The organism is Flagellimonas amoyensis (genome assembly GCF_003058265.1).
Classification (GTDB): domain Bacteria; phylum Bacteroidota; class Bacteroidia; order Flavobacteriales; family Flavobacteriaceae; genus Flagellimonas; species Flagellimonas amoyensis.
Window position 1 is genome coordinate 1 of the sequence record NZ_QBUK01000004.1, and the last position, 115,343, is coordinate 115,343.

The window sequence follows — 115,343 nt, forward strand, 5'->3', positions numbered from 1 at the left end:
TGAGTCGATCTCGTGCACTTGATTTGCACTGCTCACTTTCATCCGCCGCAGGTGGTATACATTGACCGCCCTATCCACACTGCTCAACAGATTCGATACCACAACGGAAAGCTGGAAAGGGTTCAACTACCTCTCCTTCATCGTGCTGGCACTGAAAAAGTTCAAAATCAAAAAAGTGTAAATGAATTCGATGTATTAAATATTTGGAGCTCTGAATATTTCAATGATTTAATAGAGAAAATTAAATTTGGGAATACCTGATATATAAAATATTTGGAGGAATAATACATTTGAAAAGGCACTTTTAAAACTTGATAAAGAATCAAAAAAAATTAGTTCCAAAAAAAGATTGCACGTGTACACATTTTCAATGAAAAACAGTTGATCCAATCCATATTGAAACCAAACTTCTATTTTAGGTCAAAATCCATCATTTTTAATGTTAAAAAAGTTAAAATTTGTTAAAAGGTGAGCAATTCGGCGCCTCTTGTTATTGATCCTCTGGAAGACCCTGAAAAATGGGCCATTTTGGTAAAAGGTTCGAGTTCCGTCCAACAGAAATTGGATAGCCTCAGCCTCCTCTGTGGGTTCCACATCCTTGCGTTGCAGGTTCTCAATGATCTGGACTTCCAAGATTTCAGTGTCCCCATAGTCCCTTACCATAGCAGGGATAGTGGTCAATCCAGCCAATTTACTGGCATGAAACCGTCTTTCACCCATAACGATGATATAACCATCATCGGATTTTCGTACGGTGATCGGCTGTAATACCCCATGTTCAGCAATGCTCTGTGCCAAATGATTCAGACTTTGCTCATCAAAGGTTTTTCGAGGTTGAGTCGGATCCGGTGAAACAAAATCGATTTCCAACATCTGGATTTGTGGAACAGAATTCTGTTCCTTCTTCAGTGTGGTTCGTTTTGCTTTTGAAGATTGCTTCGCATTCCCTTTTCGTGTCACTCTTTGTTTTGTTTGTGTTTCCATGATTTTTGGATTTTGGTTAAACAATATTTGAGCGCTGACCAAGCGGAAGACAAAATATTGGAGTGGCAAGGGACGGAATAAATAGTGACATCGGCAACGGTTTTATGCCGTCCCTTGTCCGAGAAAATAGTGCGAGCTTAACTTTCGGAAATATTGATTAAAAAAGTAACAACCAATGGTTACTTGAAATAATCGGAATTGAACTGGGATTAATTAAGCGGTGAAATGTAAACAAGAAACAAGCATCTCATATCCCAATATTAATAACCTAGAACCAAACTTAATTTTCACTGACCTTCTTATTGGTACTACCATCCATAGTGTTAATGAGATTTTGCATATCCTCCCCTATCTTGTGTTCCAATACTCTTGCATAGATTTGAGTGGTGGAAAGCTTTGTATGTCCCAACATCTTTGAAACAGTTTCAATTGGAACTCCATTGGACAGGGTTACTGTTGTGGCAAAGGTGTGTCTTGCCGTGTGGAATGTGACCCTTTTACGGATTCCACAGGCTTTACTAATCTCTTTCAGATAAAAATTGACTTTCTGGTTGCTGAAAACGGGTAAAAGAACATTTTTGATTTTCCTTTCGGAAGACCCTTCATATTTCTTGATAATTTCCTTTGCCTGGGGAAGTAATGGTATTTTCAGCCTTTCATCGGTCTTCATCCTTGTGGTGAACAGCCAATCATTTCCATCTATTCCCTTCATAACATGGTCAGGACTTAGCGCTTTCACGTCAATATAGGACAGGCCCGTATAACAACAAAACAGGAATACATCCTTTGTCCGTTCAACGCCTTGCTTGGCAAAACTGGTTTCTTCAATGAGTCCAAGTTCCCTTTTCGTCAAATGTTCCCTTTGGGCTTTGACAAAATGCAGTTTATAGTTCTCAAAGGGATCCTTTGATAACCATTCCATCCTTACCGCCAATCTTGACATTTTCTTAAGCCGCTCCATATGTTTCATCGCCCCATTATTGGTACACTTGGTACGAGTAGATGGCCTGTATTTTCTTAGGTATTGTTCAAAGTCGGATATAAATCGAAAGTTCAGTTTTTTGAGTTTAATATCCTCGATACCATATTCCTCTTTTAAAAATAGGCCTATGCACCTTTCGGTAATAAAGTAGTTCTTTCTGGTTCCCGGGCGTAAAGATGTGTGCATGGTTCCGTTGTGGTAGGCAATCAATTGCTTCAATGTCTTTCCCCCTTCGTCTTCACCAAAGAACCTTGCCTTGATACCTAAAGGAGTGATTACCTTTTCCTCGGCCATCATCAATCTATGGGCCTCATGCAGGCCTGTATAAATTTGGTCAAGGTACTTGTTCAAAGAGACCACATAATTGGAAAATCCCTTGCCCCTTTCACGGTTATTGTCCCCATAAATTAGCTTTAATTTCCCGATTTATGCTAAAATCTGTACGCTCACAGTCGATGGTGATCCTACAATAAATAATAAGGTTATCGGATTGGACGCGGTGTTTCCTCGTGAAGAAATTAATTGTTAAGCGATTGTTTTTCTGCATGTTGTCATGTTTTTAACTGTTAATACTGTGAAAGTCAAAACACAAGCAAACTGCTTCAGAAGTCATCTAAAATTACAACATAAAGTGTAATAATCTGCTCCCGTTAAGAACACGCTTTATATGATTTTAGATGGTTTTAATTGATTTTAGATGATATGCCAAAAACACAAAACACTGAAAATCATAAGATTAACAGTGTTTTGATGTTACTTAAATAAGTTAAGTCGGGGTTGACGGAATCATAACTTCCTATGGCTATATTGACCTTGTTCCTCTCTTTTGTTCTTTCTGATTTATGACTATAATATAATCAGAATCAAACTTAAGTTGGCTATAATTCATTGTGGCAGGATTTCCTTGAACGGAAATCCTTAACTTCAAGCCAAGGTTTGATTTCGTTGTGGAATTTCACGCAGTGAACATTCCGCCCGAAATCATAGCCGAGAACGTTATAAGCAATTAATTTGACTCTAGTTTAGCAAAACCAACTGTCTTACGATAAATATCAGGTGATACTCCTACCTTCTTTTTAAAAAAACGACTGAAATAGAATTCATCGTCATAACCTAAAAAAGTAGCAACTTGTTTCACTGGTTTAGAAGTTAGATAAAGTTCTCGTTTCGCCTCAATAATGATCCTATTTGAAATTAAGGATGAAGTCGTTTGATTGAGATATTTCTTGACGATACCGGCTAAAGTTTTAGGACTTACACATAGTTCATCTGCATATTCTTGGGGAGAATGGAATTTGCAATAATTACTCTCAATTGCATCGACTAAATTTTGTAAAATTTCTGTTTTTGAATCCGAAAATCTGGAAGTTAATTGTTGATCAAATTGTTTCTTATGTCTGACCGCTTCTATTAAAAACACTTTTAAAAATGCCACAAGAACTTCATGCTGAGCGATTGAGTCTTTGTCCATCTCTTTCGAAATTTGATCAATCAAATTAAGAAATAGGCTTTGCTCGTTTACAGTAAAATAGGGTAAACCATGGAAATTATTAAAAAGGAATCCCTCGGTCTCTATTTCGTTTTGATGTCTATATGTACAAAAAAAATCGGGATGAAAATTCAATAAATAACCCTGACACTTTTCTTCAGAACGTATCATGAAAGGTTGATACGGAGCCAAACAAATCATTTGATTTCCTTGCAATTCAAAACTTTGAAAATCAACGCTTAGTTCATAGCTAATTCCACATAACAAAACGATAGAATAATAATTTCTTCTTTGTAAATGATCAAACTGGCTTAGGTCGTTGAACTCTTCTAATCTAAACGCAAGTTCCCCGTTTTGTTTGTCTATAATTATTTGGGCCATACTAAATTTATTTTTTAGCTCATTCAAATTTAAAAAGAAAGGAGTGCCCAAAGCACTCCTTTCTTAAATCAAATATTTATTTTGAAGCTAGAATGTTAATTTTTTGAATTGCTGAAGCATCAAAGCCTTCCAAAATTACAGGCGCATTCTCCATCAACGCTGCTGCTACTTTCCCTGTCAAATGAGCATCTCTGCCAGCGTCATCTGCAAACGTATCGAAAATGGCATAGGTTTCTTCATTGATTTTAAAAGCATACCATGATAAAGTTGCAGGCTCAGAACTTACCAATGACTTGCCCGCTTGTAAGAAATCCTCCACTGCAGATGTCTTTCCTTCTTTGGCTTTCATAATCACCAACAATCCGTTATTCTGATTACCCACTTTATGATTACTTGCTTGAACATCAACGGTCTTAATGTCTCTGCTAGAATCAAAACCTTCTAAAAGATCTCCAGCATTGGCCAATAAGGCTTTTGCCACTTCTCCTTTTAAGTGTGCCTGTCTGCCTTCTTCAGCTTCAAATGTGTCATAAATTCCGAAAGTTTGTTCATCTATTTGAAATGCAAACCAAGATTCAGTTTTTGGTTCTGCATTTACCAATGATAAACCACCTAGAAGAAACTCTTTCACTTCTTGCTCCTTACCTTCTTTCGCTTTCATGATTACTAATAATCCGATTTTTTCATTTTTTGTGTTGTCCATAATATTACTTTTTTTAGAATGAGAAAATGTTTGAATTGTTATCCCTAGAATTAGAACTAGGCTACTTAATTTGATTACACTTTTAAATTTCATTTTGACTTATTTTTGTTACACTGCAAATGTGGAACTAAATAAGGGGCCTTGGAATGGAGATAAGAGACTTAAGCATGGACAATTTTCCAGTGACAATGAAGAATGTAAAAAAGCTCATAACACTGTATATGAAATCATAGCTCCCATTCGGGCGCTACGCTTCATATACTTAACGTTGTGAGTAATTTAAATGAACATCGAAAATTCAATAATATTAGAAATTTTTAAAGGCATTTCTTTTTCAAAAAAAGAAATGAATCTTGTTGAAAGTAAACTTAAAAAACTCAAGTTAAAAAAAGGGTCTACAATATTAAAAGCAGATGATAAAGTGAACAGTCAATATTATGTTTACAATGGATGTTTAAGAACTTACTTTATTGACAAATCTGGTAAAGAACATACTTTGCAATTCGCCATTAATGATTGGTGGATAAGCGATTATACGGCTTTCTTCACTGCATCCAAAGCGATTATGTATATTGAAACTATTCAAGAAGCAACTTTATATGAAATTTCCAAAAAAAGTATGGAAGATTTATTTGTAGAGATTCCACAATTAGAAACTTTTTTCAGAAAAAAAATGGAAAGAGCTTTTGCTAGCTTTCAAAAAAGAATATTAGCAAGTTTAGCCCAATCAGCTAAAGAAAGATACGTTTCTTTTATTAGCACTTACCCAAATATTGAACAGGCTGTAAAAAATTACCATATAGCTTCTTATCTAGGAATTACTACCGAAAGCTTAAGTAGAATTAGAAAAGAAATATCTCACAATTGATTTTATTACCATACATCAATTTTCAGTACTTAATTTGACAGTAATTTTGTCTCTAATCAAAAGAATAACAACAATTATAATCGCTTTAGCTTTATTTTCCTCTTGTGGTAAAAACACAAAAGAAAATAATTCTAATGAAAAAAAATTAAGTACTAACATAAAAAAAGCAAAACAATGAAAAAAGTATTATTTGTATTAACTAATCACGAAGATTTAGGAGATACTGGAATGAAAACTGGTTTTTGGATTGAAGAATTTGCAGCACCTTATTACTTATTAAAAGATAAAGGAATTGAAATTACTTTGGCATCTCCAAAAGGAGGACAACCTCCAATTGACCCAAAAAGTAATGAACCAGATTTCCAAACTCCAGCAACCATAAGATTTAATGATGATAAAGAAACTCAAGAGATCTTATCTAAAACAATAAAATTGGAAACTGTAAATCAAGCAGATTATGACGCAGTATTTTATCCTGGTGGACACGGTGTTGTATGGGATTTAGCTGAAGATGAAAACTCAATTGCCTTAATAGAAGATTTTTATAACAACAATAAACCTGTTGCTGCTGTTTGTCACGCTCCTGCAATTTTTAAAAACACAAAAAATACGGATGGGACATCTTTGGTTAATGGAAAAAAAGTAACTGGATTTACAAACGGTGAAGAAGAAGCTGTTCAACTAACTTCTGTTGTTCCATTTTTAGTAGAAGAAATGTTAAAGAGTAATGGTGGAATTTATTCTAAAAAAGCAGACTGGAGTCCTTATGCGGTCGAAGACGGTTTATTAATAACTGGACAAAATCCTGCATCTTCAGAACCAGTTGCCGAACTATTACTAGAAAAGTTAAAGTAAAAACTACTCACAACAACGTGTATAAGTAATAGCGACTTGGTTTTTTAACCAAGTCGCTATTCTTTTTTATTTTGTAAATTACTTTCCGAAAGTGATCGCAAAAATTTCGCTACTACTCATACACAAATACGATGATGCACAATTATTCATAATATTTTTATTGTTTATTAAAGGTATTCATCGGTCGCTTCGCTCGGTCACCTAAAGGTGAACCCAAATCGCTACATTGTCGCTCCGCTCCAATTCCCGCACTTTGGGATTTGTGCATCATCGCAGGGCTATATATTTTTATTCTTTCGAAACATACTCAGATATATCCTTGGTTAAGATAAACTTGAAATTGGCAAACGTGTAAAACAGCATACCTATTGTAATTCCAACAAGCGTATATTCCATTTTTGGCAAAAAGGTAGATGCTATGGTTATAAAAATACATACCAGTGTATTAATTGTCATCCTTTTACGGAAAGGAGGAATAAAAACAATATAAACGGTTTGTTTTCCGATGTAAAAAAAGCTCATTCCCGTAATCGCCAGAATTCTAAACTCATTCATATTTAGATCATTTAAAATAGCATGTCGAATCACATTAGCCAAGATTACAAAACCCATAGCTAAAAACAAGTGGGAATACAACATAGGAAACCCGTTGGTCATAGATTTAATCCGCTCATTGACATGGAAACTATCATAATATATCCACCAAATAAGGCCAATCATAATAAAACCCGTAACTGCTGCCACAATACTTAAAATGTCCCAATTGACATTTCTTAAAGTACCTGTAAGACTTATAATAGATTCTCCCAGAAGTATTATTGAAAGTAATCCTATTCGTTCTACCATATGTTCGCGATGGACTGGTTTTGGTTTCTCCAAATTCCGTGTACTTACAAGATAAATACCGAGCATTTCAATTAGAATTCCTGAAACCAAAATAATTTCCCTTAAGGGGGTTTCCATGAAAATGGAAATAGCTGAAATTCCCGTGCCTAAAAGAATTACATAACCACTTTTCCTAGAATAACTTACAGAGTGCCGGTCTTGATTAGATGCTCTAAAAAAATAGAAACACCAATATTAACTTTATAACCGCATAAAAACATACAAATACAGGATAATTCTGAAAGAGATCATCTCCAAAAAATGCAGACATGACTATCATCAAGAACATAATTGTAAGACTAAAGATTCTTTCAGTCCTATTATCATGATTGAATCGATTGGAAAATAAGGTATGTACAGTCCAGATCCACCAGATTATAATAAATTGTAAAGGGAATAGCCAAATCTGTTCAGGATTTAAATGGTTATTATGAGTATGCGCCAGATTATGAGTCACTACTCCAATGCTGGATACAAAAACAAGGTCGAAGAATAGTTCGAGCCAGGTAGCATGTCGGTGTTTTAGAAAATATTCCAAATATTAAATTTTCAGGATTTACTTTTAATGAAATTGTAAACGACTTTTCCTTCAGCAACCAATTGACCTTCCTGGAAAGCCTGCATACTTGTTACCATTAGTCTATTGCCCAAATGTACTAGATTATCTACAACTAATCAAAATGCTTTTGCACCTTGTAAATAATCAATTCTAAGATCAATAGTTGCTAATTTATCTTCTTTAGAAATAAAATTGGCAATTCCAACCATTCCACCTACTGAATCCATTATTAGATCAATAACGCCACCGTGCCACCTGCTTCTTCGAATGTCTCCTACCAATTCTTCCCTGTAAGGTAATAAAACCCGTACTGGCTGAATTGAAAAACCAAAGTTGTACAAATGAAAGCGCTAATATATTATGGAAAAATGTTTAGCAGATTCTAAAGAAATGGCAGTAAAATATCCTGATTTGACTAAAGAGTATTGTAAATGTTCAACTGCAAAGATTCAAGCGGAATTCACTCAAGCGGAATATATTGAGATTATTAAAATTGGAATTGAAGAACTAAAGCAAAAGTTATTACCAGTATTTCCAAGCTGCTTGTCGGATTACCAAAATAATGTGAAAAAGCATAATTAAAACATTAATACTAATAAGCCTGCGCACAACAACGGTTCATCGCCAATAAGCGGCTCCGTTAGTAAGAAAATAATTAACTTGACCAACAAACCAATACTAAGCCGACAAATCCGCGTCTCTTACTCCGCCAACTGGCGATAACCGAGACCATTCAGGTCAATTCACCTGCGGTGAACTTTAATCGCTCCGTGCTACGCACTCCCGCCCTCAAAGTAAATCGAGGTAAGGCTATAGAATTATGGAAATCCCAAAACCGAATGAATCAAAAACAGACGTATTAAATTGAAACATCCCTAAAAATATTTGGCAAACCATTGAATGCCATCCAAACCTTTTTGGATATTCTTGACAGTGACCTTACTGGGTTTAAAGGAAGTTACCTTGGGGTCGGTTCCATAAATCTCTTCAATGGTATATGCAATGAAATTCAGTCCAGCTTCCATTTCCAGTTGGTAATCATAAGTCGCCTCCACCACATCACCGGAAAACTGATATGTGGTCGTACATTGCATGTTCAAAGTCGTGGCCTGGTCCAAATAGATGAGTTCGTAGAAAGTACCCTTTTCAGGGTTATTGTAGGCCTCGTCTTCCAACCAGGGGATCAAAGCCTCGGTCGTAACCGGAAACAATACACCGGCATATCGTCCTTTATACCACAGTGAAATGGGTTTGATCCGTGCGGCCATGATTTCCGGATAAGTCGCTTCCTCCTGCCCCAAGCAATTGAAAGCAAGGGCATACTTAAGTTCGTTTGCAATCATTTGTTGTTCCCCGTTTTCAGGTAGGAAACTATCCTTGGATGGAAATCTAAATTCCAGTGTTCCATCGGCCTTTAATTGTCCAATGGTAATGGATCTGTCCAGGCCCAAGGGCCAGATGGCAATGTCCATCCCTTTCATCCCTTCTAAGGGGTTGACAAGTTTTCCCGTTAAGGTCTGGGCACCGCCCAATGTGCAGAGCAGTAAGGTGAGTAGTGTAAATAACTTTTTCATCTATCAGTGTTTTGATTTTTTCGTTTCCATGACCATCTTCTGAATGACAAAAACTTGCTCATGGCTGTTGCTCGACGATTTTTTCAGGATACCTTCAAGGTCAGGGTCGTATGGATCGGTTGCGCATCCCTTTGTGCGGGTTTCATTTCCAAACGAATTTCATAGGTTCCGGGCATCAGCTTCCCTTTGTTGCCATTGGCCGCTTTTTGAAGGAGCGGGATAAAATCAAAGGCTTCCACAGGAACATACATATCCCCCGGCAACCAAGGCCAATCAGAACGTTGGCTGCTTCCAATGGTTTTTCCATTGTGGGCAAGGGTCGTTTTCATCTGGAACAGCACAATGTCCTTGTCCCCTGAGCTGTTCTTGAACCGGAACAATATCTTGTGCTTACCATCCCTGAAGTTTTTGAAAAGGGATACCGGTTCCTGTGATTTCAATTCGGTGACCTTGTTCCAGCCTTCCACGTTCAATTTTCCCGAAAGGGATTGGCCGATAACCGTGGAAACAGCAAGGCAAAACATAAGGCACAATATATAACGAAAAGATTTCATATGAATTTATATTGATATTTTTCAGGTTTTTGTGTCTCCTTCCGACACAACAGGCCATATTGGCCGTAATTGGTCTAAAACATCTGCCGAACCAAAAATAAAGAGTTGATAACTTTATTTTCAATTGGGCAGATGCTTCTGTTCCATTTTACTCCACTGTGGTCACGGTGAAGGTATAGGGCGTTATCCAAGTGTCCGGCAAAGGTTCATCAAGGTTGAGGTCGGCTGTTTTGCCATCGTTCATAAACGTACGTGCCCGCACATAGTAGGTACCCGCATCAAGCGTGGAATTGGTGGTCTTAAAGTACAGTGCCCCATCTTCCTTGTCTCCCGGCATACCTGAAATGGGCGTCAACGTGGTCACAATCTCCCCCCCACTTTCTCTATATACATTGAGGTCGATGAAATCATCGGAAGGGCTTTGCAGCAATTGTACCTGCAATCTGGCCGGTTGAAATAGGACCACTTTGTAATAGTCATCCTGTTCTTCCTGGATACCGTAGCCCTCATTGTTCTTGTTCGCATAGGCCTCAATGACCTCATCCTTTGGGATGAACTTGGCCTCATCAAAATTGTCATTGGGTTCATAGCAGTCCATGATGCCCACATATTCCCATGTTATTTTATACGGTTCTGGATAAACATCCGATGGTGGTGATGCATTGTAAAAAGGTCTTGCCATAACGTCATAGGCAATGCCCGGATGCGCCGAAAAGGCCACTTTTCTGGTAAGGGGGGTATCGGTTCCGGCTGATGTACCGTTGATGACGGGAACCTCTTCGCCAGAAACCGAAATTTCTATCCACGGTTGGGAAGGTATGGGCCCTGTTGATTCCAAGGTAACGATATAATACCCCCCTGCCGGATCCGTCGATGCCGGGAGCAATCCGGGAAACTCATCCTCTTCACCAGCTTCCACCCATAGATCATCCTTTGCCATGGAAAAAGCATCCGGCTCATAAGGTTCACATTCGTGCAGCTCGGCAATGGGAGCAATAAATGTCCTGACCCATTTTTGGACATTGCCCGCACCGGGGCTATTGATACTGATCCTCAAGGTGTCGTCCGAGCCCATTTCCATGAACCCGCTGTAATAATTCTGGTCAGAGCCCAGTTCACCGTGTTCGTAATTGGTTTCCCCGGTGGCCTCAATGTCTTTCCATTTGATGTTGTTTACCTGTAGGCTGGTGTTTGCCGGGTCGGTCAGCACACCCTGGTCGTTGGTGACCGTGACTTCCATACCGTTGGCATCGGGGTTATTGCCCCCTACCCTGTACCATTTTCCCTGCAGCGCATCGAGGTTATATTGCGGTTGCGGGTCATCATTCTCCCCGTCGGAGGAACAACTGCCCACTATCAAGGCCAAGGTGAACAAATACATGATTTTTGTTGAGGTTTTCATAGATATACTAATTAGTGATGTTTCCGTTGTGATAAAAATTGGCATCCACATGGTGGTAATACTGGGATGCTTTAAATGTTAAATGGATCAGTCCAAAAGGCCCAATAGTTCCTTGACCTCGTCATAGCCCATTTGCTGCCATGCCTTTGCATCCAAGACGTCCTTTTCCCCAGCTTTGGCGGCATTTATCTGAATACCGGCCGGAATGAGCACATAGCGCAACTTATAGTTGCCTGTCAGGTCTCTTATATCTTCTGGTAGTGCCGTAGTGCCGGACGGCCTTCGGACACTAAGATAGAAGTAGTTAAAACCCGGATTATCGCGTAAATACCAACGGGCATGCCAGTTAGAGGTAATGTCTGTGTAAGGTAACTGGTTTGTCCAAGCACCATTGATGGACAAGTAGACCAATAATACGCCACCGGAGGCCGTCATGCTTGTCAAGTCACTATAGCCTACGGCATTCAATATGGGTGCGGGAATGGAGTATGCCGCTTCACGAAGATAAGACACAGCTGTATTGGTCCAGGGCTTCAAGTTTGTCCAAGTACTTGCCACCACATTGGCCGTGCCCTTGAGGTTGATGGGGGTGCCCCACCCAGAAGCCGACTTGGGACCAAAAAGATCTCCGGATTCTTGGTTGAGGAAGTAATCCCCTTCGGCCCCTTCCCCAGTTGAGGGATCGACCGTACCACTGAGAAACTGGCTCCCCGGCGCCCCGGCATCGCCCTGATCGCCTTTTTCCCCTTTCAATTGGAGCGGTGTGCCCCAACCGGAATCGGTTTTGGGCCCGTAGAGTTCACTGCCCGTCCCATCCAGGTACATATCGCCGTCATTACCCAAGGTTTCCGCGGGAGCACCATTGCCAAATAGGATAAGTGCCCCATCCTTTCCGGGAATGCCCTGGGGGCCCATGGGACCTGTTTCCCCGGTTTCACCTTGGGGACCCGTGACGGTTTCCTCGCTGCATGACGCAAGGAGCAATACCGCCATATATAAAAATAGAGTGTAAAATCGTGTGGTTTTCATGTTGAGGTTTTTTGAAATGTCTAATGAAAACAAACTTAGCCGTTAACACTTCCCCCAAAAACCCTGATTTAGAATTTGGCCTGTCCAACTTAGAATTCGGGAATGGTGTCATTAGGTACCAAATTCTAGTTCACAAGGGCCAAACCCTAATTTGTGGTGCAGGGGATGGAATCATTTTATATATTGGGGGAATCATTGGAGGCCTTGGCAATCGGGTCTTTCGTGCCGATGCGATTTCAAACATGGAAAAATGAAAAAAATAGCCCTCTTCATTATTTTTCTCCTAGCGGGGCTGTGTTCCCTTTCCGCACAGATCAGGGCCGATTCCCTTCCTTCCCGAGTGGACCTTGTGGGCCATCCGGAAGTACAGGCTTTGCGGAGCAGCCGGGAGGAATCCCTTGAGAAAATCTTGAAAACCGACGGTTGGAAAGCGTATGATTCCTCTTTTGCCACCACCCCGGAAACGGCGATCTGGATCAAGTTCCCGCTTGAAAACACCACACTGGACACGCTTACCACCTACCTCTTTCAAAGCGGTTTCCACATGGATTTGTACCTACAAAATAATGGGGGATTCGAGCATTTTAAAAATGGTTACCTAGTGCCCTTGGGTGAACGTTCCGAGCCCAAATGGTATTTTTTTACAGCATTGGAACTATTGCCCTTGCAGCGGTCCCTATGCTATATCCGTATCGCCAATGACTACAAAACAGGCCGTACCAACATGCCGATCTTGTATTCCAGGACTGACTATTTGGATTTTATGGACGAGGCCAGGACAAAGGAAGCCCCTTCCATTGCCTTTATCTATACCTATATCATTTCGCTCTGCTGTATCCTTTTATTTGCCCTGGTCTTTTGGTTTCACTTGCGCAGTCGGGTCTATTTCTATTATCTCGGCTACCTTTTCTTTCAACTATTATATGCCTTTGCAGCATTACAGCCCACACTGGCAACGGTAGGAAACATTGCACGGCACGCTCCGGTTTCTTCGCAAATCTTATTTGAACCGGCGCAATTTACTTTCATCGGGTTTTACATCTTCTTTATTTTGCATCTGTTGGAAGTCAAAAACTTTAGTAAGCCGCTATCAAAGGCTTTGATAGGCTTGGGCATTTTTTGCTTTGCATACGCCTTTTTTCGTCTCATTTATAATTATCATACCTGGGATACGGATAATGCCGAAGAGTTGATTTTCTACATAGTACGGGCTATTGTAATACCGTTCAATCTTGTATTGTTCGTATGGATCATGGTAAAGGTAAAGCATCCACTCATGAAATACTTTGTGTTGGGACAAAGCCTGTTTTTTATAGGGGCATTTGTTTCGGCATTTATATCGTTTACCGAATTACATTTCGTTCCTGGCAGTATTTTCAATTTTCCTTATGCACAAAATATCATTTTCCAAGCAGGGCTTTTGGGCGAAGTGTTCTGCTTCTCCATAGCGCTTGGGGAAAAGGTGTTCCTCATCCAAAAGGAAAAGGACAGGGCCAGCCAAAAATTGATCGAGCAATTGCAACAGAACCAGATCATGGAGGAAAAGATGCGCAAGGAACTGGACGAGCAGGTACAGCAAAAAACCGAAGAGTTGATCAAGCTCTATTCGGAAATGGAAAAGCAAAAGGAAAAACAGATCAAGAGATCCTTTGCCGAACGCCTCCGTGACATGAAAATGTTGGCCCTCCGCTCCCAGATGAACCCCCATTTCATTTTCAACAGTCTAAATGCCCTTAAAAACCTCGTGATGTTGTCACGGGAGGAGGATGCCATCCAATACCTGGACAATTTTTCGGTGCTACTCCGTACCATATTGCAGAACAGCAGCAAAAATACCATTACCGTGGAAGAGGAACTGGAGATGCTGGAACTCTACCTCTCTTTGGAGAAAAGTCGTTTGGGCGAGGATTTCTCCTATACCATCCAATGTGACTCGCGCGAGGCACTCTCGCAATATACCATACCACCATTATTGTTGCAGCCATTCGTGGAAAATGCTATATGGCACGGGCTGCACCCCAGTAGCAAACCCGAAAAAAAACTTTCGGTCACTTTCGACACCTCACAGCAACTTCAGATCACCATCGAGGACAATGGCGTTGGGCGAAAGGAAAGTGGCAAAGCCAAGAAGACACATCCATCCGCTGGGACACGCATCACCCAGGAACGATTGTCGCTCTACAACCATATCAGCGAGGCCAAAATGCGCCTGGACATTTTGGATCTTGAAAACGACGAGGGCATGCCGGAGGGCACCCGCATAACCATAACCTATAACGGATAACCATGGCCAATATCATTATCATCGATGACGAAATGCACTGCGTGAACGTATTGAAAAACCTCATCACCAAGGTGCATCCCGACTACAAGATCGCGGGGACGTTCTGCAACTCCATCCAAGGTTTGGAGTATCTTCAAGCCCATACCCCCGATCTTTTGTTCCTGGACATTGAGATGCCCAACCTGAACGGTTTTGCGCTGCTGGACAAAATCCTGCCCATCGATTTTGATATTATTTTCACGACGGCCTATGACCAATATGCCATTCGGGCGTTTCAGTACAGCGCCATAAATTATCTGTTAAAGCCCATTACCGAAAAAAGTATAGTGCAGGCATTGTCAAATTGGGAAAAACGCCGTAAAAAGACCAATCCTGAACAGTGGGACCTTTTGCGGCTCAATCTGAAGGGCACTGTGAAGGACCTATCCAAGATTGCCCTGCCCACCGGTGCCGGATACCATATTGTTGAGATCAGGGACATTGTGCGTTGTGAATCGGACAACAACTACACGAACTTTTTCTTCGATGATGGGAACAAACTGCTCATTTGCCGAACACTGAAAGAAATTGAGGAAATGTTACAGGACTATGGCTTCCTGCGTGTGCACCAATCCCATTTGATCAACCCCCAATTTGTCAAGGGCATTTTGAAAAGGGATGGGGGCACCGTGTTGATGAAAGACGATAGGGAAATCCCCGTCTCACGGCAAAAAAGGAATGAAATAAACGGCATTTTGGAGTCCATGTTGCGGTTTAAATAAGTTAGAAAATATAAGGTGAACTTGAAACAAAAAAGTGGACAATCAGTTAAGAGTCATGCCGCTGATTTTAGGACTATCTCATAAAGTGTGTAAATAGAAAATTAGCGGGGGCATGCCCCCGCTAATTTTTTGTCTAATTTTAAATATTTGCACAATACAGGGCATCCCCATTCACTATGGGTATTCTAATCTAAATGGGGGATGACAACTGTAGGAAGTTAACTATTTGGAGATGTGAAATTTATAAAATAAAAATCTATTGCAGATTTTCCTTATAAAAACTGGGGTTTTCCTGCAAAATGAGGTTAAATTTTTGTAAAGTCACCTATTCGGTGAGCATAATTTTACCAAGGACTGAAAACCCCTTATTTATTGGGGTTTTGAACGATAGGTTCTGGTGCCTCCGGCTCCACTGAAACATCATCAAAAAAATCCTGTAAATAATGTTTACAGGATTTTTTCATGTATTCTCAAGATGTCCACCGTATAATCGTCTCCACTTTTTAATTCCCCTCAAAAGCATTTAGCCTTTGTATGGTTCCATCCGGATTATGGGTAAGTTCGGTCATTTTTACACTTCGCAAATGGGTCTTTCCACCCGACATGGAGCTATCATGGAAAAACAGCCACCACTTTCCTTGGTACTCCACAATGGAATGATGGTTGGTCCAACCCAATACAGGATCAAGTATTACACCCTGATACGTAAAGGGGCCGTAGGGATTATCGGCAATGGCATAGGCAATGTTATGGGTATCTCCTGTGGAATAGGACAAATAATAGGTGCCGTTGTAGCGATGCACCCATGCAGCCTCAAAAAATCTACGGTCGTTGTCCCCAGCCTTGATGGGATCGCCATTTTTATCCAAAATCAAGATATCCTTCGGTGCTTCGGCAAAGCTGACCATGTCATCGCTCATCAAGGCAATCTTGGGCGCGATGGCCGGCTCGTCATCGGCAGGATATAAGTCCTCACCAAGGTATTCACCATCCTTCCATTGTTGGAGCTGTCCGCCCCAGATACCCCCAAAATACATGTAATACTTGCCATCCGCATCCTCGAAAACGGCAGGGTCCATACTATAGCTACCACCTATGGGAAGATCCAAAGCCTTAAAAGGGCCCGCAGGCGAGGTGCTTTTGGCTACACCAATCCGGAAGATATCCTTCTTGTCCTTCACGGGAAAATACAAAAAGTATTCCCCTCCCTTTTCGGCAGCATCGGGAGCCCACATTTGCCTTCCCGCCCAAGGGACATCATCAATATGTAAGGCCAAACCATGATCGGTTACCTCTCCCCCTACGCTATCCATGGAAAAAACATGGTAATCCTCCATATTGAAATGGCTGCCCAAATCATCTTCCGGAATGCCCGACTCAAAATCGTGGGAGGGATACACATATAGTTTACCTTCAAAAACATGGGCCGAAGGATCGGCGGTATATAATTCGGAGCTTAGGGTATATACGACATCCGGGGTCTTCCCTGTAGTATCCACCACAATGCTATCTGTGGTATCCACCTCATCTGGGGCTTTCTTTTGTTGCTTGCAGGATGAGGTCAAAACAAATAGGCATGAAAAAATGCTTAGAAGAAAGAATCCAGACGGACCATTTTCTCGGATTAAAATTGTGTTTTTCATAGGATAAAGTATTGATTAAAATGTTAAAAATATACATTCATAAGGTATAGCAATCGTTTGCTTAGTTTCTCACAGGACATATATCCATTTGTTTATCTATGTTTTAAGCTGAATTGATAGAGATTCTTAAATATTTTTTTAACGCAATTTTAAATTTTTTTACGCAACCGATTGCGTCAACAAATATAATGTGTATATTTATCACATTCTAAATATTATGCATTCTTTTTTGTCATAATGGAACGAATTAACTAAACAAAATAAAAACTTAGTAACATGACTAAAAAAACATTAACTGTTCACACAAATGGCAAGGGGGCGACACCTTTGTTTTTGTACTTGACGAGCTTTTTGCTGTTTGTGCTTTCCACCACAACTGTACTGGCACAAAATACCATAAAGGTATCGGGTTCCGTCACGGATACTTCCGGGACGCCTATTCCCGGGGTAAGCATTATCGTGCAAAACACAACCAATGGAACAACAACAGACTTTGACGGCAACTATGTGATCGATGCAGCTTCCAATGCCACCTTGGAGTTTCGTTATCTTGGATTCGTCAACCAAACCGTCGCAATCAATGGACGATCCACAATAAGTGTCCAATTGGCCGAGGACACCCAAGAATTGGATGAAGTGGTCGTAATCGGTTATGGAACACAGAGAAAGGAGTCCGTAACAGGTTCGGTGGTCTCCATTAAAGGCGAAAGTCTGAATGAGGTACAATCGGCCAACTTCCAGCAAGCACTGCAAGGCAGGGCTGCCGGTGTGAACATTTCCACTACCAGTACAAGACCCGGGGCCGCTCCCCAGATACGCATCCGTGGTACACGTTCGCTTTCTGCGGACAACAATCCTCTGATCGTACTGAACGGTATCCCTTTTTCCGGCGGGCTCAGTGACATCAATCCAAATGACATTGCAAGTCTTGATATCTTAAAGGATGCATCGGCAACGGCCATTTATGGATCTAGGGGCGCCAATGGTGTCATCTTGATAACCACGAAGTCAGGTGCCAAAGGCCAAAAGGCAACAATCACCTACAATACCTATTATGCAACCAAGGAAGTGTTCGCGAAATTTCCAATGATGAACGCGGCCCAATTGATACAGTTGCGTGCCGATGTAGCTTCCAACAATGGCGGGACCCCACTCTTTGGTCTGGCCGGCGATGAGTACTTGGGCAATGATACGGACTGGCAAGACCTACTCTATGGTTCCGGTTTGCAAACAGCACACGACATCAGTGTCCAGGGTGGTACCGAAAACGGTTCCTACAATGTTGGCATGGGGTATTTCAAAGAAACTTCACCGGTTCCCGGCGATTCCTTTGACAGGTATTCCTTAAGGGTGCAGATCGATCAGAACGTGGGGTCTTTGTTCCGTTTTGGTCTGAATTCTGTGACCAATTTCAACAAAACGAGCAGTATTGTCGGTATCGGAAGTGCATTGACCGCCTCTCCCCTTTTGAGCCCTTATGATACCGATGGAAATTTCCTAGAGTCGGTCCGTCTTCAAACACAAGCGGATGATCAATGGGTCGCTACCCGGAACGAAATAAATAGGATAGGTAAGGGCCGTGTCAACGAGCAGCTCGATTTCGGCACGTATAACAATATCTATGGTGAGTTGCAAATACCTTGGGTAGAGGGATTGAAATACCGCCTTAACGTTGGTTTGAATTTCCGTTCGGCAAGGGATGGTAATTTCACAGGACAGGGTGTTTTCAATTATAACCCCATTAGCCCATCCTCCGCAAGTTACAATTCTTCCATCCAAAAAGATTATGTGATCGAGAACCAATTGATCTATGATCGGATATTTGGCAAGCACCAAGTCAATTTTGTGGGACTGTTCTCTTCACAGAACACTGAATTTGACAATGTTGGGCTTACCGTTCAAAATGTTCCCGATGAAACCTCTTTATGGTACAATCTTGATGCAGCACTTACGGAGGACATCACGAACTACGGAACCGGATATTCCGCAACAGGTTTATTATCATATATGGCAAGGGTACTCTATCAGTTTGACAACCGTTACCTGCTGACCGCCACATTACGTTCCGATGGCTCCTCCAGATTGGCCCCCGGTCGCAAATGGGTCACCTATCCCGCCGTGTCCATCGGATGGAACATTGGCAACGAATCCTTTATGAAAAATGTAGGATGGGTGAACCTGTTAAAGTTGCGTGCAGGTTATGGGGAGACCTCCAACCAGGCCATTGCACCGTATTCGGTTCAAGGGAGATTGGGACAGGTCAACTACAATTTTGGGGATACTTTTGCCACAGGTTACTTTGTAAACCAATTGCCCAACCCAAACTTGGGATGGGAGTTTTCAGAGACCTATAACTATGGTCTTGACTTCGGGTTGTTCAACAATCGGCTATCCGGGAGTGTGGAATATTACATCACCAAGACCAATGATATCTTATTGGGTCTGGGACTTCCAAGTACTGCCGGTGTGGGCAGCGTAACCAGCAATATTGGCAATACGGAGAACAAAGGTCTTGAAATAGCACTGAACGGAACCATTTTTGACAATCCCGATGGCTTTTCCTGGGATGTCGGGATCAACGTGTACACCAATAGGAACGAAATCACTTCCTTGGCCTCTGGGCAGGACAGGGATGAAGGAAACCTTTGGTTTGTAGGCTCCCCGATCAATGTGATCTTTGACTATGAGCGATTGGGGCTTTGGAACCAATCCGATCCAGGTTTTGAATATCTCGATCAATATGAGCCAGGGGGCAATGAAGGGATGATCAGGGTAAGATATACCGGTGATTTCAATCCGGATGGCTCCCCAACACGTGTCATAGGTGCCGACGATCGAATTGTGCAAGATCCCACCCCTGATTTCATGGGCGGTTTCAATACGCGTTTGGCCTATAAGAATTTTGACCTGAGCATGGTAGGTGCCTTCCAAAGTGGTGGTATCCTGGTAAGTACTTTATATTCATCAAGTGGCTATCTCAACTTACTCACAGGCAGAAGGAACAACGTTGACGTTAATTATTGGACCCCGAACAACACCGGTGCCAAATATCCTGCCCCTGGAGGCATACAAAGTGGTGACAACCCAAAATACGGAAGTACGTTGGGGTATTTCGACGGGTCTTACCTAAAGGTGCGTGCATTGACTTTGGGCTATAATTTTGACACCAACACCATTAAAGATTCCTGGTTCAAGAGTCTCCGCCTCTATGCCACCGTACAAAATCCCTTTGTATTGTTTTCACCATTTCATGACGAGTCCGGCATGGATCCAGAAACCAATTCTGGGGTCAATGCCGATGGTTCACGCCAAAACGTAGCGGTGAATACCAACAATATCTCCCGGGGAATACCAACCGTTGGGGCCAACGTTCCAACAACGAGAAATTTTATGCTAGGACTAAACGTAACATTTTAAAAGAATATCATGGAAAAGATGAAAAGAAAAAATATATCAATAGCCTTCCTATCGATTGCGTTGTTTTTAGGCTCTTGCACGAAGGACATACTGGAAGAAGAACCAAGAGGCGTGTTCACCCCTGAGTTTTTCTCCACCGAACTGGGCGTCCAAGGTGGTTTGACCTATTTGTACCAAAATTTACGGAACGTCTATGGCTTCGCCTATTTTATAAACCATGGGGAAACAGGAACAGATGAATATTGTGCCGCACAAAGTGCCGACAACAATTTTTATGACCTGGACCTCACGGGCGAAGGTAACTTGCGCCCAGAAAGCGGTTTCTCCATCGGCAGGCTATGGGGCAATGCCTTCCCAGCCATCAACACGGCCAGTGGGATCATAGAGAATGCGGCCGCTGTTGGTCTTAACGAATCTCTGATCGCAGAGGCCAAGTTCTTTCGGGCCTTCAACTATTTCATGTTGGTACAGACCTATGGAGGTGTGCCCTTAGACCTGGGTTCCGGTGAATTGGCCTTTAACAGTTCCGCTGTTAGGACTTCAGTACGAAATACCGTTCCTGAGGTCTATACCAAGGCCATTATACCTGATTTGATCGATGCAGCCAACGATTTGCCGGACAACCCTAGACTAACAGGGACGGTGACCAAGAATGTGGCCCGCCTGTTTTTGGCCAAAGCGTATTTGACCTACGGATGGTGGTTGGAAAACCCCAATGGCATCCCTACCTATCCAGATGCGCCCAGAACCGACCCTAATGGCAATGATCCCTCCTATTATTTCCAGCAAGCGTATAATGCAGCTGTGGCTGGAATCAATGACCCAGGTCCCTATCGTTTGTTGGACTATTTCTATGATGTACACCTTGCCACCAATGACCGTCATGCAGAAATGATGCTTTACGCCGATCGTACGGAAGAAAGTCAAATCTACAACGGGGCAGATCTACAGTTTAGCGGCGAAAACAATAGTGATGGTAGCCCAGGCCCCAATACAGCGGTTTGGATGGTAACGTCCAATTACACCACAATCAGTGTGGATGGTGTGGCCGCAGTGCAACGCGAGGCTGCTCAGAGCTATGGAAGACCTTGGACGCGCATGGCACCATCCATCAATGTGTTCACAGATATTTTTGCTGAAAAGAGCTTGGATTCCAGGTACGATGGTACTTTCGTCACCAGTTATCGTGGCAACTGGGACAAAGGTGGTGACACCACTCCCACTTTGACAGCTGCCAATGGCATGGAAATAGCGCCTGGCGATGCGGTTGTATCCTTCTTGGACGATTACAACCCAGCTGTTGACTATAGTGTAAACGGAGGCAACATTGGAGGCGGACAAATCCCCGGAAGATCGGATTATGTCATCAACCTAAATGAAATCAACAGGAGATTCTACCCCGGTTTATGGAAACTTGGCACGTATCGGACCGATAACGCAGGTGGATTGGGATCACCAAACGGTGCAATCACACGCCCCTTCCCTATTGCCAAATACTCGGAATTCTACCTCGTGGCAGCTGAAGCGGCCGTAAAAGGAGCTTCCGGAAGCTATACTGCACGACAGTTGATAAACGTGATTCGTGCACGTGCCGGAATGTGGCGCTTTGACAATGGGGAACAGCAAGAACGTATGGAGGACAACAGTGCTGCCATGATGGCCGCAACACCAGCCGTGATTGACATTGACTTTGTTTTGGCAGAGCGGTCACGTGAGTACTTTGGTGAAGGTGTGAGATGGTATGACTTGGTCCGCACCCAAAAATGGACGGAATATGCCAGCTCTTACCAAATTGCAGGGACCGACGCCACCAACCATACTCCCGAGACAAAAGAAAGGAACATTCAACCGTTCCATTACTTAAGACCAATACCCCAGGACCAAATAGATGATTTGAATATGTCCGAAGCTGACAAGGCAGCATACCAGAACCCAGGGTATTAAAAGAGAGAAGTTATTTAATTTTCATAAATAGTTTGAGTTAGTTTTTAAGTTGCGTTAAGAAAGAGGTTGTCCCCATTAGACAGCCTCTTTCGATATGCACAAACCGTTTGTGGAAACGCTTGCCCAGCACTTTTTGAAAGGTACTTGCAGAAAATACATTTTCATTGAAAAAAATTAACGCAACCGATTGCGTTATATCATATATTATGTATATTTACAATATTGAGATTTTTATTGTCTCTTTTTTATCATAATCAAATCTAATGACCATACGAAATTAAAACTTCGCAACATGACCCATCGTTTGTTTGAATACTTGTTAGGTAAAAATAGGCCTGGTGTACAGAAGAGATTCTCTTTACGTCCACTGTTAGTTATTACCGCAAATACAGGCGACATGGAAATTATAAGAGTAATGTCCGACGAAGTTGGAATTGGCATACTACCAACAGTATGGTCACCTCATATACAGTAACCATTCAGAAACCATTGTTTGACCCTTCTACATATTGAACCAAATGATAGTTCTAACCAAAAAAACTAATAACCATGTCAAGAACACTAAAATATTTAGGTAATTTTTTTACAGTCCTTGCACTCATTTTTGTATTGAGTTGTGACGACGACGATCTATCCGCTTCTACGGTGGATGTAACCAGTGTGGAATCCGAAAATTTTTATCCCGGTGATCAGGTGACCCTGCAAGGCAGCAATTTTGAAGCCGTCCTATTTGTCTTTTTAGGAAATAATCAGATTCCCTTTCAATTGGATGGGGAAACATTGGTTTTCACCTTGCCCACATCCGCAGCCATTGGCAATGCGGTTGTTACTTTGGTGATGCCCGATGGTTATATTGTCACTCGCAACGTAGAAGTCGTTGCAAGACCCTTTCCAATTATTACAGCATTGTCCACCAATGCCGCTCCGGAAGGCGGGGAAGTGATCATTAAAGGAACCTCCTTGAACAATCTACAGTCGGTGACCATCGGAGAAGTTGAAGCAAGTGTGGTTTCATCCACAGCCACCGAATTGACGATAACCGTTCCTGCAGGTCTAGAAGAAAATTTGGCGGCCGCCATCACTGTGGTTACATCCGGAGGGGAGGCCACGGCACCCGGAAAATTTTATGTGGGTGAAAATCTGCTTTTGAATGGAGGTTTTGAGCAAGGAGATGGAAATGATTTCTCCAATTGGTCAAAATTTAATGGTGGAGACGGACTGACCGCCACCACTTCGGATGGCGAAGCCTATTTTGGTAGGTCCTTGCGTGCTGTTGCAGTGGGCGGAGATGCCTGGAGAACCCAATTGGCCAGTGATACCGCCCCAATGGAAGTAGGCGTGGAATACACCTTGTCCATGTGGATAAAAGCCCAAGCCGGATCTCCTGGGGATGGAGGAAATATTAGGTTCTCGACCAATCCGGATGCACTTTACAGCGGCAACTACAACATCACCACCGAATGGCAACAAATTGAGTGGGTATTTACGGCCAACACAACACCAGCAAGGGCGGTTTTGGACCTTGGTGTCATTGCCAATGCCATCTATTATGTGGATAACGTAACCTTGGTCGCGACGGGCCTTTCCGGGCCACAGCCAACGGAAATTCTACTCAATGGAGGATTTGAAGAAGGAGCCGGAGATGATTTTACCAATTGGAGTAAATTCAATGGAGCCGATCTCTTGACCGCCACAACAGCGTCCGATGAAGTCCGGAACGGTGACAGGGCGCTCAGGGCCGTTGGATTTGGAAGTGACGCATGGCGGACACAGCTTGCAAGCGATGCCGTTCCTACAGAAGATGGTGTGGAATATACCGCAAGCCTATGGATCAAAGCAGCCCCAGGCCCAGGCAACGGGGGCTCCATAAGAATGTCCACCACTGGTAATGGGGAGGCCCAATACCAAGGCAATGTGACCGTAACCACCGAATGGCAAAAAGTGGAGTGGATCTTTACCGCAAATGGCACACAGACCGGTATTGTGTTGGATCTCGGGGCTACGCTGGATGCCGTATATTTTATTGATGATGTGAGTCTTTTGGCGCCACCTGAATAAGCATTGATACCCATACTGCATCTTGAATTTGAAAACGTGAACGACATTTTCAAATTATAAGGAAGAATACGGAGAGGCTGTCATTGGGCGGCCTTTCCTTTTATGATCCAATGGATACAGTTTTGTTTTCCAATAAATAGAAACCTCAAAAGGTGAAATTGACACATTTAATCAAAGCAACCGATTGCTTTTCTAGGGTTGATTTACACCACTATTATCATGTCCATAATTGCAAAAAAACCTTATGAATAAAGCTAAGATCCTACGTTTGGCCGCACTTGTACTTTTAGTACAATCACCCCTGTTCGCGCAAAAAACCAGCCTGAAAGAAGCCTTCAAGGATAAATTCTTGATGGGAGTTGCCATCAATCGTTCTCAAATCAACCAAACCAATACCGAAGAAATCGACCTCATCACATCGCAATTCAATGTATTGACCGCTGAAAACGACATGAAATGGATGCACATTCACCCCAAAAGGGACGAATTCAATTTTGAACAGGCCGATAAGTTGATGGAACTGGCAAGGGCAAACGACATGTTCGTTGTTGGCCACACCTTGGTATGGCATAGCCAATTGGCCCCTTGGGTGTTCAAGACCGATAGCGGGGACACTATTGGCGCAACCGAACTGACCCATCGTCTGGAGCATCACATTTCCACTATTGTAAGCAGGTACAAAGGAAAGGTGAAGGGCTGGGACGTGGTCAATGAAGCTTTGGCAGAAGATGGATCTTATAGGAAATCTCTTTTCTTCCAAATTAGTGGGGAAGCTTTTATAGAAAACGCTTTTCGGTTTGCCCATGCCGCAGACCCTGAAGCAGAATTGTATTACAACGACTATAACCTCATCAATGCAGAAAAGAGGGACGGTGCCATCCGCATCATCAACAACCTTAAAAACAAGGGCATTAAGATAGATGGTATTGGCGTGCAGGCCCATTGGAGTTTGGATAAGCCCTCCATTGAAGAGATTGAAACCGCCATCAACAAGTATTCGGAAACAGGGGTAAAAATCATGTTCACGGAACTGGACATCTCGGTCCTGCCCAGTCCTTGGAACTCCCCTACTGCCGATGTTTCCGTACGTTTTGAGAACACTCCTGCCATGGACCCCTACCCCAACGGTTTGCCCGATTCGGTCCAATCCAAACTGGCAAAACGTTATGCGGACATTTTTGAATTGTTCCACAAACATTCCGATAAAATCGGAAGAGTCACCTTTTGGGGTTTGCATGATGGCCTCTCCTGGAAAAACAATTTTCCGATCCGTGGCAGAACGGATTACACCCTGTTGTTTGACAGGGAAATGAAACCTAAAAAAGCCTATGAATCCGTAATCCAGACCGTTAAAGACTAATCCTTATTTTTATAGCCACACAAGACCCATGAAGACAACTACAAATTCCCGTTTTGCCCTCTCACTTTTCCAAACAGGGTTCCTCCTACTCCTTATCATCTCCTGCAAAGGAGAACAAAAGGAACATTCCGGAGAGGTAACAGATCCATTGGAAAAAATACATACCCTGGCCACACAGGATGCCTTTCCTGAAAACGCCCTGCTGACAACGGAGAAGGCAAATAGTGGGTTCACGTTGGTTGAAAACGGGGTTCCCTCCGCCATTTTGATCAGCGAAACCGATCATGCCGGAGTCCAACGGATCGCCAATATGTTCCAAAAGGACCTAGGACTTGTCTCTGGTCAAGAGCCGGAACTGATCGTTGGGGAAAACCACACATCAAAAGACCTGATCATTGTTGGAACCGTTGGAAAAAGTACCATGATCGACCGTTTGGCCAAAGAAGGTAAAATTGATGTCGCGAATCTTGAAGGCAAATGGGAGCAGTTCATCATCGTTCCCGTTGAAAACCCCATGGACGGGGTGGAGAATGCCTTGGTCATAGCCGGGAGTGATAAACGGGGTACTATTTTTGGCATGTTCGACCTATCTGAACAGATGGGTGTCTCTCCGTGGTATTGGTGGGCCGATGTTCCCGTAAAAGTTCGAAAAAACATCTACGTAAAGCCTCAAACGTACACCCTTGGCGAACCCAAGGTAAAATATAGGGGCATCTTTATCAATGATGAAGCACCGGCTTTATCGGGATGGTCTTCTGAAAAATTTGGAGGCTTCAACAAACAGTTTTACGAAAAAGTCTTTGAACTGATCTTAAGGCAAAAAGGAAACTATCTATGGCCGGCCATGTGGGGAAATTCCCTTTGGGACGATGACCCTGAGACAGCACCTTTGGCCAACGAAATGGGTGTGGTTTTGGCCACATCGCACCATGAACCCTTGATGCGCTCCCACGTGGAGTGGGAACGTTATGGGGAAGGCCCTTGGGATTATGACCAAAACACCGAAAAACTACGGAAATTTTGGAGAGAGGGCATGGAGCGTACCAAAGGACAGGAAAAAGTGGTCACCCTTGCCATGCGAGGTGACGGCGATGAGGCCATGAGCGAGGGAACCAATATTGGTCTTCTGGAAAAAATCGTACAAGACCAACGAGAGATCATCAAAGAGGTCACCGGAAAACCCATTGAGGAAACCCCTCAAGTATGGGCCCTTTACAAAGAAGTACAGGAGTATTATGACAAAGGAATGCGTGTACCCGATGATGTTACCCTCTTGCTCTGCGATGATAATTGGGGGCAGGTGCGGGTATTGCCCGCTTTGGACAGCGAACCCCGTTCAGGTGGTTATGGCATGTACTATCATTTTGATTTTGTGGGAGGCCCCAGAAGTTATAAATGGCTGAACACCATCCAAATTGAACGTGTTTGGGAACAAATGAACCTCACCTATTCCTATGGCGTGGATGAAATTTGGTTGGTGAATGTGGGGGATATCAAACCCATGGAATTTCCCATCAGTTTCTTTTTGGACTATGCCTGGAACCCTGAGGATTTTCCAGCTGAAAAACTACCCGGATATTATACCTCATGGGCGCAAAAGCAATTTGGAAGCGAGCATGCCAAAGAAATTGGGGAAATCATTGCGCTCTATACCAAATACAATGCACGCAGAAAACCCGAGTTGCTAGAACCCACCACCTACAGTCTTCAACATTTCAACGAAGCTGAAAATATGTTGGCCGAGTATCTATCTTTGGTAAATCGGGCACAAAAGGTAAAAGCGCAATTGCCCACCGAAGCCCATGATGCTTTTTATCAATTGGTGCAATACCCCGTTGAAGCTTGCGCCAATCTGAACGAGATGTATGTAGCGGCCGGAAAGAACAGATTGTATGGAATACAAAACAGGGCATCGACCAATTATTATGCCGACAAAACAAAGGAATTGTTCTTCAAGGATGCAGAATTCACTACCTATTATCACGATTCAGTGGCTAATGGAAAATGGAACCACATAATGTCCCAAACCCATATGGGACACACCAGTTGGAGCGACCCCGCCTACAACAAAATGCCCGGGGTCTCTTATATCCAAACAGGAAATGAAGCCAAATTGGGGTATGTGGTGGAAAATGGTGTGAGTCGTTTCCAATGGATGCCCAGTGGCCTCAACAGTCACAGTTTTTCAACCTTTGACCCTGTCAATGATCAAAACTACTATGTAGAGGTCTTTAACATGGGCAGGGAAGAACTGACGTATTCCATTACCACAGAAAATGATTGGATACAACTGTCCGCATCGGGAGGAACCATCCAATATGATCAAAAGATCTTTGTCAGCATCGATTGGAACAAAGCGCCCAAAGGACAGGATGTTGGTGAAATTGTGATCAAGGCCAATCATTCGGAAGAGGGAACCAAAATCAGTGTTCCCATCCGCAATGATCTCCCTGAAGTCGTCAAAGGTTTTGTGGGGAACCAAGGCATTGTGAGCATCGATGTCATCCATTATCACAACGCCAAGGAAACCGCGGATGTTTCTTGGCAGACCATACCCAATCTGGGCCGAACCGGGTCTGCGATAACCACTGCGCCCGTCACCGCTCCCAAACAAAATCCAAGCGCTGATGGCCCCTATTTGGAATATGAAGTATATCTGCTTGAACCGGGCACTTACAGCCTAACGACCTACTTTTCACCCACGCTGAATTTTCAAAAAGATGAAGGTTTGATCTATGCTGTTTCCATTGATGGGGAGACCCCAATATTGATGAACCTGCACAAAGATGCCATTGCAGCGGATTGGACCTATCCAACTTGGTGGAACGAAGCGGTCAAGGACAACATTATGAAGCAGACCGTACTGGAAAAGGAGCTTCCGGCAGGAGCACACACCATAAGATACTGGGCCGTGGACCCCGGTTTGGTATTGCAAAAGATCGTATTGCAAAAAAAAGGTGTCCAAGCAGAGAGCTATTTGGGTCCACCAGAAAGCAAACTGGTCCAATAATTATTTTTGAAAAACAATACCCTAAAACGATAATTGTGAAACGAATCAAAGCATTAGTGACCCTCATTTTGTTGATGTGCTCGGTCGCCTCGGGAATATCCCAAATAACACTCCCCAAGATCATTCAGGACAGTATGGTCCTACAGCGCAACGCAAAAATTACGATTTGGGGATGGGCTTCGCCAGGGGAGCATATTACGGGCAACTTCAACGGAAAACGAAGAAAGACCACCGCCAATGCCCAAGGGGATTGGAATCTGGAATTTCCCAAAATGACAGCAGGGGGTCCATATATGCTAAAGCTTTCAGGAAAAAACGAGATTGTTCTGGAAGATATCCTCATCGGAGATGTGTGGCTCTGCTCGGGACAATCGAACATGGTTCACCAAATGGACATCCATGATGTCACCTACGCCGAAGATATTGCCAATGCCAATTATCCTGAAATCCGTCATTTTAAGGTCCCCACAAAAACAGATCTACAAGGCCCAAGCAAGGATATAAATGGTGGATCTTGGCAAGCTGCCGTATCCGAAGAAGTGCGCCCCTTCTCGGCGGTCGCCTACTTCTTTGCCCGCAAATTGTACAAAAAATATGGTGTCCCCATCGGATTGATCAATGCCAGTGTAGGCGGCACTCCTATCGAAGCGTGGATAAACGAAGGAGGGTATCGAGAATTTCCTGAAAAATTAAAAATCATTGAAGAAAACAAGGATACCGCTTTTGTAAGAACCCATTCCAGAAGTAATTTCAATGGTCAGCAACCACAAAAACCAAAGGATAAAGGCTTGATAGGTGAAACCCCTTGGTACGATGTGAGCTTTGAACCCAAGAACTGGCGCAACATCAACATTCCAGGCTATTGGGAAGACCAGGGGGTCAGGGACCTCAATGGGGTGGTTTGGTACAGAAAGGAAATCACCTTGCCACAATCCATGGAAGGAAAGGAAGCAAAAGTGTTCTTGGGCAGGATCGTGGATGCGGACGAACTGTACATCAATGGTGAAAAAGTGGGGAATACCACCTACCAATACCCCCAAAGAAGGTATGACGTACCCGCAAACCTCTTAAAAACAGGAAAAAACACTTTCGTTATACGGGTGACGAATAATGCAGGAAAAGGCGGTTTTGTGCCGGACAAACCCTATTCGATTTTTACGGACAAGGATACTGTGGATCTAAAAGGATATTGGCAATACAAGGTTGGAGAAGTGTTCCCTCCTATGGATCTATCCTCTTTTTCCAAAACCAAAGAAAGGACCATCAACCCACAAAACGAGCCTACAGCTCTGTACAATGGTATGGTTGCTCCCTACACCCAACTCCCTATTAAAGGCGTGCTGTGGTACCAAGGGGAGAGCAATGCGGGCAGACCGGAAGACTATTTGGAGTTGATGCATGCCCTGATGGATGGCTGGAGAGGCATTTACAAAAATCCAGAATTGCCCTTCATCTATGCGCAGCTTCCCAATTTTGGCGATGTAACCTATTCTCCTACGGAAAGCAATTGGGCCAAACTCAGGGAAGCCCAACTAAAGGCATTGGGCGATTCCAATACCGCAATGACCGTCAATATTGATCTTGGCGAATGGAACGACATCCATCCCGACAACAAGAAAGATGTGGGGGAGCGAATGGCTATGGCGGCCCAAAAAATTGCTTATGGTGAAGAACTTGTGTATTCTGGGCCCCTTTATCAAACTTCTGAAATCGAAGGGGACAAAATCATCATTTCCTTTTCCCATATCGGCGGTGAATTGGTCACCAATGATGGTGAGGCCCTAAGCAGTTTTGAGATTGCAGGGGAGGATAAAAAGTTTGTGTGGGCCACCGCAAAAATCGAAGGAGATAAAGTGATTGTTTGGAGTGATGAAATCCCCAATCCAAAATATGTGCGCTACGCATGGGCCGACAATCCTGATAATCCGAATTTATATAATAAAGAGGGGCTTCCTGCGTCGCCTTTCAGTACGGAGTAAATTACCTGCCGAAGGCTAAAAACAAAAAGGGGAATTCGATGTCGATTTCCCCTCTTGCTTTTATTAAATAATGCTGTCGGTTATTGAATCAATCCCTAAAAACAGGGTCGTTGCCTGAGTATTTTAAATACTTGAAAGATGCAGTATTTTCAACTTCTTCCCCGGAAGACGTAGCGTACATACCGTACAAACAGCCGATAAATCCGCCTGCTGCCTTGGTACTCAAAAATTTGGCATCCACGTTATCTTTAAGCAGTTGCCATTCTTGCCCGTTTACGGAATAGTAGAAACTATATGTAGCGCCTTTGGATTCGATAGCGAGGTTAATCCCATTGTCTTTAATCTCCAAGGGACCACTATTTGTGAGTTCTTCCATTTCTCCCCCATCAGGGTTGCTCTTGTAAAGTTGGACAACTTGCTGACCTTCTTTTTGGGATAACGCCAAAAAATAAAAATGTGTTTCGTTTTGGAAAGCCACCAAGCCCGCTTTTTCATATTCGGATTCCGCACCGAACTGCATTCGGGTCTCCACCCTACTGTACAAATGTTGCTGTCGTTTCCCAACAAAAGTAGGATTTTCATATCCAGCAATGGTTTCTGGTTTCAGCTTTAAGACCAAACCTTTCTTTTCGGAAATGGTAAAAGCACTGCTATCCAACGTCCGAAGAAAGAGCAATGATGGATCCAGTTCCTTTTTAAGGTCTAGGGTATATTCAAAGTTCCCAGATTGTGGCAAAGCTCCTTCCTGTGGTATTTCCTTGTAATTGACCTGGTATGCATACTTCACTTCCTCGCCTCCCAGATCAAAGTGGGGCCAATCATTTTTCCATTCGATGGGAGCAATGAATGTTTCACGTCCTGTGTTGTAATAATCTCCTTCATAGGGCCTGACGGCCAAAAAAATGGAATACGTCTTTCCATCCGGTCCTTCCACAAATTGGGCATGACCCGTGGATGTGATGGGGTTTTCCCTGTCTTCCGGCAAATGCCTTTGGGTGAGTATGGGGTTGTTTTCATAAGGAACATAGGGACCTTTTGGTGATTTGCTTCTAAACACCACTTCGGAATGGTTGATCGATGTGCCCCCTTCTGCGGCATACAGATAATACCATCCGTTTCTTTTCCAGATATGTGGCCCTTCAATCCAAACCGGTTTTTGCGAAATGTCCACTCCCCCATTGACCAACTGTATTTCTTCTCCTACTGTTTTCAGGTTTTCATAATCAAACTCATACATCCTGATGGTCCTGTGTCCGGAATATAATGGTTTATTATCTGGGGCATCGCTGTTGTAAATGATATAAGCCTTGTCGTTTTCCTTATCAAAGTAAATGGAAGGGTCTATGCCCCTGACTTCGGGAAGTCGAACAGGGTCGCTCCATGGCCCAGCAGGATTGGTAGCTGTCACCACAAAATTGCCCATATTGTCGATATCGGTGCAACTCACATAAAATATCCCTTTGTGATAACTAATGGCAGGGGCAAACAGTCCCCTTGTCATCCGTTCGCCCATAAAATCCATTTGCGATGGACGATGGATCACGTTACCGATCTGTTTCCAGTTTTTAAGGTCTTTACTGTGCATGACAGGAATTCCTGGAAAATAGGAAAAGGTGGAATTGATCAGATAATAGTCAGTATCGACCTTGACAATACTAGGGTCGGGATAAAACCCTGAAAGGATAGGGTTGACCAAAGTGGTCGATTGTGCTGTTGAGTCGGTTGGCACCAAAAAGAATAGCACCACCAACGGAAATAAGATTATTTTCTTCATACTGTATTTATAGTGATCTTGTGGTTGTGATCAAGGGGCTTCCCCATTCAGACCTGCAACCAATCCCCTGTGGGTTATCTTGGTGTTGAAATCATTGTCATACAGCAATGGCCAATCCGAACCACCATCGTACAACCAACTGTCCTGGTCCCTAAAACCCCAAATGGTCAAACCGAATTGTTGCGCTTGGGGCACAATGGTGGTGTAGTAATACCCTACACGCTGGTATTGCTCCTCCTGGGCTTGGGCCCTTTCCACCGTAAGCACATCAAGATCCTCACTGTAATTTGCCTTGACATCCAATTCCGAAACATGGACCAATAATCCAGTATCCGCTATGTCCTGTATGGAAATGGGCAAGTCGGTCGAAGGCCAATCGTGGTTCAGGTGCATTTGCATTCCGATCCCATCGATTGGGATGTCGTTGGACAGAAAGTTATCGACCATATTTATAATGGCATTGCGTTTATCTACCTGTCCTGCAATATTGTAATCGTTATAGAACAGTTTTACATCCGGGTCGGCCTCCCTCGCCCATTGAAAGGCGTTTTCATGAAAATCTGTTCCGATTCGCTGGGTGAACAGCGAAGTACGTACGGAAGAACCGTCAAAATACTCATTGACCACATCCCAAGAGGCAACCACAGGATTTCCCTCGCCATCGGTCGCTTGGGCAAAATGAGCTACGGTTGCCTTGACGTAGGCCTCTACTTGTGCCTCAAATTCTTCATCTGTTCCTCCAAAACTGTTCAACCAATTAGGAATGGACGAATGCCATATCAAGGCATGGCCATGCACCCTGAACCCGTTCTCCAAGGCATAGGCCACTATGGCATCCCCATCGCTGAAATCATAGGTGTCGGGACCTGTGAACATATTGGCCATCTTCATGTCGTTTTCGGCCGTAATGCTGTTGTATTCTTGGTTCAAGAGTTGCTTAAAGGTGGTGTTGACCGCAGATGTAGAGGCCAATTTACTGGCCGAGACTATATTTCCAAGGGGGAAATTTGCCACATCCTTCAAATTTTGCGTGGCGGTATACACAAAAGGATCTCCACTGTTCGTTGGTGGATCATCTGGGTCTGGATTCTCGGTCGGTCCGCCAACTTGTGGTCCATCGGAATCTCCCCCCGAACTGCACCCAATACACAACGCTAAAAGTAAAACAGGTATAACTTTCTCTAATTTCATTTCAATTTTTGTTTAGTTCATATGCATTTTAAGTAATGATTCCAAATAGGGACTCACTCTATGGATTTGTTTGTTTTAGTTTGTATAAGATCCCAAGCTCCGCTCCCCTTAATTCTGCCAAGCCTTTCAGCCTTCCGATCAGCGAATATCCGGGGTATTTTTCCTTTCCCTCGAACGAATGCAGGAATCCGTGATCGGGCCTCATGGGAAGTGGTGTTTGGTTCTTGTTCATCAACAGCAAGAGCTTTTCGATGATTTCCTCCATGGGATTATCTCCACTAAGGTGCTCCGATTCCCGAAACCGTTTTCCATCCTCGCGTTTTACGTTCCGCAAATGCAAAAAATGAATACGATCGCCATGTTGTTCTATGATCCGCACCAAATTGTTGTTGGGCTGCGCTCCCAAGGAACCGGTGCAATAGCAAAGGCCATTGGCACTTTCCTGAACCGCGTATAAAATTTCTGCGATATCCTTTTCCGTGGATACCACCCGGGGAAGTCCCAGCACCGAAAAAGGAGGATCGTCAGGGTGTATGGCCAATTTCAACCCGAGTTCTTGTGCCACAGGAGCAACTTCGGAAAGAAAATGGACCAGATTTTTGCGCAAGGCGTCATCATCAATTCCTTCGTAAGCTTGCAAAAGTTCCAAGATCTTTTCAGGTGTGAAGCTTTCATCACTGCCCGGCAGGCCCAACAACACATTTTTGAAAAGTTTCGCTTTCTCCTGCTCGTTCAAAGCATCACCATAAGCCTTGGCCCCTTCCAATTGTTCTTTGGTATACCCGTCCACTGCTCCAGGCCTTTTCAGCAGGTACACATCAAAAAATATAAAGGCCGTCTCATCGAACAACAAGGCCTTGGTTCCATCTGGATTGGCATATCCATGATCGGTCCGCACCCAGTCCAGAATGGGCATAAAATTGTAGGTGATGACCGTGATACCACATTGGGCAAGGTTTCTTAGGCTTGTTTTATAGTTCTCCAAATATTTTTGGCAGGCCCCTCCCCTTCTTTTGATATCCTCATGGACCGGCAGACTCTCCACGACCGTCCATTCCAATCCCTCGTCCCGGATAAGCTGTTGGCGCTCCCTGATGTCCTTTACCTCCCATATTTCGCCTACGGGAATCTGGTGCAAAGCGGTCACAATGCCCTGCACCCCACATTGTGCGATGTCCCTTAACGTGACACCGTCCTGGGGGCCGTACCACCGCATGGTCTGTTGCATTTTGATCATATGTCGTTGCCCTGTTTTCAAAATCCTATACTATTGCCCCCATCAATGGGAAGTACCGTTCCTGTCGCAAATTTTGAAGCGTCCGAAGCAAAAAAATAAACAGCATCTGCAATATCCTCGGGCATCCCCATTTTGCCCATGGGCGTTCGCGAGAAAACTTTTGCCTTTCGTTCCAGATCGGAGTCGAGTGCCTTGGCGGTCATTTCGGTCTTGATAAAACCGGGTGCAATGCAGTTGACCCGTATTCCTTCTCCCGCAAGTTCCACTGCCATGGCCCGGGTCATGCCCTCTATGGCGGTCTTGCTGGCCGAATAGGCAATCACTTTGGGCATACCATATTGTGCCGCCATGGAACTGATGTTGATGATGCTCCCTGCATTTCTCAGCTTCATTTTTTTGACCACTTCCCTACTGATGGCAAAAACACTGGACACATTGGTCCGCATCACCTCTTCAAACTCAGCATTGGTGACGTCCACAAATTCCTTCTTCATGTTGATGCCTGCATTGTTGACCAAAATGTCTATCTGCCCTTCTTTCTTGAAAATGTCATCGACCATGGCCGGAATCCCTTCAAATTGGGTCAGGTCCATGATGATGGGAACGGCATTTGACCCCATTTCAGCACAGGCCCGCTCCGTTTTTTCCCTGTTCCTTCCCAGGACATATGTCCTGATGCCTTTTTCACAAAACTTTTTGGCGGTGGCAAGGCCCAATCCTGAGTTGCCTCCTGTAACTATGGCTATTTTTTTGTCCATCAATTTTTCTCTGAAAATTAATTCCATGTGGGCCGGATTCCCGGAGCGAATGGAAACTGTAATGATTTGTAATATTCTAGGGTGTTCTCAGGTTTTTCCATTTCCTTTGGAAAATCCATTTTTGAGTATGTTTGAAAATACAGCATGCAGGCATCACGCCACCACTTTGCTTCTTTCAATTGTATATCCAGCAATTGGGATACTTGATGGTGACGGAATTCGTCAACATAAGGTTCCATCTCCTCCCAGGTCTGGATCATGGTACGGACTTGGTCCACGCCTTGTTGGTATTTCATCCCCAAACCATCCCAAAGTGTTCTTCCATTCCTCAACTGATGGTCCCAAGGCAAATGATGGAACCATAAGAGGTATTCTTCTGGGCAGGTATCAAGGTTTGAAAACCGCTTTTCGACCTCCGGGGCATATTGGGCCAAGGCATTACTGCCCGTGCTGGTCCTATCAAATCCAATTCCCTGGGCGTCCGCTTTATGGTAGTATACCGGGTTCCATTCGGGTCGGGAGAGGTTGTCCACCCAGGGGCCGGGACCATAATGGTGGCCTGTGTCAAACATATGGTGCAATCCCAGTGGGGTCATGTAGTTGACTACGGCTTCCCTGGACTCCAGCATCATCTTCCTCACGGGTTCCACAAAATTTATATCATTGGTGAAAGTGCAGCGTAGCCATTCATTTGCAATGGTACCCGAATCAAGGTATGGATCCCATGCCAATCGGCCAAAGCCGTACCAATCGGCTTGCCCAAAAGGATGGCCCGTCCAGTTGGCATCGGTCCCGATATTGGCTACCCCAGCCATTCCCGTCAATTTTTTATGGTCCAGGGAGCCGTCAATCACTTTTGCCACATATGAGCCTTTTCCCTTGCTGTAGGAGTCCGATTGAAGGACCTCTTCAAAGAGCTTGGGCAAATAGACCAAGTGCGTAGCAAAGCCCAAATATTCCTTTGTAATTTGAAATTCCATCATCAAAGGTGTCTGCGGCATTGCCCCGAACATGGGATGAAATGGTTCCCTCGGCTGAAAGTCAATGGCACCGTTCTTCACTTGGATCAATACATTGTCCCTATACTTCCCATCATCGGGCACAAACTCACTATAGGCTTGTTTGGCTCGGTCCGTCGGGTCATGTTCAGAATATACAAAGGCCCTCCAAATCACTACCCCCTGAAAAGGAGCAAGGGCGTCGGCCAGAAGGTTGGCCCCATCCAAATGGGTACGTCCGTAATTTTGTGGGCCGGGCTGTCCCTCTGAATTGGCCTTCACCAAAAAACCGCCAAAATCAGGGATGTGCTTATAAATTTCGGCCACTTTATCTTTCCACCATTGGATTACTTTGGGATCTAAAGGATCTGCTGTTTCCAGACCACCAATTTCGATAGGCGCGGAAAAGCGGGCGGTGAGATACACCTTAATCCCGTACGGGCGGAACACATCTGCCAAAGCCTTTACCTTTTCCAAGTATTGTGGGGTGAGAATAAGACCATTGGCATTGACGTTGGTCAAAGCCGTACCATTGATCCCTATTGAAGCATTGGCCCTTGCATAGTCGATATAGCGTTGATCTATGTAATCGGGCAACGTATGCCAGTTCCATATGGAAAATCCGGAATAGCCCCTTTCAACGGTACGGTCCAGATTGTCCCAATGGTTCAGCATTCTGATGTCCACCTTTGGTGATTCCTCAATATCAAGCCCATCCAACGGACTGTGCATCTGGAGCAATCTTAAAAAATGGAACGTTCCGTATAAGAGGCCCAGCTCGTCATTGGAAGTGACCAATACATATGATCTACCTTCCTGCCTGATGGATTTGATGGCATAGCCTTCCTTATTGAGCTTGCTCCCATCAATATATCCTTTCAATTCGTTGGGCAGGTGGGCAAGCATGGAAACCACAAGCATATTTTCCTTGTCCCCATAGTGCCCAAAAACCACTTCCCTATCCAACAACCGCCCAAGGCCCATGTTGAGCTCTTTTTGGATCGCCCTCAAGGTTTCGGACCCTTCCCCCAGATGAATGGCCTGAACCTGGTCTCTGTATGCCCGTAACAATGCATCATCCGATATCTTCCTGTAGTCCAACCAAAGGTCATATCCATTTCCCATTGAAAACAACGCATTGGAAATCAACAGGAAAACAATAAAAAGGCAGTTGGTCTTTATCTTCAAGGGCTGTATCATGATGTAGCAATCGATGAAAAAATGCTGTTTACGCAACAAATCAATCAATTGCGTTCGGTAAAATAAATAAAATATTTATAGATTTACAAAATAATTACGCAATCGATTCCGAAAATGAAAATTTTTAGGGAAACTGAATTGTAAATGCATAAAAAACAACCTAGTACCAAAAGCCTCCTTCAACTCCCATCAACAAGAATACCGGAGAAAGATCGTATTCTGGCACAACCATTTACTTTCATCTAAAGACTGACTTATGAAAAACTTTATCCATGACGATTTTTTGTTGGAGACCGACCACGCCAAGGAACTATATCACGATTATGCCAAAAACCAACCCATCATAGATTACCACTCCCATCTGCCCCCAAGTGAGTTGGCGGAAAACAAAAAATTTGAAAACATGGTCCAGCTCTGGATTGACGGCGATCATTATAAGTGGAGGGCCATGCGTGCCTTGGGCATTCCTGAAAAATACATAACAGGGGATGCACCGGACAGTGAAAAGTTCAAGAAATGGGCAGAAACGGTTCCCTATGCCCTTCGTAATCCCCTATACCACTGGACCCATCTGGAACTTGGCCGTTATTTTGGCATCCATGACCTTTTGGGACCCAAAACTGCTGAAAAAATATACGAAGAATGTAACGCCAAACTAGATTTGGAGGATTATTCGGCTCGTGGCTTGATAGAGAGGATGAACGTTGAGGTGGTATGCACTACGGATGACCCTCTGGACAATCTGGACCATCACAGGAACCTTGCCGCATCGGGTTGGCCCGTGAAGGTGCTCCCCACGTTCAGGCCGGATGGGCTTATTTTTATTGAAAAAGAAACCTTCACCGATTACCTAGCTTCCCTTTCCAGAATCACCGACATCAAGATCACTGATTTTGAAACCTTAGGCCAGGCCATCAAAAAAAGAGTGGAGCATTTCCATAAAAACGGTTGCCGACTTTCGGACCATGGCCTTCCACATGCTTATGCGGTGGATTTTACAGAGGTAGAAATCAATAACATCCTATCGGAGCGTCTAAAGGGAAAGACCATCTCAAAAAAAGAGACGGCACAATACAAATCTGCCATCCTTGGTCTTTTGGGTGGCTTCTACACCGAAAAAAATTGGACCATGCAACTCCATTTGGGACCCATTCGGGATACCAACGAAGCCATTTTGTCCAAAGTTGGCATCAATGCAGGAGTGGACAGTATCGGTGATTTTCAGCAGGCCGAACAGCTTGCCGGTCTATTGAACAGACTGAACAATAAGGGACATCTTCCAAAGACCGTGCTCTATAACTCAAACCCCAATGACAATGAACTGTTTGCCACCATGGCGGGCAACTTCAACGGGGATGGCATCAAGGGCAAGGTCCAGTTTGGGGCAGCTTGGTGGTTCTTGGACCAAATGGATGGCATCACCAACCAATTGAACGCACTTTCCAATATGGGACTGTTGAGCTGTTCCGTTGGAATGCTTACGGACAGTCGGAGTTTTTTATCCTTCCCACGGCATGAATATTACAGAAGGATCCTTTGCAATGTGTTGGGCAATGATATCAAGGCCGGTCTTTTACCAAACGATATGGAATGGATCGGAAAAATCGTAACGGACATTACCTATAACAATGCCAAGGATTTTTTCCAGTTTCCAAGTTTAGTGGAACAAGTTCCTTTGGAAAATTGATGAGCTCTCCTCATACAGTATTACTCTCCTATTCTAAAAGGCAATGCCTGTATTGATTCAGCTAGTTTTGGACCGGAGCAGCCTTGCCCTTCTCAGCGAGGAGTCCCTCACGATGATCTCTGTTCCAAGAACCGTTATCTCGGTAAGGTCTGCATCATAATTTTGGCCGGAGTGGTTCAGGATGCGTTTGGCCGAAATGGCCCCCATTTTACTGGCCGGGTGCGATACGGTGGATAGTGAAGGTTGCATAATGGAAGCTATGGGATCGTCATTGAACCCTATCACGGCCAATTCCTGGGGAACCTCTACCCCCATTTTTTTGGCGCACATAATGGCACTCACAGCGGCCGTGTCGTTTGCAGAGAATATGCCATCTGGTGGTTCGGGCATTTTCAGAAGCTTTTTTGTGGCCTTGTTCCCTTCCTCAAAACTCAAAGTCTTGAAATGGATGATCAGTTCATCTCTAATGGGCAGGCCAGACTCTCGCAGAGCGTCCAGATAGCCTTTTTTCCTTTCTTCATAAATGTTCCTGTGCTGCGCCCCTGCAAAATGGGCAATCCTGGTACACCCTTGGTCTATCAAATGTTTGGTGGCGGAGTATCCAGCGGTGTAGTTGTCTATCACCACTTTGTACGAATTGAAGTTGTCCGGCACCCTATCCACAAAGACAATGGGGATACCCTGGTCTATAAACTTCTGAAAATGGGCCATGTCCACCGTTTCCATGGACAGGGAAACAATAAGCCCCGTAATCCTACTGTCATATAGGGCGTTGCAGTTGCTCACCTCATTTTCATACATATCGTTGGACTGGCTGATCAGCACATTATAACCGGCCTTTCGAGCGGTTTCCTCAATACCACTGATCAAGGAGGCCATAAATGGACGGTTTATCCGAGAGATGAGCACACCTATTGTATTGCTCTTGTTGTTCCTGAGACCTGCAGCTAAATTATTGGGACGGTACCCCATTCCCTCGGCAGCCTCTTTGATCAGCTTGATGGTTTTCTTACTGATGCTCTTATGGTTGTTCAAAGCTCTGGAAATCGTCGAAGGAGAATAGTTCAATTCTTTGGCGAGATCGTAGATGGTAACCTCCTTTTTAATCTTCATCTGTCAAATACCGTTAGGTTCTTTATGCCCGATAATGGGATAAGCTTGAATTTCAATTTACTAAATTAACTTTTAGTTTCCTTTTAGAATAATTTTTTTCATTTGTCCAATGACACCCGTTCATTAAAAATTGCTTGTTTTTCAGAAACTTCCACTTAATTTTCCTTTTTTAGGAGCTTGGATGCCAAAAAAATTCATCATCCTTAAAATAAATTGAGAAAATAAATATACGCAATCGATTCCGTTAATTATATTTGAACGGCACAAATAAACAATTTGATACATGTAGTGCATATGTTTCAATGCTATCAGCAGATGAGATGTACCATTACAAAAGTAAAATTATGCCAACATGAAATATAATTGCTATATCACTTTAAAATTTGGGATCGGTAAGGCATTCGAAGAGGGAAGACTTACTTTGGAGGACCTCCATACACATGCATGCCTCTTCCTACCCAGATATCAAAAAGCGGAGCGGAAAGCAAGAATTGTTCGAAAATATCATCAACCAGTACATTTAAATAATCCCCTAACAAGCTAAACCCAAAACAACTTATGGAATCAGTTTTAGAGAGACCGGATTGGATCGTTCTCGGCATTTATTTCTTGGCCCTTATCGCCGTGGCCGCATGGGTGGTCCTCCAGAAGAACAAGGATACAGAAGATTACTTTTTGGCAGGAAGGAACGTGGGTTGGTTCGTCATCGGAGCTTCCATTTTTGCATCGAATATTGGATCGGAACACGTGGTGGGACTTGCCGGCACTGGATTTGAATCGGGTACGCCCATGGCCCATTACGAGCTTCATGCCTGGATTGTGTTGTTATTGGGCTGGCTCTTTCTCCCCTTTTATATCAGAAGTGGGGCATTCACCATGCCAGAGTTTCTTGAAAAACGGTTCGATAGCCGCTCCCGTTGGTTCCTTTCCATTTTTTCGTTGGTCGCTTATGTATTGACCAAGGTTTCCGTCACCATTTATGCAGGGGGTATCGTGGTATCAGAACTATTGGGCATCCCTTTCTGGTACGGCGCCATCGGGGTGGTGGTCTTTACCGGGATCTATACCATCGTCGGTGGGATGAAGGCCGTAATCTATACTGAGACCTTGCAGACCGTAATCTTGATTTTGGGCTCGTTGATCATCACCTATCTGGGCTTACAAGAAGTGGGTGGCTGGGGACAACTTAGGGAAACGGTGACATCTGTCAGTCCAGATCATTTCAACATGTGGCGCCCCATGAGCGATCCCCAGTTCCCATGGACCGGCCTTTTGATCGGCGGAACCATCGTAGGAATCTGGTACTGGTGTACAGACCAGTACATTGTACAGCGTACATTGGCTGCGAACAACATTAAAATTGGAAGACGGGGTGCCATTTTTGGGGCCTATCTGAAACTGATGCCCATCCTGATTTTTTTGGTGCCAGGAATCATTGCCTTTGCCCTGACCATTCAAAACCCCGAAGTATTTAACGTTGACCGTGCCGATAGGGCATTCCCTATGCTGGTAAAGACGCTTCTTCCTGTTGGGTTGAAAGGTTTGGTGGCCGGTGGGCTTATGGCCGCTCTTATGAGTTCGTTGGCATCTGTGTTCAACTCCTGTTCCACCATTTTCACCATTGACATCTATAAAAAACTCCGTCCGGAAAAGACCGAACGTGAACTATTGACCATTGGCAAAGTGGCCACTGGCATCATTGTGGTTCTGGGAATCATTTGGATACCCATTATGGACAAGATAGGTGGCGGGGTTATGTACCAATATCTTCAAAATGTGCAATCCTACATCGCGCCCCCGGTCACCACAGTGTTCCTTTTGGGCATTCTCTGGAAACGGGTCAATTCCAAAGCGGCCATCACCACGCTCACGGCCGGATTGGTACTTTTGGTGCTTCGGTTGGGTTCAGAAATTTATTATCAACCACAAATTGCCGCCAATGCAGAAGTGTCTGGTTTCCTTTTCCAGTTTGCAACGGTGAACTTTGCCCATATGGCCATTTTTATGTTCCTGTTTTCCGTAGTCCTATGTATTTTGGTCACCTTGGCCACCTCACCGCCTGACTATATAAAGATCAAAGGGCTTTCCATGGGCACATTGTCCGCAGATGACAAAGCGGCCACCAAGGCCAGCTATAGCACTATTGATGTAGTGCTCTCGGTGCTGTTGGTAATCATCGTAATTGTTATATTATCCTATTTCACAGGATAGGACAGATTACGTTATTCATGGTAAAAATGCGACTCATTTTGCAAAACCTGTAGGTTGTTTACTTACAGGTTTTTGTCTTATATAATTTCAATCAAAACCATCACCTAAGAATATACCAAAACTGCCCTTTGATCAAAAATCTACCAATTTCAATCTCCCGAACGAACTGGGCACATGAAAATCCGGTTCCTGCAGTTTAGGGTCCACCCATGTAATCCATACAAACTCCGATTCGGTGTCCGGGAAATGTCCCAAATTCTGGCAATCTCCCCTGTAAATTCCAGCCCCGATGACCCCATTCTTCAAAATATCAAGATTTTTCAAAGATTCCAAACTCACTTTCAGCTCCACCCCATAACCAGATTCCGTTCGGACAGCTTTGGCAGATAGGTGACCTTTTGGCCACGACCATTCATAATCAAACTCCCTGTAAAATGTAGCTGTGTAATCCAATATCCTACCATCGGGGTCGACTTCCAAACAGTAGTAGGTATTCAACTTTGCATCCACTTGGAAAAAGATTTCCACACGGTCTCCATGCACTACCTCCATCTTGTGGCCCGACACCTTTTGCACATGGACTGCGCTGTCCTCTACCCTATAGCGCAAGTAAAGCCACTCCTTGTCGTGACAGGCTTTAAACTCCGTTTTTTGAATAGGCCGTGTATTCCAGGGCTGTTTGAAATCGGTCAAGGCCGGGAGACTTTCCCAAACCCCTTCTTTTACAATCCCATCTGTAATGGCCCTAACCTCATATATATGTATTGTATCTTCTCCCATGCAATAGAAATATCAAATTTGACCAAGGTTCGATTCCCTCAATTACCTAACTAGACCTACCTAAAACAAATCTTGAGGTTCAAATACGGTTTTTAACAAAAGAAATCCAATATAAAACAACTTTTTTTTAACTTAGCGAAAGTTTTAAATGTATTTTTTCTTTCAAAACATTATTTTTTATAAAATAAAGATAGCAAAAATACAACTTTTGGGTTATTTTTTCCTTGGCTCGGAAACCATACCCGAAAGATACACATAGATTAGATTTTCGGAACGGTTTATCTTATCTGTTTTGACCCTTAATGACCAACCCAATGTTTGGAAGTAGTTTTTAGTTCCCGAATAATTCCAAAGACGACCAAAATGAGAAACAGCATGAGGCTCCCCAACTATCTTTTTTCCATTCTAAGCATACTCCTGATAATGCTTTCCTGCAAAACAGACCGAATGGATAAGCGATTCACCCTTCTGGATCCCGACGATACCGGGGTATCCTTTGTCAATATACTCCGGGAAACAGAGACTTTCAATGTGTTTGAGTATGGCTATATGTACAATGGTGGTGGTGGTGCCGTTGGCGACCTGAACAATGACGGCCTTCCAGACATTTATTTCACTGGGAACATGGTGGGAAGCCATCTCTACATCAACCAAGGGGACTTTCGCTTCAAGGAAATGGCAAAAGAGGCCGGAGTGTACGCCGAAGGACTATGGAACACGGGAACCACCATGGCTGATGTGAATTCCGACGGCCTACTGGACATCTATGTTTGCCGGTCTGCCGCAAAAGATCCCGCCAATCGCAGAAACCTGCTTTTTATCAACAACGGGGACCTCACCTTTACCGAAAGTGCAAAAGAATATGGGATAGACGATTCCGGATATTCCACACAAGGAGTGTTTTTTGATTATGATGGGGACGGGGATCTGGATCTCTATGTGCTCAACCACTCCACTCAGGACTATGCCGGTTTCAGCCAGATTACCTCTACCCTGAAAAAAAAGTCCAACGATGCCTTTTCGGACAAACTGTACCGCAACGACAACGGCTTCTTCACAGATGTAAGCCAATCGGCCGGACTGGTATCCAACGTTCTGGGATTTGGTTTGGGCGTTGCCGTATCGGACATCAACAATGATGGATGGTTGGACCTCTACATTTCCAACGACTACAATGAGCAGGATTATCTGTACATCAACAATGGGAATGGTACCTTCAAAGAATCCCTCGAGGAGTACATGGAACACGTTTCGCAATTTTCCATGGGTTCGGACGCAGCGGACATCAACAATGATGGTTTTATTGACATTGTGACACTGGACATGCTCCCGGAGGGCAACCTACGCCAAAAAATGGTCTTGGGTCCGGACAATTACGACAAGTACAGCCTACTCGCCAAAACAGGTTTCCACAACCAATCCATGCGCAATATGCTGCAATTGAACAACGGCGGAAAATCCTTTTCCGAAATTGGCCAATTGTCCGGCATTTCAAACACTGACTGGAGTTGGGCTCCCCTATTCGCCGATTTTGATTTGGATGGGCAGAAGGACCTATTTATTTCCAACGGATACAAAAGGGACTATACCAACATGGATTTCATGAATTTTGCCGTACAGGAACGATTGAAGGCCAAAAAAACGAGGAAGGACATCGAGGTGATGAACCTGATCAAGGAAATACCCCCGATCGTAGAAGAAAACTATATCTACCAAAACAAGGGCAACCTCACCTTTGCCAAAATGAACCGAGAATGGGGCCTTGACCAGAAAACCCTTTCCAATGGGGCCGCATACGCCGACTTGGACAATGATGGCGACCTGGATCTGATTGTGAACAATATTGACGAAAAGGCCTCCATCTACAGAAACAATAGCAGAGAGACCGGGGACAATGGCTTCCTAAAGATTCAATTGAAAGGTCAGAAAGGAAACAGTTTTGGGATTGGTGCCAAAGTGGTACTGAAGCTTGAAGATGAAATCATGGTCCAAGAAATGATCACGACCCGTGGCTACCAATCTTCCGTGGAACCCAACATGATATTTGGTGTGGGCAAAGCCCAGAAAGTGGACGAACTTTCCATAGTCTGGCCCGATGGACGAAAACAGACACTAAAAGATATCCCCATCAACCAAACCGTGGTCCTTCAACACAAAGAAGCGACCAATGGCAATATGGACACGGAAGAGGCCCACATGAAACCCTATTTTACCGAGGTTGCATTGGACAGTATTATTCCCTATGCACACAAAGAAAATCCATACGTGGATTTCAGAAGGGACCGATTATTACCGCACATGTTGTCCACCCAAGGACCTAGACTTACCGTCGCCGATGTCAATGGGGACGGATTGGACGATATTTTTATTGGAGGTGCCAAAGGCAGTCCCGGCAAACTTTATATACAAACAGCCTCTGGCGAGTTCATGGCAACCAATGAGGCGCTTTTTGAACAAGATCAAAATTCAGAAGATGTCGAAGCCCTTTTCTTTGATGCCGATAGGGATGGAGACATGGACTTATATGTGACCAGCGGTGGCAATGAGTTCGAAAAGGACGATGCCCATCTCCAGGACCGATTGTACCTAAATGTCGGCAAGGGAAGATTTGAAAAGAAACAGGATTTTCTGCCCGTGATGACCACCAGCACCGCCAGTGTCGTGGCCAATGATTTTGACAAGGATGGAGACCTTGACCTGTTTGTTGGCGGTAGATTGGTGCCAGGAGAATATCCCTTTGCCCCTAAAAGCTACATCCTCGAAAATGCAGGAAATGGGCAGTTCAAAGATGTGACCAAGACCGTTGCGCCAGACTTGGAACACTTGGGGATGATCACCGACGCCCTTTGGAGCGATTATGATTCTGATGGGACCGAAGAGTTGATTATTGTCGGGGAATTCATGGGAATCCGTCTCTTCAAATACCAAAATGGAACTTTTACGGAGCACAAAGACTCGGGATTGACCAATACCGAAGGATGGTGGAATACCATAAAAGCGGGGGACTTTGACAACGACGGGGACATTGATTATGTTTTGGGCAACTATGGCCTGAATACCCAACTAACCCCTTCAACCGATGCCCCTTTGGAAATATATGCCAAGGATTTTGACGGAAACGGATCCATAGATCCAATTCTGTGTTCTTACTTTGATGGAAGAAGATATCCCGTGTTCTCCAAGGATGATTTGGTGGAACAGCTGAGCATGCTAAAAAGCCGATACGTGAACTATTCGGACTATGCAGACCAACAGTTGACCGACATTTTCCCCCAAGATGTACTCAACACCGCTTTGGTGCTGAAAGCCGTGAACTTTCATTCCAGCTATATGGAAAATCTAGGAAATGGAAAATTCAAACTCCATTCCCTGCCCCAAATGGCCCAATTTGCACCCGTCCATGCCATGGCCGTGAACGATTTTAACGGGGATGGAAACCTGGACGTTTTACTGGCAGGCAATTTTTATGGGAACCGTGTCAAGTTCGGGCGCATTGATGCCAATTCAGGCACCCTCCTTTTAGGAAAAGGCAATGGGGAGTTCGATGTCGAAAAAAACAACAGTGGTCTGATGGTAAAAGGCGAAGTGAGAGATTTAGGCACCATTGACCACAAAAACAAGGGCAAGGTGATCTTGTTCGCAATCAACGACCAACCCTTAAAAAGTTATCTCATTACAAATTAAACAATTACAGGTTTTCAACCCATGAATACAGAAATGACCTCTTTTATTCCATACATTGGCCCTATCGTTTCCATGATTTTTATATTCAGATGGACACAATCGCTTATGTCTGTTCAAAAATACTTCCGACCCATGAATATTCGCCTTTCCCCTGTAATGGCAGTGCTTGCTATTGTGCTATTGCAATCCTGCAAGGCCTTTTTGCCTACCCATGACGATAAGGGGACCCCAGAAGAAACGGTGAAAGGCTTCTCCCAACAGGTTCCGGCAACGGATGTCGCTTTCGATATGGTGTATGTGCCACAAGGTGATTTTATGATGGGCAGTCCCGATTCCCAGCCAAACCGTGAAACGGACGAAGGCCCCACAAAACAAGTGGAGTTGGATGCGTTCTACATAGGAAAGTATGAAGTCACTTGGGAAGTGTTCGAGCTCTTTTTTGCACAAAACCAAGAGCTTTTCCAAGGCTTGCCATCAGACCAGTTAAATTCAGTGGACGCCATCACTAGGCCAAGCCCTCCTTATGAAGATCCTTCAAGGGGCATGGGCAAGGAAGGATATCCTGCCATCAGCATGTCCGCATACTCAGCCTTGGTTTTCTGCAAATGGTTGAGCACGGTGACTGGCAGGTTCTATCGTTTGCCTACGGAAGCAGAATGGGAATATGCTGCAAAAGCTGGGACCCAAACCTCCTATTCCTTTGGGGATGATGCTTCCAAACTGGCCGAATATGCCGTGTATTATGAAAATTCCAATAATTCCTATGCCAAGGTAGGCACCAAGTTGCCCAATCCATGGGGAATTTATGACATGCACGGAAACGTATCCGAATGGACCTTGGACGAATACAAAGCAAATGCGCTAAGTATTACCGAAAACACGAATCCTTGGATACAGCCCACCGTGATTCATCCAAGAGTGGTAAAAGGCGGTTCATGGAACGACGACCCAGAAGATCTTCGATCTGCGGCACGCTATGCTTCTAGTATTGGACTCCAAAAAAACGACCCTCAGATTCCAAAAAGCTTTTGGTGGTACACCGATTCCAATTTCATCGGTTTTAGATTGGTGAGTCCGGCCACACAACCTTCCTCAGAGGAGCAAAAAGAATTTTGGCAAACCGTTTTGGACGAATAGCCAGCAAAATCACATTATTTTCGAAGGGTTTTAACTCTTTGTAAAAATTGCATCAAACTGGATGGTAACGGACTCCCCTACCACAATCTGACCGAACATGGCCGTTGGGGGTTCAATATTAAAATCCTGTAGTTTGATTTCCTTGGAGCCTTTCAGCGTATAGGCCCCTCCCACTTGCTTGACCTCCGAAGTGATGTCCAACTTTTGGGAAACACCTGCAATGGAGAGTGTTCCCTTGAGCACAAACATTCCAGAAGCCGTTTGTTTTTGAATGTTTTCCAACTGAAAACTGATTTCCGGGTGCTCATCGACCTTCAACGCGGCATGCATCTTTTTGTCCATTGTGGCCCCACGTTCACTCTTGATCTGGGATGCATCAACAACCACTTTCAAACTGGCGGGTTGTCCTTCTTGCACTTCCATGTTTCCCTTTAGGGAATGGGCAGTGACCACCCAATCATGCAACGTGGAGGTGCCCTCAATTTTCAAGGAACTTTTATCGGAAAGAACATAGGATTCTTGGGCATATCCGCCCCATACAACACACAGCAGCAACACTGCCAAGGAAACTTTGATTCTCATTGTTTAACTTTTTTCTTCTATTTTTTGTGCATCAAAATGATGCATGATCATGGACGTGGAAACAACCAGAAAATCCCTAAGATTGCTCCCATCCAACCTTTTCATTGATGAATGCAATCAATTTCCAGGCCATACTTTCTTGCTGTTCCTTATTGGGATGGTTATCCGTATTGATGAACGGAAACAACAACACCCCAATGCGCTCATCGTTAAGACTTTGTACGGCCGTTTGGACATAATCAGGCCATTTTGAACCTTCTTTGGTGGCATCCATACTGCCCAAAGCACAAACTATATAGGCCTCGGGATAATGTTTTCTCAGTTTGGACACAAATTCTTGATAGGCCGCAATCAAGGTTTCTTCCGAAGGAGCCTCTTCCCCAAACCGTCTTTTGAACTGGGGATGATCGGGCATGTTCACCAACCATGAATCGTTCTGAAAAAGATTCACCACCACCAAATCTGGGGTATATTGGGAAAAATCCCAACGGCTGGTGCTGTCCTGTGGCGCCAAACGATCATAAATTTCAGGCATGATGGGCGGGTCCCAACTGATGGTGACCCCAATACCACTTCTACAAATGCAGCGGTAATCTGCTTCAAAATGCCGTGCAGTCAGCGCAGCATAGCTGTAATAATTGTTGGTATAGGTACTGTCCGGCAAATCCCTCCCGGAATAATCTTCCACAGCATAGCCTGCGCTGATGGAATTTCCGTAGAATTCAATCTTTCTTGCCGGGGAGGGCGAAGAAGATAATATTTGACCATCACCTTTCAATTGAAAACCATAAAAAGTGGTCGTGCCCCGGTTCCATTCCGTGCGCTTAAAGATTTCCACGGTATGCTCATCGGGAGATAAATTGGTTGCCAGCACATATTCTTTACGTGTGGTATCGGGTCTGATCAGTCTAACGCTATCGTTATCTATTCTGATGTCATAATAATTGTCCCCTTCGGAATCTTTAAAATATGCCGAGATGGAAGTGCCTTTAAAATTCAGCTTGATGGAAGTACCGGACCAATACAACTGCACCCCATCCGCTTGGGTCGTATCCACTCTGCCTTCATACACCAAATGCGGATCGTTATGATCCACGAACACTGTTTTATCTTCTGAATTGCAACTTGCCAGACCAAGTACCAAACTGGCCGTGGCGAAAAAAATAGATAGGCTCCTGATTCCCATATGCATCATTTTAAGGATTACTGCTTGGGGTAATATCCAAAAAATCCTTGACCAATAAAAATGTATTGTTCAGTGGGTTTTGCTGATTTTCCTCCTGAAGCTTCTCGGTAAGCTGCCCTGCAGAAGGCCCTCCTTCATACATGGCCTTTACCCACAAAACATATGAATTGTTCGGGTCCCGTTTCAAAGCCTCCTCGATACGTGATGGGATTTTCCCTGCTGCATCCGTCCGCTGAAGTGCCAAGATCTGAAGATAGAGGTTCGCGTTTTCAGGATCATCATTATCCAGCCCATAGTCCACAATTTCTTGGTAGCGCTGTGCCGCGAGCTCCGTTTTACCCATTTTTCCATAGCAATGGGCCAGAATACTGTTCTCCAATCGCTCATCCACATTATAGGGCAAACCAGTCCCTAGGTTCTTGGGCCATAGTTTTGCCTTTTCCACATAGGTAACGGCACCTGCGTAGTTGCCTTTATGGATGGACTCATATGCCAACCGGATAGCGGCTTCATGGTAGATGGCCCTACCTTCAAAAGCTCCTTCAAATGGAATAATAACGAGTTGTTCCAGAAAAGAAAGTGCTTGTTTGTATTTTCCAGACTTTAACAGCGCACTGGCGTACCGTATACCCATTACCGAATTGTCAAGATTGGAATCGTAGACTTTTTTGGCAATCTTGGCCGCTTCGGAATACTGCTGCTTCCCAATCAATTGATCCACGAGGGCCAGTTGAACCCGCCAATCTTTTGGGGCCAACTGTTTTGCTTTTTCCAAGGCTTGGTCCACAAGGGTCCCCTCATTGGCAAAAAGCTTGGCCTTGGCCAAATAAAATGGAGCGTAATCGGGACGGTCGCCACATTGCTGCATCAAAGCTTTTGCTTCTTCCAGTAATTCCTTTTTCCATAAAATCAACGCCTTGTAGTAGTTGAGTTTCCAATCATCACTCAATGCAGTAAGCTCGGTAAGAGCTTCGTACATCTCGGTCCGGAAGGGAAACACAAGATTGGGGGAGGCTTTGAGTGCCTTCTGCAGCCAATTTTCCCGATTGGCAACATCCAAGTAGGCCAACAACAACAAAACTTTGGCGTCTGCCGGACTTTGTTTCAATACTTCAATACTTTCTTCATTTTGACCAACCGCATGATATTTCAGGGCCAATTCTATATAGGATTCCGACTGGAGTTCATTGGTTATCAATTTGTTCAACTCAATATAGCCATCACTGCCCAACAGCTTTGCCTCATGGGCCACAAAGGCATTCGTATTGTCCAATTTATAGAGCTCCCTCAAGGCGTCTTCTGCCTGTTCCTTGTCATTTTTCAATCTGAAAATCAAGACTTTCAACTCTTGGGCCACCAAGTTTTTCCGATTGTAATCCAATGCATTCTCTACCTCTTCGAGTGCAGCATCCAAATCGTTTTCCTTGAGATACAATTTCGTAAGTTCTGTATGTGCAGCGGTTCTGAACGAGGTAGATTGTGCTGCGATGGAAAAGCCGCTCTTGGCATTGGCCTTTTTGTTCAGTTTGACATTGAGCAATCCAAAAAGATAATTGGCCTCAGGATCATAGGTATCTATCGCCAGTGCCTTGTTGATCAAGGAAAGTGCCTCATCATACTGCATCATCCTGTAGTAATTGAAGGCTGCCCTACGAAGTGCGGGAGCATAGGCGGGGTCCAGTTCCAATGCTTTCAAATAATACACCTGCGCCATTTTTCGGGCACGACCCGATACGGTATAGCCATATTGCTTTTCAATTTCGAAACCTTTGGTGAACCATCCTATGGCCGAGTCCCAATCAAATTCCGTATTGGGGAGAACAGGCCTGTCCACAATTTCATCCCCGGTTTCGCTGGAGTAGGAAAGGATATTTTTCCCTATTTGAATACGGTACTCTTTACCTTCGCCCACATTCACCTTAGTGCTGTAGAGTTCCAGTGGTTTCAGGGACAAGGTCTGCGTAGCGACCGTTTCACTTTCCGATTTCACCACAAGATCACCCTGCAATGGGGCCAACGGGCTCAAACGGATTTCGATGGTGGATTTATCCACTTCCAGCACGTTCAAGACGGCATTTCTGTTCGCCATCACCATTCCGCCCGTTTGCTTTAGCGGAAAATATACTTCGGAAGAAATGTCGCTGTCATACGGAATGATCTCCCTGTGTTTAAAGGGGGTCAAACTGCTTGCTTCCATCGCCTGATTAAAAGTGGCTCCCGTTTGATATTCAATATATTGGCCATCTGAATCCGTCAACAGACCTTCCCAAATCATCCCTTCATCGGAAAGCCCCCAAATCCAGAGTTTTTTTCCGGGCATTGCCCTAAAATCATGCAGGTTTCCAAACCCGTAGTCATCCTCGTGGTAATATCCCCCCATATATTCCGCAATGCTGTTCACAATGTGATAGGACTTTGGTCCACCAAAGTCGTTGTTCTTGTAAAATGAGATTTCCCTGCCATCTTCCTCCGGCCAAGTGCTCACAATTTGTTCATGGCCCACATAATGGTCTCCGGGGAAAATAAACTCCAAATCACCATCCGCTTTGGCGGCGGCATTGGAATAATGGTAATACGGCTCCGGCAGGTTTCCGGTATTGAAACAGGAACTGATGGTTTCCACATAGGCCTTATCCTTTTCCAGTTTTATTTCCACGTTCCATTGCGCGTGGGTGTGTAGGTCTATCGCACCAATGATGCAGGAAACACTGCCATCCGCATTGTTCTTGATCACATAATCCTGAGGTGTGGCACTGGTGGACGTATGGCCGATAAAACCAAAGTTAAACTCCAACCCTCCTGAAGTCCATGGTCCGCGTTGGGCCACATCCCTGAACTTGACCACCTCATTGAAATATAAAAACTCCTGTCCTGTGGATTTTTCGATGGCACCCCAAATTTTACCACCGACGTCGGTATTGACAAAAACCTTGATGTAATCGTTTTCCAAAACCACCATGTTCCATTCCTGTTGTCTGCTCTTGTTGGTAAAGCCATCATACCTGAAATAGGGATAGTTCATTTCCATATCGGGAACAGGGTTGGGATCGGAAAATGGATAGGTTTTCATGACCCTTTTTTCCTCATATATTTTCGCATTTTGCCCTAAGACGGATTGCGCAAGGATGAAAACAAGTAGCAATGGTAGTTTCTTCAGACTCATCAATGTATCTTTTGCTTAAAAAATAACGAAATATAAGACTATATCAATTTAAATACAATTATTTAAACATTTATATCTTTCGTTTTGTTTGTTTTTGATGGTTTTGAAAGAAATGGAATCAGTAGTGTTCAGAAATACAAAAAGCGGGGATGTACATTCCCCGCTTTTCAGAACGAAATTCTTTTATCTAAATCATTTCCATTCGGAAAAATCCTTGATGATCTGGAAGTTCTCAGGCTTTAGGGTTTCATATACCTCTTTTGTCCAAGTGTAGGTATCGGGCAATTCACCAATGCCGATGAATTTGGTGTCCAAGTTCAGCCCTGCAACCTGAGCTACATCGGTGATCCGCAAACAGTTCAACATCTCAATGGCCTCTCCCCTTCCATCTGGTTGGCTGGGCACATTTTGACTGGCGGGCGGATTTTTCACCAAAACGGTATTGATATCGCCTTTGAGCAGTGCAGCATACAGGGCCACCACCGACATTTCACCTTCGGCCGCAATGTTGATGTTTTCCCTATCGATATTGAATCCGGGAATAGATTGAAGGGCCTCAATGCATCGAAGCACATCGTACACCCTCATGGAGGCAACGGTCTTGCCCATCCATCCCAAGGACCTACGGATATGCCATTGCATGTTCTCCGCCCATCCGGTTTCCCCGATTCCCCTTGCCTCAAAATAAACAACGGTCTGGTTTGGGTCGATTCCTGAAACGAACTTTCCAAAATCCATGAACGGCTCGTTGGGGTTCTTCAAAACCAAAAGCACGGATTGTTTTTCCTCCGGCGGCCTGTTCCAATAAATGGTGAACTTTAATCTCCATCCTTCTTCGGAAACAAAACTGAAGGTCTGCATCCCATATTTGGCCTCCTCTACAGTACGATATTCCCATTTTACATCCAATGGCACTGGGTTTTCAGGGAAGGCCCTAAACGTTTTCTCCTTTAAAAAATCCAAAACCTCAGCACGATAGGTTTCCAATTCGGGCTTGGTCTTGATCATGGGCGGTTCCGGCAATGCAAAGAAGGTTTCCTGAATGGTCTTTGTACGATCATCCTCCGGAGCCCCGTTGGTATAGACCGCCAGTTCCTCCACGGACAACTGCGCTTTTTCAGATTTGTCAATATCCCCAATTTTCTCAGGGGCAACCTCTTTACCCATCAAATGTTTTATGAAAAATGAAAAAATCTTGGGGCGAAGGGTTTGCCTATCACCATGACCACCATCTGCTTCAATCAACGACAGGTTTTGAGAAGCCCCATAAAAATCATAGACCTTTTTGACGTCCTCATGCAGATCACGTACCGATTCAATGGCAAACAAGGCATCCCTATTCGGCGCAGCGATCATAAAGGGTTTTGGCGCGACCAAGGCTCCGATATCCGAAAAATCCCTTTGATAAGTATTCAAAGGCCTCATGCAATCGCATTGATGATCTATCGTGCTCTGGCAAATTTCAGCATACAATTCTTCGCCTCCGGCCGCAGGGGCCGCAGCTTTTATCCGATCATCCAAAGCGGCCAAATACCAGCTTTGTGATCCTCCTCCCGAAGCACCCGTGATTCCAAGTGCATTGGGGTTCACTTCGGGCATCTGGCTCAAAAGGTCCAACCCTCGAATACCGTTCCATGCTTCCACTCCACCCGGATTGTATCCACGGCTGTACCAATGGAACCAACCGTTCATATTGGTCCCCCAATGTTCCCCACGTACTTCACCCCATTGGATGGTCTCAATGATCAGACACACAAATCCCAATTTGGCAAACTTATGGGCCAGACCTTGGTAGTAGGCTTTTTGGGTCTCGGCATGTCCGCATACATACAGAATGGCGGGAGCCGGTTTTTTTATCCCTTTAGGGATATAGAGGTTGGCGGGCACGTACAGATTGGGAAGCGATTCGTAATAAATCTTGTCAATCCGATAGCCCGGCATGGAAATGGAACCCACTGTTTTTACATTTAGTGGCGAACGTTCCCCGGTGAGCGGCACATCGTTCAGGCCCAGCATTTCCACCAATTCTTGATAACGTTGGGCCCGAATGGCCTTCCACTCGTCCAAAGTGTTCACATCCTGCAAGAAACTTTCGGACACCTTCTTTGCTGATTCTGCCAAATACACCTGAATATTGTTGGGCTGATCTTGTGGCGGACAAAGCGAGAAATCCATTTCTTGGGCCTGCATCGCCCCTGCAAACAAAAGCATGGTCAGGACATAGAATATATTTTTGAAAAGTGAAATGCACATGGGTAAATTTCTCATAGTTAATTCATAGATGGTTGGTTTCCCTACAATTTAGGGCAATGTAAATTTCTTGATCATGGTATCATCTGCCACCTGTAGACGAATGAAATAAATATCTGAAAGTCCTCCTTTGGATTCTTTGAAGGAGATGGGCAACGTGCCTTTTTCAATTCCTTGCTTCTCAAAAGTCCACAACAAGTTTCCTGCCTTATCCAGCACATCCAGATGCACATCAGAAGAAGAATCTAGGACAACTTCGACGTCCAAAGCTGTTTTGGAGGCAGACTTAATTTTGATATCAAAATTTCTTTCTTTCTGTAGAGGTAGGTCCGTGCGCCCGCCATATTCCTTGTAGTGGTCCATTACGGCCATACTCAAAGGCTCATCCCATTGCATTTGCATGATGTCATCTTTGGCCCTCCAGTATTTTGGTGCAACGGTGTTGGCCAGATAGACCATGTCGCAATCCTCATAAAGCCCTGAAATTCCATACTTTTTATACAAGCTGGTCTGTGCTTCAATCCGTAAGCTGTTTTGATTCTCCACACTTCCCACGCTGACCAGTTCACTGAAGATGCTGTCCCTCATGGCTTTATCATTTTGGGCGGCCCAATAGACCGCAGCCATAGATTCCCGGTGCCAGTACAAGCCCCAACGGTCCTCTTTGTGTTTTCCGGCCCTCCACCAATCAAAAATAGCTTCTTTGATGATGGGGTCATCCACATCTTGCAAATAGAGACCATATCCCATAAACCAAGTATTGTCCCTCCATTCATCTCCCGGATTTGCTGTTCGTTCTATGGCCATGGCCAAGAAATTATCAGCCTCTTTTTTTGCGGCTTCCATACCCACGACGGTCCCAAATGTTTTTAGACCCACATAGGCACCTCCCGAAAGTTGGTCCACATCGGTATTCCCCCAATGGTTAAAAGCGGACCGAATTTCGTTCATGACTTCGTAGGTCCTCCAATCGCCGGTAAGGTTCCAATGCAGGTAATGGCCCAACCAGTTGGTTCCATAACCGTCCCAGGCGACACCACCGGTCCTATCATTTTCATCTTGAGGTGTTACTCCCCAATAGGCTGAGTGTCTCCGACCATACCCCACCATTCTGCTGTCTTCATCGCTGTAATGCTTGATGAGCGCATCCCTGACAAACTTCAAATGGGCCGAGGCCGATTTCCAATATTCATACTGGCCTGTCCTCAGGTATTGCATGAATTTGCGGTAGCTTATCATGGTATTGCCCCTTCGCCATCCATCATAGTCATCTTTGCGGTTGGAGATCCCCCAAGTACCCAGCTCCTTATTTCCAATCTGATAAGCGTACATGAACATCATATCCCCATAGTTTAACATGCCCAACCAGCCAAATTCAATGGCCGAACGATCTATAAATGCGGTGCCGGTTGCCAAGTAGGCCTCGGTCTTCGGGAATTTCTCATCATCCTTGGGCATGATCATCCCGGCAGCCTTGGTCCCATGATAACTGTACCATTCTGGGTTTACGTAAGGTTGAGGCGCATCTTCCACCAAAGCTGTAAAAACATTTTCTTTTATGACATCATCTGGAGCATGAAAATTGTAAAACACATCGTGGGTAATGCTCATCCCCTGCATTCCTTTTTCCCAACCGGATGCCCTTAGGTCCATGACCAAATCCCCATGATCGGGCCAGATCCAAGCGTTAAGCGACTTTTCCTTTCCGATATAGGAAAGCTCCTTCGGGTACATGTAGGCCATATCTTTTATGGCAAGGGTCACTCCAAATTTATCCGAACTGACATCAATCCAACCATCGGTTTTTTCAATTCCTTTGGCCACTTTCTTTCCTGCTTCTACCGTCCAGTCCAATGGAAATCCTTTGTGCTCAAGGTTGAAAACGTTGGATGGGCCGCTATTAAAAAGATAGGAGGTATCCCGTTTACTGATTTTTTCTGCAGTGGAAAGTCCTGCTGCCCTAAACTGCGGTTCGCCCTCGAAATTCAAGGGCAGGCTCAATCCCAGCCTTCGGATATTGGTCGTCTGCGGATTTCCCCTGAAAAGAAAATTGTGCTGTACCCTTACAAATGATTTCCCTTTGTAGGCGTGGAGCCAAATAGTGTATTCACTGTCATCATCAAGTCCGCCCAATCGGCCTTTGATTTCAATAACAGTCCTCAACGGACCGGATTCCACCACTTTTGCGGTGTATTTCCCTTCGGCAGCGCTCTTGCGCAGTTCTTTTCCCCCTCCTTCTTTCCGCATCCATTCGGGGCCTCCCTTTACGGTTGGGATGGCATTCTCAGCAGGGACTGAAGTTCCTGCCAAAAGATCTCGGTTGGCGTAGAGGTTGTTGGGACGCTCTGGGTTCTTGTCCTGAAGGTCCATAAAATGGTCTTGACCCGAACCGCTCTTCACCACTTGTTCCGATGCTTCAAAGACGCCATTTTTATTCAGGTCGAGCCATGCCTCATCCATAAACCCAAATCTTCTTTTGCTTACCGTAAACTTTAAAGTTCCAGTATTGACCGTTATGAAATCGTCGGTCTCGGTATGCATTTTTGTCTCCTCAACAGGTTTTTCGGAAAGCAGCAATTGATCGGTGACCTTTTTGTTGGCCAATATATCTTTTTGATAGTCCAGCAACACCCATTTAATGGACCCGTCCGCCCAACGAGACAGGATCCTTTTTTGGGACTCAGTGCCCGAAATGCCTATTTGATCTACATGAAAAACGGCTCCTTTAGGAAAGGGCACACCCCCGGTGATGGGCCAATCTTCCCGATCAAAACCGGTATGGTCTTCGACATGGAGACCGGATTGCGCAGAAAGTCCGTTCGCAGCTAGTAAAATGACCAGAACACAGCATCGGATTAGACAACCACATATTCCCCGTTGATCCTTTTGCATTTTTTTCATTTGTTCCGACATCATTTTAAAGTGTAATAAATTTAATTTTCATTTCAAGGACAACCTAGGATGTTCCCATTTTAATTTTCTTCAACATCCCTACCAAACCATAAACCTACTTCTTCGGTTTGCCGACCATCAGTTCCACCGTGCCCCATGTTACGGTACGGGCTATGGGATTGTGCGATTTGGTCTCATATTTGGCCAACAGTTTAAGACGATGCCCCTCTGGACAATCCTCAGAAATCTTAATGATGGAACTAAAGGTGATCCCATCGGTCTCCCATACGGCAGGTAAGGCTTCATCAAACAGTTTTTCTCCCACAATGTATGGGTCATCATAGAAAAGTTGGGCCCTGTGCCCATTGGTATAGACCAGAATTTCCTCGCCCGGACTTACTTTTCCATCCCCATTGCCCGAACCCACCAAGGTATCCTTCACAGAACGTCCATCATCAATGTCCAATCCATCAAATGGGGCCACATCAAAGAAAACAGGCATGTAAAACATATTTTCAAAGGCAACGTCCCCCGAGGTCATTTTTAATTTCGCTTTCACACCGAAGGGACTTCCATCTTTTGGCGGCACTTTGTTAGAGGTCACGGCTATGGAAGGTATCTCGATTTGTCCATCGGCCTTTACCACACCATTGAAAGTTGCCGGATTGGCCACCACACTACTGTCACGGGTCTTGAGTTCGAATTTCACCGTATCCCCCTCAACATAGGGCGTGCCGAGATTGGCTATTTGGATGTGGAGCTGGTTTTCTTCCCCGACCCTCAGCATTTTTCGATTTTCTCCCAAAGTATAGCCTACAAATGTGGGTTTGGGCCCATCGTTGGTTTGGTGAATACCTATCTCATGGCCTTCCCCATCCAATTTCACATGGAGCCTTCCCTCAGCATCACTTTTGAGGATCTGCGTGCGCAACTGACCGTTCTTTCGATTGTAATCCGATATGGTATATGAAGCATCGGGCCTATATATGGCCGCAGTGGTCACCGTGGCCTGTAGCCCTTCCAAAGCAGGACCTTCCGGAAGCCATTTGTGGGTATACAATCCAAATCCTGCCTTCGTCACCTCCGAGAGGAAGAGCAAACCAGGTTGGGACTTATCACTCTCAACCTTATAATCCCAAAGTTCAAAATCGGGATAAACGTCATAGTGCGACCAGCTTTTCTGTGGCGGAATCTGCTGTTGGAGCGACTCCAACAAAAAAGACAGGGCCTTTTCGAATGCTTCGGTTCCACCATTGGGATCGACTTCGTGTCCTCCTTCAAACTGCCAATATCCGTAGTAGGGATGGCCCTCCCATAGGGCCCCATTGTTGGTCTCCTTGTTGAGGGCCGACAATTCCCCATGCGAACTGTTTCGCAAACGATATGGTACATCGCTCAAATTGGCAAAGGTGTAACGCAGGGGATAAAATGTATGGTTGTCCGGCATGCCAAGGTAAAACTCCGTGCTACCGCACAAATCCACCGCGGCTCCCACCATGTCCGGGTATTTTCCCGATAAGTAGGTCGTCATCATACCTCCCATACTGAAACCCATGAGTGCCCTACCATACCTATTGTCCACGGTCCGGTAGGCGCTATCGATATATGACACGACCTCCGGAAAATAATCCTTCATCTGCACATCGTAGGTCATATGCTCATGATACCCCATATTATAAGGTCTTGGGTCGGCATCATCCATTCTGCCATTGAGCAGCACAAAGATCACTTTGTATTTATCCGCCAGTTTCCCGATGGAATCATAGGCCAAATTGGAACTGTCCTTCATATGGGTGCCTCCCCAACCATGAAGGTAATAGACCACGGGATAGGTTTCATCCGCATTGTCGGTGTAGCTTTTGGGGAGATAAATTCGATAAGGTTTTTCCTTGTTGAACACCTTACTAAAATGGCTCAAATCCTCGTAGGATGGTTTGGCTTTGTCACAGGAAGAGACCAAACAAACCAGAGCAATCACGGGTAACAACACCCATTTTCTTAGGACCATATCACCCATTTTTTCTTCTTTAGGTTTTTCATTTATGAAAGTTGCATCCATGAGCATTCGGATTGGCCACCCACATGAAAATCAAATATAACATTTTTATAAAAATAAAAGATTTTGAAAGTAAAAAAGTTTCATAATCATATCAATAAACAATTGTATCTTTGCTTTATAGTTATTTTTTCAATAAAATCATTATTGTTTTCAATGTAAAGAAACCATGAAAACTGACCAACATTAACCCTAATAGCGCATTCCACATGAACAGATGTACCACAAGACAAGCTTTTCAACTCTCCATCCTTTTTCTATTATTGATGACCGCAGGCTGCAAAGAAAAAAAAGAAGCAGTGCAGATGGATTTCATGTCCACTATTGAAGCTCAAATGGATACCCTCCAGAAAAACATCGACTTTGCCAAGGACAGTATCAAGTTCACCCCGCGAAGCTATACCCAAGGGGATTTGAAATTGGTGGACAGCGAGGATTGGTGCAGTGGTTTCTATCCAGGCACCTTGTGGAACCTGTATGGATTGACAAAAAATGACAAATGGAAAGAAAGAGCTATAGCCTATACCGAACGATTGGATTCCATTCAGTACCTAAGAGGCACCCACGACTTGGGCTTTATCATGGAATGCAGTTATGGCACAGCTTTGAACTATGTAGCGTCCGAGGCATACGAAAATATCATTGTGCAGACAGCCAAGACCCTTTCCGAACGGTTCAATCCCAAGGTAGGGGCCATCAAATCATGGGATTGGAGTGATGAATGGGTGTATCCCGTTATCATCGACAACATGATCAACCTTGAAATTTTGTTCCACGCGACCCGGATTACCCAAGACAGCAGCTTTTACAATATTGCAATTTCCCATGCGGACACAACCCTAAAAAATCATTTTCGGGAAGACAACAGTTCTTTTCACGTGGTGGATTATGACCCCGAAACCGGGACCGTCATCAAAAAGAACACCCACCAAGGATATGCAGACAGTTCGGCATGGGCCCGGGGACAGGCATGGGGACTCTATGGCTATACGCTTTGCTATCGCGAGACCAAAGACCCTAAATATTTGGAACAGGCCATCAAAATTGCCGATTATATAAGTGGACATCCGGAGCTACCGTCAGACAAGATCCCTTATTGGGACTATGATGTACCCAAAACTTCCTCGACTACCCGAGATGCTTCCGCCGCGGCGGTCTCAGCCTCTGCGCTATACGAATTATCGGGTTTTGTTGAAGATGGTGGTTCCCAAAAACATCTTGCTTTGGCCAACCAGATCATGGAGACATTGAGCACTCCCGCATATTTAGCTTCCGAAGGGACAAATGGTGGGTTTCTGCTGATGCATTCCACCGGTGACCTACCAAGCGATGGAGAAATTGATTGTGGGATCAACTATGCGGATTATTATTTTGTGGAAGCGCTGCTCAGGAAAGAAAAAGTAGCGGCCCAATAGAGTCGCATTTCCTTCTTTGCCCTAATCATTAAAACTAAAAAGGGCCGACTTGGATCACACCAAATCGGCACTTTCTAATCGTTATAAGTTTAAGGCCAACTATTTGCTTCAATTGTATTTATTCCCACTTTAGCTTAATCACCCTTACGCCATCCAAACCGGGGTTCAGGGCAGCGATGTAATATTGCCCGTCTTCATGGATGATCTCAGGGGCTGCAATGGGCAGGGTGCATACTTTTTGGGAGTCGTCATCTACACCAAAATTGTATGGATTGGGCGATGCATAGACGGTGGTATGATTGTCCTCTCCGTATTTTTGGGTCACGAAGAGATAATACAGCTTATGCTCTGGCAAGTACACCACTTGCGGGCACTCGTCAGAATATTTTGGATCACTACCATTGTATATAGGGGTGTGCGAAACCATGACGGATTCACTCCAATCCACCATGTTCACCGATGTCCTGACAAATCCTGCACCGTCATCATACGGTGCTTCCACATGGCTTGAATAATAACAATAATATGTATTGCCCCTTTTGATGACCATAGGGTCCCTGGCTTGGGTAAAAAATGTTCCTTCCCAATGGCCATATTCGGCAAAAAGGTCCGGTTGTCCATTTCCTCCAAGGACACGTTCAAAATTCTTCCCGTCATAACTCTTGGCAAGACAGATTCTTCTCAAATCGCCATAGAACAAATAAAAGACACCATCTTCCTTGAACATATATGGTGCCTGCATACCTCCAGGGGTCTCCCCCAAGGTGGGTTCTGCCGTCCATTTGATGCCCTGTGGCTCCCAATCTTTGGCAAAGAGTGATTTTCCTTCCCACCCATATAGGAAACGGGTGGTGACATAGGCCGGGGCAAGACGTGTTCCGGGTTCAAAATTGGAATTACGGATACAGGACCACAGTTGCCATGTGCCATCGGCGGCTTTCCAAATTCCGAAATCAACGGGTTGTTGCTTATCCGTATTGAATTTTCCCAAATCCGGGGTACTGGCTATTTGCCACCATTCTCCATCTAGAACAGGTACTGGAACTTTTTTGGATTGGGCAAAAAGTCCAACACCCAACACCAATACAAGTCCCAGTACACCTTTCTGTAAATTCTTCATTCTTAGCTTTTTGGGGATAACCTATAAATCGTCATCCTATATTGTTTGTTCCCCTGTGGGCCTGTGGCTATTTTTTCACTTCCCACTTCAGCTTGATCACCCTTACCCCGTCCAAACCAGGGTTCAATGCCGCTACATAATATTGACCGTCCTCATAAATGATCTCTGGAGCAGAAATGGGCAGGGTGCATACTTTTTGCGAATCGTCATCGACCCCAAAATTGAACGGATTGGGGGAAGCATAGACCGTGGTCTGGCTATCCTCTCCATATTTTTGGGTCACAAACAGATAGTACAGCCTGTGTTCTGGCAAGTAGATTACCTGTGGGCATTCGTCCGAAAACTTAGGATCACTACCATGGTATGTTGGTGTATGGGAAATCATGACGGATTCACTCCAATCCTTCATGTTCACCGATGTCCTTACAAAGGCCGCCCCATCATTGACCGGATCGTTGATGTGGCTGGAATAGTAACAATAATAGGTATTGCCCTGTTTCATGATCATAGGGTCCCTTGCCTTGGTGAAAAAATTCTCGCCACCATATTCGTATTCAGCAAACAGATCAGGTTGGCCATTACTGCCCAGCACCCGTTCAAAATTCTTCCCATCTATGCTCTTGGCCAAGCATATCCTTTGCCAATCCCCATAAAACAAATAGAAGAAACCATTTTCCCTGATCACATAGGGAGCTTGCATACCTCCTGGTGTTTCCCCCAAAGAAGGTTGGGCCACCCATTTGATGCCCTTCGGCTCCCAATCTTTTGAAAAAAGGGTTTTTCCCTCCCATCCATATAGAAAACGGGTGGTACTGTATTCCGCAGAAAGTGGTGTGCCTGTGCCAAAATTGGCATTTCGGATGCAGGACCACAATTGCCATGTTCCATCTGCTGCTTTCCAGACACCAAAATCCACAGGTTCTTGGTTATCGGTGCCATATTCTCCCAAATCGGGGTTGCTGGCTATTTGCCACCATTCCCCATCCAGAACAGGTACCGGTATTTTTTTGGATTGGGCAAAAATTCCCAAACTCATCGAAAGTAGAAATCCAAGTACAAAATTTCGTTTCGTATTCATTTGCTTTGTTTAAACTGTTCAAAATGGACATAGCATGCTCATCAAGGCAAAAAAACCTTGATTTAGTTTGTTGTAGTCAGGGAAGTTTATGTGCTTATTCCCACTTCAATTTGATGACACTCACTCCATCCAATCCAGGATTGAGGGCGGCCATATAGTATTGTCCATCCTCATAGATGATCTCTGGCGCGGCCACTGGCAGTGTACATACTTTTCTACTGGTATCGTCCACTCCAAAATACATAGGGTTGGGGGATGCATACACTGTTGTTTGGCTATCCTTCCCGTAGCGTTGTGTAATAAAAAGATAGTATAGTTTATGCTCTGGCAAATACACCACTTGTGGACATTCATCAGAAAACATAGGATCACTTCCTTTATAGGTGTCTGTGTGCGAAATCATCACAGATTCACTCCAATCCTTCATATTGACAGAAGTCCTGACAAATGCAGCTCCATCATAAAAAGGCTCTTCCACGTGGCTGGTGTAATAGCAGTAGTAGGTATTTCCCCTTTTGATGACCATGGGGTCCCTAGCCTGGGAAAAAAAGGTGCCGTCCCAATGGCCATACTCTGCGAAAAGGTCTGGCTGACCGTTGCCCCCAAGGACACGTTCAAAATTCTTTCCATCATAACTCTTGGCTAGGCAGATCCTTCTCCAATCCCCATAGAACAGGTAGTACACCCCATCTTCCTTATAAACATAGGGAGCCTGCATACCTCCAGGGGTCTCTCCCAAGGAAAGCTCTGCAGTCCATTTGATGCCCTGTGGTTCCCAATCTTTGGCAAAAAGGGATTTTCCTTCCCATCCATACAAAAACCGTGTGGTACTGTACTCCTCAGAAAGTGGCGTTCCCGGCGCAAAGTTGGAATTACGGATACAGGACCACAACTGCCAAGTACCGTCAGCCGCCTTCCACACACCAAAGTCCACGGGCTGCTGGGATTTTGTATTATACTCCCCCAGATCGGGTGTTGTGGCAATCTGCCACCATTCGCCATCCAAAACCGGAACAGGGATTTTCTTGGTTTGGGCACTCAGGCCAAGGGACGTTAAAAGCAAGATCCCAAATACATAGTTCAGTTTAATTCTCATCTTATCAGTGGTTATTCTAACCTTTCGGTTTTCAATTATTACAATTCCATTCTTCGATCTAAACTCCAACACGACCTGTAATCAAGCCGTGTTGAAAATTTAGAAAGTTTTTGAAAGATTATTTCAAATCTTTTATTCTTTTTTATTCAAAAGCCCCGATGCTTAGGTTTCCTGACACTGTCCTGCTCATGGAACTTTGATGCTTCACATACTCAGAAAGTACATCATGATCTGGCAACAAGATAGCCGGAAGGGTCGCCCCTTGACCAATCAATGGGGAACCGTTCATCAAACCAAAATCTTGGGCATTGAAATCATTGAACATGGGATCGGTGCCCGTTATGTTATTGCCCAAGTCATTTAGACTACCATTTATTCCGTCACAATGGCAATCTTTCCAACCTGTTTTCAACCAGTTGCTGTACATGTTGAAGGTACCCTGGGTACTCATCATTGCAAATTTATCACCTGAAGCTGAACCATACACCACATTGTTGAACACATGTGCTGTTTCGTCATTGGTGGACAATGCAAGCATTGCCGTTTCGTCCAACCTTGTGGAAATAATGGTGTTGTTGTAAAAATAGAGGTTCCCTTTCCTGTATATGGATGTATTTCCTGTATCCCCTCCATAAAGCACCATTTGATTGTTTCCGGCACCATCGGGCTCTATCATGACATTCCCGTACACAAAGGTGGTCCTGTAACTTGGGTGATCCACCAACGCCTGCGTATCCTCGGCATCTACCATATCCAATTGTCTATTGCCCCCTTCTATCCAGTTGTAACGGACCACCAGACCTGCAGATCTATCCTTTAGGTTGTTGCCATTCGCCCCTGACCTCAATGGGCCAAAATAGTTGTATTGGTAAGTGATATTGATTGCAGCGGTATAGGTATTGTGGCCATAGTTACTGCCTTCGATACCGTTATCATAGAAATGGTTCCCTTCGATCAAAATATTCTGTGAGTTTCCACCATTGGCTCCGATGAACAAACCGAATCCAGAATCGCGCAATGTACAGTTCCTAATGATCAAGTTGGCTGCTTTTTCCACATAAATCGCGGCTCCCAGTTCCGTATAGTTTGCTGATATACCGTCTTCATCTGTGAATTGATAAGGTGGACGAGCGGATTTTACCTCAAGGTTCTCAATGGTAATATAGTTGGGCAGCCCATCTTCAGGTACTGCTGACCCTCCTATTTTGATGACCCCTCGTACATCGTTCCAGAAAACCACGTCGTCATCTGTTGTGGCACCATCTCCATCAATCACGGGCTGTTGTCCCTCGGGACCGTTCACCCCTATGATCTCAATACGTTCAGTTTCCGTACCCTGCCTGTTGATGACCCATTTTTCCTTGTATGGGGTTTCCCTCCAGTGTATATAGACCTTATCTCCTGGTATCAAAGTGGCCCAAGGCACATCAGAAATATTGGCCAAGGCCTGTCCGGGTCCAACATGGTAATCCTGTGGCTCCACACTATTGTCCACGATACCAACACTCCATCCGGCCGACCAATCCGGGGCTCCTGCACCATTTCCGGCACCCGTGGCCACAGCTTGGGTATAAAACGATTGGTTCGCTCCCAAATAGCTGGTCGCTGCAAAACCTACGGGTGAATCCGTAAATTGAACATTTGTAATGGACAAGTCGCCATTTTCAATACGAAGTGCCGCGGCAGCATCAGTTTCCACAACATGGATACCGACCAAGGCGTTGCTCACATAAAAATTGTCAATGGTAAGGTTGCCCCCTCCTTCTTTATAAAATAGGGCTCCTTCATCGCTGGTTGGCCCAACTACGGTGATATTGCTCAAGGTAGTCGTGGTAACCGGAGTGGCATCGCCGTTATCCCCATTATTTGATCCTTCTATACCTGCTTTGGCTCCGCCTGAAATATACCAGTTGCTGCCAGAACCGCTCCATCCATCGGCAAAATCAATGGAATCATCACCGCTGCCTATGGAAATAAGATAGTTTCCATCCACAGTTCCGCCAAAAAATTCTATTCCATCATCTCCGCCGTTATACGATTCCACATATTCAAAAGTGGTACCCGAGCCTACACCGAACAATGAAACGCCATTGAACTCCTTATCATTGGAGAAGGTGGCACCTGTGTACTCGACCCGTAGGTATGTAATGGAACCAGAATCATCGTCGGCGGTATTGCCACCATAGGTAAGATCACCTACCTCTGTGGTAACATCGGTCCCTTTATTTGTTGGGGCATCACCTGCTATGACCAATCCTCCCCAGTCGCCCGAAGCGGGAGTTTCAGCCCCCGACGTCATGACCACAGGGTTGTTCGCCTCCCCATTCACATAAATCTTTGCTCCTCTCTCCACTCCAATAAAAGCAGCCGTACCCCCAGTAGCTTTAATGACTGTACCTGCAGGAATGATAAGGGAAGCACCTGACTTCACCATATATGCTCCTGTCAATGTGTATTCAATCGCTGCATCCAATTCAGTGTCCTCTGTTACATCGCCAGATAATTCTGGGGTTCCTTCCTCACAAGCATCACAATTTGGACCACCGCAATCCACTCCTGTTTCGCCGTTGTTCTGGATGCCATCCGAACAGGTTTCTGTCGGGGTATCATCACTACTATTGCAGGATAGTGGAAAAGCCATTGTCACTAGGCTGATCATAAGTGCAAAAAATGTTTTTCTCATGGGTTATGGTTTTAGGTTCAGAGCTCTTTTTGAGTCCGAATTGTTGAAGAAAATTTTTCTTTTTGCCCGTACATTATCTTCTTATCCGATAGGATAACTATACTCACAAAAAAACACTCATTTGGGCGGAGAACTTTAGATTCTCGTTGAATTTGATACACCTAGGGAATAAGAATCCATCCCGTAGGTAGCCTTATTAAGTAGAAAAGCATTGCCGACCTTCCTAAAAAGAATGGCAACGCTTTTCATCCATTTATCAATCTGAATTATCTTTTATCCCACCAAACTTTGGTGCTATTCTTGTCACCTCCTGCCAATTCGGGCAAGGTCAAGGCTTCTGCATAACCTTGTGGATTGGTATCTGCCTCCAAAGTTGGATAGTTGATCCTTCTCATTATCTCAGAAACTCCAATATCTGGATTGTCCGAATAGAGACGATCATACAATTTGGGGTACCCTGTTCTTCTCAAATCGGCCCAAGCTTCCCAACCATTAGGATAGATGGCAATCCATTTTTGGGTCATTACCTGCTCAAATTGCGTTTCGGGATCTGCCGAAAATGCCACAGGAATATCCGAAAGTGCTTCAGCACCGGCTTCGTATGGCACTGGGGTATTGGAACTGTTGACATATGCAGTGATTGCAGCATCATCTGCCCCTGACTTGGATTGCAATGAAGCCCTTATTCCAGCTTCGTACATTTCCTGAACTGTTCCTCCCATGTTCCAACCCTGCAAAGCTCCTTCAGCCCTTAAGAAATAAACTTCGGCTGCACTCATCATTTCGTAGGGACCTTCTGTACCTCCATTGACTTCGGACTGATATGCTGGTCCTAGATTGGAATACTCACTGGGGTTAATAACGCTGCTCAAGTCTGCAACACTTTGACCGTTCAACAATCCTTCGTATGGAAATCCATCTCCGTCAGTATCTCCGGATGCTGCAGGATTAAAGTAGGAAGGGGCCCTTGGATCTTCATATCCTTTTAACACACTTTCCATTGCAGCACTCATCCTAAATTCGCCCCAACCGGTAAGGATTCCGTAGGTATGTCTTCTGATTCGGTCCAAAGGCAAAATAGCATTGTCGCTGTTGTCCGTAAACACTCCATCTTGGATGGCCTTTTCGGCTTCCGCTCTCGCTTTGGCTTCATCAGCATATCGAATGTGCATGGCCAATCTTAGACGAAGACTGTTGGCAAATTTTAGCCACTTGGCACCGCTTCCTCCGAACAAACGATCGTTTGAACCAAACATTTGACCTCCGGGATTGGCCTTAAGTGCGGCCACAGCAATATCAAGTTCCTCAAAAAAGTCTGTATACATGGCCTGCTGTGTATCGTAAGAAACAGAGAGTTCACCATTTCCAAATTGTGAATAGATGATAGGACCATAATAGTCTGTCATCCTGGAATAGGCAAGCACCTTTAGGATCTTCACCATCGCATTTCCAACAACATTGCCATTCTCCTCCGTGATGTCCTCCACTGCCTTGATGTGTGGGGCACATTCGGTATAGAAGGATGTCCAGGTCTCATTGGACCAACCATCGGTGAAGTCGTTTCTATCCGCTTCGGCATAACTTACACTAAGCGCAAAATATTGGGAATAAAGGTCAGAAGACCAGTTTTGCGCATATTGATAGTAAAATGGGCTGTCAAACATACTTCCATACTCCGCTTGGGCAAAAACTTGGCCCAAAAGCAACTCATCTTGTGCTATGGCAGGCAGGGTAAGCATCTTCTCATTTGTATTGAGTTCCGTAAAGTCATCGGTACAGCCAAAGACCATGGCACCCAAAACCAGTGAAACACAAGATTTATATAGTATTGATTTCATATTTTTCATTGTTTCTTTTTTAGAATCCCACTTTAAGATTTAAACCCAGACTTCTTGTTAGAGGAGGAGCATTATATTCCAATCCTACTTGTTCTGTCGCAGTACCAGTGGTCACCTCTGGATCAAATGAAGCTTTTCTGGAAAGGAAAAATAGGTTACTTCCCACCACGCTTAATTGAGCCCGGGCCATGCCTGTTCCATTTAGCAATTTGGAAGGCAAGGAATATCCAAGCGAGAATTCACGCAAACGGATGTTGGATGCATCCTCTACAAATGCCTCACCAATGGGCTGCTCTCCGTTACCCAACGTTTTCCACAACAATTGTGAACTGATTGGAATGTCATTTGGGGTTCCGTCTTCCTTGACCGCTCCATTGGAGCCCAATACATTCTGGCCCACAATAAGACTTCCGTCACGCCCTGCAACCGTTTGTTGCAATAGACCGTTGGAGGCCAAATTAGCCAATGTCTGCGAAATTACAGTACCTCCTTGTCTTATATCTATCAGGAAGCTCAACTGTATGTTTTTGTAGCTGAACGTGTTTCTGATACCTGCTAAAAAGTCGGGGTTAAAGTTGGCTACCTTAACAGTTTTCCCGTCGGTAAACAATGGAAGACCATTTGCCCCAACGATAATTCTTCCTTCATCATCCCTTTGGAAACCTCTTGCATAAATATCGCCAAATTGGGATCCCACCGTCAATTGTACGTTTCGTATACCGAAATTGGTGTTACCGATGGACAACCTGTCTATCCCCTCAGCAAGTTCCAATATTTCACTTTCATTCTTTGAAAAGTTGGCAGTGATGTCCCAGTTGAAATTAGCGGTACGAACCGGACTACCCGTCAAGATCACCTCGATACCTTTGTTCTGTACATCGGCACCGTTAATGAAACGCTGTCTTGCACCAGAACCTAGAGGTACATCCTGTGCAAAAATTTGGTCCCTACTATTCGTTTTATACAAACTAAGGTCAAGACCCAAACGGCTATTGAAGAAACGGGCATCCAAACCAAGTTCAGTAGAAACCGTATTTTCAGATTTCAGATCTTCATTAGGCAAAATAGGGGACAAATAGATAAGTTCACCTATACGGAGCTGTGCACTTCGGGCCAAGTTAAAGGCACCTGTATCATTTCCTACTTCAGCATAGGAACCACGAAGTTTTAAATAATTGAATCCTTCTCCAAATTCAAAGAAATCAGAAATAACAGCACTTAAACCCGCTGAGTAGTAACCATAACTTCTATTTTGCGATGGCAAGGTGGAACTCCAGTCGTTACGATAGGTAAGATCCAAGAAAATGGCATCCTTGTAACCCAATTGCCCAAAACCGTATAGAGATTGTACTTCTTTTCTATCGATACCTTCCGTAACCTGTAGGTTTATGGCATTTGATATCGCAAAAAGGTTCGGGATATTCAACCCGTTATTGTTGGTGATCAAATACTTACCTGACACCTGGCGGTTATTTCCACCGAAATTCACATTGAAATTAAAATCTTCCGAAATAGTGTCTTCATAGGACAACAGGAAGTCACTGTTCCAATCATACCTTTGGTTATTCTGGGTACCGTAATTTCCATTTGGGGCAATGATGTAAGTGTCATTGTAGTTCCTGATATCATATGTAGTTCCAGAATTTTCAAAAGCACTACGGGCCATTAATTTCAATTTATCAGTGAAATTATAGGTCAACGAAGCATACGTTAAAATCCTATTGTCAACTTGCTCGTTCAAGTTTCTGTTGGCCAACCAGAATGGGTTTTGTCCAAGGTTGGCTCCAGGGGCGTATGAGTTTTGTCTCAAGTTCCCGTCAGCATCAACAAAATCATAATTGCGCAAATCCGATATCCTGATATTGGTAGGGATATTGTAAACCAATCCCCAAGGACCCGTTCCAACTTCATTGTAAAGGTTGGTCCTGATATAGTTAACCTTGGCATCCAACACCAATTTTTCATCAAGGAATTTTTGACTTCCCTTAAGAGATATATTATGCCTTTTAAGTTCGTTTCCTGGCATAATTCCAACCCTATTTTCAAAGGTGTAACCAAAATACAATTGAGATAGCTTGCTTCCTGTCCTTGCAGAAATATTATAGGCCTGGGTGGATCCAGTCTGCATAAAATCCTTGAATCTGCCAGGATTGGCACTATAAGGAATGGTCGTGCCTTGGTCCGCCGGATCCAATGACCAGTTAGGAGCCTCAAATCCGGTCAACTCCTGACCCCAAGACTCCAAACTATTGATCAACGGTGACCCACCTTCATTATAAAAGGAACCATTTATACCCTGACCAAACTGATTTTGGTAGTCCCAAAGAATTTGGCCGGTCTCCATGGTATTGGTTATATTGATATCGATGCTTGAACGATCTACACCACCAGATTTAGTGGTCAATACAATAGCTCCGTTGTTCGCCCTTGACCCATAAAGTGCCGCAGCGTTTGCACCTTTCAATACACTGATTGAAGCAATGTCATCCGGGCTGATATCAGAAATGTCACCTCCAATTGGAACCCCATCAACCACATACAATGGCTCACTGCTTCCGGAGATAGACCTGTTGCCCCTTAAATTCACACGGGAACCACCAGATACACCACGACCCGACCTTACTATGGAAAGACCTGCCACTTTACCGGCAAGGCTGTTCACCAAGTTTTGTACGGGACGTACTTCGTCTATTCCGTCCAAATCAACGTTTTGGGTGGAATAGGTCAACGATTTCTTTTGTCTTTTCACACCCAATGCGGTAACCACCACTTCATCCAAAGTGGATGTACTGGGCTGCAACTGTACATTAAAGACACTTTGGCTGCCAATTTCGACTTCCAATGTATTGAAACCTAAATAAGACACCACCAAAATGGAGGCATCCGCAGATACAGTCAAACTAAAATTTCCATCAAAATCTGTTGTAGTACCATTCTGGGTACCTTTTACAAATACAGTGGCCCCTGGCAAAGGCACACCCATATCATCAGTCACGACACCCGACACAGTGCTTTGGTCCAATTCAGCTGCCCCAGGGAGCAAGGACCCTTCATTCAAACCTTCCACACGCGCACCATACAAGGATGTTGTATTGGACGCCGCAAAGGCAAGCGAAGTAGTCGCCAGAAATAGGACCAACGCGAATCTAAAGCTTAGATCAAAAGAACATCCTAGGCTTTTTTTCAATTGAAAGTTACTCTTCATAATTCTTGGTGTTTTGTTGGTTTTTCATAGGGAACATTAAAAAAAGGTTAATTAGATTCGATAAATATACTATATAAAAATTTACAAAAGCAAATTTTTCATAAAAATAAATTCAAAAAACAAAGTTTACGTAAGTTATTTTACTTTAAAAATAATATTATGAAAGTTTTAAATGAGATATATAAACCTTAAACCTATTGAAATATTTAACACATAAATAGCTACATAGAATACTTTTATTTTATATATTACTGTATATCAGCATTTTAAAAAATAGCCCTTATATAGCCCTTAACCTCAAAGTAAACATTTCAACACTTAAAGAACACTCGGAACACCTATGCATAATGCGTATATCGAGCATCATATTATAGTTACAGTGATCAACAAACCTACATTATATAAGGTATTGAAACTTTATAAAAGTTTTTATCTTTCATAACGTTTTATTATTTTATATATTTGCTTTTTAAACACGAATTAAATTTCAATTTCCATTTTAAATACATAACTAACCATAAACTATGAAGCCTAGTAATACTGAATTGGAAATAGCAGCGCAGCCAAGATTATGGCTCGAGACTTTTTCGATTGTTGAAAAACAGCGATTGGAGATCTCTGCATTTCTAAATAACTGTCTTACCTCAAAGGATCTGGACATTATCCTGACCGGAGCTGGCTCATCTGCTTTTATAGGAGAGGTGCTTTACAAATACTTTCAGCGCAACTTACATAGGGAGACTCGGGCCATAGCCACAACAGACCTTATATCCCACCCCAGCGATCACTTCCAAAAGGACACACCTACCCTAATGGTGTCTTTTGCCCGTTCTGGCGATAGTCCGGAAAGCTTGGCGGCGGTGAACTTGGGCGAGAAAGTGTGCGACAAGATATTCCACTTGATCATCACCTGCAGTCCCGAAGGACAGCTGGCACTGAATGCCAACAGCGAAAACTCCTATGTGTTGTTTATGCCCGCGGAGGCAAATGACAAGGGACTTGCCATGACAGGGTCTTTTTCCACGATGTTATTGGCCGGTTTATTGGTTTCTGACCTTTCCAATTTGGAACGAAACAAGGATTATGTGTCCAAATTGTCCGCTTATGGCGATACCATACTTGGAAAATACGCCGAAAGCCTTCAAAAAATGGCGGCCCTTTCATTTCACAGGATCGTGTTTTTGGGTTCTGGCTCCCTTAAAGGCATTGCAAGGGAATCCCAGTTGAAGGTCACTGAACTGAGCAACGGACAGGTCATTGGAAAATATGACTCCTTCTTGGGATTGAGGCACGGGCCAAAAGCTGTCATTGATGGCTCCACCTTGGTGGTGTACCTATTCTCCACCGATGACTATGTGAACAAGTACGAGTATGACCTTGTGCGCTCCATCAACGACCAGAAGGAAAAAATGGCCGAAATAGGGGTTGCTGAAGTACTCAAGTCACCTGACGAGATCACTTTGGACCTGACCATTGAAGTGGCCAATTCCATTGCAATTCCCGAAGAGTACTTTGCTGTATGCGCTGTGCTTCCCGGTCAATTGTTGGGACTGTACAAATCCATCAACCTGGGCCTTTCGCCCGATTCCCCTTCGGTGAACAAATCCATCAACAGGGTGGTCCAAGGGGTCAAAATATATCACAAAAAGCCATAGTTCCCCCATTTATACCATGCCCATCAAAACCTCTAAATATACGTATTGCCACACCCCTCAGAACAGGTCCAAAACAAAATGTTTCGACTATCTTAAACCTGTAGAAATGGATTGCTTCGGCAAAAACCGAATAAACTAGGAAAAATGGCAAAGAAGTTTGATGTTATTGTGGTAGGGGAATTGAATATCGACTTGATACTCAATCAAATCATGGGCTTTCCCAAAGTGGGCAAGGAGATCTTGGCCAATGAAATGGAATTCACACTGGGAAGTTCGTCAGCCATTTGCGCAAGTAATCTTAGCTCCCTAGGGTTGAACGTAGGATTTATCGGGAAGCTGGGAGATGATATTTTTGGTCGGTTCATCATTGAAAAATTAAAGGAAAAAGGGGTCGACACCTCCATGGTCATTGTGGATGACACGATGAAAACCGGTGTCACCGTGGCCCTTAGCTATGATGAAGACAGGGCAATGGCCACCTATCCCGGGGCCATGTCACATTTGACCGTGGACGACATTGATGAGGATTGTTTGAAAAATACCAAACACGTACATTTTTCCTCCTATTTTTTACAACCGGGATTCAAGGACAAACTGCATTTGCTCTTTCAAAAAGCAAAAAATGCCGGTGCCACGACTTCGATGGACGTACAGTGGGATCCAGCCGAAAAATGGGATTTGAATTTGGAGGAAATACTTCCCCATGTGGATGTTTTCCTTCCGAATATTATTGAACTTCAAAGCCTTACCAGAAAAACGGATATCTCTGCCGCCATCGATAGCCTTCAGAACAGCAACGGTTTTATCGCCGTGAAATGTGGTAGTAGAGGGTCGGTCTTGTTCCACGACGGCAAGCAAATTTCCAAACCACCATTCCTACACGACAATGTAGTGGATACCATTGGGGCCGGCGACAGTTTCAATGCAGGCTACATCTACAAATTCATACAAGGGAAATCCCCGGAAACCTGTCTGGAATTCGGGAACCTGATCGGTGCGATTTCAACCACAAAACCTGGGGGAACCGCAGCATTCACAAATCTTGAAGACATTCTAAAAACTGCCGCGAACAGTTTTAATTATTACGATACAGAACAATGAGATTACAAGAAAAATTTTTGGAGTTGAGAAGCAAACGCCAAGGGATACTTGCCACAAATTTCTACAATTTTGAGACGTTGCAAGGCACCCTAATGGCCGCCAAAAGCATGGATCAACCCCTCATTTTGCAACTTACCAGAAGCTCCATCGAATACATGGGACTGCCCGTGGCATTTAATCTGGCCAAATCGATGTTGGAGTACCACCACGTGGAAGGTTGGATACACCTAGATCATGGAGATTCGTATGAATTGGTAAAAGAATGTCTGGAAATAGGTTTCGATTCTGTGATGATCGATGCCAGCGAAAAGCCATTTGAAGAAAATATTGCCATCACCAGCAAAGTAGTTCAACTGGCCCAGCAATATGGCGCCAATGTGGAGGCAGAACTCGGATATATTGCCAAACTGGGCCAGGGCAAGAGCAAAGGCGCATTTACCAGTCCCGCGGAGGCCAAGGAATTTGTGGAAGCGACCGGAGTGGACGCCCTGGCAATCGCCATCGGTACCGCCCATGGTTTTTATGACAGTGAACCGGAACTGCAATTGGAAATATTGTCCCAAATCGCAGAAGCTACAACAGCTACCCTGGTGCTTCACGGAAGTTCGGGCGTTCCTGCGGAAGCCTTGAAAAATGCCGTGGATCGAGGAATCTGTAAAATAAACCTTGCCACGGAAATAAAGAATATTTTCATGCAGACCCTAAAATCTTCCCTGTCCTCTTCCGATGAAATAGATCTAAGAAAAGTATTTCCAAAAGCCACCGAACAGATCACGGAACTTGTCAAGGAAAAATTGGAAATCGTAAAAAACACTGCAACGTTACGCGCATAAACAAGTCTTGATGGATGCCATTTCGCTAACCCAACAATTGATTGAATTCAACACCGTGAACCCTCCCGGTAATGAAGAAGAAATTGCACGTTTTTTGGGTGAAATTCTATCCGGCCATGGTTTTACCGTGGAATATCCCAAGCACGCGGAACATCGCTTGAATTTGGTCGCTACCAAAGGACTGTCCGAAGAAAAACTGCCCATTGTATTGTCCGGTCATTTGGATGTTGTTCCCCTAGGAGCCGAAAAATGGTCCGTAGATCCATTTGGTAGGGAAATAAAAGGCGACAAACTCTACGGAAGGGGCTCCACCGATATGAAAGCCGGTGTTGCCGCCATGACCATTGCCGCTATTGAAAGTTTTGAAAAAGATGCGCCCCTCGGAGGTGTCAAATTGGTATTTACTGCTGATGAAGAATTGGGATGCCGAGGTGCGAAACAGCTTTGCGACAGCGGTTACGACATTGGTAGGGCCAGTGCCCTCATCATCGGCGAACCAACGGCCAACACACCTTATCTGGCGCATAAAGGAGGCCTGTACCTCAATGCAAAGACCACAGGCGTAACGGCACACTCTTCCATGCCGGAATTGGGTGAAAATGCCATTTACAAAGCGGCACGGGCCGTCACCAAGATTGAAAACCTGACCTTCAAGGCCGTTCAAGACGATACCCTCGGATTTCCCACCATCAACGTGGGGTATATGCAAGGGGGCCTTAACCTGAATTCCGTGCCAGACAAGGCCGAATTCACCATTGACATCCGGTCCACGACCAAACTGGCCAATAGCGAAGCGTTCCAACAATTGAAAGCATTGGTCGGAGATGAAGTTTCCATTGAAAAATTGGTGGATTTGAATGCCATCGCCACACCGGTCGAACACCCATTCATACAACTTATATCCGAGATATGCGGTATTGACTATCGCAAGGAAGGAACCAAAAAATCGGCTCCCTATCTCACGGATGCCTCTGTATTGACACCCTGGTTGGACCACGCTCCCACCCTAATATTGGGACCTGGAGAACCTTCCATGGCCCATAAAATCGATGAGTATTGCCATGTTTCCAAAATTTTGGAAGCCGTGGAACTCTACAAACAAATTATTCTAAAAAACGGTAAACGAAGCGAATGAACACATATCCTAAAAAGTATGCAAATGAGGTCGAATTGGAAGAGGCACTGTCGCGCCCCGCTCCAGAGCTGATTACCATGATGAAGTCGCTTGAGGGCGACATTATGCTATTGGGCGTAGCCGGAAAAATGGGAATATCCATGGCCATTATGGCGAAACGCGCCACTGAGGAAGCGGGAGTTGCCAAACGCGTTATCGGGGTATCCCGTTTCAGTTCGCCCACCAGCAGAACTTACTTGGAAGAAAATGGCGTTGAGACCATAGCCGGTGACCTTTTGAACCTTGACTTTGTCCAAAGCCTTCCAGATATTAAAAACATTATCTATCTGGTCGGATTCAAATTTGGCACGGAAGGCAAGCAGCCCACTACTTGGGCCATGAATGCCTTCTTGCCGGGACTTATCGTGGACAAGTTCAAAGATTCCAAGATCGCGGCCCTATCCACCGGATGTGTATATCCTCTTGTTCCCATCAATTCAGGGGGTTCCAAAGAGACCGATACCCCTCTACCGGTTGGCGAATACGCACAATCCTGTTTGGGAAGAGAGCGGATGTTCGAATATGGCAGCAATCAAAATGGCACCGAAATAGTGCTCATCAGATTGAACTATGCCGTGGAAATGCGATACGGTGTTTTGGTGGATATCGCCCAGAAAGTCTACAACGAAGAGGTCATCGATTTGGCCATGGGCCATGTCAACGTCATCTGGCAAGGAGACGCCAACAATTTAATCCTCAGAAGCCTTTCCCTTTGCGAATCGCCCGTCATAGCCTTGAATATCAGCGGAGAAGATACCGTTACGGTTGCCTCGATTGCCAAAAGACTGGGAGAATTTATGGGCAAGACCCCAAAATTTTCTGGAACCGAGGCAGATTCAGCCCTACTTTCCAATGTATCCAAGAGCAAAGAGCTATTGGGTTCACCAGAAATGGCATTGGACACCGTTTTGGAATGGACAGCACACTGGATGATGGAGGACAAGCCGCTCTTGGGAAAAGCAACCCATTTTGAAGTCAGGGACGGCAAATACTAATTTTTACACCCAACCATGAAAAATACACTCCCCCAAGATTTGAACAAACTATTGCTGGAAGGATTGGTAATTCCGGCAAATCCGACAGCTCTTACAAAAGACCTCAAACTGGACGAGAAAAGACAACGCGCCCTTTCCAGATACTATCTTGATGCAGGGTCCGGGGGGTTGGCCATTGGGGTCCACACAAGTCAATTTGAGATACGGGATGCAGGACTATACCAGCCCGTTCTTGAACTTGGAAAAGAGGAAATGGATGCCTTTTGTGCCAAAAGTGGCAAAAAGATCATGCGAATTTCAGGTGTTTTGGGGCAGACCCCGCAAGCCTTGAAAGAGGCCCGCATCAGTGCCGATCTAGGATACCATGCAGTACTGTTGGGACTGGCTGCACTCAAAGGGAAATCCAACGCCGAGCTTATTGAACACTGCAAAGCAGTGGCCGAAATAACCCCTGTGATCGGGTTTTACCTGCAACCATCCGTAGGTGGTGGTTTGCTGGACTTTGAGTTTTGGAGGGAATTTGCCCGAATCTCCAATGTGGTGGCCATAAAAATGGCCCCTTTTGACCGCTATCAGACCATTGATGTAGTGAGAGGGGTGGCCGCATCCGGAAGGGCAAACGAAATTGCCCTATACACAGGCAATGATGACAACATCGTAGCGGATCTACTGACCCCTTATAGCCTTCCCGTAAATGGAGAAAATGTAACCCTGCGTATCACCGGAGGATTGTTGGGCCATTGGGCCGTATGGAACCAAAAAGCGGTTCAGCTCTTTTCCCGGATTAAAAGTGCCACACCCCAAGATATTCCGGATTTGCTTGCACTGGGAATAAAAATCACCGATTCCAATGCTGCCTTTTTCGATTCGAAAAACAAGTTTAAAGGGTCCATTGCAGGGATTCACGAAGTACTGATCAGACAGGGACTTTTGGAAGGAAACCACACCATAAGTCCAAAAGAAGTGCTGAGCCCGGGCCAAAAGGAAGAAATAGATAGGGTTTATCAGGACTATCCTGAACTTAATGACGATATCTTTGTACAGGAAAACCTGGACAAATGGTTGACCTAAAAACCAACATACAAACCAAACACCAAAGTTCCCATGAATCAAAATAAAAAAACCTGGCTGCTATACGCTGTTGTCGCCACCATTTTTTGGGGTGTATGGGGTGCCTTCACCAGTCTCCCCGTAGAAAACGGATTTCCTGACACCTTGATCTATTGTGTTTGGGCCCTTACCATGATTCCACCATCCCTTTATGTGCTCAAACGCATCGGATGGAAATTGCAAACGGATAAAAAATCCATAATCAATGGCCTTATCATTGGTTTTTTGGGAGCGGGCGGTCAAATGTTGTTGTTCTATGCGGTGACCATAGGCCCAACCTATCTTATTTTCCCCATAATTTCGCTTTCGCCAGTGGTCACCATATTGCTGTCCTTTCTGTTACTGAAAGAGCGTACTCGTGTTCTGGGCTACATCGGGATTGCCCTTGCCATATTGGCCCTGCCCCTTTTTGATTATTCTGGTGGTGACGAAACGGCCCCCAGCAGTGTGGGTTCACTTTGGTTCGTCCTAGCCCTCGTCATTCTTTTGGCCTGGGGTGTCCAAGCCTTTTTCATGAAACTGGCCAACCAGTACACCAATGCGGAAAGCATTTTTTTCTATATGATGGTAACGGGCATCGTGCTCACCCCCATAGCATTGTATCTCACGGATTTTGATCAAAAAATCAATTTTGGCCTGAATGGCCCTTACTTAGCCGCTGGAATACAGATACTCAACGCCATTGGTGCCCTGTGTATGGTCTATGCCTACAGATACGGAAAGGCCATGGTGGTGTCTCCCTTGATAAATGCAGGAGCACCTTTGATGACCTCCATCATTTCCATGACCCTGTTGGGGATCGTTCCAGGTCCGTACAAATTATTGGCCATATTCCTTGCCATTACAGCAGCCTTCCTGTTGGCCTTGGAACCCGAGGACAAAAACTAGATCCACTCCATAAGTTGTCTTTTCCCATACACTGGATAGACAATCCGTTTGATTCAATATTCAAAACTGAATAAAAAATAAAGGTTTTGAAAGTCAATTTTTTATTTATTCAAAGTTTTGGGTATATTCAAATATAATTATCTTAGCTTCCAATATCTTTAACACTAACACGCCTTTAACCATGTCCAAAAAAAAATCCACTATTGACCGTAGGTTCATTATTGTACAAGAACTTGACCAAAAAGGAAAAGTTGATATTAGTGAACTATCCAAAAAATTCGGCGTAAGTGAGGTTACCATACGGAATGACCTGGCCCAATTGGAGACCAAGAACATATTGGTCAGGGCAAGAGGCGGTGCATTGAAAATTGATCCCGTTGGCGTGGACTACACCATTGGGGAGAAGGATAAAATCAACATCAAGGAAAAGCAATTGATCGGTTTAAAAGCGGCCGAATTTGTCAATGAAGGGGACACCATCATGATCGATTCGGGAACCACCGTGATGCAATTGGTCCGGAACCTGACCAATAAGCAGGACCTGACCGTGATCACTAATGCTCTAAACGTTGTGAACCACATCTACAACAACAGCAACATCCAGATCATTATTCCTGGTGGTTTTTTGCGAAAGAAATCCTTTTCATTGATTGGCACACCCGCTGAAAGAAATATCAAGAACTACTTTTGTGACAAGCTCTTTTTGGGTATCGATGGCCTGGATGCAGATTATGGACTTTCCACCCCAAACGTTGAGGAAGCGCATTTGAACGGCACCATGATAGAAATGTCCAAACAGGTGATTGTAATGGCAGATTCCAGCAAAATTGGGAAAAGGAGCTTGGCCTTTATTTGTCCTGTTTCCACCATAGACGTCCTGATTACCGACAGTGGCATTACCGATCAACAAAAAGCTGACTTGGAAAACATCGGGATCAGGGTAGTAATCGCCTAATCCCCAATATCAGGTTTTAAATATCAAAGTGAGCCCAAATACCCAATGAGCTTGCTGTACATGATATAGACCAAGATACAGATCAGCACAAACCCCACTACCGATACAATATTCTGATATTTGTTGTTGGTGTATTTTCCCATGATGCCTTTGTTATTGAGCACCAAGAACAATCCAATGGCAATCATGGGTACGGCCATTATGGAAGAGGCCTGCGCCATGATCAAGGAATAGACAGGACTTCCGCTGGCACTGGAAGCATAGATGGCTATCCCCATCCCCGCAATAAGGATGATCACCGTAAACAGTTTTGGGACTTTCTGCTCCATGGTCTGCCCAAGGCCCAAACCATCGGATAGTAAACCTCCTCCGATCACAGCATTGACCAACAACGACGAAAATGCAGCTGCACTGAACCCAATGGCGAAAACATATTTAGCGTAACTTCCCAAGAGCATTTCCAATTGAAGGGCCATGTCACTGGCAGAGTTGACTACAATTCCCAGTGGTTTCAAAGTGGTTGCCGCTGTGGCAATAACAAAAATGGACATGAGGGAAAGTAGAAAAATACCCAGATTGGAATCGCGGGTCGCCTTTTTCTTATCAGCTATCTTCCATCCCTTATTCTGCACCAAGTAGGATTGATACAGCGCGCTGTTCAATACAAATGTGGTCCCTGTGATGGCAGCCAACTCTCCCAAATTATCCGTTGAGAACGGCTTTGGCACAAAACCTTGCGCAATGGAAGCCAAGTCGGGTTTTATAAAAATAAGGTTGACCACAAAGGCCAAGATCATGATCATCACCACATACATCATTATTTTTTCCAGCACCTTGTAGAGGTTCTTTCCAAAGAAAATCAATACAATGGCCAAAGCAGTGAACACAATGGGCCAAACGCCGGCATGTATGCCCGTTAAAGTTTCCATACCCATTCCAATCCCGAGATTGTTCCCAAATTGAAAACTTAAAGTGGCCACAAAAGAGCTGATCCCAATGGTCATGGAAAACCACTTGCCATATTTTTTGGAAATCACCGTCAGAATGGACTCATCATGCAACAGTCCGAAACGGGTACCCATGTTGGTGTAGACTGCCATGGAAATGGCCGCTATCAAAATGACCCACAAAAAATCATACCCTATGGTGCAGCCTATCCTTGCCGACGAGGTGAGGCTTCCTGGCCCCAAAACCACGGCAGCGATAATGAATCCCGGACCAAATGCCCTAGCTATACTTTTTAATCCCATATATTTTGAGTTGTTTCCACTGTTTTAGTCCATATGGCATAGTTTCTTGAAAGGTTTGTAGGTCATCCAATTTCAAACTATACGTATCTTAGGTTTTTGAACAGCTTTGTTTTGAACGTAGGCTTTTCAATGAAACATTGAAATTTCTTTCAAAACATTACTTTTATAAATCTATTTATTTTATTTTACTTATTATTGATTCAAATATAACTTATTTAATCTTACTTTTTAAGGTTAAAATGTTTCATTAGCTCGCTTATGACCTATACATCAAGATTTCACCGCAATGCAACCCTCCTATACACCTTAGGCGCCCTGCTCCTCCTTTTCGGATGCACTTCCAATTCCAAGAAAACAAAAGTCACCATCGAAGAAAAAGCTGGGGCACCAAGAGCTCTGGAATATGTGGAAGTGGCCTTGCCCGAAGGGTTGGAGAGTGTGGTCGCTCTGCGGGAAATTGGTTCAAACACGACCATTTTGGGAATACGCTTGCAAAATCCGGCCCAAGCCAATGAGGGAAACCATTATCTTTTCCCCCTTTCCATGGATGCTTATGAAAAAAAGGCATTCACCGTAGAAGCGGCCGAAGGGGAAACTATCACCTCTGATTTGAGCATAGCTGGCCAAGGCATGGCACTACTCGTTGAAAACGAACACTTCAAAGCCGATTTCAATGTACCAAGAAACAATCCGGAAAGCGGTCTTTTCCCTGGGCAATTATCCGCCATGTTCCTAAAAAAGAAACAGATACTACTGGAACGGGATGAAAACGACATGCACTGGTCCCCCAACTTCCAAAAAACCACTGGACATTACAAGACCATCGGGCATTTGGACAATGAGCATGCCCAGATACTGGAGAAAAATGCCTACCGCTTTTCCACGGAAAAGAAAGGCCATGTGGCCGAATATGAAGAAATAGACCTGACAGGGCAGTATACCTTCTATGCCCAGCTCCCCTATTTTCTCTATACCTCTACGATGGAAGTGAACACAGATGTAGCACTTCGTTTGCTTCGCAATGATGAAATGACCATGAACAAAACATTTACCCATGTCATTTATCCCGATGAAACGGGTACTGAAAAATACATTCCCCTCTATGATGAAAAGCAGATGGATTCCCTTACGAAATCCCCGCTAAAGGACAATTTGGACTGGATGGGTTTTGTGGACAAGGAACGTGGCTTTGGGTTGATCAGTATTCGGTTGGTCTATGACAACTCCAACTTGGATGGCGGACCATCCCCATTGTTCGATCCCCAAACCAAAATTTCCTTGGGGGCCAACGAAGGCAGGTATTGGAACAGGGTATTGATCAATGACAGCATCACCCAAGTCCCTAAAAAAAGTAGGTACCATGAGTTGAATGCCTATTTGACCATAGATGATCTAAAAGGAATCAAGGGACAAATCGAAACATATCGGAAAAGTTTGCAACACCCTCTGGAGGTTTCCATTGAAATAGAATAGCCACCGGCCTTTCATTCTTCCAAGAAGAATTTTGAGAATCCTTCGCTGTTCCATTGTCTATAAGCACCTTGAAGCTCAACCACCATGAAGGCCTCGAGGCCTGGAACCTGCTGTACCACTTTTTCGGCCTGAAGTATGCCCAATACGCTAAATGCAGAGGCCATCGCATCGGCCATGGTCCCGTTTGGCGCAATGACCGTCACCTGCGTTTGATTGCTGAGTGCAAGTCCCGTTCTGGGATCAATGATGTGGGAATATTTTTTTCCCTCGACCAGCATGTGTTGGTAAAGATCCCCTGAGGTGGCCACAGCTTGGTTCCGTAATTTGACCTTCCTGAAAACCGATTCCCCATTTTTGGTTGCATGGGTAAAACCCAAAGTCCAATAGGCTTTATTTGGAGGAGGATCCCCTACAGTGATATCGCCACCCATGTCCACCAAGGCCATCGTTACCCCATGTTCCTTCAACAGCAAAATGACCTCATCCGCTGCGTAACCTTTACCAATCCCTCCAACATTGAGCTGCATTCCTGCTCTTTTTAAGCGGACCGTATCCTGACCAAAAAGTTCCAAATTGGAATATCCCGACCTTTGCAAAGCATCCTGTATATCGACTTCAGCAGGAAGGGTTCCTGAAGCCCGTGCTGTTTTCCAAAGTGCAATCAAAGGACCAAGGGTAATATCGAAAGCTCCTTCGGTCAACCGTCTATATTCCAAACTTGATTCCAACAACCGATAAAAATCCCGACTTACCCGAACCTTTTGAAAAGGGGTTTTATTCAGGCGATTGATTTCGCTGGAATCCACATAATCACTCAAAGTTTGGTTCAGCGCATCGATACGATCAAAGGCCAATTGGGCCAGAGTATCCGCCTTTTGCCTATCCGAAGTATAGAAGACCAAGCCGATTTGTGTGCCCATCTGCCGGTATTGATACTGAAATCGCTCTTGACCACACCCCGGTTGCGGCAACATCAAAATACCCAAAAGAACAGAACACAAAAAGGCTTTCATAGCAACAAATTACAACTCCTTGATGACATCTTAAAACAATAATGGCATACGATGGGTAAACCTAACAATTGATCATTCCAACGGTGATGGCCAACCCTCCTTCGGCCGTTTCCTTATACTTGGAATTCATGTCCTTGGCCGTTTCCCACATGGTGGAAACCACCTTGTCCAGAGATACTTTTGCCTCTCCTGGGTCCGAGTTCAGGGCCAGTTCGGCTGCAGTGATCGCCTTTATGGCGCCCATGGAATTGCGTTCGATACAGGGAATCTGTACAAGCCCCCCAATGGAGTCGCAGGTAAGCCCCAAATGATGTTCCATCGCTATTTCCGAAGCCATCAACACTTGCTCGGGAGTGCCCCCCATCAGTTCCGTGAGCGCCCCCGCCGCCATGGCCGAGGACACCCCGATTTCTGCTTGGCAGCCACCCATGGTCGCAGAGATGGTGGCCCCCATCTTAAAGATACTGCCAATGACCCCAGCCACCAGAAAGAACTTCTTGATGTGTTCCCAATCCGCATCGTGGTTCTCAATGGTCAGATAATACAGCAAAACGGCCGGCACAACCCCAGCACTTCCGTTGGTAGGAGCGGTGACCACTCTTCCGAAGGAAGCATTCTCCTCATTCACGGCCAGCGCAAAGCAGCTCACCCACTGGAAAATCTGTCGGAATTTAATGGGCGTTTTTCGGATGACCTCTACCCACTCCCGCGACGTGGAATATTCCAAATCGATTTTAAGGTTTTGATGCAGCTTGGCAGCCCTTCTTCTTACATGCAGACCTCCGGGAAGGCTCCCTTCTGTGTGACAGCCTTTATAGACACACTCCAGCATGGTCCCCCAAATCTGATGGAGTTCCTTATCGATGTCCACATCGTTTCGCAAGGACAGTTCATTTTCAAGAACCAATTGGGAAATGGAAAAGTTGTTCGCATGACAAAACTTCAACAGATCGGCCCCTTGTTTTGCAGGAAAAGGCAATACTTTCAATGCCTGCAGATTTGGAACAGGAGGAGTGCCATCCACTTCCTCCACAAATCCTCCCCCTATGGAGTAGTATGTTTTCGACTTCACTTCACCGCTGTCCAATATTCCTTCGAACATGAGCCCATTGGCATGAAAAGGAAGAAATTCCTTGTGGAAAACAATATGCATCGATGGATTGAAATGAATATCCTTCATCCCTCCCAAAGTAAGCCTATGGGTCTGGTTCACTACATCCACAACAGCATGGATATTGGAAATTGGCACCGTCTTGGGGTCGGCTCCGGTAAGCCCCAGCATTACGGCCAAGTCGGTTCCATGGCCCTTTCCGGTGAGAGAAAGGGAGCCATATAAATGCACCATTACCTCATTGACCTTATTCAGTGCCGCCCCATCTTCCAACCATTTTAACCAGCGTTCTCCGGCCAGCCAAGGGCCTAGGGTATGGGAACTTGAGGGACCTACCCCTATCTTGAGCATATCAAATACGCTGATGTATTCCATGTTGCAACATTTAAAAATAGACCCATACGGCCAAAAAGCGGCCCGAAAATCGGGACGGTCACTAAATAAATCCTAAAAAGACACAAAAATAAGTTTATATAACTATTTGTCTTTATTTTTCTTATTATATTTATCACCAATTAAAGGTTATGAAATTTTTATGGCCAAAAAAAGAATAGAATTTGTATTATAGCACAACCATCAGATGTTTGTGTTTTTAAACATCAACAGATGGATATCGGTTTAGATACAGATAAAGGGGCCATGCCTCACCAAATTTTAAAATGTTAGCATCATGAATAATAGGAACCATGCAGGTAGAAGGGATTTTATCAAGAAAACGTCGGCTGCTGCTTTTGGAAGTGTGTTCATACACCCTTTAGCAAGCAACATGATATCCCATGATGTATCGGACAAAGTCATAAAAGTTGGTCTGGTAGGTTGCGGTGGACGTGGTGCCGGTGCACTTTTTGAGGCACTCACCGCTTCGCCACAGGTAAGGGTCGTTGCCATTGGCGACACCTTTGATGACATGGCCAAAGGGGTATACACCCTACTCAAACAAAATTTCAATAAACAATGTGACGTTTCCCCCGAAACCTGTTTTGTAGGATTTGATGCCTACCAAAAGGTCATAGCGTTGTGCGATGCTGTGATCCTCGCCACCCCTCCCCCTTTCAGACCACAACATTTTGAGGCCGCCATCAATGCCAACAAACACGTATTCATGGAAAAACCCGTGGCAGTAGATGTACCCGGTTTCCATAAAGTCATGGAAATTGGAAAATTGGCAGACCAGAAAAAATTGAATGTGGTTGTAGGGCTTCAGTTCAGATATGATATTGGCAACCAGAAATTGGTAAAAAAAATTGAAGGGGGAGAGATTGGCGACATTACCTCCATCAGCACCTATTACAATGTGGGAGCCCCCAAAGTGATCCCCCCACAACCCCAACAGACCGAAATGGAGTACCAAGTTCGGAACTGGCGCTATTTTACTTGGTTATGGGGCGGACAATTGGCCGGACAGGCCATACATCAAATAGACATGATGAACTGGATCATGAAAGACTTCCCCGTAAAAGCATTGGGCAATGGTGGCCGATTGATCTATAACGGACGTGACAACGGCGATGCCTATGACCACTTTTTCATAGAATACGAATATGAAAATGGTGTGAAAATGTTTTCCCAATCCCGTAACATGAACAATTGTGATGACAAGATGGGATGGACGATGAAGGGCACCAAAGGAATGGCCAATGAGCGACAAGAACTGTTCGACCTCAGCGGAAAAAACTTTTGGAGGTACAGAGATCGAGGTGATCTGGGAGCCACACAAATTGAGCAAAATGTATTTATAGAATCCATTTTGAACAACACCCACATCAACAATACGGAATATGGGGCCAAGAGTTCGTTGACCACCATCATGGGACGAATGGCTGCCGAAACCGGCAAGGAGATCACCATGCAGGAACTGCTCAAATCGGAAGAAAGTATTGTACCCAGCGACATGTCCTGGAACTCAAAGACAATAAAATTCCCGGACGAGAATGGCAATTACCCCATCTCAAAGCCCGGAATAGGCAATTGAACCCGGTAACGGCAACAACCTAGGCCAGTATTTGCCGATACCTCAATTTCAAAACAGGATTTGCCCATTTTCAAAAAATCTGGACGGAGCTCTTCAATTGTGACCATAATAAATCCATATCCAATCTCCATTTAAGGAATCCAACCCAGTGTATCCATGAAAAAAAAAGTTGTTCTTAAAGATATTGCCAAGGAAGTAGGGGTTTCCATAGCCACTGTGTCCTACGTACTTTCGAATGGAAAGGATGGCAGGATAGGCAAAGAGGTCACCGCCAAGATAAAAAAGGTAGCCAAAGAACTGGACTACCAACCCAATTTGATTGCCAAAAGTTTGAAAAGCGGCAAGACCAACACCATAGGCCTGATTGTCACAGACTTGTCCAATCCATTTTATGCCCATATCGCACGGATCATAGAAGATGAAGTCACCCAACTCGGATACACCTTAATGGTCAGCAGTTCGGACGAGAAGGCCGAGAAATCATGGAACCTGATCAAGTTCCTCATGCACCGGCAAGTGGATGGTTTCATCATTGTACCTACCGCGGAGTCCGAAGATCAGATAGAACACCTTAAGGAAAAGAAAATCCCATTTGTATTGATCGATCGTTATTTTCCCGAAATCCCGTCCCATCATGTTGTAGTTGATAATTATACATCCGCCTACAAAGTTGTGGAAAACCTCATTCAAACCGGAAACACCAAGATAGGCATACTCACCCAAGGCAATTCCCTTTCCCATATGAAGGAACGGACAAGAGGAGCCATTGCCGCCATGGAAAAACACCACCTTACCATAAACCCAACATGGCTTAAGGAAATCAATTTCGATTCTGTCGAGGAAGATATCGCCAAAGGCATAGAAGACCTGTTGACAGGAGATGACCCCGTAACCGCCATTTTCTTCGCTTCCAATAGTTTGGCCATTCCTGGAATAAAAAAAGTGAACCATTTGGGTCTAAAGGTACCCACAGATATCACCATTGCAAGTTTTGATCAAGGCGAAGCCTTCGACCTATACTATTCTCCCATCACCTATGTGCATCAACCTTTGTCCGACCTAGGAAAAGAGGCCGTACACATCCTGACCACAGAAATCGCATCTCCTGGATCGGGCTACCAACAGGTCAATCTCAACGCAAAAATGGTTGTCAAAGAATCTTCCAGAAAGGATTTGATATTTTAAAACAAAGGAATTAAAAGAATTTAACAACAAAAACTCTTTCTTTTCTTTATTATTAAAACGATTAAACCTATATTTGGTAAAATATCCTTATGATATGATTGCCCTACACCTCTCCTATGGATGGGATACAGGCTTCCAACCCATAAGAACGCACAACATGAAAACAAACAAACTCATTATGCTCCTAGGATTGGTATGCCTTTCCTCTTGCCGACAACAGGCTAAAAAAAATGAAACCATGAATGAACAACCCACCCATCAAGAAGGGAGCTTTGGACACGACCTTCATTTTTTACAGGAGCATGACCCAAACTTGGTCTTATTGCAATCGGACAGTTCCCTTGTTGCGGTATCCCCAAAATTCCAAGCCAAGGTGTTCACCTCATCCGCAATGGGTCTAGAGGGTAAAAGTTTTGGCTGGATCAATTACGAGGCATTCGGGAAGGAGGACCCACACATGAACGCCTATGGTGGGGAAAACAGATTTTGGCTAGGTCCTGAGGGTAGCAAATTCTCACTCTTCTTCAAATCTAGGGACGAAATGGTCTTCGACAATTGGAAAACCCCGGCCCCTATCGATTCCGAAAGCTGGAACGTGGTCCAACAGAGCGAGGGCAACGTGCAAATGGAAAAGCAGATGACCTTGAAGAATTACGCCGATGCTTTGTTTGAGATGAAAATCGAACGAAACATCAGCATACTGGATGCACAGCAAATAAGTAACATGTTGGGCATCAGCACTAATGGGATACAATCCGTAGGATTTTCCACCTCAAACAAAATGACAAATACCGGAACAACTGCATGGACAGAGGAATCCGGGGCACCTTGTATTTGGATGTTGGATATGTTCCCCCCATCCTCCAAGACCATGATCGTAATACCCTTCAATGGCAACGTCAAGGGAAAGGTGGCCACGACCGACTACTTTGGTGAAATTCCCGAGGATAGGATACAATATGCCGACAGCATCCTTTTTTTCAAGGCAGATGGAAAATCCAGGGGAAAACTGGGCATTCCTCCCAAAAGGGCCAGAAACGTGGCCGGCAGCTATGATGCATTGAACCACATACTTACCATTGCCCTTTTTGATGTTGATGAAGAGGCCACTTACCTCAACCAGGAATGGAGGACCGACAAAGATCCTTTTGACGGGGACGCCATCAACGCCTATAACGATGGGCCCTTGGAAGATGGTTCCCAAATGGGCCCCTTTTATGAGATTGAAAGTGTGTCGCCCGCGGCATTCCTTTCACCACAAGCCAGCTTGACACATAACCATAACCTGTTCCATTTTACGGGAGATGAAAAAATATTGGATGGAATAGCCCAAAAAGTACTTGGGGTGGACATCCAGCGCATAAAAAACAAACTGTAAACCAACTGAACCAGAATTTAGAGACGATGTCCATAAAAAACGAATATCCCAAAATTGGTATCCGCCCCATCATCGATGGAAGACGTGGCGGGGTTAGGGAATCCCTTGAGGATGTGACCATGAACATGGCCAAGCGCGTTGCCGCACTTTTCAATGAAAATTTAAAATACCCTGATGGCAGTCCTGTGGAATGCGTCATTGCCGATTCGTGCATTGGTGGCGTCAAGGAAGCCACGGATTGCGATAAAAAATTCAAGTCCCAGAACGTAGGGGTCTCCCTGTCCGTAACACCTTGCTGGTGCTATGGTACCGAGACCATGGACACGGACCCTTATATGCCAAAGGCCATTTGGGGCTTCAACGGCACAGAACGCCCAGGAGCCGTCTACTTGGCCGCAACCTTGGCCGCACACAACCAAAAAGGCCTTCCCTGTTTCGGCATATATGGCCATGATGTTCAGGATATGGACGATGCCGCCATTACGGAAGATGTGAAGCAGAAACTTTTGAGTTTTGCAAAGGCAGGTTTGGCCGTTTCCCTCATGAAAGGAAGGTCCTATCTGGCCATTGGAGGAGTATCCATGGGTATTGTCGGCTCTGCCGTAGAGCCCGATTTCTTCCAATCCTATCTGGGGATGCGCAACGAATATGTAGACTCCACCGAAGTGTTCCGAAGGATAGAACAGGGCATCTATGACAAAGAAGAATTTGAAAAGGCACTGAAATGGACCAAGGAAAATTGTAAGGAAGGTGCCGATCCCAACGAATCGGAAAAACAAAGGTCGCGCGAGCAAAAAGATGATGATTGGGAATTTGTGGTGAAAATGACCCTCATTATCCGTGACCTGATGGAAGGCAATCCAAAACTTGAAGAAATGGGCTTTGCAGAAGAAGCACTGGGGCATGATGCCTTGGTTTCTGGTTTTCAAGGTCAACGCCAATGGACCGATTTTCTGCCCAATGGGGACTTTTCGGAAGCCATCCTCAACTCGTCATTCGACTGGAACGGAATCCGTAAACCCTACATGGTGGCCACGGAAAACGACTCTTTGAATGGAGTTTCGATGCTCTTTAACCATCTGCTCACCAACACGGCCCAGATATTTGCCGATGTAAGGACCTATTGGAGTCCAGAAGCAGTGGAACGCGTTACAGGATGGGTGCCCAATGAAGCCGCATCCAAAGGATTCATCCACTTGATCAACTCCGGATCGGCCACTTTGGACGGCACTGGGCGTATGACCAAAGACGGAAAACCCGTATTGAAGCCTTTTTGGGAAATCACTGAAGAGGAAAAGCAAGGTTGCTTGGATGCCACCACTTGGTATCCCGCCAATTTGGGTTATTTCAGGGGCGGGGGCTACTCCTCCAACTTCTTGACCAAGGGAGGAATGCCCGTTACCATGTGCCGTATCAACTTGACCAAAGGCCTTGGACCTACGCTTCAATTGGCCGAAGGATGGACCATAGACCTTCCTGAAGAGGTACACCACACTTTGGACCAACGAACCGACAAAACATGGCCCACAACCTGGTTTGTTCCAGAATTGACAGGCAAAGGCGCCTTTACCGATGTCTATTCCGTCATGAACAACTGGGGATCCAACCACGGTGCCATCAGCTACGGACATATCGGTCATGACCTGATCACCCTTGCATCCATGTTGCGCATTCCAGTATGTATGCACAATGTGGCACCAGAGCGAGTGTTTAGACCTTCTGCTTGGAATTCCTTCGGAATGGACAAGGAAGGCAGCGACTATCGAGCTTGCGAAAATTATGGACCCTTGTACTAATCGCCATGATCAAGCAACTAGATAAAAACATCGCCCAAAAACTTCCTCTGATACGACCGGGAAATACAGTTCCGTTTATTTTAGTGACCAGCCTTTTCTTTTGGTGGGGCCTGGCCAACAATATGACCGACACCCTATTGGCGGCGTTTAAGCGGATCATGAGCATGACGGACTTTCAAACGTCCTGGATCCAAATGGCCTTTTACGGTTCCTATTTCCTGTTGGCCTTACCTGCAGCCATCCTGATCAAGAAATACAGCTATAAAACTGGCGTTCTGGTCGGTTTGGGATTGTTCATTCTGGGATCTGTGCTGTTTTATCCGGCCAGTATCACCATGGTATATGGGCATTTTTTAGGGGCATTGTTCATCCTTGCGGGCGGACTTTCCATTCTGGAAACTTCTGCCAATCCCTATATCATTTCCATGGGATCCGAAGAAACAGGGACCAGAAGATTGAATTTGGCGCAATCCTTCAACCCCTTGGGTTCCATTTCAGGTGTGATCCTGAGCAAGATCTTTATCCTTTCGCATTTGAACCTTTCCAGTGCCGAAGAGCGTGCCAATATGGCCCCGGAACAGTTGAAGGCAATCCAATCCGAAGAACTGGTCTCCGTGATGGGTCCCTATGTAGGTGTCGCATTTTGCCTGTTGTTGATATGGATCGCAGTGAAGTTCACCAACATGCCCGTGGGCTCCGATGAAGGCACCAGCCTAAAACTTCTGCCCAGTATCAAAAGACTGGTGGAGAAAAAAAATTACCGCTGGGCCGTCATAGCACAGTTCTTTTATATGGGTGCCCAAATCGGGGTATGGTCGTTCACCATCCGCTATGTGATGCAGGAACTGGGCAGTAACGAAGACAACGCGGCCAATTATTACATGGCCTCATTGATCTTGTTCTCCATTTCCCGGTTCATTTTTACAGCACTGATGAAATACATATCCCCCAGAAAACTGCTTCTAATCAGCGCAGTGGGCGGCGGCATTTGCACTTTGCTCGTAATGGTCACCGGAGGGATTGTGGGCGTTATCTGCCTTGTGATGATCTCAGGGTTTATGTCCCTCATGTTCCCCACCATTTATGGATTGGGAATGAAGGGTCTGGGCAAGGATACCAAATTGGGTGGATCCGGATTGATCATGGCCATCTTGGGAGGTGCCGTGCTCACTACCATACAAGGCCAGCTATCGGACTGGACCAGCAGCATCAATATTTCCTTTAGCGTACCGTTGATCTGTTTTATGGTCGTCATGCTGTACGCTGGGATTCAAAAAAAAATAGATTTCCAAGTGTGAACCTAGTAGCCACAGCGATATGTCTGTTATGAACTCGATAGAAAACAATGCGACCGATTATGTGATAGGTGTGGATTTCGGAACCAATTCCGTTCGAAGCATTGTAGTGGATGCCCACACAGGGGAAGAAATGTCCTCATCCGAATTTGCCTTTCCCCGATGGAACGAGGGAAAATATTGCAATGCTTCAGAGAACATCTTCAGGCAACACCCACTGGACCATATAGAAGGGCTCACACAAAGCATTCAAGGCGCATTGAAGAAAGTAAGCCGGGAGGTGGTCGATAAGGTAAGGGCCATTTCCGTGGCCACGACCGGCTCCACCCCCATTGCGGTAGACCAAAACGGAACTCCCCTGTCAATGCTGCCAAAATTTGAACACAATCCAAATGCGATGTTCTTCCTTTGGAAAGACCATTCCGCCATCAAGGAAGCATCGGAAATAAACGAGCACGCCAAAAATTTTCAAACCGATTACCTAAAATATGTAGGGGGCACCTATTCCTCCGAATGGTTCTGGGCCAAACTGCTCCATGTCCTCAGAAAGGACACTGAAGTCAAGGAAGCTTGCTGTTCTTGGGTGGAACACAGTGATTGGATACCGTTCCTGCTCACGGGAGGGGATAACGTTCAGGATATCAAAAGAAATGTATGCGTTGCGGGACACAAGGCACTTTGGGCCGAAGAATTTGGAGGCCTACCTCCTGAGGAATTCTTGGCAACGCTGGATCCTTTGCTCGCCGGGTTCAAGAAAAAATTGTTCCATACCATTTATACATCGGACCAAGCGGCCGGGCGATTGTCCAGCAAGTGGGCCGATCTTTTGGGGCTATCAACAGATGTTCTGGTAGGTATTGGGGCCATGGATGCCCATATGGGTGCCGTAGGTGGCCAGATAGAGCCTTATTATCTGAGCAAGGTCATGGGAACATCCACCTGCGATATGATGGTCGTACCCACATCCGAGATGGAAAACATCTTGGTCAATGGAATATGTGGGCAAGTTAACGGTTCCATCATCCCTGGCATGACCGGGATGGAAGCCGGACAGTCTGCTTTTGGCGATATTTATTCCTGGTTCCGGGAACTGATCTCTTGGCCGTTGGAAAAATTGGTCCCAAAATCAACCATTGTGGATGCAGAAACGGCCCAAGCATTGATCAACGAAATAAAGAACAACATCTTGATGGAATTGGGCCAAGAAGCCGCCCGTATTCCCATTGATGAAAATACCGAACTATCCTTGGATTGGATGAACGGAAGAAGAACGCCCGATGCCAACCAGTTGGTTAAGGGAGCCATCCAAAACATCAACTTGGGGACAGATGCCATCAGAATGTACCGAAGTTTGATAGAAGCCACCTGTTTTGGTTCCAAATGCATTGTGGAACGGTTCAGGGAGGAAGGGATACCCATCAAAGGCATCATTGCTTTGGGTGGTGTTGCCCAAAAATCCCCACTGGTGGTACAAATGATGGCCGACATTCTGGGAATGCCCATCAAATTGAACCGCTCCGAACAGACCTGCGCCTTAGGTGCGGCCATGTTTGCGGCCACCGTGGCCGGCATCTATCCAAAAGTAGAGGATGCCATGGCCCAAATGGGCTCAGGTTTTGGAAAGGAATTCATCCCAGATATGCACAAACACGAATTATACCTGAAACGTTTTGACAAGTACAAGGCTTTGGGCAGTTTTGTGGACCGAACACTGATAAATCATGAAATCGCAATTTGACAATGGAAAATAAAGGAAGGCAAAAAAACCGTAGGTCATTTTTAAAGAAACTAGGGATTGGGGGACTTGGCGCCTCCATGGTCCCATCGTCCATGTTTTCCCAATCTGGGGCACCGCACTCCAATCTGGTGGAAAATGGATTCCAAAACCAGCCAAAAGCGTATAATGCGCCTTACACCGGACCATTTCTGGACAGGGTCGCTTTTCCTATAGGCGGTATGGGTGCGGGCATGTTTGCTTTGGAAGGTACCGGGGCCATTTCCCATATGTCCATCAACAATAAACCAGAAATATATAAACGGCCGAACATGTTCGCCGCCATTTCCGTAAAAGGATTTGAGCATGGATCAAAAGTCTTGGAAGGTCCTGTTCCCCAATGGAAGCTTTTCGGACCACCCAGGAGTGCCAATGGCGCTTTTGGGTCAAACTATGGTCTTCCAAGGTTTGCCGAAGTCTCCTTTGAGACCAAATTTCCATTTGCCAACATAGCTTTAAAGGATGAGGATTTACCCTTGGAGGTATCCCTTCAAGGTTGGAGCCCTTTTATTCCGAATGATGAGGATAGTTCCGGACTGCCTGTTGGAGCATTGGAGTACCATTTCAAAAACACAGGCAATACAACCCTTGAAGCTGTTTTCTCCTACAATTCCTGGAACTTTGTCAAAGACTGGGAAACCAAAGGGGGCATTACGGGGATTCCAAAGGGATTTGTATTGACACAAGATCGCACCGAGGAGAACCCCGAGTTGGAATCGTATTTTGCCATTTTCACCGATAATGAAAAAACGGTAGTGGACCATTGTTGGTTTCGGGGAAGTTGGTTCGACCCATTGACCATGGTGTGGAATACCATAAAGGAAAGAAAGCTATTGTCCAATCCGCCCGTGGAAGAAGGAGCACCTGGGGCTTCCCTTTTTGTACCCCTAACCTTGGCTCCCGGTGAGGAAAAATCCGTTCGGGTCATGATGTCCTGGTATACTCCAGTATCAACTGTGAAATACGGGGAGATTGGCGAAGAAGAGCCCTGTGCCGCCGACGGCGTCTGTTGTTCCCCAAAAGTTTTTGGTGTTGGCGAAGAGCCTAAATCAGAGACCTACAAACCATGGTACAGCAACAAGTTTAAAAATATTGGGGAAGTGGTAGATTATTGGTCGGAGCATTACGATGATCTAAAGACCAAATCCAACCTATTCAAGGATTCCTTTTACAACAGTACCCTGCCCCCAGAAGTACTGGAAGCTGTCGCTGCCAACCTGACCATTCTAAAATCACCTACGGTGATGCGTCAATTTGATGGGAGGCTATGGAGCTGGGAAGGCTGTAATGATGAAGAGGGTTGTTGCGCAGGGTCGTGTACCCACGTCTGGAACTATGCCCAAGCCATACCCCATCTTTTTCCTGCAATGGAAAGAACCCTTCGGCATACCGAATTCTGTGAGAGCCAAAGTGCCGAAGGCCACCAGACCTTCAGGGCAAACATGCCCATCTCTCCAACCAAACATGCTTTCCACGCTGCCGCCGATGGTCAACTTGGAGGCATCATGAAAGTATATCGGGAATGGCGCATCAGTGGTGACAACAATTGGTTAAAGACCATATATCCCATGGTGAAGAACAGTATGGATTTCTGTATCAAAACCTGGGACCCCAAACACAAAGGCATCACCGAAGAACCGCACCACAACACCTATGACATTGAGTTCTGGGGACCCGATGGGATGTGTTGTAGCTTTTATGTCGGTGCCCTTTTGGCCATCACCAAGATGGGCGAATTTCTTAAAGAAGATATTGGTCTGTACAAACAATTGTATAAGAAGGGCAAAAAATATCTGGAGAACAACCTCTTTGACGGGGAATACTTCAATCAGCATATTATTTGGACAGGGCTCAACGCCCCCGACCCTTTGAAGGGCTCCGAAACCTCATTGCGCACGGATTATTCCGATGAAGCCAAGGAACTTTTGAAAAAAGAAGGTCCAAAATACCAATATGGAAAAGGATGTCTATCCGATGGAATATTGGGTGGATGGATAGCCAGAATGTGTGCTTTGGAGGATCCCGTGGACACTGAAAAAACGAAAAGCCATTTGGTTGCCGTTCACAAATACAACCTTAAAAAGGACCTTACGGACCACGTGAACCCGCAGCGACCCACCTATGCCCTTGGTAAGGAAGGAGGACTATTGTTATGCTCTTGGCCCAAAGGAGGCATGCTTTCCCTTCCCTTTGTCTATAGCAATGAGGTTTGGACAGGTATCGAATATCAGGTGGCATCACATCTTATGTTGATGGGAGAAGTGGAAAAAGGATTGGAAATCGTGCGCATCTGCCGCGACCGCTATAACGGACACACCCGAAATCCCTTCAATGAATACGAGTGTGGAAGTTGGTATGCCAGGGCCATGGCCAGTTATGGACTATTGCAAGGTATGACAGGTGTTCGCTATGATGCCGTTGACAAGACCTTGTTCATCGATTCCAAAATAGGAAACGACTTCACATCTTTCCTTTCCACCGCCACTGGGTTTGGAAACATCGGCCTCAAAGATGGAAAGCCGACTGTAGATGTAAAATTTGGAACTATAGAGATCGGAAACATCGTGATTTCTGGAAAAGAATATAAGGCGTAATCGCCCAACTTGAACGAAAAACAAAATGGGAAAACCAAAATTGATACTGGTCGGGGGCTTTTTGGGAGCTGGCAAGACAACATTGTTGTCCGTGGCCGCCCATTTCCTGCAGTCCGATAAGAAAAAGGTAGGCCTGATCACCAATGACCAAGCGGCCGGTCTTGTGGACACCCATATTTTGGAGTTCAACGGGTTTGATGTGGAAGAGGTATCGGGTAGTTGCTTTTGTTGTGATTTCAATGGTTTTTACAATGCCATCAACAATCTCATTTCGCTTAAATGCGACATTGTCCTGGCAGAACCTGTTGGAAGCTGCACAGATCTCTACGCCACTTTGGTCCGCCCATTGCAGTCCATGTATAGTGAGAAATTGGATTTGGCGCCACTGTTTGTCCTTGTGGACCCGTTCAAATTGCTGAAGATCATTGATGAAAACAGCACCAAGGAAGGTCCTGGCTACATTTACCTCAAACAATTGGAAGAAGCCGACCACCTTGTGATCAATAAAATAGACCTGCTGAAAACCGAGGACCGGGCAAAGATCCAAGAAGTACTGGACACCCAATTTCCGGAACATCCCGTGCATTGGATCTCGGCCAAAACGGGAGCAGGTATCGAGGAATTGGCGGGAAGCACTTTTCTAAACTCCCAGGCCCACCGTAATAGGATAGCCGATGTTGACTATCAGACCTATGCGATTGGCGAAGCGATGATGGGTTGGTACAATGCCACCTTCATGATCGGGAATGTAGAGGACAAGGAAATGGATTGGATGCAGTTTGGACAAACGCTTTTGACGGTGTTCCAACAAGTGTTCAATTATGAAGAGATTGATGTGAACCACCTCAAAGTATTCTTAAAAAGTGGTTCATCCCATATGGTCGGGAATATCATTAACGCAGATGACATCAATGTCAGGGGAGAGTGTTTTTACTCCAAATCGACCAGAATGGTCTTGAACATCAGGGCAGAGACCTCCCATGTGTTGATCCATGAGATTGTACAGGATGTGATTGAGATTTTTGAAAACGAAGGGTTTAGGTTTGAGGTTGTCACCGAAAAACATTTGACCCCGGGCTATCCCAACCCAACATATAGGTTCAATGAAACAATGACCTAATAAAGAATGAATAGTTGCCAAACACATCCGCCGGACGGATTGTAGCAAGCACTGAAAAATATATGGACATGTATTGTCATAACAAATTTGAGTTAGTTGTTTAGTTAGTTGATTAGTTGTTTAGTGGTGAATTTTGCCGGGTCAAGCACTTGGTCCGGCAATTCTCTAAACCAACGGAAAAGATTCAAATTGGAATTATGCCGATATTGCCAAACAAAATAAAGACCAATACCAAACCAAACAATATTTACCCATTAAACCTCAGAAACATGATTCGACTAAGTAAGATTACCCCAGCCATTCTATTGTTCTTTGCCCTGGGCAGCAGTGCCCAGATCGCCCCCAACAACCTTGCGGGTCTCACCCAATACCAAAAGGGCCATAAAAGCAAAAGGATCAGCAGCTATGACAGGTCTGGAAAGAACATGGACATGAAACAAATGATCGAACCGGGTCAATCGATAAACCTTTGCGACATAAAAGGTACAGGAATCATCAACCACATCTGGATTACCATTTCCCCCCGCATAGACGAATTGAGCAGAAATGACGTGGTCATCAGGATGTATTGGGATGGTAGCGAAACCCCTTCGGTAGAATCACCCATCGGGCCTTTTTTCGGTCAGGGTTGGGACGAAGGCTATGACTATGCCTCTATGCCATTAAGTGCCGGGCCAAAAGAAGGTGCCGCTCTTGTGAGTTATTTCCAGATGCCTTTCCGTACAGGGGCACGTATCGAGATTGAAAACCAATCCGATGTCACCATGGACGCATTCTATTTTTATATTGATTATGAAGAGGTTGACAAACTTCCCGAAAACACCCTGTACTTCCACGCTTGGTATAATCATGAACTTACCGAAAGTCTTCCTGATGGTGAAAATGAATGGGCCATTCTTGGGGAAACTGGTGCGAACACCACAGGAAAGGACAACTATCTTATCATGGAAACCAAGGGCAAAGGCCATTTTGTAGGGGTAAACTATTATGTAAACTGCCCTACCCCAATGTGGTATGGCGAAGGAGATGATATGATTTTTATTGACGGAGACACCTCCCCTACACTTCAAGGCACCGGTACCGAGGATTACTTCAACACTTCATGGTGTCCAAAAGTACCATATTCGCACCCCTATTTTGGTTATCCAAGGGTCAATGGCGAGATGGGCTGGTTTGGAAGAACGCACGTGTACCGCTACCACATCACGGACCCTATACGTTTTGATTCTTCCTTGAAGTTCACCATCGAACATGGCCACAACAACAATCTGACCTTGGATTTGGCCAGTGTTGCCTATTGGTACCAGAGCAAACCCTTCCCAAAGTTCCCAAAAATGCAAGATGTGAAGGAAAGAAGCCCTCTTCCCAGCCCATCGGTACAAGATATTCACCGTTGGAGGGACGCTTGGAGAAAAAGCATGGGCAACGGCAGTCAGCTTTGGGGAAATGAAAAGAATTAGGCCGGACCGATTTTAACCACCAATCCCAGTTTTGAAGAAACTATTCTATTACATCACCATCACAGCTTTCCTGTTCGCATCCTCTTGCAAGGATGTGGACAGGGAAGTTTCCATTTTGGAACAGTTCCCCAAAGAAGTCTCACAATTCCTTTCCCAAATAGAAGTTGACCCTTTAGGGTCTTATGAGCCAATCGTTACGGTACAGAAGGTATCGGAAAACATGGTCAAGGTTCGTTTGGAATTCGACATCAAGGATACGTTAAGACAGGATGATTGGCAGTTGGGAATCACCCCAAATTTCAAGCCCGATTTTCATTGGTCGCCACACCTTACCCCTACGGACGAACATATTATTGCACAACATGCCTTTCGGGCCCCGGCTTTGATTGTTTCCGGCGAAGGGAAACAACTGGTGGTAATGCCTGACATTGACCTTTTGGAAAAAGGAAGCCCTGTCAAATGGTACATGGACTTGGATGCCCCAAAAAACAGACTTACGCTGGGCCTTAGCGATTATAAGGTAGAAGAACACGTTCTATACAAAAGAAAAGAAGGAGCTGTTTATCTTCCACAAAAACTTGAGTTCGGCTTCACCTTGATGGTCAGTGACCAACAAGAAGACATTGAAAACCCGTGGCGAAAACCTGTGGCCTATTATTGGAAAAAATGGGGCGGTCCACTCTATGAATCCGGCCAACCTTTGGACACCGATCTGGAGACCTATGTGGAGCACACCTATAACTGGGCCTTTACCAATTGGGAAGAGGCCGTTTGGCAGGAGTTTGAACTTGAAGGCAAAAAGGTGGGCGCTCCTGCATTCATTGTCAATGTGACCCAAAGTCCAAATTACCCCGGCGAAGTGGACCAACGTGAATTCCTGTCCATCTGGAACCAAGCTTGGTTCAGTTCCCTGCGTTCGGCTTCAGGTCTGTACCGCTATGCCAGACGCACCGGAAACAACGCATTATTGGAAAAAGCGGAGATGGGGAAAGAATTGGCCCTTTCCTTTCCTCAAAACCAAGGGTTTTTCAAAGGTTTGATCGCTGCCGAAATGGAGGAAGTCACCATCGATGGCCAGACCTACAATCGTTCCAAAGGATGGAAAAGCCATTATTTTGGCAATTCCAACAGAAACCCATACACCTGGGACCCCAAAATGGCCCCATACCATGTTTTGGACATGAGTTGGACAGCCTATTTGATGTTGACATGGTACGAGGACTTGGAAAAAGACCCAAGATTGCTCCACTATGCCACCACCTATGCCGATGCCCTTCTGAAAAAACAGGATGAGGAAGGCTTCTTTCCCGGGTGGCTCTCCTTGGATACCTTTCAGCCCATGCAACACCTCAACCAATCACCGGAAACCTCCATGTCGGTGACCTTTCTTCTAAAACTCCATGAATTGACCCAAGACAAAAAATATCTGGGTCCGGCCCTTAAGGCCATGGAAGCCGTAACCAAGGAAATTGTCCCTTCGGGAAGATGGGAGGATTTTGAAACCTATTGGTCCTGCAGTCGCTATGGTTCCGAAACCTTGGTGGGCAAAAAGGTGGAAAGAAACAATATGTACAAACAGAACAACCTTTCCATGTATTGGACAGCGGAGGCCCTTCTGCATTGTTATGGGGCCACAGCCGATAAGAAATACCTGCAATTGGGCCAACGCACTTTGGATGAACTGCTCATGACCCAGGCCGCATGGCAACCACCCTACCTCTATGTGGGAACATTGGGTGGCTTTGGCGTAATGAATGCCGATGGGGAATGGAACGATTCCCGGCAGAGCCTTTTCTCGGAGTTGATCTTAAAATATGGTGAAGAACTGAACAATGGGGAATATACCCAACGAGGATTGGCGGCATTAAAAGCTTCTTTTGTGATGATGTACTGCCCTGAAAACCCAAAGACCAAGGAGCAATGGGAGCTAAAATGGAACTTCTTTGGTGAGAAGGATTATGGGTTTATGATGGAGAACTATGGCCACGGGGGCATCACCGATGAAAAAGGCATTGGAATTGGTGAATTCACCATTTACGATTGGGGAAATGGTGCGGCTTCCGAAGCCTACAATCGCATTCGGGACCATTTTGGAAGCGATTATTTTTTGAATCTACAGAACAAAAACTGAAATCCTTTTGGATTGTAGCACACTCTGCCTCGCAAACTCCATATTGGACTCATCAGCATTCATTGGATGATGGTTACCTTATTTCAAGATGACAGCGAATCTCAAATCAAACTCTGCCGCCGTGCCTTTTGTACGGCCTCCAGTTTGTTGTGTACCTGCAGCTTTTTGTAGATGTTCTCGATGTGCTTTCGGACCGTGCTGGGTGAAAGGAACAGATGGTTGGCAATGACGGTGTAGCTGAGCCCCTCAGCCAATTGTTCCAGTACTTCCTGTTCACGAGCACTCAGTTCGACCACATCTTCTTTTATGGACAAGGTTTCCTGCTTTTCGGGATAGCGCAACAACCGCAATGTTTTTACGGCAATGGAAGGACTCATGGCAGCGCCGCCCCCAATGGTCTCCTTGATGGCGCCATACAGTTTGTCCGCTTCCACTTCCTTCAGCAGATAACCATCGGCCCCGGCCCGGATGGCATTGAAAATATGGTCGTCGTTATCAAAAACAGTGAGCATGAGTACCTTGATGTGCGGGTATTTCTGCTTGATGATGTTCACCGTCTCTATGCCGTCCAAAATCGGCATTTCAATGTCCATGAGCACTAGGTCCAGATTATGGCTCTTCTCCAGTTTTGCCAAAAGCTCACTGCCATTGTACACCATGTATTTGATGTCCAGATCTTCAAAATCGGCAAGTTTTTCATGGATGGCCCTTGCCAAAAAGGTATTGTCATCAACTATTGCCAACTTGATCTTGCCCATCGTTTTGTCTTTGAATTTACACGTTCACTTTTAGCTCCACCTTGGTGCCTTTGCCCAGCACACTGGTCTGTTTAAAATCGATGCCCGCTTTTTCGGCACGGTTGCGCATGATCTGGAGACCGTTCCCTATTGACTCCTTTGTGGTATCGAACCCTTGCCCAAAATCCTCGATCACTATACCCACTTGATTCTCCTGTTCCGTAAAAGTCACAACAATTTCTGTACTGCCCGAATGTTTCACTGCATTGTTTACGGATTCTTGGATGATGCGGAACAGGTTCATCCCCACAAAGGCATTGAGCACCTTGTCAGAAGGATTCCCTTCCGTTCGCACCAATATCTTATCGTCCATGGCCTCGTGGACCGTCGCAGCCAATTGTTGGGTGCGCTCCTTGATATCCTCCAAGCCAATCTCGTCCTTGTTCATGGCCCAAATCGTATCCCGAAGTTCCGAGATGGTCACCAAGGAAAATTGTTTCATTTGGGTGAGCTTTTCCATAAGGAAAACCTCCCCCTTATCGATTCCCCGTTTGGCCGAATCGGTGATGGAGGTCAAATAGGTAAGCTGCGAACCGATATTATCGTGTAGGTCGCGGGCAATGCGGATACGCTGTTCTTTCAGGTTCTCCTGTGCCTTGGCTTCGGCCATGACCTTTTCCAGAGCTGTCTCCCTCGCCATGTTCCTTGCTTTTATTTTTTGCTCCCGAAACACCACAAAACCTACGATCAACAGTATTGCCAAAAGACCGCCGCTGCCCATCAGCATATTGTTGCGCTTTTTTATGGACAGTTCGCTTTCGACCAGTTCATTCTGTTGGCGAAGGATCTCGTTCTCTTTTTGTTCGGTCTCATACTTTTCCTTTAGGTTGAGCATTTCCCGTGCTTTTTCCGAAAAATAGAGACTGTCCCTTGCCGCTTTGTGCTTTTGATGATACTCATATGCCTTTTTGAAATCTGGCTTTTCTTCATAGATCAACGACAAAGTCTTGGAAAGCACATCAATGCCTGGTAGAAATTCGATTTGCTCCGCTTCCGCATAGGTAGCCAAGGCCAATTCTTCGGCCCTGTTTACTTTTCCCTGTTTGAGGTATATATTGGCCAAATCATTTTTTAAGGAAATCTGGGCCAAACGCTCTCCCCTTTCTTCTTGAAGGCTAATGGCCTGACCATAATAAAGTTCCGCAGCATCAAAATTCCCAAGTCCCCAACTGGCCAAGGCTAAACTTGTAAAAGAATAGGCCTGATCAAGCCTTGCCCCAATGGTCTTATAACCTTCTAGCGATTTTCTCGCATACTCATAGGCCTGATCATATTGCTTTTTATCAAGATAGGATCCGGCCACATTATTATAGCTCATCGCCACAAAATAATCGTTCCCGATCTTTTGGTACATATCCAATGCCTTTAGGTAGTATTCCAAAGACAGGTTTGGTTCTTGGATCAACTTGTACCTGTTTCCCAGATTCAAATAGGAACCGGCGATCCAAATACTATCCTTACCCTCAATAAAGCTCTCCAAGGCCTTGAACTGATAATCTACAGCAGTATCAAATTCAGTAAGGGCCTCATAAGCATTGGACATGTTGGTATACAGACTTCCCAACACATAGTGTTCCTTTGAATTTTCCAAAATGGGCTTGGCCTTCATGTGATACTCCAATGCTTCTTTAGGTCTTCCAGCATCCCATGAAAGAATACCATATACCATCCAAATCCTTGCCCGATAATAATCGTCATCCAGCGCATCTGCTTCCTTAAAAGCCAAGTCCACATAATATCTGGTACTGTCCACATTTATGGACCGAAACTTCATTCCGACGTCCTTAAGGGCCAGCACTTTTTCCCCACCCTCTTTTTTGGCCACAGCGTCTTTGAGCATTTTGAGCTCTTCCTCCACGGTTTGGGCACTCAGTGTGGTATGGAACATCCCTGACAGCACCAATACCGTCAAGGATGTAATAAGTTTTTTTATCGAAGACATTTTCTAAAAATAGATAATTTTTTGGGCCTTATGACGCTTATCCTTTCAAAATTAATCGGCCTTGTCCGCCAGTTTTTCCACAACGGCATCCAAATAGGCATTCATCCCTTTTTCGGCACCTTCCAAATATTTTTTGGGATCACACTTTACCGTGGAAAAATTGGATTTTTCCAAATGTTCCACACTCCATACCTGAAGCACGCCCATATCGGTTCCCATTTTGTCCCTATCCGGGGTTTGGGCCACATCAAATTTTTGCCGTTCCATCACACCGGAGACTTCCACTCCTCCCCTAGGGACAAAGTTGCCCATATCGAACCTGATGTTGCTTTCCTCACTGATCACAAAAGTGGTCTCTGCCTTTACCCTTGCATTTCCGGCATGTCGGTTCAATGTTCTGGACACCTCGCTTTGGCTATCCTCAAAAACGTTGACCACAAGAACAACCTTGTTGAAGATGAAATCGGTTTTCTGGTTCACCACTTTGTTTTCGGTGTTACCTGCATAATCGGCAAAGCCTGCAAGGGGTATCGCATCTTTCCCCATGGTCCTGAACGGCACTACAAATTTTTGGGTGGTAGGCCTTGTAAGGATGATCCCAAACTCCTTTCCTCTTTCCGGACCTTGGCCCGCGGTGAGTTCCCATCTGCTCTCACGATTCTTTTCATAAGCTTTGTGGTTCCAGAGTTCTTCGATAGATGCAATCTCAAAACCTTTGGATTTCAAATCGGCCACATAGTCCTGATAGAGTTGATCCGTCAATTTTTGAAGGTCATTGGGATCAAGCCCTTCCAAGACCAACGTAAGGGACGCCTTTGCATCTCCCTTGAGTCCTCCCCTCCACAGTTTGCCCCCTTTTTTGGAGTCTTCCAAACTAAGGGCCGTTTGATAATTGACCTGAAAATCAGAAATCATCACCTTTTTGGGACTTTTTCTATAGCTGAGATTGGCAGGACCAAGGGTCTTTATCTTTACTTCACCCACAGTTTGGGCAGATACGGAAAGGATGGTAAATAGGATCAGTACCATCGAAAAAGCTATTTTCTTCATTTGTTTTTAAAGTTTGGATTGATATTTCATAGTAAAGCAAACATAGACCCGAACCCTTTGGCAATCAATACGGCAATTGCCGTAAAGTGCCCCCATCTCCTTCTGATCAGACATCAAAATAAAAATAGCCGAGGAGGCCCATACCGCATGCGGCACAGATCAATATGGCATTGATGCGGCGTAGCTTCGGGTTCAGGTCCTTGGACTTGGCATATCCCTGCAGACCGATGGCCAACAACAATACCGGCAAACTGATATACAGGTTAAAGAGATAGAACCACAACCAGCCGGTGCAAAACGCCCAAGTGGCCAAAGCAGAGGTCAACGGGGGAATATAACGATCTATGCGCCCCACCGATTCGTCCGGAAAACGGAAATACAGAAAGGTGGAAAGCAGCACCATTGGCCCGATCAATGCAATCAATAAAAAAACAATCCCCATCATAAGTCATCGGTTTGGTGGTAGGGCACTATACCAGGTAAAATTCTTCTTGGTCCATGGTCAACAGGCTAATGGGCATATTTCCATATTGCGTCATGAAAATGGTGATGCCGTCTCCCACGGAAAGCTTGTCGTACAGCACTGTATTCACCTTAATTGTTCCTTGGGTAGTCCGTATGCTGTTCGAGTTGGACCTTCGGTTGGAGGTGATGGTTAGCTTGTCCTCCACCAATGCGGCCACTCCTTTTTTATGGGCACTGAATTTATTTCTTCGGTAATTTCTATGGACCCTATAAAGTTGAAAAGCCTGATATAAGGGAACCGCCCAAAGTGGAAAAAGAAATACTGCAAAACCCCAAAAACCGCTGATCAACAATAAAATACCTATGGAAACAAACGGAGCGGCCAGGAATAAACGTCTTTTCAACGCTGCGTACCAAATTCTTTTAAGGGCCTCAAAATCTTTTTGGGCATAGCGGGTATGTGGAATCCGTTTTTCAAGAAACCTATCCGTATCCGTACGGGGAAGGGGGTCATTTGTTGCATCGGACCGGGAAAGAATATCGAGCTTGAGCGTCCTTTTGGATTTGGGTGCCCGGTCCATCACCACATCCATCCCCACTTTTACCTGGGTATATTCCCTGTAGTCCACCGAAAACTCCTTATCATCCAGATACAGATAATACTGTCTGGTGGTCCTCGTTTTCCCTCCTGCTCCCGATCCACCACCCGTGGTCTGTATGTTGAGTCTTTTGTCCGTTACCCTCCCTGAGATGCGATGTTTTATCCCGCGCCGCAGATCGATGGCGGTGGTGCCGATCATATAGGCGATGACGCCAAAAAAGAACAGGCAAAAACCGATGAACACATACATCACCACGGTATCCCCTACAAAACTGTTCTTGAAATCCTTGAACACAAAGGAAATGAACAACAGAAACATCCCGATCACCACCACAGGGAACGCCAACATGGCGAACAGCTGTTGTCTGAGTTTTTTGATGTCGGCAGGTTCTAGGGGTAAATGCTCCTTTACTGGCATGGAAATAGGTCTTTGCAGAATGATATCAATACCCGGTATAGATGAAGGGTGCCCAGAAATAAGGGTGGGTCTGGTCCCCATAAACCCCTGCAATAAAATTGCGCTTCACTTGCGCCAAGGCTGCGGATGTGGCCATGCTCTTGTTGAACATCCTATCATAGAGTTCCACACTCAAAAACATGGTTCCTGAATCGCTCACGCTCCACAGGGAAGTCAAGGTGCTGCTCACCCCTGCATTGAAAAGGGCCTGATTGAGTCCCTTGATACCATCGCCCGGCGATTCAATGCCCAAGGCGGTCTGGCAGGCGCTCAGCATCACAAAATCGATGGGAAGGTTCAGTTTTTCCACTTCGCCCACGACCAACATACCATCTTCCCCATCCACAGGTGTGGGTTTCACCGTCATGGCGAAGGCGCTCAAATCAAACACATAAGGGTGTACACTGGCATGACTGGAAAGATGGAGCGCCCTATACTTGCCCAGTTCGTTGTCCCGGCTCATCCTCTTGAGTTCGTTCTCGGTCATCATCTCATCAAGGCGGGTATCTGTAAGTGGCACCTTTTTCTGAATCAACACCACTTCATGTCTTCCCCCCTCCAAAAAGCCCATGGGCTCATCACTTTGAAAAGTGGCAAAGGCATAGTCCAAAGGCAGCCCTTTTTCTAGATCTTCCCGCACTCGGTACCGCAGCTTTTCAAGGTCGCCGATGGAACTTAAAGGTGCCTTGGGAGCTGAATGTAGAGCATAGGTGGCACCACCAAAGGCCAAAACATTTTTCTCGAACTTCTTTTTGGGCTGTTTCCTGAGGCTGTACAACAAAGAGGCATTTGGAATGTAACCCATCTCGAAACGCTCGGCCAGGTAACGGCCCTGACCATCGATCAACGCATCAAAAGGAATGGTGCCTGTCAATCCTTCTGGACTGATGGTGAGTTTGGTAATGCCCTGCAATTTATCCTCCAATCCATCTATAAAAGTGTTATAGAATCGGCGGAGCAGGTCCGGCATCTTCTCTTTTTGAAAGTACACATACTGCCCATCCACCACCTTGGCCTCCATATGTTTGCGAAGGTATTGGGTCATCAGTTTGAATTCTCCTAGAGCAAACATGCCGGGCTTTCTCGCTTTCGTCCCGTTCAGATAATCCAAATTGGGTTGGCGAAATTCGTTCTTGGCCATTTCCTTTTCCAGTTCGATGAGTTCCTTGTCATCCGACAACAAATCTGCAAAGGCTCCGGCGGATCTGTTGTATTTTACGGTGACGTCATTCTTGCGTACCAAACACATCAGATAGGTGCCTTCGTAGGTGGTTCCTTTGGAAACATCGATAAAGGACAGGTAGGCCTCATTAGCTCCCAGAACGGCCTGAAGTTCTTTCAATGGAAGTTGTTTTATAGTGCTCCTTTTATCGTTCAAAAGGGAATAGGACCGGTTGGATTCGATAACGTCATAGATCTTATCGAACTGTTGGGTCTCATAATAGGAGGCCGCCAGCATTCCATTGATTCGTTGAAATTTATCCAAATAACCCCTTTGGGCCAAGATGGACAATCCTTCCAACACCTTGACTTCTTCTTCCCTGGCTTTTTCAAATTGTTTGGTGGCTTCCGCATAGTTTTTCATCTCCATCAACCGAACACCATCATTATAGGCATTTCCCGTTAAGGCCACGGCTCCCTCACCAAGAATATTTTCCGTGGTGGAGAGGCCGTTCGTCACAAAAGATGTATAAGGTTGATTTCCCATTCCAGGAATTTTTAGGAACTCCTGGGCCTTTTTGCGTATGGCCTTGCCTTTTTCCACATCTTTGTTGAAGGCATAGGCACGCAGCAACACATAATAGGCTTCGGCCACATATTCGGGCGATTTCAGCTTTGGCAACAGATTGACGTAGCCATCTGCAATTTTGGCCGCCTCGTCATATTTTTGCTGCTCGGTAAGCGCCATCACCGTATAGAAATAGGTTTTTGCCAACGTGGCCGTGGAAGGTGCCTTGCCTTTGAGCTGATCGATCATGAAACTACTGGAGGCCAATACCCGATCCCATCTTTTGAGGGCGGCCTGCACGCGGGCCAATCTTAAAAATGCCCTGTAGCGTGATCCCAACAAATAGTTGTTTTGGTCAAAAACGATCTTTTCCAGATGGGGCTCCAATTTCTGCCCGAAGGAAAAATTGACCTTCTCCGACAACTGGGCCATATAGGTCAGGGCATCGACATATAATGCCCTCGAGATTTTCCCCTCTTCCACCATTTTTCCGGCATTTACCCAATCGGCCAGTATTTTTTCTGCGGTCGCATTCTGGGCAATACCTTCATAGGTGGCGCCTAGACTTGAGCCCAGGCTTTCAAAAGTGGCCTTGGCCCGAACCATGCTCTGTTCTTCATAGTTGGAAAGCATTTCCTTGGCCCTTTGTACCGTTCCCAATAAGTGGGGATAATTGGCCAAAGAGTTCACATAACCGCTCAATGCCTGTTTGTCCCGTTGCATGGTTGCCTGATCTTGGCCCACGGTCTGCATGTTTTCCAAAAAGAGTTTGGCCTCAGTTGACCTATTGGCAAATATGGCATACATAAATCCATCGAAACCGGTCTCAGGATTGTAGCTGTCAAAGGCCATCGCCCATTTCGAGAACATTACCGCATCGTCAGGTTTGTTGCTGCCGTATAGGGCACTGGCCACCCAACCAAAGGCTTTGGAATTTTCAGGGTAGGTTTCCAACAGTTCCCCTGCGGATACCAACCGTGCATTGGTATTCTTTGACCTGCCTGCTTCCAAAAAGGCAGCATAGCTGGGATGTGATTTGGGATCGTTCGGTGGGATGGTCACTTGTGACCAACTTAGGGCATGGGCGCAAAGGAACGCCACCAATATAAAGTTTCGCATGGTATGCTTTTAAAGTGATGTTTGGAAAGACTATAAAGATGTTGTCAATTGACCGTCCTTGTAGATGGCGGCCTCGTGGGTGTTGTTCTGGTTCTTTTTGAGGTATTGCCCGCTTATGGTGCCATTTTGCATTTGCATGATTTCCTTGCTTCCATCAAAATGCCAAATCATTTGGAGGCCATCCATGGTTCCTTCACGGTATTCCGCAAAGATTATCTTGTTTGCGGACATCAAAAATTCCATGGTCATCCCGTTCTTTTGTCCATTTTTCCAATTGCTGTAAACGGCATCGTTGCCATTGACCTTGACTCCGTTGCCATTTTCGCAGTTGCCCATCACACATGGTGAAATGCCTGTGGTCACCAATGGACTGTTGCTGACATGTTTGTCATTTTGGTAATCCCTGAAGTCATAGCCTGCTTTGTTCCTGATCACATGCAATCCTTCCCGTTTTCCATCCACGAACAACCCAAAGGCATACATATTTCCTTCGCTCTCATAACTGAAGAAACCTTCTTTCTTTCCATTTTTGAACTTGCCCCAATACTTGCCAAAGTCCCCGGTCTGATTTCCTATTCCCTGCAAAAGCTGATTTTCGTGGAAACCGACCTGATAGCCAGTTTCCTTGTTGCCTTCCGAAAGTGTTGCAAAACCATATCCGTTTTCGCAATCGCCTTTGACACATTTTATGCTTTGTTGGGCAGATGTGGCGAAGGTTGAAAGCGCTACAAAGGCCAAGATCAATTTCAATTTTCCCATGGTATCGGTTGTTAAATGGTTATTGCACAAACCTAATGGGAAATGGGAAGTGGCTCAATACGGCAATTGACGTATATCTGTTGGACAACTTCTTTCCGAAGAAATGGAAATAGGAATACGAAACACATAAAAACAAAACAGCCGATAGTTTATATCGGCTGAATTTGATTCAAATAATAATGTGTTATGCTCAGGACAAAATCCCATATAAAAGTGCCGCTAGGGCACAACCCATAATCGGGCCTATTACCGGAACCCAAGAATAGCCCCAATCACTCCCTTCCTTCTTTTGGATGGGAAGCAGGGCATGTACGATCCTCGGGGCGAGGTCACGTGCCGGATTGATGGCATAGCCCGTGGTGCCACCAAGGGCAAGTCCTATCACGAATACCAAAAGGGATACGGGAACAGCTCCCAAAGACCCCATTCCCATGGGCACTTGGGCATCTCCTTCACCCAAAAGGGGATCACTGAAGTAAAAGATGACAAAAATGAGGGCAAAGGTGCCCACTAGCTCACTCAATAAATTGGATGGCCAATCCCTGATGGCCGGTGCTGTACAAAAAGTGGCCCTTTTGCCTCCGGCGTCATCTGTTCTGCGGTAATGGTTGCGGTACAAGGCCCAAACCATGAAAGCTCCCAACATCGCCCCTAGCATTTGGGCCAAGATGTAGGAGGGCACCGATTCCCATGAAAATTTACCTGCGATGGCCAAGCCAATGGAAACGGCGGGATTGAGGTGGGCCCCACTATAGGGTCCTGCCACGACCACACCGATAAAAACTGCCAAGGCCCAACCCGTGGTGATCACGATCCAGCCACTATTGTTTCCTTTGGTATCCTGTAGGACCACATTGGCCACTACCCCATTACCCATGAGGATCAGAAAAAAAGTCCCGATGACCTCTGCTATAAATGCTGTCATTTGAATATCGTTTTACTTATTGTTAGACCAGTAACTGGTGGTATTGATGGCCCTGTGCCATTGCCCAACGCTCTCCTTGACTTTAAAATCATCATTGGGCTTAAATTCAGTTTTTACGTTCCATTGCCTTTTGATCTGCTCCACATCGTCCCACAAACCAATGCCCAATCCTGCCAAATAGGCGGCCCCCAAGGCCGTAATCTCCGAAGTTTCCGGTTTTACGATACCACATTGCAATACATCGGATTGGAATTGCATCAAAAAACGATTGGCGGTGGCCCCGCCATCGACCCGAAGCTCCTTGATCTCAATGTCCGCATCCGCTTCCATGGCTTTCAGCACATCATAGGTCTGAAAGGCAATGCTTTCCAAGGCCGCACGGGCAATATGGCCCGAAGTGGTCCCCCTAGTTATGCCCACAATGGTTCCACGGGCATGTTGGTCCCAATGGGGTGCCCCCAACCCGGTAAAGGCAGGAACAAAACTGACGCCGCCATTATCCTCGGTATTGTCCATCAATTCTTCGATTTCTGGAGCGGAATGGATGATCCCCAATCCGTCCCTCAACCATTGCACCACGGCCCCGGCAATAAAGATGCTACCTTCCAAGGCATATACCACCTCATCCCCTATCTTCCAGGCGAGGGTGGTGAGCAGCTTGTTCTTGGAAATGATGGGCTTGTCCCCGATGTTCATCAACATAAAACAACCTGTTCCATAGGTATTCTTCACCATTCCGGGTTCGGTACACATTTGCCCGAACAAGGCAGCATGCTGATCTCCCGCTACACCCGTTATGGGTATTTTTCTAGAGAATATGGCCCCTGAGGTGGTGGCCAAAGCGCCACTGGAATCACATACTTCAGGCAGCATATTTTTTGGAATGCCGAAAAGTTCCAACAACTCATCATCCCACGAAAGGGTGTGGATGTTGTACAAAAGGTATCTTGAGGCATTGGTGCTGTCGGTGATATGTTTTTCACCTTGGGTGAAGTTCCATATCAACCAAGAGTCGATGGTACCAAGGGCCAATTGCCCTGCTTCCGCTTTTTCACGGGCACCTTCCACATGATCCAAGATCCATTTTACCTTAGTCGCCACAAAATAGGCATCGATCACCAGACCGGTCTTTTCCCTGATCATGGGTTCGTGGCCTTGGGCAATGAGCTCATCACAATAGTCGGATGTCCGCCTATCCTGCCACACAATGGCATTGTAAATGGGCTCACCCGTTGTCCTGTCCCAAACAACCGTGGTTTCCCTTTGGTTGGTTATCCCTATGGCGGCCAAATCGTCTGTTTTGATCTTGGACAGGGAGATCACTTCGGCAGCCACTCCAATTTGTGATGATAGGATTTCATTGGCATCATGTTCCACCCATCCTGGTTTGGGGAATATCTGCCTAAACTCTTTTTGGGCAATGCTGATGGTCTTTCCATTCCGGTCAAAGATCAAAGCCCGTGAACTTGTGGTGCCCTGGTCAAGGGCGAGAATATAGTTTGACATGTTTGTTTGTTATTTATGTGCGTATGTTCTATTCAACCTTTTGTAATCTCCCGGAGGCCAAAACCTTACCCGGCATGGGATTCACAAGATAATTTTTCGCAATACTTTGGAAATCCTGTATTTGTCCGTCCACCCAATCCTTGTCCTTGTCCATTTCTTCGGCCATGATACCGGCGACCATTGGGGCCAATTTCATGGCTGCCTTGGCATTTAGGAACAGGATGCGCAATCGGCGGGCCAATATATCATCGACCGTTCGGGCCATTTCATAGCGGACCGCCCATACCACTTCCGCTGCGGTAAAGGAAAAATCAGGGTGCAATTGATAATCCAAATCTGGATCCTCCTTTTTGAGTTGGGCAATGCCTTTCGCATCGGAGCCATAAAAAGCCAAAGCTCCATCTTCAACCGGTGCATTGGAATACCCATGTATCTTCAAGGCCTTCGTCTGGCATGGGCCCGTTGACAGACCACCCACTGCTATGGCCTCATCCACCGTGTCCTCTGCCATTTTCCTGTAAGTGGTCCACTTTCCTCCTGTAATGGTGATCAATTGGGAAGCAGTGACCTTGAGTTTGTGGTCCCGGGAAATTTCCTTGGTACCCACTTCCTTGTTTTCTGGAAGCACCAGGGGCCTGAGGCCAACAAATACACTGAGTACATCATCTTCCGTAG

The 115,343-nt window shown here is 45.1% G+C and carries 77 protein-coding genes and 1 pseudogene (1 of these 78 running past the window's edge); 35 read left to right on the forward strand and 43 right to left on the reverse strand.

Annotation, left to right across the window (positions count from 1 at the left end; translation table 11 throughout):
* Positions 1–420 precede the first annotated feature (420 nt).
* The 4 genes from DB398_RS06520 to DB398_RS18525 all read right to left on the reverse strand — a co-directional run bounded on the left by DB398_RS06520 (position 421) and on the right by DB398_RS18525 (position 4,632).
* Positions 421–984, reverse strand: a complete 564-nt coding sequence (locus DB398_RS06520; protein ID WP_108423836.1) for a ParB/RepB/Spo0J family partition protein — start codon at positions 982–984, stop codon at positions 421–423.
* 280 nt (positions 985–1,264) lie between these two features.
* Positions 1,265–2,317: a site-specific integrase gene (locus DB398_RS06525; RefSeq protein WP_234416117.1), complete on the reverse strand. Its 1,053-nt coding sequence runs from the start codon at positions 2,315–2,317 to the stop codon at positions 1,265–1,267.
* Positions 2,318–2,972: 655 nt separating this feature from the next.
* Positions 2,973–3,836 carry a helix-turn-helix domain-containing protein gene (locus tag DB398_RS06530; RefSeq protein ID WP_159076332.1) on the reverse strand — a complete coding sequence of 288 codons (864 nt, stop codon included), beginning with the start codon at positions 3,834–3,836 and terminating at the stop codon, positions 2,973–2,975.
* A 76-nt stretch (positions 3,837–3,912) separates the two neighbouring features.
* A complete protein-coding gene (locus tag DB398_RS18525; protein WP_108423600.1) occupies positions 3,913–4,632 on the reverse strand; it encodes a putative quinol monooxygenase in 720 nt (239 codons plus the stop codon).
* Between the two features lie 190 nt (positions 4,633–4,822).
* Between DB398_RS18525 and DB398_RS06545 the strand changes: the two genes are divergently transcribed.
* Both DB398_RS06545 and DB398_RS06550 read left to right on the forward strand, forming a co-directional pair.
* On the forward strand, positions 4,823–5,407 hold the full coding sequence (locus tag DB398_RS06545; protein ID WP_108423602.1) for a Crp/Fnr family transcriptional regulator: 585 nt from the start codon (positions 4,823–4,825) through the stop codon (positions 5,405–5,407).
* Positions 5,408–5,581: 174 nt separating this feature from the next.
* Positions 5,582–6,262, forward strand: a complete 681-nt coding sequence (locus DB398_RS06550) for a type 1 glutamine amidotransferase domain-containing protein (RefSeq protein WP_108423603.1) — start codon at positions 5,582–5,584, stop codon at positions 6,260–6,262.
* 288 nt (positions 6,263–6,550) lie between these two features.
* Here DB398_RS06550 and DB398_RS06555 read toward each other — a convergent pair.
* Together DB398_RS06555 and DB398_RS18730 are read right to left on the reverse strand one after the other, a co-directional pair.
* Positions 6,551–7,312: pseudogene (locus DB398_RS06555) on the reverse strand (low temperature requirement protein A); the annotation flags it as partial.
* A 7-nt stretch (positions 7,313–7,319) separates the two neighbouring features.
* A complete protein-coding gene (locus DB398_RS18730; RefSeq protein WP_108423605.1) occupies positions 7,320–7,685 on the reverse strand; it encodes a low temperature requirement protein A in 366 nt (121 codons plus the stop codon).
* Positions 7,686–8,066: 381 nt separating this feature from the next.
* Here DB398_RS18730 and DB398_RS06570 point away from each other — a divergent pair, with 381 nt between their 5' ends.
* Positions 8,067–8,288 carry a hypothetical protein gene (locus DB398_RS06570; RefSeq protein ID WP_108423607.1) on the forward strand — a complete coding sequence of 74 codons (222 nt, stop codon included), beginning with the start codon at positions 8,067–8,069 and terminating at the stop codon, positions 8,286–8,288.
* A 293-nt stretch (positions 8,289–8,581) separates the two neighbouring features.
* Here DB398_RS06570 and DB398_RS06575 read toward each other — a convergent pair whose 3' ends face one another.
* The 4 genes from DB398_RS06575 to DB398_RS06590 all read right to left on the reverse strand — a co-directional run bounded on the left by DB398_RS06575 (position 8,582) and on the right by DB398_RS06590 (position 12,265).
* On the reverse strand, positions 8,582–9,280 hold the full coding sequence (locus tag DB398_RS06575; protein WP_108423608.1) for a hypothetical protein: 699 nt from the start codon (positions 9,278–9,280) through the stop codon (positions 8,582–8,584).
* Positions 9,281–9,363: 83 nt separating this feature from the next.
* Positions 9,364–9,834, reverse strand: a complete 471-nt coding sequence (locus tag DB398_RS06580; protein WP_234416119.1) for a hypothetical protein — start codon at positions 9,832–9,834, stop codon at positions 9,364–9,366.
* Between the two features lie 148 nt (positions 9,835–9,982).
* A complete protein-coding gene (locus tag DB398_RS06585) occupies positions 9,983–11,236 on the reverse strand; it encodes a hypothetical protein (RefSeq protein ID WP_108423610.1) in 1,254 nt (417 codons plus the stop codon).
* A gap of 87 nt (positions 11,237–11,323) precedes the next feature.
* Positions 11,324–12,265: a collagen-like domain-containing protein gene (locus DB398_RS06590; RefSeq protein WP_159076333.1), complete on the reverse strand. Its 942-nt coding sequence runs from the start codon at positions 12,263–12,265 to the stop codon at positions 11,324–11,326.
* Positions 12,266–12,515: 250 nt separating this feature from the next.
* Here DB398_RS06590 and DB398_RS06600 point away from each other — a divergent pair, with 250 nt between their 5' ends.
* Positions 12,516–14,549: a histidine kinase gene (locus tag DB398_RS06600; protein WP_108423613.1), complete on the forward strand. Its 2,034-nt coding sequence runs from the start codon at positions 12,516–12,518 to the stop codon at positions 14,547–14,549.
* Positions 14,550–14,551: 2 nt separating this feature from the next.
* Complete coding sequence (locus tag DB398_RS06605; protein WP_108423614.1) at positions 14,552–15,310, forward strand: LytR/AlgR family response regulator transcription factor; 759 nt, start codon at positions 14,552–14,554, stop codon at positions 15,308–15,310.
* 503 nt (positions 15,311–15,813) lie between these two features.
* Here DB398_RS06605 and DB398_RS06610 read toward each other — a convergent pair.
* A complete protein-coding gene (locus tag DB398_RS06610; protein WP_108423615.1) occupies positions 15,814–16,953 on the reverse strand; it encodes a glycoside hydrolase family 43 protein in 1,140 nt (379 codons plus the stop codon).
* 276 nt (positions 16,954–17,229) lie between these two features.
* Between DB398_RS06610 and DB398_RS06615 the strand changes: the two genes are divergently transcribed.
* From DB398_RS06615 to DB398_RS06640, 6 genes are all read left to right on the forward strand, one after another.
* Positions 17,230–20,370 (forward strand): SusC/RagA family TonB-linked outer membrane protein, encoded by a 3,141-nt coding sequence (locus DB398_RS06615; protein ID WP_108423616.1) that lies wholly within the window; start codon positions 17,230–17,232, stop codon positions 20,368–20,370.
* Positions 20,371–20,388: 18 nt separating this feature from the next.
* Positions 20,389–22,314: a RagB/SusD family nutrient uptake outer membrane protein gene (locus DB398_RS06620; RefSeq protein ID WP_108423837.1), complete on the forward strand. Its 1,926-nt coding sequence runs from the start codon at positions 20,389–20,391 to the stop codon at positions 22,312–22,314.
* Between the two features lie 549 nt (positions 22,315–22,863).
* Positions 22,864–24,372, forward strand: coding sequence for a carbohydrate binding domain-containing protein (locus tag DB398_RS06625; RefSeq protein ID WP_108423617.1), 1,509 nt, complete (start codon positions 22,864–22,866; stop codon positions 24,370–24,372).
* Positions 24,373–24,616: 244 nt separating this feature from the next.
* Positions 24,617–25,732: an endo-1,4-beta-xylanase gene (locus tag DB398_RS06630; RefSeq protein WP_108423618.1), complete on the forward strand. Its 1,116-nt coding sequence runs from the start codon at positions 24,617–24,619 to the stop codon at positions 25,730–25,732.
* A 28-nt stretch (positions 25,733–25,760) separates the two neighbouring features.
* Positions 25,761–28,742, forward strand: coding sequence for a glycosyl hydrolase 115 family protein (locus tag DB398_RS06635; protein WP_108423619.1), 2,982 nt, complete (start codon positions 25,761–25,763; stop codon positions 28,740–28,742).
* A gap of 35 nt (positions 28,743–28,777) precedes the next feature.
* A complete protein-coding gene (locus DB398_RS06640; RefSeq protein WP_199913358.1) occupies positions 28,778–30,721 on the forward strand; it encodes a sialate O-acetylesterase in 1,944 nt (647 codons plus the stop codon).
* Between the two features lie 88 nt (positions 30,722–30,809).
* On the opposite strand, the gene DB398_RS06645 is transcribed toward DB398_RS06640, so the two are convergent.
* The 5 genes from DB398_RS06645 to DB398_RS06665 are packed head-to-tail and all read right to left on the reverse strand — an operon-like array spanning position 30,810 to position 37,879.
* The gene (locus tag DB398_RS06645; protein ID WP_108423620.1) at positions 30,810–32,495 is read right to left on the reverse strand and encodes a glycoside hydrolase family 43 protein; all 1,686 of its coding nucleotides are present in this window, start codon (positions 32,493–32,495) and stop codon (positions 30,810–30,812) included.
* A gap of 30 nt (positions 32,496–32,525) precedes the next feature.
* On the reverse strand, positions 32,526–33,686 hold the full coding sequence (locus tag DB398_RS06650; RefSeq protein WP_108423621.1) for an endo-1,4-beta-xylanase: 1,161 nt from the start codon (positions 33,684–33,686) through the stop codon (positions 32,526–32,528).
* A 58-nt stretch (positions 33,687–33,744) separates the two neighbouring features.
* Positions 33,745–34,914, reverse strand: coding sequence for a mannonate dehydratase (uxuA, locus tag DB398_RS06655; protein ID WP_199913370.1), 1,170 nt, complete (start codon positions 34,912–34,914; stop codon positions 33,745–33,747).
* A gap of 26 nt (positions 34,915–34,940) precedes the next feature.
* Complete coding sequence (locus DB398_RS06660) at positions 34,941–35,681, reverse strand: SDR family NAD(P)-dependent oxidoreductase (RefSeq protein WP_108423839.1); 741 nt, start codon at positions 35,679–35,681, stop codon at positions 34,941–34,943.
* Positions 35,682–35,698: 17 nt separating this feature from the next.
* Positions 35,699–37,879, reverse strand: a complete 2,181-nt coding sequence (locus DB398_RS06665; RefSeq protein WP_234416124.1) for an alpha-glucuronidase family glycosyl hydrolase — start codon at positions 37,877–37,879, stop codon at positions 35,699–35,701.
* A gap of 256 nt (positions 37,880–38,135) precedes the next feature.
* Between DB398_RS06665 and uxaC the strand changes: the two genes are divergently transcribed.
* Positions 38,136–39,566, forward strand: a complete 1,431-nt coding sequence (uxaC, locus tag DB398_RS06670) for a glucuronate isomerase (RefSeq protein ID WP_108423623.1) — start codon at positions 38,136–38,138, stop codon at positions 39,564–39,566.
* Between the two features lie 57 nt (positions 39,567–39,623).
* On the opposite strand, the gene DB398_RS06675 is transcribed toward uxaC, so the two are convergent.
* Positions 39,624–40,679, reverse strand: coding sequence for a LacI family DNA-binding transcriptional regulator (locus DB398_RS06675; RefSeq protein WP_108423624.1), 1,056 nt, complete (start codon positions 40,677–40,679; stop codon positions 39,624–39,626).
* Positions 40,680–41,237: 558 nt separating this feature from the next.
* Here DB398_RS06675 and DB398_RS06680 point away from each other — a divergent pair.
* On the forward strand, positions 41,238–42,890 hold the full coding sequence (locus DB398_RS06680) for a sodium:solute symporter (RefSeq protein ID WP_108423625.1): 1,653 nt from the start codon (positions 41,238–41,240) through the stop codon (positions 42,888–42,890).
* 132 nt (positions 42,891–43,022) lie between these two features.
* Here the strand turns inward: DB398_RS06680 and DB398_RS06685 are convergent, their stop codons facing one another.
* Entirely contained in the window at positions 43,023–43,670 is a 648-nt protein-coding gene (locus tag DB398_RS06685) for a carbohydrate-binding family 9-like protein (protein WP_108423626.1), read from the reverse strand.
* Between the two features lie 447 nt (positions 43,671–44,117).
* On the opposite strand from DB398_RS06685, the gene DB398_RS06690 reads away from it, so the two are divergent.
* Positions 44,118–47,354, forward strand: coding sequence for a VCBS repeat-containing protein (locus DB398_RS06690; RefSeq protein ID WP_199913359.1), 3,237 nt, complete (start codon positions 44,118–44,120; stop codon positions 47,352–47,354).
* A 132-nt stretch (positions 47,355–47,486) separates the two neighbouring features.
* On the forward strand, positions 47,487–48,491 hold the full coding sequence (locus tag DB398_RS06695; RefSeq protein WP_108423842.1) for a formylglycine-generating enzyme family protein: 1,005 nt from the start codon (positions 47,487–47,489) through the stop codon (positions 48,489–48,491).
* A 30-nt stretch (positions 48,492–48,521) separates the two neighbouring features.
* Here DB398_RS06695 and DB398_RS06700 read toward each other — a convergent pair whose 3' ends face one another.
* The 6 genes from DB398_RS06700 to DB398_RS06725 all read right to left on the reverse strand — a co-directional run bounded on the left by DB398_RS06700 (position 48,522) and on the right by DB398_RS06725 (position 60,572).
* Positions 48,522–49,073 carry a YceI family protein gene (locus DB398_RS06700; protein ID WP_108423627.1) on the reverse strand — a complete coding sequence of 184 codons (552 nt, stop codon included), beginning with the start codon at positions 49,071–49,073 and terminating at the stop codon, positions 48,522–48,524.
* A gap of 76 nt (positions 49,074–49,149) precedes the next feature.
* Positions 49,150–50,259, reverse strand: coding sequence for an SGNH/GDSL hydrolase family protein (locus tag DB398_RS06705; protein ID WP_108423843.1), 1,110 nt, complete (start codon positions 50,257–50,259; stop codon positions 49,150–49,152).
* 10 nt (positions 50,260–50,269) lie between these two features.
* Positions 50,270–53,422, reverse strand: a complete 3,153-nt coding sequence (locus tag DB398_RS06710) for a DUF5107 domain-containing protein (RefSeq protein WP_108423628.1) — start codon at positions 53,420–53,422, stop codon at positions 50,270–50,272.
* A gap of 192 nt (positions 53,423–53,614) precedes the next feature.
* The gene (locus tag DB398_RS06715; protein WP_159076334.1) at positions 53,615–55,675 is read right to left on the reverse strand and encodes an alpha/beta hydrolase family protein; all 2,061 of its coding nucleotides are present in this window, start codon (positions 55,673–55,675) and stop codon (positions 53,615–53,617) included.
* Between the two features lie 48 nt (positions 55,676–55,723).
* Positions 55,724–58,564, reverse strand: a complete 2,841-nt coding sequence (locus tag DB398_RS06720) for an exo-rhamnogalacturonan lyase family protein (protein ID WP_159076335.1) — start codon at positions 58,562–58,564, stop codon at positions 55,724–55,726.
* A gap of 115 nt (positions 58,565–58,679) precedes the next feature.
* Positions 58,680–60,572, reverse strand: coding sequence for an alpha/beta hydrolase (locus DB398_RS06725; protein WP_159076336.1), 1,893 nt, complete (start codon positions 60,570–60,572; stop codon positions 58,680–58,682).
* A gap of 257 nt (positions 60,573–60,829) precedes the next feature.
* On the opposite strand from DB398_RS06725, the gene DB398_RS06730 reads away from it, so the two are divergent.
* A complete protein-coding gene (locus tag DB398_RS06730) occupies positions 60,830–62,035 on the forward strand; it encodes a glycoside hydrolase family 88 protein (RefSeq protein WP_108423632.1) in 1,206 nt (401 codons plus the stop codon).
* A gap of 118 nt (positions 62,036–62,153) precedes the next feature.
* Here DB398_RS06730 and DB398_RS06735 read toward each other — a convergent pair whose 3' ends face one another.
* From DB398_RS06735 to DB398_RS06760, 6 genes are all read right to left on the reverse strand, one after another.
* A complete protein-coding gene (locus tag DB398_RS06735) occupies positions 62,154–63,155 on the reverse strand; it encodes a glycoside hydrolase family protein (RefSeq protein WP_108423633.1) in 1,002 nt (333 codons plus the stop codon).
* Between the two features lie 67 nt (positions 63,156–63,222).
* The gene (locus tag DB398_RS06740; protein WP_159076337.1) at positions 63,223–64,233 is read right to left on the reverse strand and encodes a glycoside hydrolase family protein; all 1,011 of its coding nucleotides are present in this window, start codon (positions 64,231–64,233) and stop codon (positions 63,223–63,225) included.
* Between the two features lie 94 nt (positions 64,234–64,327).
* Positions 64,328–65,329 (reverse strand): glycoside hydrolase family protein, encoded by a 1,002-nt coding sequence (locus DB398_RS06745; protein WP_108423635.1) that lies wholly within the window; start codon positions 65,327–65,329, stop codon positions 64,328–64,330.
* A gap of 142 nt (positions 65,330–65,471) precedes the next feature.
* Positions 65,472–68,012 carry a right-handed parallel beta-helix repeat-containing protein gene (locus DB398_RS18425; RefSeq protein WP_199913360.1) on the reverse strand — a complete coding sequence of 847 codons (2,541 nt, stop codon included), beginning with the start codon at positions 68,010–68,012 and terminating at the stop codon, positions 65,472–65,474.
* Between the two features lie 266 nt (positions 68,013–68,278).
* Positions 68,279–69,850 (reverse strand): SusD/RagB family nutrient-binding outer membrane lipoprotein, encoded by a 1,572-nt coding sequence (locus DB398_RS06755; protein WP_199913361.1) that lies wholly within the window; start codon positions 69,848–69,850, stop codon positions 68,279–68,281.
* Between the two features lie 19 nt (positions 69,851–69,869).
* Positions 69,870–73,055, reverse strand: a complete 3,186-nt coding sequence (locus DB398_RS06760; protein ID WP_108423637.1) for a SusC/RagA family TonB-linked outer membrane protein — start codon at positions 73,053–73,055, stop codon at positions 69,870–69,872.
* Between the two features lie 524 nt (positions 73,056–73,579).
* On the opposite strand from DB398_RS06760, the gene DB398_RS06765 reads away from it, so the two are divergent.
* The 8 genes from DB398_RS06765 to agaR all read left to right on the forward strand — a co-directional run bounded on the left by DB398_RS06765 (position 73,580) and on the right by agaR (position 81,766).
* Positions 73,580–74,710, forward strand: coding sequence for an SIS domain-containing protein (locus DB398_RS06765; protein WP_108423638.1), 1,131 nt, complete (start codon positions 73,580–73,582; stop codon positions 74,708–74,710).
* 144 nt (positions 74,711–74,854) lie between these two features.
* The gene (locus DB398_RS06770) at positions 74,855–75,811 is read left to right on the forward strand and encodes a carbohydrate kinase family protein (RefSeq protein WP_108423639.1); all 957 of its coding nucleotides are present in this window, start codon (positions 74,855–74,857) and stop codon (positions 75,809–75,811) included.
* Positions 75,808–76,644: a class II fructose-bisphosphate aldolase gene (locus tag DB398_RS06775; protein ID WP_108423640.1), complete on the forward strand. Its 837-nt coding sequence runs from the start codon at positions 75,808–75,810 to the stop codon at positions 76,642–76,644. The genes DB398_RS06770 and DB398_RS06775 overlap by 4 nt, the downstream gene beginning before the upstream one ends.
* 10 nt (positions 76,645–76,654) lie before the next feature.
* Positions 76,655–77,779, forward strand: a complete 1,125-nt coding sequence (locus DB398_RS06780; RefSeq protein ID WP_108423641.1) for a M20 family metallopeptidase — start codon at positions 76,655–76,657, stop codon at positions 77,777–77,779.
* Complete coding sequence (locus DB398_RS06785; RefSeq protein ID WP_108423642.1) at positions 77,776–78,813, forward strand: NAD-dependent epimerase/dehydratase family protein; 1,038 nt, start codon at positions 77,776–77,778, stop codon at positions 78,811–78,813. Before DB398_RS06780 ends, DB398_RS06785 begins: the two co-directional genes overlap by 4 nt.
* Before the next feature lie 15 nt (positions 78,814–78,828).
* Positions 78,829–79,884: a dihydrodipicolinate synthase family protein gene (locus DB398_RS06790; RefSeq protein WP_108423643.1), complete on the forward strand. Its 1,056-nt coding sequence runs from the start codon at positions 78,829–78,831 to the stop codon at positions 79,882–79,884.
* Between the two features lie 33 nt (positions 79,885–79,917).
* Entirely contained in the window at positions 79,918–80,811 is an 894-nt protein-coding gene (locus DB398_RS06795) for an EamA family transporter (protein ID WP_108423644.1), read from the forward strand.
* A 181-nt stretch (positions 80,812–80,992) separates the two neighbouring features.
* Complete coding sequence (agaR, locus tag DB398_RS06800; RefSeq protein ID WP_108423645.1) at positions 80,993–81,766, forward strand: transcriptional repressor AgaR; 774 nt, start codon at positions 80,993–80,995, stop codon at positions 81,764–81,766.
* A gap of 23 nt (positions 81,767–81,789) precedes the next feature.
* Here agaR and DB398_RS06805 read toward each other — a convergent pair whose 3' ends face one another.
* Positions 81,790–83,016: an Nramp family divalent metal transporter gene (locus DB398_RS06805; RefSeq protein ID WP_108423646.1), complete on the reverse strand. Its 1,227-nt coding sequence runs from the start codon at positions 83,014–83,016 to the stop codon at positions 81,790–81,792.
* A gap of 258 nt (positions 83,017–83,274) precedes the next feature.
* Here DB398_RS06805 and DB398_RS06810 point away from each other — a divergent pair, with 258 nt between their 5' ends.
* Positions 83,275–84,489 carry a hypothetical protein gene (locus DB398_RS06810; RefSeq protein ID WP_108423647.1) on the forward strand — a complete coding sequence of 405 codons (1,215 nt, stop codon included), beginning with the start codon at positions 83,275–83,277 and terminating at the stop codon, positions 84,487–84,489.
* A gap of 11 nt (positions 84,490–84,500) precedes the next feature.
* Here the strand turns inward: DB398_RS06810 and DB398_RS06815 are convergent, their stop codons facing one another.
* Both DB398_RS06815 and DB398_RS06820 read right to left on the reverse strand, forming a co-directional pair.
* On the reverse strand, positions 84,501–85,409 hold the full coding sequence (locus tag DB398_RS06815; protein WP_159076338.1) for an FAD:protein FMN transferase: 909 nt from the start codon (positions 85,407–85,409) through the stop codon (positions 84,501–84,503).
* A gap of 154 nt (positions 85,410–85,563) precedes the next feature.
* Positions 85,564–86,988, reverse strand: coding sequence for an L-serine ammonia-lyase (locus tag DB398_RS06820; RefSeq protein ID WP_108423649.1), 1,425 nt, complete (start codon positions 86,986–86,988; stop codon positions 85,564–85,566).
* A 295-nt stretch (positions 86,989–87,283) separates the two neighbouring features.
* Here DB398_RS06820 and DB398_RS06825 point away from each other — a divergent pair, with 295 nt between their 5' ends.
* The 10 genes from DB398_RS06825 to DB398_RS06870 all read left to right on the forward strand — a co-directional run bounded on the left by DB398_RS06825 (position 87,284) and on the right by DB398_RS06870 (position 103,318).
* Positions 87,284–88,585 (forward strand): Gfo/Idh/MocA family protein, encoded by a 1,302-nt coding sequence (locus DB398_RS06825; protein ID WP_108423650.1) that lies wholly within the window; start codon positions 87,284–87,286, stop codon positions 88,583–88,585.
* A 156-nt stretch (positions 88,586–88,741) separates the two neighbouring features.
* Positions 88,742–89,770, forward strand: coding sequence for a LacI family DNA-binding transcriptional regulator (locus tag DB398_RS06830; RefSeq protein WP_108423651.1), 1,029 nt, complete (start codon positions 88,742–88,744; stop codon positions 89,768–89,770).
* Positions 89,771–90,008: 238 nt separating this feature from the next.
* A complete protein-coding gene (locus DB398_RS06835) occupies positions 90,009–91,148 on the forward strand; it encodes a DUF6786 family protein (RefSeq protein WP_199913362.1) in 1,140 nt (379 codons plus the stop codon).
* A 26-nt stretch (positions 91,149–91,174) separates the two neighbouring features.
* Positions 91,175–92,944, forward strand: coding sequence for an L-fucose isomerase (locus tag DB398_RS06840; RefSeq protein ID WP_108423652.1), 1,770 nt, complete (start codon positions 91,175–91,177; stop codon positions 92,942–92,944).
* 5 nt (positions 92,945–92,949) lie between these two features.
* Positions 92,950–94,242: an L-fucose:H+ symporter permease gene (gene fucP, locus DB398_RS06845; RefSeq protein WP_108423653.1), complete on the forward strand. Its 1,293-nt coding sequence runs from the start codon at positions 92,950–92,952 to the stop codon at positions 94,240–94,242.
* A 28-nt stretch (positions 94,243–94,270) separates the two neighbouring features.
* Positions 94,271–95,977: a ribulokinase gene (locus tag DB398_RS06850; protein WP_108423654.1), complete on the forward strand. Its 1,707-nt coding sequence runs from the start codon at positions 94,271–94,273 to the stop codon at positions 95,975–95,977.
* 2 nt (positions 95,978–95,979) lie between these two features.
* Positions 95,980–98,607 carry a GH116 family glycosyl hydrolase gene (locus tag DB398_RS06855; protein WP_108423655.1) on the forward strand — a complete coding sequence of 876 codons (2,628 nt, stop codon included), beginning with the start codon at positions 95,980–95,982 and terminating at the stop codon, positions 98,605–98,607.
* Positions 98,608–98,632: 25 nt separating this feature from the next.
* Positions 98,633–99,727, forward strand: coding sequence for a GTP-binding protein (locus tag DB398_RS06860; RefSeq protein WP_108423656.1), 1,095 nt, complete (start codon positions 98,633–98,635; stop codon positions 99,725–99,727).
* 269 nt (positions 99,728–99,996) lie between these two features.
* Positions 99,997–101,187, forward strand: a complete 1,191-nt coding sequence (locus DB398_RS06865; protein WP_108423845.1) for a glycoside hydrolase family 172 protein — start codon at positions 99,997–99,999, stop codon at positions 101,185–101,187.
* 31 nt (positions 101,188–101,218) lie between these two features.
* Positions 101,219–103,318 carry a glycoside hydrolase family 88 protein gene (locus DB398_RS06870; RefSeq protein ID WP_199913363.1) on the forward strand — a complete coding sequence of 700 codons (2,100 nt, stop codon included), beginning with the start codon at positions 101,219–101,221 and terminating at the stop codon, positions 103,316–103,318.
* 101 nt (positions 103,319–103,419) lie between these two features.
* On the opposite strand, the gene DB398_RS06875 is transcribed toward DB398_RS06870, so the two are convergent.
* From DB398_RS06875 to DB398_RS06920, 10 genes are all read right to left on the reverse strand, one after another.
* Entirely contained in the window at positions 103,420–104,076 is a 657-nt protein-coding gene (locus DB398_RS06875) for a response regulator (RefSeq protein ID WP_108423657.1), read from the reverse strand.
* Between the two features lie 16 nt (positions 104,077–104,092).
* On the reverse strand, positions 104,093–106,057 hold the full coding sequence (locus DB398_RS06880; protein WP_108423658.1) for a tetratricopeptide repeat-containing sensor histidine kinase: 1,965 nt from the start codon (positions 106,055–106,057) through the stop codon (positions 104,093–104,095).
* 51 nt (positions 106,058–106,108) lie between these two features.
* The gene (locus DB398_RS06885; protein ID WP_108423659.1) at positions 106,109–107,107 is read right to left on the reverse strand and encodes a hypothetical protein; all 999 of its coding nucleotides are present in this window, start codon (positions 107,105–107,107) and stop codon (positions 106,109–106,111) included.
* A gap of 106 nt (positions 107,108–107,213) precedes the next feature.
* Positions 107,214–107,552 (reverse strand): hypothetical protein, encoded by a 339-nt coding sequence (locus tag DB398_RS06890; RefSeq protein WP_159076339.1) that lies wholly within the window; start codon positions 107,550–107,552, stop codon positions 107,214–107,216.
* A 25-nt stretch (positions 107,553–107,577) separates the two neighbouring features.
* Positions 107,578–108,591 carry a hypothetical protein gene (locus tag DB398_RS06895; RefSeq protein WP_108423661.1) on the reverse strand — a complete coding sequence of 338 codons (1,014 nt, stop codon included), beginning with the start codon at positions 108,589–108,591 and terminating at the stop codon, positions 107,578–107,580.
* 25 nt (positions 108,592–108,616) lie between these two features.
* Complete coding sequence (locus tag DB398_RS06900) at positions 108,617–111,478, reverse strand: CHAT domain-containing protein (RefSeq protein ID WP_108423662.1); 2,862 nt, start codon at positions 111,476–111,478, stop codon at positions 108,617–108,619.
* Between the two features lie 30 nt (positions 111,479–111,508).
* Positions 111,509–112,237, reverse strand: a complete 729-nt coding sequence (locus DB398_RS06905; RefSeq protein ID WP_108423663.1) for a hypothetical protein — start codon at positions 112,235–112,237, stop codon at positions 111,509–111,511.
* Between the two features lie 190 nt (positions 112,238–112,427).
* The gene (locus DB398_RS06910; protein ID WP_108423664.1) at positions 112,428–113,162 is read right to left on the reverse strand and encodes an MIP/aquaporin family protein; all 735 of its coding nucleotides are present in this window, start codon (positions 113,160–113,162) and stop codon (positions 112,428–112,430) included.
* A gap of 12 nt (positions 113,163–113,174) precedes the next feature.
* Positions 113,175–114,668 carry a glycerol kinase GlpK gene (gene glpK / locus DB398_RS06915; protein ID WP_108423665.1) on the reverse strand — a complete coding sequence of 498 codons (1,494 nt, stop codon included), beginning with the start codon at positions 114,666–114,668 and terminating at the stop codon, positions 113,175–113,177.
* A gap of 28 nt (positions 114,669–114,696) precedes the next feature.
* On the reverse strand, positions 114,697–115,343 hold the end of the coding sequence (locus tag DB398_RS06920; protein WP_108423666.1) for a glycerol-3-phosphate dehydrogenase/oxidase. It continues 994 nt past the right edge of the window; 647 of the gene's 1,641 nt are visible here — the last part of the coding sequence; its start codon lies beyond the right edge, outside the window; the stop codon is at positions 114,697–114,699.

Coding starts and splice junctions, on each gene's coding strand:
- DB398_RS06825 (WP_108423650.1), top strand. CDS start 87,284: ATGAATAATAGGAACCATGCAGGTAGAAGGGATTTTATCAAGAAAACG.
- DB398_RS18425 (WP_199913360.1), bottom strand. CDS start 68,012: ATGAGAAAAACATTTTTTGCACTTATGATCAGCCTAGTGACAATGGCT.
- DB398_RS06625 (WP_108423617.1), top strand. CDS start 22,864: ATGTCAAGAACACTAAAATATTTAGGTAATTTTTTTACAGTCCTTGCA.
- DB398_RS06810 (WP_108423647.1), top strand. CDS start 83,275: ATGACCTATACATCAAGATTTCACCGCAATGCAACCCTCCTATACACC.
- DB398_RS06695 (WP_108423842.1), top strand. CDS start 47,487: ATGAATATTCGCCTTTCCCCTGTAATGGCAGTGCTTGCTATTGTGCTA.
- uxuA (WP_199913370.1), bottom strand. CDS start 34,914: ATGCAACAGACCATGCGGTGGTACGGCCCCCAGGACGGTGTCACGTTA.
- DB398_RS06850 (WP_108423654.1), top strand. CDS start 94,271: ATGAACTCGATAGAAAACAATGCGACCGATTATGTGATAGGTGTGGAT.
- DB398_RS06630 (WP_108423618.1), top strand. CDS start 24,617: ATGAATAAAGCTAAGATCCTACGTTTGGCCGCACTTGTACTTTTAGTA.
- DB398_RS06665 (WP_234416124.1), bottom strand. CDS start 37,879: ATGATACAGCCCTTGAAGATAAAGACCAACTGCCTTTTTATTGTTTTC.
- DB398_RS06650 (WP_108423621.1), bottom strand. CDS start 33,686: ATGAAATTAGAGAAAGTTATACCTGTTTTACTTTTAGCGTTGTGTATT.
- DB398_RS06855 (WP_108423655.1), top strand. CDS start 95,980: ATGGAAAATAAAGGAAGGCAAAAAAACCGTAGGTCATTTTTAAAGAAA.
- DB398_RS06620 (WP_108423837.1), top strand. CDS start 20,389: ATGAAAAGAAAAAATATATCAATAGCCTTCCTATCGATTGCGTTGTTT.
- DB398_RS06835 (WP_199913362.1), top strand. CDS start 90,009: ATGAATGAACAACCCACCCATCAAGAAGGGAGCTTTGGACACGACCTT.
- DB398_RS06700 (WP_108423627.1), bottom strand. CDS start 49,073: ATGAGAATCAAAGTTTCCTTGGCAGTGTTGCTGCTGTGTGTTGTATGG.
- DB398_RS06740 (WP_159076337.1), bottom strand. CDS start 64,233: ATGAATACGAAACGAAATTTTGTACTTGGATTTCTACTTTCGATGAGT.
- DB398_RS06880 (WP_108423658.1), bottom strand. CDS start 106,057: ATGTCTTCGATAAAAAAACTTATTACATCCTTGACGGTATTGGTGCTG.
- DB398_RS06875 (WP_108423657.1), bottom strand. CDS start 104,076: ATGGGCAAGATCAAGTTGGCAATAGTTGATGACAATACCTTTTTGGCA.
- DB398_RS06715 (WP_159076334.1), bottom strand. CDS start 55,675: ATGTGCATTTCACTTTTCAAAAATATATTCTATGTCCTGACCATGCTT.
- DB398_RS06590 (WP_159076333.1), bottom strand. CDS start 12,265: ATGAAAACCACACGATTTTACACTCTATTTTTATATATGGCGGTATTG.
- fucP (WP_108423653.1), top strand. CDS start 92,950: ATGATCAAGCAACTAGATAAAAACATCGCCCAAAAACTTCCTCTGATA.
- DB398_RS06570 (WP_108423607.1), top strand. CDS start 8,067: ATGGAAAAATGTTTAGCAGATTCTAAAGAAATGGCAGTAAAATATCCT.
- DB398_RS06840 (WP_108423652.1), top strand. CDS start 91,175: ATGTCCATAAAAAACGAATATCCCAAAATTGGTATCCGCCCCATCATC.
- DB398_RS06865 (WP_108423845.1), top strand. CDS start 99,997: ATGATTCGACTAAGTAAGATTACCCCAGCCATTCTATTGTTCTTTGCC.
- DB398_RS06830 (WP_108423651.1), top strand. CDS start 88,742: ATGAAAAAAAAAGTTGTTCTTAAAGATATTGCCAAGGAAGTAGGGGTT.
- DB398_RS06730 (WP_108423632.1), top strand. CDS start 60,830: ATGAACAGATGTACCACAAGACAAGCTTTTCAACTCTCCATCCTTTTT.
- DB398_RS06745 (WP_108423635.1), bottom strand. CDS start 65,329: ATGAGAATTAAACTGAACTATGTATTTGGGATCTTGCTTTTAACGTCC.
- DB398_RS06770 (WP_108423639.1), top strand. CDS start 74,855: ATGGCAAAGAAGTTTGATGTTATTGTGGTAGGGGAATTGAATATCGAC.
- DB398_RS06775 (WP_108423640.1), top strand. CDS start 75,808: ATGAGATTACAAGAAAAATTTTTGGAGTTGAGAAGCAAACGCCAAGGG.
- DB398_RS06720 (WP_159076335.1), bottom strand. CDS start 58,564: ATGCAAAAGGATCAACGGGGAATATGTGGTTGTCTAATCCGATGCTGT.
- glpK (WP_108423665.1), bottom strand. CDS start 114,668: ATGTCAAACTATATTCTCGCCCTTGACCAGGGCACCACAAGTTCACGG.
- DB398_RS06910 (WP_108423664.1), bottom strand. CDS start 113,162: ATGACAGCATTTATAGCAGAGGTCATCGGGACTTTTTTTCTGATCCTC.
- DB398_RS06550 (WP_108423603.1), top strand. CDS start 5,582: ATGAAAAAAGTATTATTTGTATTAACTAATCACGAAGATTTAGGAGAT.
- DB398_RS06780 (WP_108423641.1), top strand. CDS start 76,655: ATGGATGCCATTTCGCTAACCCAACAATTGATTGAATTCAACACCGTG.
- DB398_RS06860 (WP_108423656.1), top strand. CDS start 98,633: ATGGGAAAACCAAAATTGATACTGGTCGGGGGCTTTTTGGGAGCTGGC.
- DB398_RS18525 (WP_108423600.1), bottom strand. CDS start 4,632: ATGAAATTTAAAAGTGTAATCAAATTAAGTAGCCTAGTTCTAATTCTA.
- DB398_RS06805 (WP_108423646.1), bottom strand. CDS start 83,016: ATGGGATTAAAAAGTATAGCTAGGGCATTTGGTCCGGGATTCATTATC.
- DB398_RS06890 (WP_159076339.1), bottom strand. CDS start 107,552: ATGATGGGGATTGTTTTTTTATTGATTGCATTGATCGGGCCAATGGTG.
- DB398_RS06685 (WP_108423626.1), bottom strand. CDS start 43,670: ATGGGAGAAGATACAATACATATATATGAGGTTAGGGCCATTACAGAT.
- DB398_RS06735 (WP_108423633.1), bottom strand. CDS start 63,155: ATGAAGAATTTACAGAAAGGTGTACTGGGACTTGTATTGGTGTTGGGT.
- DB398_RS06645 (WP_108423620.1), bottom strand. CDS start 32,495: ATGAAGAAAATAATCTTATTTCCGTTGGTGGTGCTATTCTTTTTGGTG.
- DB398_RS06725 (WP_159076336.1), bottom strand. CDS start 60,572: ATGGTCCTAAGAAAATGGGTGTTGTTACCCGTGATTGCTCTGGTTTGT.
- DB398_RS06530 (WP_159076332.1), bottom strand. CDS start 3,836: ATGGCCCAAATAATTATAGACAAACAAAACGGGGAACTTGCGTTTAGA.
- DB398_RS06520 (WP_108423836.1), bottom strand. CDS start 984: ATGGAAACACAAACAAAACAAAGAGTGACACGAAAAGGGAATGCGAAG.
- DB398_RS06710 (WP_108423628.1), bottom strand. CDS start 53,422: ATGAGTCTGAAGAAACTACCATTGCTACTTGTTTTCATCCTTGCGCAA.
- DB398_RS06615 (WP_108423616.1), top strand. CDS start 17,230: ATGACTAAAAAAACATTAACTGTTCACACAAATGGCAAGGGGGCGACA.
- DB398_RS06760 (WP_108423637.1), bottom strand. CDS start 73,055: ATGAAGAGTAACTTTCAATTGAAAAAAAGCCTAGGATGTTCTTTTGAT.
- DB398_RS06815 (WP_159076338.1), bottom strand. CDS start 85,409: ATGGGCACACAAATCGGCTTGGTCTTCTATACTTCGGATAGGCAAAAG.
- DB398_RS06580 (WP_234416119.1), bottom strand. CDS start 9,834: ATGAAATCTTTTCGTTATATATTGTGCCTTATGTTTTGCCTTGCTGTT.
- DB398_RS06545 (WP_108423602.1), top strand. CDS start 4,823: ATGAACATCGAAAATTCAATAATATTAGAAATTTTTAAAGGCATTTCT.
- DB398_RS06795 (WP_108423644.1), top strand. CDS start 79,918: ATGAATCAAAATAAAAAAACCTGGCTGCTATACGCTGTTGTCGCCACC.
- DB398_RS06705 (WP_108423843.1), bottom strand. CDS start 50,259: ATGGGAATCAGGAGCCTATCTATTTTTTTCGCCACGGCCAGTTTGGTA.
- DB398_RS06660 (WP_108423839.1), bottom strand. CDS start 35,681: ATGGACAAAAAAATAGCCATAGTTACAGGAGGCAACTCAGGATTGGGC.
- DB398_RS06605 (WP_108423614.1), top strand. CDS start 14,552: ATGGCCAATATCATTATCATCGATGACGAAATGCACTGCGTGAACGTA.
- DB398_RS06785 (WP_108423642.1), top strand. CDS start 77,776: ATGAACACATATCCTAAAAAGTATGCAAATGAGGTCGAATTGGAAGAG.
- DB398_RS06610 (WP_108423615.1), bottom strand. CDS start 16,953: ATGAAAAACACAATTTTAATCCGAGAAAATGGTCCGTCTGGATTCTTT.
- DB398_RS06575 (WP_108423608.1), bottom strand. CDS start 9,280: ATGAAAAAGTTATTTACACTACTCACCTTACTGCTCTGCACATTGGGC.
- uxaC (WP_108423623.1), top strand. CDS start 38,136: ATGAAAAACTTTATCCATGACGATTTTTTGTTGGAGACCGACCACGCC.
- DB398_RS06895 (WP_108423661.1), bottom strand. CDS start 108,591: ATGCCAGTAAAGGAGCATTTACCCCTAGAACCTGCCGACATCAAAAAA.
- DB398_RS06690 (WP_199913359.1), top strand. CDS start 44,118: ATGGATAAGCGATTCACCCTTCTGGATCCCGACGATACCGGGGTATCC.
- DB398_RS06755 (WP_199913361.1), bottom strand. CDS start 69,850: ATGAAATCAATACTATATAAATCTTGTGTTTCACTGGTTTTGGGTGCC.
- DB398_RS06585 (WP_108423610.1), bottom strand. CDS start 11,236: ATGAAAACCTCAACAAAAATCATGTATTTGTTCACCTTGGCCTTGATA.
- DB398_RS06885 (WP_108423659.1), bottom strand. CDS start 107,107: ATGAAGAAAATAGCTTTTTCGATGGTACTGATCCTATTTACCATCCTT.
- DB398_RS06820 (WP_108423649.1), bottom strand. CDS start 86,988: ATGGAATACATCAGCGTATTTGATATGCTCAAGATAGGGGTAGGTCCC.
- DB398_RS06900 (WP_108423662.1), bottom strand. CDS start 111,478: ATGCGAAACTTTATATTGGTGGCGTTCCTTTGCGCCCATGCCCTAAGT.
- DB398_RS06680 (WP_108423625.1), top strand. CDS start 41,238: ATGGAATCAGTTTTAGAGAGACCGGATTGGATCGTTCTCGGCATTTAT.
- DB398_RS06635 (WP_108423619.1), top strand. CDS start 25,761: ATGAAGACAACTACAAATTCCCGTTTTGCCCTCTCACTTTTCCAAACA.
- DB398_RS06675 (WP_108423624.1), bottom strand. CDS start 40,679: ATGAAGATTAAAAAGGAGGTTACCATCTACGATCTCGCCAAAGAATTG.
- DB398_RS06905 (WP_108423663.1), bottom strand. CDS start 112,237: ATGGGAAAATTGAAATTGATCTTGGCCTTTGTAGCGCTTTCAACCTTC.
- agaR (WP_108423645.1), top strand. CDS start 80,993: ATGTCCAAAAAAAAATCCACTATTGACCGTAGGTTCATTATTGTACAA.
- DB398_RS06600 (WP_108423613.1), top strand. CDS start 12,516: ATGAAAAAAATAGCCCTCTTCATTATTTTTCTCCTAGCGGGGCTGTGT.
- DB398_RS06790 (WP_108423643.1), top strand. CDS start 78,829: ATGAAAAATACACTCCCCCAAGATTTGAACAAACTATTGCTGGAAGGA.
- DB398_RS06765 (WP_108423638.1), top strand. CDS start 73,580: ATGAAGCCTAGTAATACTGAATTGGAAATAGCAGCGCAGCCAAGATTA.